At 63.8% G+C, this 111,360-nt stretch carries 116 protein-coding genes, 2 tRNA genes and 1 other RNA gene (1 of these 119 running past the window's edge); 42 read left to right on the forward strand and 77 right to left on the reverse strand.

Annotation, left to right across the window (positions count from 1 at the left end; translation table 11 throughout):
- The first annotated feature begins 63 nt into the window (after window positions 1–63).
- The gene (locus KIH45_RS09635; protein WP_213175801.1) at window positions 64–1,128 is read left to right on the forward strand and encodes a DNA topoisomerase IB; all 1,065 of its coding nucleotides are present in this window, start codon (window positions 64–66) and stop codon (window positions 1,126–1,128) included.
- A gap of 114 nt (window positions 1,129–1,242) precedes the next feature.
- The gene (locus KIH45_RS09640; protein ID WP_213175802.1) at window positions 1,243–2,832 is read left to right on the forward strand and encodes a peptide ABC transporter substrate-binding protein; all 1,590 of its coding nucleotides are present in this window, start codon (window positions 1,243–1,245) and stop codon (window positions 2,830–2,832) included.
- Window positions 2,833–2,844: 12 nt separating this feature from the next.
- On the opposite strand, the gene KIH45_RS09645 is transcribed toward KIH45_RS09640, so the two are convergent.
- The 7 genes from KIH45_RS09645 to KIH45_RS09675 all read right to left on the reverse strand — a co-directional run bounded on the left by KIH45_RS09645 (window position 2,845) and on the right by KIH45_RS09675 (window position 8,191).
- Window positions 2,845–3,942 (reverse strand): branched-chain amino acid aminotransferase, encoded by a 1,098-nt coding sequence (locus KIH45_RS09645; protein ID WP_213175803.1) that lies wholly within the window; start codon window positions 3,940–3,942, stop codon window positions 2,845–2,847.
- Window positions 3,943–4,022: 80 nt separating this feature from the next.
- Window positions 4,023–5,216: an APC family permease gene (locus KIH45_RS09650; protein WP_337925449.1), complete on the reverse strand. Its 1,194-nt coding sequence runs from the start codon at window positions 5,214–5,216 to the stop codon at window positions 4,023–4,025.
- A 69-nt stretch (window positions 5,217–5,285) separates the two neighbouring features.
- A complete protein-coding gene (gene rplS / locus KIH45_RS09655; RefSeq protein WP_225899812.1) occupies window positions 5,286–5,654 on the reverse strand; it encodes a 50S ribosomal protein L19 in 369 nt (122 codons plus the stop codon).
- Window positions 5,651–6,397 carry a tRNA (guanosine(37)-N1)-methyltransferase TrmD gene (trmD, locus tag KIH45_RS09660; protein ID WP_213175804.1) on the reverse strand — a complete coding sequence of 249 codons (747 nt, stop codon included), beginning with the start codon at window positions 6,395–6,397 and terminating at the stop codon, window positions 5,651–5,653. Before trmD ends, rplS begins: the two co-directional genes overlap by 4 nt.
- 44 nt (window positions 6,398–6,441) lie before the next feature.
- Window positions 6,442–7,260, reverse strand: coding sequence for a TIGR04222 domain-containing membrane protein (locus KIH45_RS09665; protein WP_213175805.1), 819 nt, complete (start codon window positions 7,258–7,260; stop codon window positions 6,442–6,444).
- 15 nt (window positions 7,261–7,275) lie between these two features.
- On the reverse strand, window positions 7,276–7,818 hold the full coding sequence (locus KIH45_RS09670; RefSeq protein WP_213175806.1) for a glycine-rich domain-containing protein: 543 nt from the start codon (window positions 7,816–7,818) through the stop codon (window positions 7,276–7,278).
- Between the two features lie 4 nt (window positions 7,819–7,822).
- A complete protein-coding gene (locus tag KIH45_RS09675; protein WP_213175807.1) occupies window positions 7,823–8,191 on the reverse strand; it encodes a hypothetical protein in 369 nt (122 codons plus the stop codon).
- A gap of 125 nt (window positions 8,192–8,316) precedes the next feature.
- Between KIH45_RS09675 and KIH45_RS09680 the strand changes: the two genes are divergently transcribed.
- The gene (locus tag KIH45_RS09680; protein WP_213175808.1) at window positions 8,317–9,237 is read left to right on the forward strand and encodes an NAD(P)/FAD-dependent oxidoreductase; all 921 of its coding nucleotides are present in this window, start codon (window positions 8,317–8,319) and stop codon (window positions 9,235–9,237) included.
- A gap of 13 nt (window positions 9,238–9,250) precedes the next feature.
- Here the strand turns inward: KIH45_RS09680 and rimM are convergent, their stop codons facing one another.
- The 3 genes from rimM to ffh are packed head-to-tail and all read right to left on the reverse strand — an operon-like array spanning window position 9,251 to window position 11,805.
- Entirely contained in the window at window positions 9,251–9,790 is a 540-nt protein-coding gene (gene rimM / locus KIH45_RS09685; protein WP_213175809.1) for a ribosome maturation factor RimM, read from the reverse strand.
- Window positions 9,791–9,798: 8 nt separating this feature from the next.
- Entirely contained in the window at window positions 9,799–10,263 is a 465-nt protein-coding gene (gene rpsP, locus KIH45_RS09690; RefSeq protein ID WP_213175810.1) for a 30S ribosomal protein S16, read from the reverse strand.
- A 57-nt stretch (window positions 10,264–10,320) separates the two neighbouring features.
- A complete protein-coding gene (gene ffh / locus KIH45_RS09695) occupies window positions 10,321–11,805 on the reverse strand; it encodes a signal recognition particle protein (RefSeq protein ID WP_213175811.1) in 1,485 nt (494 codons plus the stop codon).
- Between the two features lie 310 nt (window positions 11,806–12,115).
- Here ffh and KIH45_RS09700 point away from each other — a divergent pair, with 310 nt between their 5' ends.
- The 7 genes from KIH45_RS09700 to KIH45_RS09730 all read left to right on the forward strand — a co-directional run bounded on the left by KIH45_RS09700 (window position 12,116) and on the right by KIH45_RS09730 (window position 18,599).
- The gene (locus tag KIH45_RS09700; RefSeq protein ID WP_213175812.1) at window positions 12,116–13,792 is read left to right on the forward strand and encodes a putative bifunctional diguanylate cyclase/phosphodiesterase; all 1,677 of its coding nucleotides are present in this window, start codon (window positions 12,116–12,118) and stop codon (window positions 13,790–13,792) included.
- Between the two features lie 62 nt (window positions 13,793–13,854).
- Window positions 13,855–14,676: a diaminopimelate epimerase gene (dapF, locus tag KIH45_RS09705; RefSeq protein ID WP_213175813.1), complete on the forward strand. Its 822-nt coding sequence runs from the start codon at window positions 13,855–13,857 to the stop codon at window positions 14,674–14,676.
- On the forward strand, window positions 14,673–15,896 hold the full coding sequence (locus KIH45_RS09710) for a MiaB/RimO family radical SAM methylthiotransferase (RefSeq protein ID WP_213175814.1): 1,224 nt from the start codon (window positions 14,673–14,675) through the stop codon (window positions 15,894–15,896). Before dapF ends, KIH45_RS09710 begins: the two co-directional genes overlap by 4 nt.
- A complete protein-coding gene (ftsY, locus tag KIH45_RS09715; RefSeq protein ID WP_213175815.1) occupies window positions 15,893–16,813 on the forward strand; it encodes a signal recognition particle-docking protein FtsY in 921 nt (306 codons plus the stop codon). The genes KIH45_RS09710 and ftsY overlap by 4 nt, the downstream gene beginning before the upstream one ends.
- Window positions 16,813–17,478, forward strand: a complete 666-nt coding sequence (locus KIH45_RS09720; RefSeq protein WP_213175816.1) for an inner membrane-spanning protein YciB — start codon at window positions 16,813–16,815, stop codon at window positions 17,476–17,478. Before ftsY ends, KIH45_RS09720 begins: the two co-directional genes overlap by 1 nt.
- An 11-nt stretch (window positions 17,479–17,489) precedes the next feature.
- Window positions 17,490–18,065 (forward strand): hypothetical protein, encoded by a 576-nt coding sequence (locus tag KIH45_RS09725; RefSeq protein WP_213175817.1) that lies wholly within the window; start codon window positions 17,490–17,492, stop codon window positions 18,063–18,065.
- 264 nt (window positions 18,066–18,329) lie between these two features.
- Window positions 18,330–18,599 (forward strand): DUF1294 domain-containing protein, encoded by a 270-nt coding sequence (locus KIH45_RS09730; protein ID WP_213175818.1) that lies wholly within the window; start codon window positions 18,330–18,332, stop codon window positions 18,597–18,599.
- A 30-nt stretch (window positions 18,600–18,629) separates the two neighbouring features.
- Here KIH45_RS09730 and KIH45_RS09735 read toward each other — a convergent pair whose 3' ends face one another.
- The 16 genes from KIH45_RS09735 to KIH45_RS09810 form a co-directional block, all read right to left on the reverse strand.
- Complete coding sequence (locus tag KIH45_RS09735; protein ID WP_213175819.1) at window positions 18,630–18,878, reverse strand: hypothetical protein; 249 nt, start codon at window positions 18,876–18,878, stop codon at window positions 18,630–18,632.
- Complete coding sequence (locus KIH45_RS09740; RefSeq protein WP_213175820.1) at window positions 18,871–19,197, reverse strand: hypothetical protein; 327 nt, start codon at window positions 19,195–19,197, stop codon at window positions 18,871–18,873. The genes KIH45_RS09735 and KIH45_RS09740 overlap by 8 nt, the downstream gene beginning before the upstream one ends.
- A 21-nt stretch (window positions 19,198–19,218) precedes the next feature.
- Complete coding sequence (locus tag KIH45_RS09745; RefSeq protein ID WP_213175821.1) at window positions 19,219–21,120, reverse strand: potassium transporter Kup; 1,902 nt, start codon at window positions 21,118–21,120, stop codon at window positions 19,219–19,221.
- Window positions 21,121–21,226: 106 nt separating this feature from the next.
- The gene (locus KIH45_RS09750) at window positions 21,227–21,955 is read right to left on the reverse strand and encodes a tetratricopeptide repeat protein (protein WP_213175822.1); all 729 of its coding nucleotides are present in this window, start codon (window positions 21,953–21,955) and stop codon (window positions 21,227–21,229) included.
- A complete protein-coding gene (locus tag KIH45_RS09755; protein ID WP_213176097.1) occupies window positions 21,955–22,344 on the reverse strand; it encodes a cytochrome c-type biogenesis protein in 390 nt (129 codons plus the stop codon). The genes KIH45_RS09750 and KIH45_RS09755 overlap by 1 nt, the downstream gene beginning before the upstream one ends.
- A gap of 35 nt (window positions 22,345–22,379) precedes the next feature.
- A complete protein-coding gene (locus KIH45_RS09760; RefSeq protein WP_213175823.1) occupies window positions 22,380–22,940 on the reverse strand; it encodes a DsbE family thiol:disulfide interchange protein in 561 nt (186 codons plus the stop codon).
- Entirely contained in the window at window positions 22,937–24,919 is a 1,983-nt protein-coding gene (locus tag KIH45_RS09765; protein ID WP_213175824.1) for a heme lyase CcmF/NrfE family subunit, read from the reverse strand. The genes KIH45_RS09760 and KIH45_RS09765 overlap by 4 nt, the downstream gene beginning before the upstream one ends.
- Entirely contained in the window at window positions 24,916–25,380 is a 465-nt protein-coding gene (ccmE, locus tag KIH45_RS09770; protein WP_213175825.1) for a cytochrome c maturation protein CcmE, read from the reverse strand. Before ccmE ends, KIH45_RS09765 begins: the two co-directional genes overlap by 4 nt.
- Window positions 25,377–25,520, reverse strand: coding sequence for a hypothetical protein (locus KIH45_RS09775; RefSeq protein ID WP_213175826.1), 144 nt, complete (start codon window positions 25,518–25,520; stop codon window positions 25,377–25,379). The genes ccmE and KIH45_RS09775 overlap by 4 nt, the downstream gene beginning before the upstream one ends.
- Entirely contained in the window at window positions 25,517–26,275 is a 759-nt protein-coding gene (ccmC, locus tag KIH45_RS09780) for a heme ABC transporter permease CcmC (RefSeq protein ID WP_213175827.1), read from the reverse strand. Before ccmC ends, KIH45_RS09775 begins: the two co-directional genes overlap by 4 nt.
- 108 nt (window positions 26,276–26,383) lie before the next feature.
- Entirely contained in the window at window positions 26,384–27,442 is a 1,059-nt protein-coding gene (locus KIH45_RS09785; RefSeq protein WP_213175828.1) for a Glu/Leu/Phe/Val family dehydrogenase, read from the reverse strand.
- 70 nt (window positions 27,443–27,512) lie between these two features.
- Window positions 27,513–27,589: transfer RNA gene (locus KIH45_RS09790), tRNA-His, on the reverse strand.
- 169 nt (window positions 27,590–27,758) lie between these two features.
- Window positions 27,759–28,757, reverse strand: coding sequence for a type II secretion system minor pseudopilin GspK (gene gspK / locus KIH45_RS09795; protein WP_213175829.1), 999 nt, complete (start codon window positions 28,755–28,757; stop codon window positions 27,759–27,761).
- Window positions 28,754–29,338, reverse strand: coding sequence for a type II secretion system minor pseudopilin GspJ (gene gspJ, locus KIH45_RS09800; RefSeq protein WP_213175830.1), 585 nt, complete (start codon window positions 29,336–29,338; stop codon window positions 28,754–28,756). Before gspJ ends, gspK begins: the two co-directional genes overlap by 4 nt.
- Complete coding sequence (gene gspI / locus KIH45_RS09805; RefSeq protein WP_213175831.1) at window positions 29,335–29,712, reverse strand: type II secretion system minor pseudopilin GspI; 378 nt, start codon at window positions 29,710–29,712, stop codon at window positions 29,335–29,337. The genes gspJ and gspI overlap by 4 nt, the downstream gene beginning before the upstream one ends.
- 2 nt (window positions 29,713–29,714) lie before the next feature.
- A complete protein-coding gene (locus tag KIH45_RS09810) occupies window positions 29,715–30,206 on the reverse strand; it encodes a GspH/FimT family pseudopilin (RefSeq protein WP_213176098.1) in 492 nt (163 codons plus the stop codon).
- Between the two features lie 78 nt (window positions 30,207–30,284).
- Here KIH45_RS09810 and KIH45_RS09815 point away from each other — a divergent pair, with 78 nt between their 5' ends.
- Window positions 30,285–30,917, forward strand: a complete 633-nt coding sequence (locus KIH45_RS09815) for a prolyl hydroxylase family protein (protein WP_213175832.1) — start codon at window positions 30,285–30,287, stop codon at window positions 30,915–30,917.
- Complete coding sequence (locus KIH45_RS09820) at window positions 30,914–31,462, forward strand: GNAT family N-acetyltransferase (RefSeq protein ID WP_213175833.1); 549 nt, start codon at window positions 30,914–30,916, stop codon at window positions 31,460–31,462. The genes KIH45_RS09815 and KIH45_RS09820 overlap by 4 nt, the downstream gene beginning before the upstream one ends.
- Before the next feature lie 3 nt (window positions 31,463–31,465).
- Here KIH45_RS09820 and KIH45_RS09825 read toward each other — a convergent pair whose 3' ends face one another.
- From KIH45_RS09825 to KIH45_RS09845, 5 genes are read right to left on the reverse strand one after another with little or no spacing between them, the layout of a single operon-like run.
- Window positions 31,466–31,762 (reverse strand): putative quinol monooxygenase, encoded by a 297-nt coding sequence (locus tag KIH45_RS09825; RefSeq protein ID WP_213175834.1) that lies wholly within the window; start codon window positions 31,760–31,762, stop codon window positions 31,466–31,468.
- Window positions 31,763–31,764: 2 nt separating this feature from the next.
- Window positions 31,765–32,067 carry a putative quinol monooxygenase gene (locus KIH45_RS09830; protein WP_213175835.1) on the reverse strand — a complete coding sequence of 101 codons (303 nt, stop codon included), beginning with the start codon at window positions 32,065–32,067 and terminating at the stop codon, window positions 31,765–31,767.
- 15 nt (window positions 32,068–32,082) lie between these two features.
- A complete protein-coding gene (locus KIH45_RS09835) occupies window positions 32,083–32,631 on the reverse strand; it encodes a nuclear transport factor 2 family protein (protein ID WP_213175836.1) in 549 nt (182 codons plus the stop codon).
- Complete coding sequence (locus tag KIH45_RS09840) at window positions 32,628–33,242, reverse strand: nuclear transport factor 2 family protein (protein ID WP_213175837.1); 615 nt, start codon at window positions 33,240–33,242, stop codon at window positions 32,628–32,630. Before KIH45_RS09840 ends, KIH45_RS09835 begins: the two co-directional genes overlap by 4 nt.
- On the reverse strand, window positions 33,239–33,910 hold the full coding sequence (locus KIH45_RS09845; protein ID WP_225899813.1) for a nuclear transport factor 2 family protein: 672 nt from the start codon (window positions 33,908–33,910) through the stop codon (window positions 33,239–33,241). Before KIH45_RS09845 ends, KIH45_RS09840 begins: the two co-directional genes overlap by 4 nt.
- Window positions 33,911–34,081: 171 nt before the next feature.
- On the opposite strand from KIH45_RS09845, the gene KIH45_RS09850 reads away from it, so the two are divergent.
- A complete protein-coding gene (locus KIH45_RS09850) occupies window positions 34,082–36,595 on the forward strand; it encodes a TonB-dependent receptor (RefSeq protein WP_213175838.1) in 2,514 nt (837 codons plus the stop codon).
- 111 nt (window positions 36,596–36,706) lie between these two features.
- On the forward strand, window positions 36,707–38,857 hold the full coding sequence (locus KIH45_RS09855; RefSeq protein ID WP_337925450.1) for a PQQ-dependent dehydrogenase, methanol/ethanol family: 2,151 nt from the start codon (window positions 36,707–36,709) through the stop codon (window positions 38,855–38,857).
- Window positions 38,858–38,921: 64 nt separating this feature from the next.
- Here KIH45_RS09855 and KIH45_RS09860 read toward each other — a convergent pair whose 3' ends face one another.
- Window positions 38,922–39,383 (reverse strand): nuclear transport factor 2 family protein, encoded by a 462-nt coding sequence (locus tag KIH45_RS09860; protein ID WP_213175839.1) that lies wholly within the window; start codon window positions 39,381–39,383, stop codon window positions 38,922–38,924.
- Between the two features lie 65 nt (window positions 39,384–39,448).
- The gene (locus KIH45_RS09865) at window positions 39,449–40,189 is read right to left on the reverse strand and encodes a TetR/AcrR family transcriptional regulator (protein ID WP_337925451.1); all 741 of its coding nucleotides are present in this window, start codon (window positions 40,187–40,189) and stop codon (window positions 39,449–39,451) included.
- Between the two features lie 204 nt (window positions 40,190–40,393).
- Here KIH45_RS09865 and KIH45_RS09870 point away from each other — a divergent pair, with 204 nt between their 5' ends.
- The gene (locus tag KIH45_RS09870) at window positions 40,394–42,739 is read left to right on the forward strand and encodes a TonB-dependent receptor (RefSeq protein WP_213175840.1); all 2,346 of its coding nucleotides are present in this window, start codon (window positions 40,394–40,396) and stop codon (window positions 42,737–42,739) included.
- A 90-nt stretch (window positions 42,740–42,829) separates the two neighbouring features.
- Here KIH45_RS09870 and KIH45_RS09875 read toward each other — a convergent pair whose 3' ends face one another.
- Window positions 42,830–44,344: a 2OG-Fe(II) oxygenase family protein gene (locus tag KIH45_RS09875; RefSeq protein ID WP_213175841.1), complete on the reverse strand. Its 1,515-nt coding sequence runs from the start codon at window positions 44,342–44,344 to the stop codon at window positions 42,830–42,832.
- A gap of 17 nt (window positions 44,345–44,361) precedes the next feature.
- On the opposite strand from KIH45_RS09875, the gene KIH45_RS09880 reads away from it, so the two are divergent.
- From KIH45_RS09880 to KIH45_RS09915, 8 genes are read left to right on the forward strand one after another with little or no spacing between them, the layout of a single operon-like run.
- Window positions 44,362–44,679 (forward strand): putative quinol monooxygenase, encoded by a 318-nt coding sequence (locus KIH45_RS09880; protein ID WP_213175842.1) that lies wholly within the window; start codon window positions 44,362–44,364, stop codon window positions 44,677–44,679.
- Complete coding sequence (locus tag KIH45_RS09885) at window positions 44,676–45,467, forward strand: SDR family NAD(P)-dependent oxidoreductase (protein ID WP_213175843.1); 792 nt, start codon at window positions 44,676–44,678, stop codon at window positions 45,465–45,467. The genes KIH45_RS09880 and KIH45_RS09885 overlap by 4 nt, the downstream gene beginning before the upstream one ends.
- Before the next feature lie 31 nt (window positions 45,468–45,498).
- The gene (locus KIH45_RS09890) at window positions 45,499–45,957 is read left to right on the forward strand and encodes a cupin domain-containing protein (RefSeq protein WP_213175844.1); all 459 of its coding nucleotides are present in this window, start codon (window positions 45,499–45,501) and stop codon (window positions 45,955–45,957) included.
- Window positions 45,954–47,255 (forward strand): M24 family metallopeptidase, encoded by a 1,302-nt coding sequence (locus KIH45_RS09895; protein WP_213175845.1) that lies wholly within the window; start codon window positions 45,954–45,956, stop codon window positions 47,253–47,255. Before KIH45_RS09890 ends, KIH45_RS09895 begins: the two co-directional genes overlap by 4 nt.
- A gap of 19 nt (window positions 47,256–47,274) precedes the next feature.
- Window positions 47,275–48,279 (forward strand): thiamine pyrophosphate-dependent dehydrogenase E1 component subunit alpha, encoded by a 1,005-nt coding sequence (locus KIH45_RS09900; protein ID WP_213175846.1) that lies wholly within the window; start codon window positions 47,275–47,277, stop codon window positions 48,277–48,279.
- A 13-nt stretch (window positions 48,280–48,292) separates the two neighbouring features.
- Window positions 48,293–49,282 (forward strand): alpha-ketoacid dehydrogenase subunit beta, encoded by a 990-nt coding sequence (locus KIH45_RS09905; RefSeq protein WP_213175847.1) that lies wholly within the window; start codon window positions 48,293–48,295, stop codon window positions 49,280–49,282.
- A 16-nt stretch (window positions 49,283–49,298) separates the two neighbouring features.
- A complete protein-coding gene (locus KIH45_RS09910; protein WP_213175848.1) occupies window positions 49,299–49,541 on the forward strand; it encodes a biotin/lipoyl-containing protein in 243 nt (80 codons plus the stop codon).
- A 6-nt stretch (window positions 49,542–49,547) separates the two neighbouring features.
- Window positions 49,548–51,923: a membrane-bound PQQ-dependent dehydrogenase, glucose/quinate/shikimate family gene (locus KIH45_RS09915; RefSeq protein WP_337925453.1), complete on the forward strand. Its 2,376-nt coding sequence runs from the start codon at window positions 49,548–49,550 to the stop codon at window positions 51,921–51,923.
- A 13-nt stretch (window positions 51,924–51,936) separates the two neighbouring features.
- Here the strand turns inward: KIH45_RS09915 and KIH45_RS09920 are convergent, their stop codons facing one another.
- Entirely contained in the window at window positions 51,937–52,470 is a 534-nt protein-coding gene (locus tag KIH45_RS09920; protein ID WP_213175849.1) for a VOC family protein, read from the reverse strand.
- A 178-nt stretch (window positions 52,471–52,648) separates the two neighbouring features.
- Between KIH45_RS09920 and KIH45_RS09925 the strand changes: the two genes are divergently transcribed.
- Together KIH45_RS09925 and KIH45_RS09930 are read left to right on the forward strand one after the other, a co-directional pair.
- Window positions 52,649–54,001, forward strand: coding sequence for an aromatic ring-hydroxylating oxygenase subunit alpha (locus KIH45_RS09925; RefSeq protein WP_213175850.1), 1,353 nt, complete (start codon window positions 52,649–52,651; stop codon window positions 53,999–54,001).
- Window positions 53,998–55,344, forward strand: a complete 1,347-nt coding sequence (locus KIH45_RS09930) for an aromatic ring-hydroxylating oxygenase subunit alpha (protein ID WP_213175851.1) — start codon at window positions 53,998–54,000, stop codon at window positions 55,342–55,344. The genes KIH45_RS09925 and KIH45_RS09930 overlap by 4 nt, the downstream gene beginning before the upstream one ends.
- Window positions 55,345–55,419: 75 nt before the next feature.
- Here the strand turns inward: KIH45_RS09930 and KIH45_RS09935 are convergent, their stop codons facing one another.
- The 3 genes from KIH45_RS09935 to KIH45_RS09945 form a co-directional block, all read right to left on the reverse strand.
- On the reverse strand, window positions 55,420–56,172 hold the full coding sequence (locus KIH45_RS09935) for an SDR family oxidoreductase (RefSeq protein ID WP_213175852.1): 753 nt from the start codon (window positions 56,170–56,172) through the stop codon (window positions 55,420–55,422).
- A 59-nt stretch (window positions 56,173–56,231) separates the two neighbouring features.
- A complete protein-coding gene (locus KIH45_RS09940; protein ID WP_213175853.1) occupies window positions 56,232–57,149 on the reverse strand; it encodes an SDR family oxidoreductase in 918 nt (305 codons plus the stop codon).
- A gap of 141 nt (window positions 57,150–57,290) precedes the next feature.
- Complete coding sequence (locus KIH45_RS09945) at window positions 57,291–57,941, reverse strand: TetR/AcrR family transcriptional regulator (RefSeq protein WP_213175854.1); 651 nt, start codon at window positions 57,939–57,941, stop codon at window positions 57,291–57,293.
- A gap of 252 nt (window positions 57,942–58,193) precedes the next feature.
- Between KIH45_RS09945 and KIH45_RS09950 the strand changes: the two genes are divergently transcribed.
- The 4 genes from KIH45_RS09950 (at window position 58,194) to KIH45_RS09965 (ending at window position 63,281) form a co-directional block, all read left to right on the forward strand.
- A complete protein-coding gene (locus KIH45_RS09950; RefSeq protein ID WP_213175855.1) occupies window positions 58,194–59,831 on the forward strand; it encodes a class I adenylate-forming enzyme family protein in 1,638 nt (545 codons plus the stop codon).
- A 134-nt stretch (window positions 59,832–59,965) separates the two neighbouring features.
- Window positions 59,966–60,727, forward strand: coding sequence for an SDR family NAD(P)-dependent oxidoreductase (locus KIH45_RS09955; protein WP_213175856.1), 762 nt, complete (start codon window positions 59,966–59,968; stop codon window positions 60,725–60,727).
- Complete coding sequence (locus KIH45_RS09960) at window positions 60,727–62,094, forward strand: aromatic ring-hydroxylating oxygenase subunit alpha (protein WP_225899815.1); 1,368 nt, start codon at window positions 60,727–60,729, stop codon at window positions 62,092–62,094. The genes KIH45_RS09955 and KIH45_RS09960 overlap by 1 nt, the downstream gene beginning before the upstream one ends.
- A gap of 26 nt (window positions 62,095–62,120) precedes the next feature.
- The gene (locus tag KIH45_RS09965) at window positions 62,121–63,281 is read left to right on the forward strand and encodes an acyl-CoA dehydrogenase family protein (RefSeq protein ID WP_213175857.1); all 1,161 of its coding nucleotides are present in this window, start codon (window positions 62,121–62,123) and stop codon (window positions 63,279–63,281) included.
- Between the two features lie 12 nt (window positions 63,282–63,293).
- Here the strand turns inward: KIH45_RS09965 and KIH45_RS09970 are convergent, their stop codons facing one another.
- The 5 genes from KIH45_RS09970 to KIH45_RS09990 form a co-directional block, all read right to left on the reverse strand.
- On the reverse strand, window positions 63,294–63,791 hold the full coding sequence (locus KIH45_RS09970) for a MaoC/PaaZ C-terminal domain-containing protein (RefSeq protein ID WP_213175858.1): 498 nt from the start codon (window positions 63,789–63,791) through the stop codon (window positions 63,294–63,296).
- Window positions 63,788–64,690, reverse strand: coding sequence for an acyl-CoA thioesterase (locus KIH45_RS09975; RefSeq protein ID WP_337925454.1), 903 nt, complete (start codon window positions 64,688–64,690; stop codon window positions 63,788–63,790). The genes KIH45_RS09970 and KIH45_RS09975 overlap by 4 nt, the downstream gene beginning before the upstream one ends.
- Window positions 64,691–64,758: 68 nt before the next feature.
- Entirely contained in the window at window positions 64,759–65,226 is a 468-nt protein-coding gene (locus KIH45_RS09980) for a VOC family protein (RefSeq protein WP_213175860.1), read from the reverse strand.
- Entirely contained in the window at window positions 65,223–66,026 is an 804-nt protein-coding gene (locus tag KIH45_RS09985) for an SDR family oxidoreductase (RefSeq protein WP_213175861.1), read from the reverse strand. Before KIH45_RS09985 ends, KIH45_RS09980 begins: the two co-directional genes overlap by 4 nt.
- A gap of 46 nt (window positions 66,027–66,072) precedes the next feature.
- On the reverse strand, window positions 66,073–67,299 hold the full coding sequence (locus KIH45_RS09990) for an aromatic ring-hydroxylating oxygenase subunit alpha (RefSeq protein WP_213175862.1): 1,227 nt from the start codon (window positions 67,297–67,299) through the stop codon (window positions 66,073–66,075).
- Between the two features lie 215 nt (window positions 67,300–67,514).
- On the opposite strand from KIH45_RS09990, the gene KIH45_RS09995 reads away from it, so the two are divergent.
- Window positions 67,515–68,144 carry a TetR/AcrR family transcriptional regulator gene (locus tag KIH45_RS09995; RefSeq protein WP_213175863.1) on the forward strand — a complete coding sequence of 210 codons (630 nt, stop codon included), beginning with the start codon at window positions 67,515–67,517 and terminating at the stop codon, window positions 68,142–68,144.
- Between the two features lie 11 nt (window positions 68,145–68,155).
- On the opposite strand, the gene KIH45_RS10000 is transcribed toward KIH45_RS09995, so the two are convergent.
- Window positions 68,156–68,926 carry an enoyl-CoA hydratase/isomerase family protein gene (locus KIH45_RS10000; protein ID WP_213175864.1) on the reverse strand — a complete coding sequence of 257 codons (771 nt, stop codon included), beginning with the start codon at window positions 68,924–68,926 and terminating at the stop codon, window positions 68,156–68,158.
- A 17-nt stretch (window positions 68,927–68,943) separates the two neighbouring features.
- On the opposite strand from KIH45_RS10000, the gene KIH45_RS10005 reads away from it, so the two are divergent.
- On the forward strand, window positions 68,944–69,417 hold the full coding sequence (locus tag KIH45_RS10005; RefSeq protein ID WP_213175865.1) for a VOC family protein: 474 nt from the start codon (window positions 68,944–68,946) through the stop codon (window positions 69,415–69,417).
- Between the two features lie 14 nt (window positions 69,418–69,431).
- Here KIH45_RS10005 and KIH45_RS10010 read toward each other — a convergent pair whose 3' ends face one another.
- The 3 genes from KIH45_RS10010 to KIH45_RS10020 are packed head-to-tail and all read right to left on the reverse strand — an operon-like array spanning window position 69,432 to window position 72,162.
- Window positions 69,432–70,583: an acetyl-CoA acetyltransferase gene (locus KIH45_RS10010; RefSeq protein ID WP_213175866.1), complete on the reverse strand. Its 1,152-nt coding sequence runs from the start codon at window positions 70,581–70,583 to the stop codon at window positions 69,432–69,434.
- Window positions 70,580–70,948: a Zn-ribbon domain-containing OB-fold protein gene (locus KIH45_RS10015; protein WP_213175867.1), complete on the reverse strand. Its 369-nt coding sequence runs from the start codon at window positions 70,946–70,948 to the stop codon at window positions 70,580–70,582. The genes KIH45_RS10010 and KIH45_RS10015 overlap by 4 nt, the downstream gene beginning before the upstream one ends.
- Window positions 70,945–72,162, reverse strand: a complete 1,218-nt coding sequence (locus KIH45_RS10020) for a CaiB/BaiF CoA transferase family protein (protein WP_213175868.1) — start codon at window positions 72,160–72,162, stop codon at window positions 70,945–70,947. The genes KIH45_RS10015 and KIH45_RS10020 overlap by 4 nt, the downstream gene beginning before the upstream one ends.
- A gap of 158 nt (window positions 72,163–72,320) precedes the next feature.
- On the opposite strand from KIH45_RS10020, the gene KIH45_RS10025 reads away from it, so the two are divergent.
- Entirely contained in the window at window positions 72,321–73,124 is an 804-nt protein-coding gene (locus KIH45_RS10025; protein ID WP_213175869.1) for a sugar phosphate isomerase/epimerase family protein, read from the forward strand.
- Here KIH45_RS10025 and KIH45_RS10030 read toward each other — a convergent pair.
- The 17 genes from KIH45_RS10030 to rpsB all read right to left on the reverse strand — a co-directional run bounded on the left by KIH45_RS10030 (window position 73,121) and on the right by rpsB (window position 87,873).
- Window positions 73,121–73,753 carry a TetR/AcrR family transcriptional regulator gene (locus KIH45_RS10030; RefSeq protein ID WP_337925456.1) on the reverse strand — a complete coding sequence of 211 codons (633 nt, stop codon included), beginning with the start codon at window positions 73,751–73,753 and terminating at the stop codon, window positions 73,121–73,123. The two genes, KIH45_RS10025 and KIH45_RS10030, sit on opposite strands and share 4 nt — an antisense overlap.
- 152 nt (window positions 73,754–73,905) lie before the next feature.
- Complete coding sequence (locus KIH45_RS10035) at window positions 73,906–74,853, reverse strand: DUF808 domain-containing protein (protein ID WP_213175870.1); 948 nt, start codon at window positions 74,851–74,853, stop codon at window positions 73,906–73,908.
- Window positions 74,854–75,033: 180 nt separating this feature from the next.
- Window positions 75,034–75,258: a 50S ribosomal protein L31 gene (gene rpmE, locus KIH45_RS10040; protein WP_213175871.1), complete on the reverse strand. Its 225-nt coding sequence runs from the start codon at window positions 75,256–75,258 to the stop codon at window positions 75,034–75,036.
- 249 nt (window positions 75,259–75,507) lie between these two features.
- A complete protein-coding gene (fabZ, locus tag KIH45_RS10045) occupies window positions 75,508–75,951 on the reverse strand; it encodes a 3-hydroxyacyl-ACP dehydratase FabZ (RefSeq protein ID WP_066763169.1) in 444 nt (147 codons plus the stop codon).
- Window positions 75,952–75,962: 11 nt separating this feature from the next.
- Window positions 75,963–76,619, reverse strand: a complete 657-nt coding sequence (locus tag KIH45_RS10050) for an OmpH family outer membrane protein (protein ID WP_213175872.1) — start codon at window positions 76,617–76,619, stop codon at window positions 75,963–75,965.
- Complete coding sequence (gene bamA, locus KIH45_RS10055) at window positions 76,619–79,276, reverse strand: outer membrane protein assembly factor BamA (protein WP_213175873.1); 2,658 nt, start codon at window positions 79,274–79,276, stop codon at window positions 76,619–76,621. Before bamA ends, KIH45_RS10050 begins: the two co-directional genes overlap by 1 nt.
- 216 nt (window positions 79,277–79,492) lie before the next feature.
- Entirely contained in the window at window positions 79,493–80,602 is a 1,110-nt protein-coding gene (gene rseP / locus KIH45_RS10060; RefSeq protein WP_213175874.1) for an RIP metalloprotease RseP, read from the reverse strand.
- Between the two features lies 1 nt (window position 80,603).
- Window positions 80,604–81,758, reverse strand: a complete 1,155-nt coding sequence (gene dxr, locus KIH45_RS10065) for a 1-deoxy-D-xylulose-5-phosphate reductoisomerase (protein WP_213175875.1) — start codon at window positions 81,756–81,758, stop codon at window positions 80,604–80,606.
- Window positions 81,755–82,540 (reverse strand): phosphatidate cytidylyltransferase, encoded by a 786-nt coding sequence (locus KIH45_RS10070; protein ID WP_213175876.1) that lies wholly within the window; start codon window positions 82,538–82,540, stop codon window positions 81,755–81,757. The genes dxr and KIH45_RS10070 overlap by 4 nt, the downstream gene beginning before the upstream one ends.
- Complete coding sequence (gene uppS, locus KIH45_RS10075) at window positions 82,527–83,171, reverse strand: polyprenyl diphosphate synthase (protein ID WP_225899848.1); 645 nt, start codon at window positions 83,169–83,171, stop codon at window positions 82,527–82,529. Before uppS ends, KIH45_RS10070 begins: the two co-directional genes overlap by 14 nt.
- Before the next feature lie 80 nt (window positions 83,172–83,251).
- A complete protein-coding gene (gene frr, locus KIH45_RS10080) occupies window positions 83,252–83,809 on the reverse strand; it encodes a ribosome recycling factor (RefSeq protein WP_213175878.1) in 558 nt (185 codons plus the stop codon).
- Window positions 83,810–83,833: 24 nt separating this feature from the next.
- A complete protein-coding gene (gene pyrH / locus KIH45_RS10085; protein ID WP_213175879.1) occupies window positions 83,834–84,565 on the reverse strand; it encodes a UMP kinase in 732 nt (243 codons plus the stop codon).
- Between the two features lie 116 nt (window positions 84,566–84,681).
- Window positions 84,682–84,942 carry a hypothetical protein gene (locus KIH45_RS10090; RefSeq protein ID WP_213175880.1) on the reverse strand — a complete coding sequence of 87 codons (261 nt, stop codon included), beginning with the start codon at window positions 84,940–84,942 and terminating at the stop codon, window positions 84,682–84,684.
- A gap of 49 nt (window positions 84,943–84,991) precedes the next feature.
- On the reverse strand, window positions 84,992–85,531 hold the full coding sequence (locus KIH45_RS10095; protein WP_213175881.1) for a carboxymuconolactone decarboxylase family protein: 540 nt from the start codon (window positions 85,529–85,531) through the stop codon (window positions 84,992–84,994).
- A gap of 142 nt (window positions 85,532–85,673) precedes the next feature.
- Window positions 85,674–85,937: a hypothetical protein gene (locus KIH45_RS10100; protein WP_213175882.1), complete on the reverse strand. Its 264-nt coding sequence runs from the start codon at window positions 85,935–85,937 to the stop codon at window positions 85,674–85,676.
- Window positions 85,938–86,066: 129 nt separating this feature from the next.
- Complete coding sequence (gene tsf / locus KIH45_RS10105; protein WP_213175883.1) at window positions 86,067–86,990, reverse strand: translation elongation factor Ts; 924 nt, start codon at window positions 86,988–86,990, stop codon at window positions 86,067–86,069.
- 130 nt (window positions 86,991–87,120) lie between these two features.
- Window positions 87,121–87,873, reverse strand: a complete 753-nt coding sequence (gene rpsB / locus KIH45_RS10110; protein ID WP_213175884.1) for a 30S ribosomal protein S2 — start codon at window positions 87,871–87,873, stop codon at window positions 87,121–87,123.
- Window positions 87,874–88,234: 361 nt separating this feature from the next.
- Here rpsB and KIH45_RS10115 point away from each other — a divergent pair, with 361 nt between their 5' ends.
- Window positions 88,235–88,489, forward strand: a complete 255-nt coding sequence (locus KIH45_RS10115) for a hypothetical protein (RefSeq protein WP_213175885.1) — start codon at window positions 88,235–88,237, stop codon at window positions 88,487–88,489.
- On the opposite strand, the gene KIH45_RS10120 is transcribed toward KIH45_RS10115, so the two are convergent.
- On the reverse strand, window positions 88,464–89,267 hold the full coding sequence (locus KIH45_RS10120) for a CDP-alcohol phosphatidyltransferase family protein (protein ID WP_213176105.1): 804 nt from the start codon (window positions 89,265–89,267) through the stop codon (window positions 88,464–88,466). The genes KIH45_RS10115 and KIH45_RS10120 overlap by 26 nt on opposite strands.
- 20 nt (window positions 89,268–89,287) lie before the next feature.
- Complete coding sequence (locus KIH45_RS10125; RefSeq protein ID WP_213175886.1) at window positions 89,288–90,037, reverse strand: phosphatidylserine decarboxylase; 750 nt, start codon at window positions 90,035–90,037, stop codon at window positions 89,288–89,290.
- 172 nt (window positions 90,038–90,209) lie between these two features.
- Between KIH45_RS10125 and KIH45_RS10130 the strand changes: the two genes are divergently transcribed.
- Window positions 90,210–92,438: a TonB-dependent receptor gene (locus KIH45_RS10130; protein ID WP_213175887.1), complete on the forward strand. Its 2,229-nt coding sequence runs from the start codon at window positions 90,210–90,212 to the stop codon at window positions 92,436–92,438.
- A gap of 37 nt (window positions 92,439–92,475) precedes the next feature.
- Here the strand turns inward: KIH45_RS10130 and KIH45_RS10135 are convergent, their stop codons facing one another.
- Entirely contained in the window at window positions 92,476–93,105 is a 630-nt protein-coding gene (locus KIH45_RS10135; protein ID WP_213175888.1) for a TetR/AcrR family transcriptional regulator, read from the reverse strand.
- 107 nt (window positions 93,106–93,212) lie between these two features.
- Here KIH45_RS10135 and KIH45_RS10140 point away from each other — a divergent pair, with 107 nt between their 5' ends.
- Genes KIH45_RS10140 through KIH45_RS10150 form a run of 3 tightly spaced genes read left to right on the forward strand, consistent with a single transcriptional unit; the run spans window position 93,213 to window position 95,483 of the window.
- A complete protein-coding gene (locus tag KIH45_RS10140; RefSeq protein WP_213175889.1) occupies window positions 93,213–93,635 on the forward strand; it encodes a hypothetical protein in 423 nt (140 codons plus the stop codon).
- Window positions 93,628–94,002: a MaoC family dehydratase gene (locus KIH45_RS10145; protein ID WP_213175890.1), complete on the forward strand. Its 375-nt coding sequence runs from the start codon at window positions 93,628–93,630 to the stop codon at window positions 94,000–94,002. The genes KIH45_RS10140 and KIH45_RS10145 overlap by 8 nt, the downstream gene beginning before the upstream one ends.
- Window positions 93,999–95,483 (forward strand): class I adenylate-forming enzyme family protein, encoded by a 1,485-nt coding sequence (locus KIH45_RS10150; protein WP_213175891.1) that lies wholly within the window; start codon window positions 93,999–94,001, stop codon window positions 95,481–95,483. The genes KIH45_RS10145 and KIH45_RS10150 overlap by 4 nt, the downstream gene beginning before the upstream one ends.
- Here the strand turns inward: KIH45_RS10150 and KIH45_RS10155 are convergent, their stop codons facing one another.
- Window positions 95,484–96,026, reverse strand: a complete 543-nt coding sequence (locus KIH45_RS10155) for a nuclear transport factor 2 family protein (RefSeq protein WP_213175892.1) — start codon at window positions 96,024–96,026, stop codon at window positions 95,484–95,486.
- Between the two features lie 157 nt (window positions 96,027–96,183).
- Between KIH45_RS10155 and KIH45_RS10160 the strand changes: the two genes are divergently transcribed.
- Window positions 96,184–97,689, forward strand: a complete 1,506-nt coding sequence (locus KIH45_RS10160) for an aldehyde dehydrogenase family protein (protein WP_225899819.1) — start codon at window positions 96,184–96,186, stop codon at window positions 97,687–97,689.
- On the opposite strand, the gene KIH45_RS10165 is transcribed toward KIH45_RS10160, so the two are convergent.
- A complete protein-coding gene (locus KIH45_RS10165; protein WP_213175893.1) occupies window positions 97,686–98,387 on the reverse strand; it encodes a TetR/AcrR family transcriptional regulator in 702 nt (233 codons plus the stop codon). The two genes, KIH45_RS10160 and KIH45_RS10165, sit on opposite strands and share 4 nt — an antisense overlap.
- A gap of 121 nt (window positions 98,388–98,508) precedes the next feature.
- On the opposite strand from KIH45_RS10165, the gene KIH45_RS10170 reads away from it, so the two are divergent.
- Complete coding sequence (locus tag KIH45_RS10170; protein WP_213175894.1) at window positions 98,509–100,599, forward strand: PQQ-dependent dehydrogenase, methanol/ethanol family; 2,091 nt, start codon at window positions 98,509–98,511, stop codon at window positions 100,597–100,599.
- A 106-nt stretch (window positions 100,600–100,705) separates the two neighbouring features.
- Here the strand turns inward: KIH45_RS10170 and KIH45_RS10175 are convergent.
- Window positions 100,706–100,791, reverse strand: a tRNA-Tyr gene (locus KIH45_RS10175).
- Between the two features lie 156 nt (window positions 100,792–100,947).
- Here KIH45_RS10175 and rlmB point away from each other — a divergent pair.
- Both rlmB and KIH45_RS10185 read left to right on the forward strand, forming a co-directional pair.
- Window positions 100,948–101,754, forward strand: a complete 807-nt coding sequence (gene rlmB / locus KIH45_RS10180; protein ID WP_213175895.1) for a 23S rRNA (guanosine(2251)-2'-O)-methyltransferase RlmB — start codon at window positions 100,948–100,950, stop codon at window positions 101,752–101,754.
- Between the two features lie 26 nt (window positions 101,755–101,780).
- Entirely contained in the window at window positions 101,781–102,608 is an 828-nt protein-coding gene (locus tag KIH45_RS10185) for a hypothetical protein (protein ID WP_213175896.1), read from the forward strand.
- Between the two features lie 99 nt (window positions 102,609–102,707).
- On the opposite strand, the gene KIH45_RS10190 is transcribed toward KIH45_RS10185, so the two are convergent.
- The 5 genes from KIH45_RS10190 to ffs all read right to left on the reverse strand — a co-directional run bounded on the left by KIH45_RS10190 (window position 102,708) and on the right by ffs (window position 108,255).
- Window positions 102,708–102,980 (reverse strand): HU family DNA-binding protein, encoded by a 273-nt coding sequence (locus KIH45_RS10190; RefSeq protein WP_066763228.1) that lies wholly within the window; start codon window positions 102,978–102,980, stop codon window positions 102,708–102,710.
- Between the two features lie 280 nt (window positions 102,981–103,260).
- Window positions 103,261–105,657: an endopeptidase La gene (gene lon / locus KIH45_RS10195; protein ID WP_420481931.1), complete on the reverse strand. Its 2,397-nt coding sequence runs from the start codon at window positions 105,655–105,657 to the stop codon at window positions 103,261–103,263.
- A 135-nt stretch (window positions 105,658–105,792) separates the two neighbouring features.
- Window positions 105,793–106,137, reverse strand: coding sequence for a YbaB/EbfC family nucleoid-associated protein (locus KIH45_RS10200; protein ID WP_213175898.1), 345 nt, complete (start codon window positions 106,135–106,137; stop codon window positions 105,793–105,795).
- Window positions 106,138–106,194: 57 nt separating this feature from the next.
- Window positions 106,195–108,012, reverse strand: a complete 1,818-nt coding sequence (locus tag KIH45_RS10205) for a DNA polymerase III subunit gamma/tau (RefSeq protein ID WP_213175899.1) — start codon at window positions 108,010–108,012, stop codon at window positions 106,195–106,197.
- Between the two features lie 148 nt (window positions 108,013–108,160).
- Window positions 108,161–108,255, reverse strand: an RNA gene (gene ffs / locus KIH45_RS10210) — signal recognition particle sRNA small type.
- 111 nt (window positions 108,256–108,366) lie between these two features.
- On the opposite strand from ffs, the gene KIH45_RS10215 reads away from it, so the two are divergent.
- Window positions 108,367–108,924 carry a hypothetical protein gene (locus KIH45_RS10215; protein ID WP_213175900.1) on the forward strand — a complete coding sequence of 186 codons (558 nt, stop codon included), beginning with the start codon at window positions 108,367–108,369 and terminating at the stop codon, window positions 108,922–108,924.
- 15 nt (window positions 108,925–108,939) lie between these two features.
- Here the strand turns inward: KIH45_RS10215 and KIH45_RS10220 are convergent, their stop codons facing one another.
- Complete coding sequence (locus tag KIH45_RS10220; protein WP_213175901.1) at window positions 108,940–109,218, reverse strand: ETC complex I subunit; 279 nt, start codon at window positions 109,216–109,218, stop codon at window positions 108,940–108,942.
- 78 nt (window positions 109,219–109,296) lie between these two features.
- Window positions 109,297–111,360, reverse strand: partial view of an ATP-dependent helicase HrpB gene (gene hrpB / locus KIH45_RS10225; protein ID WP_213175902.1) — the 3' portion only. It continues 351 nt past the right edge of the window; 2,064 of the gene's 2,415 nt are visible here — the last part of the coding sequence; its start codon lies off the right edge, out of view; it ends in the stop codon at window positions 109,297–109,299.

Genomic DNA, 111,360 nt, shown 5'->3' on the forward strand with positions numbered 1-111,360 from the left:
CGCGGATGAAAAGGGGGCGGGTGCAGGAACCGGCGTGCCACTTGCACCGTTGCCCCTTCGATCATGGCAAAGCATTCGAAAAAGGCGGAAAACGCGAACGGCGGCTCAGAGACCGGCGGAGGGGGCACCGGCGGGCTGGTCTTTGTCGACGATTCGCTGCCCGGCATCGCGCGCCGCCGTTGCGGGCGCGGTTGGTCCTATACCGATCCCAAGGGGCGTCGCATCACCGACCGCGATGAAATCGACCGGCTGAACGCCATCGCCCTGCCCCCTGCCTATACCGATGCATGGTTCTGCCCCGCGCCCAATGGCCACATCCTTGCCACCGGCATCGATGCGCGCGGGCGCAAGCAATACCGCTATCACCCCCGTTTCCGGGCCGAGCGCGAGAGCGAGAAGTTCGACCGCACCGTCGCTTTCGGCAATGCCCTGCCCCTAATCCGCAAGCGAGTGGAGGACGACCTTCGCGCCGGCGGCCTCACGCGCCAGCACACCATCGCCTGCATCGTTCGCCTGCTCGACCTGGGGCAAGTGCGCATCGGCAACGAGGCCTATGCGAAGAAGAACAAGAGTTTCGGCGCAACCACGCTACGCCAGCGCCATGCCGAGGTGAAAGGCCAGCGCCTGACGCTCCACTACAAGGGCAAATCGGGCAAGCAGCGCGAAGTCACGCTGACCGATCGCAGCCTCGCCAAGTTCGTGCGCCGTTTGCAGGAACTGCCCGGCCAGCATTTGTTCCAATACGTCGACGACGACGGCGAGGCGCATCCCGTCCGCTCTTGCGACGTGAACGATTACTTGCGCGAAACGATGGGCGAGGATTTCAGCGCCAAGGATTTCCGCACTTTCCATGCCAGCTGCCTTGCCTTTGCCACCCTGGCCCAGGCCGAAGATCAGATGACCATCAAGGCCCTTCTCGAAGTCGTGTCCGACCGGCTTGGCAACACTCCTGCCGTGGCCCGTCGCAGCTATATCCACCCCGCCGTCATCGACCTTGTCGACCGGCAGCAGGCATGGCGGGAATCGCTGTCGCTGCCGCGCAGGACCCAGTGGCTGAGCCGGGAAGAACGCGGGCTTGTCGCGCTTCTTGACGGATGTGGGGAAATCACGCTTTCAGCCGCGGCCTGAAGTTAACAAAATCTGAAAAAAGGTTTATCCCCAAAGTACTTGCAAGGGTCGGGCACTTGCGAGTAATCTGTGAAGAACAGGGGGGCTGGTTTCATAAAACGTATTTTCGCCTTGGTGGCGTGTGCGCTGGCGCTTACCGGTTGCGGCGCGACGGAGACTGATACCGATCGTGCGGCGCGCGACGGGATACTGCTTGTCGGCAACGGCACGGATCCCAAGACGCTGGACCCCCACCTGCTGGTCGGGCTTCCCGAAGACAACATCGTCCGCGCGCTGAGCGAAGGGCTGGTCGTGCAGGACCCCGATGACAGCTTCAAGGTCCGCCCCGGCGTGGCCGAGAAATGGTCCCACGACGGAGAGTTCAAACGCTGGACCTTCAAGCTTCGCAAGGGCGCGAAGTGGAGCAACGGGACCCCCGTCACCGCGCAGGATTTCATCTTCAGCTGGAAACGCGCGCTTTCGCCCGAACTGGAAGTGGAAGGCGCGGAACTGCTCCATGTCATTCGCGGCGGGCGTGCCTATAACCACGGCGAGATCGAGGATTTCGCCGATGTCGGTGTTTCAGCGCCCGATCCGCACACCCTGATCGTGGAGATGGAGGGACCCACCCCCTACTTCCTGCCGATGCTGGCGAGCACGAACTTCGTTCCGGTGAACCGCTCTGCGGTGGAGGCCGGCGGCGCGGTCGACAGCCGAACGAACCGTTGGGCCGATGCAGGGTCTTACGTCGGTAACGGCCCGTTCCTGCTCAGTGAGTGGAAGCTGCACGATTACGTTCTTGTCGAACGCAATCCGCAGTACTGGGACGCGCAGAACGTGAGATTGAACGCGATCCGCTTCATCCCGATCGAAGAGCCGGAGGCCGAAATGGCCGCCTTCATGAAGGGCAAGCTTCACGTCACCAGCACAGTGCCGGTCGACGCCATCCCCGAACTGCGCAAGACCCGGCCTGACAGCCTTTATACCGATGAACTACTTGGCACTTATGCCTATGTCTTCAATGTCGAGAAGAAGCCGTTCGACGACCCGCGCGTGCGGCGCGCACTGGCGCTGGCGATCGACCGTGACGTCCTGATCGAGGAAGTCATGGGCGGCGCGGAACGTCCGCTTGGCGGCATGATCCCGCCCGGCATGGCCGATTACGAGGCGATGGACGCGCCGCAGTCCGACCTTGCCGAAGCAAAACGCCTGCTGGCAGAGGCCGGGTTCGAGGACCCTACCGATTTTCCGCAGATCGACCTGCTCATCAACCGCATGACCCGCCACCGCCGCATCGCGGAAATGATCGGTGCAATGTGGAAGCAGAAGCTCGGTATCGAGGTCGTGATCCGCGAACAGAACTGGAAGGACTATCTCGACTCCATTGCCGAGGGCGATTTCGAGGTGGCTCGGTCAGGTTGGGTCGCGAACTACAATGATCCCATGGCGCTGCTCGATTCCTTCGAATCCGATAGCCTGAGCAACGACATGAATTGGCGCAATGCCGATTTCGATGCGCTGATCCGACAGGCGCGCAATACAGCCGACCGTGAAAAGCGCCTTGGCATCCTGCAGGATGCGGAACGCCTGATGCTGAAGCAGCAGCCGCTGATCCCGCTGTTCACTTATTCGCAGACCTACCTGGTGGATCCGCGGGTGAAAGGCTGGGGCCACTCGGTCAGTGGCAACCACGTCTACAAGTTCATGTCGCTCGCCTCGAACTGAGGCGCTGCGCGATCAGACGCGGCGCACCCAGTCGTGCGTGTCTTCGACTTCGCCGCGCTGGATACCGGTCAGCGTCGCCTTCAGCTTGCCGGTGATCTGGCCCGGACCGCCCGAACCGACGGTGAAGTCACGGTCGCGCCCGACGACGCGCCCGACCGGCGTGACGACGGCGGCGGTGCCGCAAGCGAAGCATTCGACCAGTTTTCCGCTTTGTGCATCGGCCTGCCACTGGTCGATCGAGTAGCGTTCCTCGACGACGTTCAGGCCCTCTTCGCGCAGCAGGTCGATCAAGCTGTCGCGCGTGATGCCCGGCAGGATCGTGCCCGAAAGCGGCGGAGTGACGACGCGGCCATCGTCGAACACGAAGAACAGGTTCATGCCGCCCAGTTCCTCGATCCAATTTCGCTCGACCGCGTCGAGGAAGACGACCTGGTCGTGCCCACGCTCGATCGCTTCGGCCTGCGGCACAAGGCTGGCGGCATAGTTGCCGCCGCACTTGGCAGCGCCGGTGCCGCCGGGCGCCGCGCGGGTATAGTCGCTCGACACCCAGATCGAGACCGCGGGCGCGCCCGACTTGAAGTAGTTGCCCGCAGGACTGGCGATGACGATGAACTTGTAGCTCTTGGCCGGACGCACGCCGAGGAACGCCTCGTCCGCGAACATGAAGGGGCGCAAATACAGCGATGCGCCCGCGCCATCCGGGATCCAGTTGCCGTCGACTTCGAGCAGGGCGTCGATCGCGGCAAGGAACATCTCTTCGGGGATGTTCGGCATGGCGAGACGGTCGGCCGAACGGTTGAAACGCTGTGCGTTCTGTTCGGGACGGAACAGCGCGGTGCTGCCGTCGGGGTGGCGATAGGCCTTCAGACCTTCGAAGATTTCCTGCGCGTAGTGCAGGACCGACGCCGCCGGATCGAGCGGGATCGGCTGGCGCGGACCGACAGTTGCGTTGTGCCAGCCTTCGCCTTCCTTCCAGTCGACGACGACCATGTGATCGGTGAACTGCGTCCCAAAGCCGGGGTTCGCCAATACCGCAGCGCGATCGGCATCCGAAGTCGGGGCCGGGTGCGGAATGCGTGCGAACTGGGGCTTTTCGGCGGTATTCGCCATGGGGTTCGTCCTGATCACTGTGGTTTTTCGAATGGGCCGGTTAGGCCCTTGGCAAGCGCGGCGCAAGCCTTGGCGCGCGTTCAGGCAAGCCCTGCGACATAGAGCACCAGCGCCACTGCCGCGAGCAGCGAGGTAACCGCGCCCAGCCCGCTCAACCAGCGCATCCGCACCCTGCCCCGCCACGCGAGCACATTGACCAGCGCAAAGACGCCGAGGAAGACGAAACTCGCCCCTTCGACCAGCTGCGCGATTCCGCCGACGACGGCCAGCACCATGGCCACGCCCGAGATGACCAGCACGCCCGCGTAAGGCACGTCGCGCGCGTTGCGTTTGCCGAAAACGGCGGGAAGCTCGCTGTCGCCCGCCGCCTCGCCCGCAAGGCGCGCGGTGGCGAAAACGGTCGCGTTGATGGCCGATGCTGTCGAGAAGGCCGCTGCGATCGACACTGCGACGAAGCCGAACGTGCCCAGTGCCGCGCGGCCCGCCTCTGCCAGCGCGACTTCTTCCTTCGCGACAATCTCGGGCGCGCCGGCCAGCATCGTCGCGCCCAGCGCCACGGCCACGTAAGTCGCACAGGTCGCGATGATCGCAAGGCTCATCGCGCGGCGGATCGTGCGCTTGGCGTCCTTCATCTCGTCATAGTCGTAGGAGAGGAGCTGGAATCCCTCGTAGGCCATGAACACCACGCCCACCCCCGCCAGCGCACCCAGAGGTCCGACGGGATCGCCCGTCTCCAGCACGAGTTGTTCGGGCGCCCAGTGCCAGATGCCCAGCCCCGCAAGGCCGAGCAGGATCGCCAGTTTCACGAAGACCGCGATCAGCTCGACGATCGTCGCCTGTGTCGCGCCCAGCAGGTTCACGCCAGCAAGGATCGCGATGGCCGCGACCGCCGCCGCCGAAGCCGCCCAGCCGGGCGCGCCCAGTGCGTTGGCGGCATAGGCCCCGAAAGTGAAACCATAGACCGCAACGGTCAGCGTATAGCCCGCGATCAGCACCCACATCAGCCAGCGGGCAATGGTCGTCTGCCCAATGTCGCGCAGAAAACCATAGGATCCGCCCGGCTGGTCCCGCCGCACAGTCAGTTCGGCATAGGAGTGGCCCGAACACCACGCGATCAGCCCGCCGATGAGAAAGCTTGCCCATGCCCACTGGCCCGCGACCTGAATGACGACGCCCAGCGTGGAGAAGATGCCCCCGCCGATCATGCCGCCCACCGCCATCGCCCATGCGCCGGGCAGGCCCAATGCTTTCTTCGTCTCGCCGGTATCGTTCACGCTCGCCTCATACGAAAAAGGCGGCTCCCGGGGGAACCGCCTTTGTTCGTTTTACCTGTCGCGTAGCGCTTATGCGTCTTCGCGAACCGTCTTGCGCTCGGCAATACGAGCGCGCTTGCCGGTGCGGCCGCGCAGGTAATAGAGCTTCGCACGACGAACGACACCGCGACGAACGACGGTGATCGAATCGATGTTCGGCGAGTAGAGCGGGAAGACACGTTCGACACCTTCGCCGAACGAGATCTTGCGAACCGTGAAGTTCGAACCCATGCCGCGGTTCGAACGGGCGATGACGACGCCTTCGTAGTTCTGGACACGCTCACGCGTGCCTTCAACGACGCGCACGCCGACGCGCACGGTGTCACCCGCACGGAATTCCGGAATGTCCTTGCCGAGGCCCTGGATTGCTTCCGCCTCGAGCTGCTGGATCAGGTTCATTTGCCTGTACCTTCGTCTTTTCGCCGCGCGCCAGAGGCAGACTGGTCCCGAACGCCGATATGACGTTCCCAAAGGTCCGGCCTGCGTAACCGTGTATCGTCTTCGCTGCGTTGCTTTCGCCACGCCGCGATCTTCGCATGATCCCCCGATCGCAGCACTTCAGGGATCGTGCGCCCTTCCCATTCGACAGGTCGGGTAAAATGCGGATATTCGAGAAGGCCGCTTTCGAACGACTCTTCGACTCCGCTTGAAGCCGCGCCCATTACTCCGGGAAGCAGGCGAATGCAAGCGTCGAGCAGCATCAGCGCCGCGCACTCTCCGCCCGACAGGATGATGTCGCCGACCGAGACTTCCTCGACCTCGCGGCCTTCGAAGATACGCTCGTCGAAACCCTCGAACCGGCCGCACAGCACCGTCACGCCCGGCCCTGCCGCCAGTTCGCGCACGCGCGCCTGCGTCAGCGGCTTTCCGCGCGGGGTCATGGCGATCACCGGCGCGTCGGGTTGCTTGCCCCGCGCATGGTCGATGGCAGAGGCCAGAACGTCGGCCTTCAGCACCATGCCCGCGCCGCCGCCTGCGGGCGTATCGTCAACGGTGCGATGCTTGTCGGTGGCGAAATCGCGGATCTGCACCGCGTCCATCGACCACTTGCCCGCATCGAGCGCGCGGCCTGCAAGGCTGACGCCCAGGGGCCCGGGAAACATCTCGGGGTAAAGGGTCAGGACGGTCGCGGCGAAAGTCATGGCGCGCCGGTTAGTCGAAAAGGCGCGAACTGGCTAGGCGCTAGCTAGCCGCCGCACCCGCCGCAACCACCACCCCCGCAACCGCCGCCTCCGTCGGAGGATCCACAACCGCCACTGGAATCGTTGCTGCGCATCCGGTGAAAGTCCGAAAGCATCGTGCCCGCCAGCACCGGCGTGCCGAACAGCGCCACCGCCATGCCGGTCTCTTCCGACAAGGGCGCGCGGCGCAGGCGATCGTTCGTGGCGCGCAGTGATGCCAGTTCGGCCCGCGCAGCCTTCGTGGCGCGGTCGACCTTGAAGAGCAGACCGATGCCGATCAGTGCTGCGATAATCATCATGATCGTCAGGATGCCGACCGATTCCCCGCGCATTTCGCCGACTTTCACGCGCATCCAGCCAAAGCCGAGCAGAAACAGGAACGGGATCGATTGCAGCAGGCGCACCTGCCAGACCTCTCCGTCGCCCATCATCAGGCCGCGGCTGACCAGCCGTTCCTCAAGCTGCTGCGCGTTGTCGCGCAGCGCCGCCATCACCTTGGTCCACTTGATGCGAGAGCCCATGGCAAAGACCGCGCGCTCGGCACTGGTGGGGTTCGCAGGCCGCGTGCCGGGCGCGAAACGGCCACGCCGGGGCATTTCCAGCATGCCGGTAGCCAACATGCGCGCGACCACCGCCTCGCCAAAACGCTGCCGCCCGCCCGCGATCATCGCGATCTCGTCCGCATCCTTCAGCGTACCGTTGAAACCATCACCCCGCACGAAGTTCGCGATCATCGTGCGCAGGACCAGCGTGACGAGCATGAGGAAAGCATAGAGGATCAGGAACTCTGCCGCGTCCCAGTCCAGCGGATTGATCCCGTTCATCGCCCTTCCCCCTCTTCAAATCCCCGGCATCATGATCACGCTAATGGCGACGAGCGCAAGAACGATGACCGCGATGCCCACACGCCTTGGCACCATCCAGTAATTGCGCGTCAGGACACGGCGGGCCAGCGGATCGACGTAGAGCCGCCGGTTCGCATCGGGCCAGATGTCTGCGGGCGAAGCGCCGAACACCCGTTCGTAGCTGGCCAGTGTCTCGGCATATTGGCGGTAGTACCGGTCCCGCTCCTCCTGACCGCCCGCGGTGGGACCGTGGTGCAGCGGGCTTTCGAGCACTTCGGGGCAGAAACGCTGCCAGTAATCGCGGCTGTAGGTCAGGTGCAGGTGCCAGGCCTGGTCGACCTGGTCGGACGGCGTGACTTCGTGCCCGGCGCACATGGCGAGGTAGCAGAAGCGGCGATATTCCTCGACGACGCGATCCGCATAGTCCGCGCTCCACCCGTTTTCGCGGGCAAGCCGCTGGGCAAAGGTAAACTCGGCATCGGGCGGACCGATGCGGTAATCCGCCAGCCGCTGCCAAAGCGGATCGTCCGCGAACAAGCGATCAGCCCTCGATGGCGAGCGTGTCCTCGTCGGTTTCCAGCATCTGCTGGCTGTCTTCGCGGTCCAGCTTCTCGGTCACCCACCACGCCGCGGGCAGCGCGAAGACGGCCCAGAGCACGATCTGCGTGACGATGAGCGCCATCAGCGCCAATGCGAAGTCGCTGCCCCCGTCGTCCAGCATCTCAGCCGCCTGCGAAAAGAAGCCGCCGAAAGCGATGCTCATCGGCAGAAAACCCGCAAGGCCGCCTGCCGTCAGGATGCGCGCGCGCTTCGTCATGTTGGGGGCCAGAAGCCGCAGGCAAAGCGCAAGCCCGCCCGAGAACGCCGTGATCAGGAACAGTCCGACCAGTACCGACAAGACAACCCACATGACTTCAAATCTCCACGTCTTCTGCGCCGAGGTGTATTATCTGAATAATACGCCCCACTCAAGGCCTTTTGGAACCGGGACAACGCCTTCGGGCACCGAACCTCCCCGCCGCGCGTTGGGCGCACATGGGCGAACACATCGACGACTGCATCATCATCGGCGCAGGGCCTGCGGGGCTGACCGCGGCGATCTATCTTGCGCGCTATCACCTATCGATCCGGCTGTTCGACTGCGGCAGCAGCCGCGCCGCGCTGATCCCCTGCACGCGCAACCACGCGGGCTTTCCCGACGGTATCAAGGGCACCGATCTTCTTAAAAGGATGAGCGAGCAGGCCGCGAAATACGGCGCGCTGCGCGAGGACCGGAAAGTCGAAAGGCTGGAGCGCAAGGATGACCTGCTCGTCGTCCGAACAGACAGCGGCACATGGCGCGCGCGGACCGTACTGCTGGCGACAGGCGTGGTGAATCGGTATCCCGACACCCTATCCCGCCCCCTGCATGACGAGGCGCTGTCAAAGGGCTTGCTGCGCTATTGCCCGGTCTGCGACGGATACGAAGTGACCGACAAGCGCGTCGCCGTAATCGGCACCGGCGACCACGGCACAGCAGAGGCGATGTTCCTGCGCGGCTTTACCGCCGACATCACGCTGGTCAGCCCGCATGGCGATCACGATCTCGACGACACGTGCCGTAACAAGCTGGCCGATGCCGGAATCGCGCATGTCCCAGGACCGTGCGGAGGCTTTTCGATAGAGGGCGAGCAATTGGCCTTCGACACCGCCAAGGGCCGGATGGCGTTCGATAGCGTCTATCCCGCAATGGGCAGCGACGTGCGTTCAGAACTTGCCGCAATGGCGGGTGCGGAAACGAGCGATGACGGTTGCATCGCGGTCGACGATCACTTGCAGACGAACGTACCGGGCATCTTCGCGGCAGGGGACGTCGTCATCGGGCTGGATCAGATCAGCCACGCTATGGGGCAGGCAGGCGTCGCCGCCACCCGCATCCGCAACCTGCTTGCCGAGGAAAGGCCGCTGCGCCGTTAATGGCGCGTCCGGCTCAGGGTTCGGCGAAGTCGGAGGTAACGGTCAGCCGGGCATTGTCCCAGCCGCTGACGGCATCGGTATGCATCGGCACCATGAAGGTGCGCGGTTTGCTGCCTTCGGGCCGTTCGATCTCGATCACGTCGCCCGCGCCGTAGTTCTCGACCGCGATAACGGTGCCGAGCGGGGTGCCGTCTTCGGCGACGGCGGCTAGGCCGAGCAGGTCAGCGTGGTAATATTCGCCCTCTGCCAGCGCAGGCAGGGCATCGCGCGGCACGGTCAGCAGGCTGCCGCGCAGCGCTTCGGCCGCATTGCGGTCAGCCACTTCGGCAAAGCGGGCGATCGCGCCGCCCTTGCCATCGTCGCGGACCTTCTTGGGGGTGAGCGTTTCGCCCTTCCCCGAAATTCCGAAGGCGCGGAACCCCTTCAGGGATTCCACGCCTTCTCCGAAAAGCTTCAGCCGGACTTCGCCCGTCACGCCATGCGCGCCGGTGATCGCCGCCAGGGTGATCGGCCCAGGCGTATTTGGCGCGGGCGTGGCGGGCTTGTCCGACATGGAAGGGATTAGCCTTCGGTCTTTTCTTCCGAAGCTTCCTCGGCCGGAGCTTCTTCAGCAGCAGCTTCTTCGGTTGCTTCTTCTTCAGCCGGTGCGTTGGCTTCTTCTTCAGCAGCCTTGGCAGCTTCTTCAGCTTCGCGAGCCTTCTCGGCCTTTTCTTCGGCGCGTTCCTTGGCCTTTTCGCCCGGCTCGGCCTTCTTCGGGTTGTTCTTGGCCGCACGCTCAAGGATGCCGGCGGCATCGAGGAAGCGGTGGACACGATCGGTCGGCTGCGCGCCAACGCCCAGCCAGTAGCGGACGCGGTCTTCCGTCAGCTGGACGCGCTTTTCATCGTCCTTGGCGAGCAGCGGGTTGTAGATGCCAACCTGCTCCAGATACTTGCCGTCGCGCGGGCTGCGGCTGTCGGCGACAACGATGCGGTAGTAGGGGCGCTTCTTCGCGCCACCGCGCGAGAGACGGATTGCAATAGCCATTGGTCAGTTACCTTTCGTTCAATTCGTATTCGTTCAAATTCAAAGTGTTCGTGAAAATCATTTCTTGTTCAGCAGGTTGGCGAGATCCGGCGGAAGCCCGCCAGCGCCGCCGCCAAGGCCGGGCATGCCGCCACCGGCACCGCCGCCCATGCCGCCGCCAAGTCCCGGCATGGCAGCATCGAGGCCGCCCTTGCCGAACAGGGCGCCAAGGCCCTTCAGCCCGCCCATCTTCTTGATCTGCTTCATGGCCTTGGCCATTTCCTGGTGCATCTTCAGCACCTTGTTTACATCCTGAACCTGCGTACCCGAACCTGCCGCGACGCGCTTCTTGCGCTTGGCATTCAGCAGCGCGGGGTTGGCGCGTTCCTTCGGCGTCATCGAGGAGATGATCGCGTCCATGCGCAGCAGCACGCGGTCGTCCATGCCCGACGACTGCATCGCCTGCTTGGCCTTCTTCATGCCCGGCATCATCTGCGCGATCATGCCCAGACCGCCCATCTTGGTCATCTGCTGCAACTGCATACGCAGATCGTCGAGGTCGAACTTGCCCGACGCCATCTTCTTGGCGAGGCGTTCGGCGTCCTCTTCCTTGACCGTCGCGGCCGCCTTTTCGACCATGGAGACGATGTCGCCCATGCCGAGGATGCGGTTGGCAACGCGCGAGGGCACGAACGGCTCGATCGCGTCGAGCTTTTCGCCCGTGCCGGCAAACTTGATCGGCTTGCCCGTAACCGCACGCATCGACAGCGCCGCACCGCCACGCGCATCGCCGTCCATACGGGTCAGCACAACGCCGGTCAGCGGCACTTCGCCGGTGAACGACTGCGCGACGTTGACCGCGTCCTGACCCGTCAGCGAGTCGACGACGAGCAACACTTCCTTGGGGGTAGAGACAGAGGCAACCGCCTTCATCTCGGCCATCAGCGCTTCATCGACGTGCAGGCGGCCCGCGGTGTCGAGCATCAGGACGTCGAAGCTCTGCAGCTTGGCCGCAGAGATCGCGCGGTTGGCGATGTCGACCGGCTGCTGCCCGGCGATGATCGGCAGCGTCGCGACACCGGCCTGTTCGCCCAGAACGGCAAGCTGTTCCTGCGCGGCGGGACGATTGACGTCGAGCGAGGCCATCATGACCTTCTTGCCCTCGGTCTCCTTCAGCCGCTTTGCGATCTTCGCGGTGCTGGTCGTCTTACCCGAACCCTGAAGGCCGACCATCATGATCACGACCGGCGGCTTGGCCTCAAGGTCCAGCTTGGCAGCGGCGGCACCGTCGCCGTCTTCGCCGCCCAGCATTTCGACAAGCGCGTCGTTGACGATCTTGACGACCTGCTGACCCGGCGTGACCGAGCGCAGGACTTCCTGGCCGATCGCGGCCTCGGTAACCTTGTCGATAAACCGGCGCACGACCGGCAGGGCCACGTCGGCTTCCAGAAGGGCGATGCGAACTTCGCGCATCGCGGCGCGGACATCGTCCTCCTTCAGCGCTCCGCGACCGCGCAGCGAATCGAAGACGTTACCGAGCCGGTCTGACAGGCTGTCGAACATCGAATTCTCCTCATGCGCGCCGCGAAAATCGGCGCCAAACACTTCAAAACCGGGCTAAACGCGAAAAACGCCGGTGGGCGAAACCTCGCCGACCAGCGTACCGCGTTACAGTCACGGAACATGATTTTCACAGGCCATTCCGACACAAATCGGGCCGGTCTGCGTGGCGCCACATACATAGCGAGCGCGCTGCTGGCAAGGCACAGGCGCCAGACCCATGCGCTAGGCGAGATTTAACGCGATGTTTAGAGGGCGTCGGTAACCGTAGCGGCAGAGCCTATCTCGGCTCAACCCAGGAGCACGGTCGCAGATGGACGAGTCCCCCCACGGGCTTGAGAAGAAAAAGGGAAGCAAGGTGAAGCTTCCCGCAGAACGCGATGTCGTTGCGCTAGGCATCATCGTTGCGGCCCTTATCATGTTCGTCGGCCACGCAGGCGCGGTCCTTCCCGGAACGTTCCGCGTCATGCTGGGCACGGGCGACGGGCCCGCAGGCTACATGGTCAGCGCGCTCCTGCTTAACGCCGCGCTCGTGATCTTCGGGTGGCGCCGTTATAACGAGTTGATGAAGGAAGTGCGCGAACGGCGCGAGGCAGAGGAAGAGGCGCGCGAGCTCGCCTTTACCGACCCGCTGACCGGATCGCTAAACCGCCGTTCGATGGTGCCGGAGGTCGACCGCCTCATAAAGCAGGTCTGCCAGACTTCCTCGAAGGACTGCGCGGTCGCGTTCATCATGCTCGACCTCGATCATTTCAAGCAGATCAACGACCTCAACGGTCACCGCGCCGGCGACACGATGCTGATCACGATGGCCAAGCGTGTGCGCGAAGTCCTGCCTGCGGATGCCAAGCTGGCGCGTCTGGGCGGAGACGAGTTCGCCTGCGTCATGTGCTACGACCCGCGCGAACCCGCGATGATCGATCGCATTGCCTCGGCCATCATTTCGGCCGGACGCCAGCCTTTCGAAGTCGCAGGCGGCGAACTGGCAATCAGCCTTTCCGTCGGCATCGCCTGCAGCACCGCGCTGCCCGATCCGTGCGAGAAACCGGCCGAAGAGATGCTGCACATGGCCGACATGGCCATGTACCACGCCAAGAAGAGCGGGCGGAACCGCTACGACTGGTTCGAGGCGAAGATGGAGCGCGAACTTCGCCTGCGCGCAGAACTGGAAAACGGCATTCTTGCCGGCATCGCGCGCGGCGAATTCGTGCCTTTCTACGAACAGCAGGTCGATGTCGAGACGGGCGAGCTGACCGGTTTCGAAATGCTGGCCCGCTGGCAGAGCCCGCGACTGGGCCTCGTCACGCCCGACCGGTTCATTCCGGTGGCAGAAGAACTGGGCGTTATTGCCGAACTGTCCGAAAGCGTGATCGCGCAGGCCCTGCGCGATGCGCGAGACTGGGACCCGCGCCTGACGCTGTCGGTCAATATCTCGCCGGTGCAGATGCGCGACCCTTGGTTTGCGCAGCGCTTGCTGAAGCTGATGGCAGAGGCCCGCTTCCCCGCCGAACGGCTGGAAATCGAAATCACCGAGATGTGCCTGAACGAGAACATCGGTCTCGTGCGTTCGATGGTGACCAGCCTCAAGAACCAGGGCGTGTCGATCAGCCTCGACGATTTCGGCGTAGGCTATGCGACGCTGGCCCAGCTTCGCGCCCTGCCCTTCGACCGCATCAAGATCGACCGCCAGTTCATCGGCCGCCTTGCCCGTGCAGAGGATACGGCCAACGTCATCTCGACCATCGCGTCGATTGGCGAAGGCATGAACCTGCCCGTCACGGCCGAGGGGATCGAGACCGAGACCTTGCGCGATTCGCTGCGCCGGATCGGCACGTTCAAGGGCCAGGGTTACTTCTACGGCAAGCCCGAAACCGCCGAACAGGTGCGCAACCGGCTGAAGAGCGAGGCACGCCTTGCGGCCGACACGGCGGCCAACGACACGCCCGCAAGCGACGTCGTGGCGGCTCGCGCTGCCGATCCGGCGGCCTGATCGCCCCTAATTACCGGCCCGTAGCACTGGACGCATCGCGCGCGGGTGCATAGATGCGGCCCATGCGGATCGCCTTCACCAAGATGCATGGCCTGGGCAACGACTTCGTCGTGCTGGACGCGCGCGACCATGCGCTGCCGCCGCTGACCCGCGATGTCGTGGCGGCGCTGGCCGACAGGCACACCGGCATCGGGTGCGACCAGCTTGTCCTGATCGAGCCGAGCCAGAACGCCGACTGGCGGATGCGGATTTTCAATTCCGACGGCGGAGAGGTAGAAGCCTGCGGCAACGCGACCCGCGCGGTCGGCCTGCTGATCGGCGGCGAAGTCAGTCTCGAAACGCTGGGCGGCACGATTGTCGCCCGCCCCGACGAACGCGGCATCGCGGTCGACATGGGCGAACCGCGCTTCGACTGGGACGTGATTCCCCTGGGCTATGCGATGGACACGCTGGCTATGCCGGTCGGCTGGCCGATCGACGATGGCGAACTGGAAAATCCGGTTGCGGTCAATGTCGGCAACCCGCACGCGGTGTTCTTCGTCGACGATGCCTATGCGATCGACCTCGCCTCCATCGGCCCGGTCATCGAGAACGACCCGATTTTCCCCGAGCGCGTGAACGTCAATGTCGCTGCCGTTACCGCGCGCGATGCGATCACCTTGCGTGTCTGGGAACGCGGCGCGGGCATCACGCGGGCCTGCGGCACCGGCGCCTGCGCCACGGCAATCGCGGCCATGCGGCGCGGGCTGGTGGATCGCGAGGTTACCGTGACCCTGCCCGGCGGTTCGCTGGTGATCGCATGGGGCGCAGATAACCGCATCACCATGACCGGCCCCGCGACGGTCAGCTACACCGGATCGTTCGACTGGGGCGACTACGCTTGAGCGCGGCCGAGGTCATCACATTAGGCTGCCGCCTCAACGCGGCGGAGAGCGACCGCATCCGCGCCATGCTGGGTGAGCGCAGCGATACCGTCGTCGTCAATTCCTGCGCCGTGACCGAAGAGGCCGTGCGCCAGACCCGCCGCGCCATCCGCCGCTTGCGCCGCCGCCGCCCCGATGCGCGGCTGCTCGTCACCGGATGCGCCGCCGATATTGAGCGTGAGCAGTTTTCGGCCATGCCCGAAGTCGACGCGCTGGTGCCCAACACCGACAAGCTGGCCCCGCAAAGCTGGAACGCGGGCCACAACGCCGCCGCCCTGCCGCCGGTAAAGGTCCATCAGGGCACCAGCACCGAGGCGACCGCCCGCACCCGCGCTTTCATCGCGGTGCAGAATGGTTGTGATCATTCCTGCACCTTCTGCGTCATCCCCCAGGGTCGGGGCGAGAGCCGCTCGCTCACCGTCCCGCAGGTCCTGTCCGAGATCGAGATGCACCTCGACCAAGGCACCCGCGAAGTCGTGCTGACCGGCGTCGACGTGACAAGCTGGGGCCACGACCTGCCCGGCTCGCCGCAACTGGGCGCGCTCGTCGGCGAAGTCCTGCGCGCCTTTCCGCAGCTTCACCGCATCCGCATGTCCTCCATCGACGGGGCGGAGATCGACGGCGAACTGGAAGAACTTTTCGCAGGCGAGGCGCGGGTCATGCCGCATCTCCACCTCTCGCTTCAGCACGGGCACGACCTGATCCTGAAGCGCATGAAGCGCCGCCATTCGCGGCGCGATGCGATCGACCTCGTCACCCGCCTCAAGGCCCGCCGTCCCGAAATCGCCATCGGCGCAGACCTCATCGCCGGCTTCCCGACCGAGGACGAGGCGATGCATCAGGCGAACCTTTCGGTGATCCGCGATTGCGCGGTCGTCCACGGCCACGTCTTCCCGTTCAGCCCGCGCCCCGGCACGCCCGCTGCCCTGATGCCGCAAGTGGACACCGCCACGATCAAGGCCCGCGCCGCTGACTTGCGCGCCGCCGTCACCAAGGCCCGCGCCGACTGGCTCGGCTCGCTCGTCAGCAGCACGTTCGAAGTGCTGGGCGAGAACGACGGCACCGGCCACGCCCCCAATTTCGCGCCCGTCCGCCTGCCCCAAGGGGTGCGCGGTGGCGCACTCGTCCCCATGCGGATCGACCGCGTCGAGGACGGACTGCTAATCGGAGAAAGTCTATGAGCGAGAGCTGGTCCGACCGGCTTTTCGGTGGTTTCCGCAAGACGAGCGAGAGGTTGTCCGGCAACCTGTCGGGCATCGGGGGCAATACGAAGCTCACCGATGACCAGCTGGACGAGCTGGAAGACGCGCTCATCATGTCGGACCTCGGCCCGCGCGCCGCCATGCGTATCCGCGATGCCGTGGCCGAACGCCGCTTCGAACGCGGCGCGGACGAGCGTGCCATTTCCGAGGCCGTCGCCGAAGAAATCGCCGAGATCCTGCGCCCCGTGGCAAAGCCGCTTGAGGTCACCGCCTTCCCGCGCCCGCACGTCGTGCTGGTCATCGGCGTCAACGGCAGCGGCAAGACGACGACGATCGCAAAGCTGGCACACCTGTTCCAGGAAGACGACTACTCGGTCATGCTGGCAGCCGGCGATACCTTCCGCGCCGCCGCCATCGGGCAGCTCAAGGTCTGGGCCGACCGGCTGGGCGTGCCCGTCGTTACCGGCCCCGAAGGCGGCGACCCTGCTTCCGTCGTGTTCGACGGCGTGAAAGCCGCGACCGACAAGGGCAGCGACGCGCTCATCGTCGATACCGCCGGACGCCTGCAGAACAAGCGCGAGCTGATGGACGAGCTGACCAAGATCCGCAAAGTCCTCGGCCGTCTCAATTCTGAAGCGCCGCACGATGTCGTCCTCGTCCTCGACGCGACGAATGGGCAGAACGCGCTGCAACAGATCGACGTGTTCAAGGAAGTCGCGGGTGTTACCGGCCTCGTCATGACGAAGCTCGACGGCACGGCACGCGGCGGTGTTCTCGTCGCGGCGGCGGAACAGTACGGCCTTCCCATCCATGCCATCGGCGTGGGCGAGAAGATCGACGACCTTCGCCCCTTCGACCCCGACCTCGTCGCGCGCGTCATCGCGGGAGTGGCATGATGAACGACACACCTGAAACCCCACCCGCCGCCAAGCCGAAGCCGAAAAGCGGCTGGCTCAACATCGCGATCGACTACGGGCCGCTGCTCGTCTTCTTTCTCGTCTATAAGTGGTTCAGCCCTTCGGAAGATGGCAACGCGGTGGGCGAGGTTCTGGCCATCGTCAAAGGCACCGGCGCCTTCATCGCCGCCGCCGTCATCGCGGTCGCCGTGTCGAAGTGGAAGCTGGGCCACGTGACGCCCATGCTCATGCTCTCGACCGCGCTGATCGTGTTCTTCGGCGGGCTGACCATCCTGTTTCAGGACCCGGTCTTCGTACAGGTGAAGCCGACGATCATCTATGTCGTCTTTGCCATTGCGCTGCTGGTCGGCGTGTGGCGCGGCAAGGCGCTTTTGAAATACCTGCTCGACGCCGCGTTCGAGGGGCTTTCCGACACCGGCTGGATGAAGCTGTCGCGCAACTGGGGCTTCTATTTCATAGCGCTTGCGCTGCTGAACGAAGTCCTGCGCGCCATGCTCAGCTTCGATGCATGGCTTGCCGCCAAGCTCTGGGTCTTCCTGCCGCTGTCGTTCCTGTTCACCTTCACCCAGCTTCCGATGATGCTGCGCGAAGGGCTGGGCAAGGAAGAGGAAGAAGAAGCCGTAACGGAACATCCGCCGGCTTGAGGGATCACGAAATGATGAAGTATCTGGGCGCCGCCGGACTGCGAGCGGTGGTTGCGGGCGCAGTGATGGGCGCGGCGCTGGTAACGGGCGGCGGCGCATTCGCCTCTGCCGAACAGGCCGATCCCCTCTCAGACTTCCTCACGAAATACGTCGCGTGGGCGGAAACCATCGAAGCTGAGGGACAGGAGCGCGGCACGCCGCTCACCGCCGAACAGCTTGATCTGGCCAAGGCGGTTGGCATCCAGCATCCGGAAAAGGTCCGGCTGGTCTATGCCGACGTGGTGCCGTTCCCGGTGGAAGACCCCGAAATGCGGGCGGTTGGCGGAAGCATGGGCTTCATCGGCCCCGGCGTGATCAACAATGCGCAGGCGTTCGGCTACACCATCTGGATCCGCAACGGCTTCACCATGGACCGCCCCGCCCTCGCGCACGAACTGGTCCATGTCATGCAGATCGAACGCAGCGCCAGCTTCGGCGCCTATGCGCGCGAATACGTGCCGCAGCTCCTCGAACATGGCCATTCGGACATGCCGCTCGAGGTCGAGGCCTATGAGGCCAACCGGAAGTTCGCGGCCCCGGGCACCTGATGATTCGGCACCCGTAGCGCGGCCGGTTCAGCAACAAACCATTGTCCTACTTGGCAGCGCGTCGTCATCATGGCGCCGTTCTTTGCCATCGTCGGCCCCCGCTTTTCGCAAGCAACCTGTCACCCTGTCTCGCGGCAGCGCAAAGCCGCGCAGGTCCTGATGTTTTCGCATCTTTGCAGTGGGTGACACCGTGTCACCTTTGTCACCCACGGCAAGTGGCCTTGCACACGCCTGATTCACCATTTTGCCGGTAGAGGCGTCGCCATGTTCGCAAAGATCGCGCTCTATCTTCTGGCGGTGAATGTCTGGACCGTCGGCCAGTTCTGGCATGACAAGACGCGCGCCGTGAATGGCGGCTGGCGCGTGCCGGAAGGGCATCTGCTAGGCCTTGCCCTGATCGGCGGATCACCGGGCGCGCTGCTGGCCAGAAAGGTCTTTCGCCACAAGACGCGCAAGGAGCCGTTCTCGACATATCTTCAGGTCATCGCGGTGCTGCAGGCAGGCGGTCTGATCGGCTGGTTCATGCTGGGCTGATCCCTGTACGCGGCGATCTGACCCGCGCGTTCACATGATGCCAAGTTCCACGTCCAGGCAGTGGACATAGGCGATCTGGTCCCACCGCTCGAACTGCCGATCATTCTCTTCCTCGGCGTAGAGTTTCGCGATTGCCTTCGCCTTTTCGCAAAGCTCCACGCTGTTCGCGTTGGAGCGGCGCATGATCGTGTATTCGTCCGCCTGCCGCTTCGCCTCGCTGGAACAGGCGGCCAGCGTCAGGGCGGCGGCGATCGCAAGAAACGGCAGGGTTCTAGGCATCACGGTCCTTTCCTGTCGCTGTCGTAAGATCAATGCCGCAGCGCGAACAGGTCTTCGCCGGCCAGAACACGCTCCAGATCCCGCGCTGGAAGATCGACTTCCCGCAATTCGGGCAGACAATCATCAGGCTGCGAACACCGAATATCACCACCCACACGAACAGCAGCGGCAGGACGATCCAGTCGAGCCAGCCGCTGCCTTCCATGCCGGCCACTGTGGCGAGCAGGGGGATGCCCCAGACAATGAAGATGCCGCTGACGATCCCACCGATCATGTGGGCCTTGCCGACTTCGTAGACCGTAGGCCTGCGCTCAGCCATCAGGACGCTCTTCCCGGCAGGTCAGATCCTGACCTGCGAGCCCAGTTCGACGACGCGGTTCGTGGGCAGGCGGAAGAATTCCATCGCGGTTGCCGCGTTACGCAGCATCCAGCTGAAGATCTTCTCGCGCCACAGCATCATGGCGGGCTTTTCGCTGGGCAACAGGGTCTGGCGCGACAGGAAGAAGCTGGTCTGCATCATGTCGAACATGCCGCCGCAATTCTCGATCTGCTTCAGCGCGGCCGGAACGTCGGTCTCTTCCATGAAGCCGTAGCGCAGCACCATGCGGAAGAACCCGTCGCCAAGATCGGTGATGTTCACCCGCTTCGCCGGATCGACGTAAGGTTCCTCGGCGATGTCGACCGTCAGGATGACGACACGTTCGTGCAACACCTTGTTGTGCTTGATGTTGTGCAACAGCGCGGACGGAACGCCCGCCGTGCTCGACGCCATGAAGATCGCCGTGCCGGGCACGCGGGTGGCCGAATTGGCCGCGCTCTTGGCGAAGATCTCGATCGGGAGGGCAACCTCGGTCATGCGCTCACGCATGAGCTTGCGGCCCTTGGCCCACGTCGTCAGCAAGGTGAAGACGATCGCGCCGACCAGCAGGGGGAACCAGCCGCCATCGGCCACCTTGGTGAGGTTCGCCGCGAAGTATGCTCCGTCCACGATCAGGAACAGGAGGACGACGGGGGCTGCGTACCACCAGCGCCACTTCCACACGCCCACGAACAGGACGGCCATGAGCAGCGTGTCGATCGTCACCGCGCCCGTCACCGCGATGCCGTATGCGCTCGCAAGGTTGGACGAATTCTGGAAGGTCAGCACCAGGATCAGCACCGCGACCAGCAGCGCCCAGTTGACCGACGGGATGTAGATCTGGCCCGCCTCGCTCTCGCTCGTATGGCGGATCGAAAGACGCGGAATGAAGCCCAGTTGCATGGCCTGATGCGTGATGGAGAACGCACCGGAAATCACGGCCTGGCTGGCGATGAAGGTCGCGCAGGTCGCCAGGATCACCAGCGGCAGGCGCAGCACTTCGGGTGCCATGATGAAGAAGGGGTTCTGAATAGCCTCTGCCGCGTCGGCGCCGGTCAGGCTGATCACCATCGCGCCCTGCCCGAAATAGTTGAGCAGCAGGCACGGCATGACGAAGGCAAACCACGACAGACGCATCGGGCCGCGGCCGAAGTGGCCCATGTCGGAATAGAGTGCTTCGGAACCCGTCACGGCAAGGACGACCGACCCCAGCGCAAGGAACGCCAGTGTCTTGTCGACGAGGAAAAACTGCACCGCGTACCAGGGGTTCAGCGCGTAGAGGATTTCCGGGTGAACGAAGATCTGGATGATGCCCAGCGTTGCGATCGTCGTGAAATAGACGATCATCACCGGCCCGAACAAAGCGCCCACTTTCGCCGTTCCGCGCTTCTGCAAGAAGAACAACAGGACCAGCAGGACGATCGCGATCGGTATGACGAGCGGTTTCAGCCCGGCCTCCACCACGGTTAATCCTTCGACCGCGGACAAGACCGAAATGGCGGGCGTGATCATGGAGTCGCCGTAGAACAGCGAAGTCGCGAAAACGCCCAGAAGAACGGCCATCCAGCCGTATCGGGATCGCCCGATGTGGCTGGAAATCAGCGCGACAAGGGCAAGGCTACCGCCCTGCCCCTTGTTGTCGGCGCGCATGAGGATGGTGACGTACTGGATCGCGACGACCAGCGTCATCGACCAGAAGATCAGGCTGACCACGCCAAGCACGTGCAGCCGGTCGAGCGTAAGCGGATGCGGACCGACGAACGTCTCGCGGAACGCGTAGAGCGGGCTGGTGCCGATGTCGCCGAAGACGATGCCGATCGCCCCGACGGCGAGCTTCGTCTTGGCGCTGAGGCGTCCGTCTTCTCCGGATGCGGAGTGGCTCATGCCCGGTTGTCGTCCCTTGTGGCGGCCACGGATCCAAACCGACAGGCCAACGGGGGCAGGCGATTAGCAGCGGTTCTTCGCACCTGCAAGAAAAGGTGGCGAACCGTCACGAAGCGGGACCGTCGGACGCTACGGAATCCGCCGTTTCCTGCTCCACCGGAACAGGCCCTGACGGCATTTCTCCGCCTGCTGCGGGCATGCCCTGGCCCGACTGCATGGCGATGATCGCGTCGAGTCGTTCGATGCGGGCGGCAAGATCGGCGCGCCATGCCTCGTCCGGGTCGCCGGGGCGGTCCATCAGTTCCTGCCAGATCGCGCGGGCCTCTTCGAACTGCCCCGACTGGGCGAGCGCAAGGCCGGTGAAGAACGGCGGCCCGGGGTGATCGGGCGCGATGTCGGCGGCACGCTGGAAGGCATAGAGCGAGGCCGGCGTGATGATGCCGCCTGTGTGCCCGACAAGCGCATTGCCAAGCGCGACCCAGAGATCGGGATCGTTCGGCGTCTTGCGGACAGCGCCCTTCAGGATGCCCGCCGCCGTCGCGAATTGGCCGCGCCGCGCCAGCGCATCGGCGGTAATGAGGAGATTGCGCCCCTCGCCAAATTCATTGGCCATCGCCTGACGCGCCTCGATCAGCGCGGCCTGTCCCATCTCCTCGCTCTCCCGCGGAGGGGTCGGCGAACCGGCTTCGGTGGGAGAACCCTGCAGCGCGTATCCCGACAGGCCGATCAGCAGCGCGGCTGCGGCAAATTCGCGCCCACCGCGCGGTAGTTTGACGACGAACAGCAGGACGACGAACGTGACGACCGCAAGCCCGATGGCAATTGCCCAGCCCATCACTCGTCTCCTTCCGGCAAACGCCTCGTGAACCGCTTGCGCAGGAGCAGCAGCGCCAGAAGCAGCAGGACCAGCGGCGCTGCAAACAGCGGCCAGGTCAGCGTGGTCAGTTCAGGCTTGTAGCTGACATACTCGCCATAGCGTTCGACCAGCCATGCCCGGATCGCTTCAGGGTCCTCGCCCGCCTTGATGCGCAGGCGCACCTGATTGCGCATGTCGCCTGCCATAGAGGCATCGGAGTCGGCGATCGACTGGCTCTGGCACTTGAGGCAGCGCAGCGTTTCCATCAGGTCCTGCGCCTTCTGCTCCTGCGCCGGATCTTCCAACTGGCGGTAGGCGTAAGGCGCAGGCGGTAGCTGGTCCTGCGCGGCGACAGGTACGGCAAGCATCGCGGCGACGAGCGCGAGGAAAGTGAGGACGCGGCTCACAACGGCGCCTCGGCTTTCTTCACTTCGGCAAGGATTGTCTGCACGTCACGCTCCATGATCGGGCCGATATGCTGATAGCGGATCGTGCCGGTGCCATCGATCACGAAAGTCTCGGGCACGCCGGACGATCCGATGCCAAGCTGCACTTCGCTGATGTCGTCCTTGCCGATCGTGGCGAAAGGATTGCCATAGCGTGCGAGAAAGCGGGCGATGTCCTGCTCCCGGTCGCGGATGGCGACGCCATCGATGGGCACGCCCGCGCGGGCGATCTGGTCGAGTTGCGGAGCTTCTGCCGCGCAAGGGACGCACCAGCTGGCAAAGATGTTGAGCAGGCGAACATCGCCCTTGCGGAAGTCTTCCGTGGCGATCCCGGGCCGTTCCGGAGAACCTGCGACCAGCGTGAATTCGGGTAGTGTCTTGCCGACCATCGCGCTTTCGATGTCGCGATCGGCGGGGCGCATCAGCCCGTTCATGACAAGCACGAAGAACCCGCCGAACAAGACCAGCGGAAGCCAGATCGCCCAGCGCTTGCCCGGCTTCTTGTCAGGCGCGCTCACTCCGCAGGCTCCGGCATGGCGTCGCCCAACGGATTGTCTTCACGCCGCTCGGCAATGCGGCGGACCTGATGCGCCTTGCGAATGTCGCCGAGCACGCGGCCAAGCAGCGCCAGCGCGCCGCCCAAAGCCACGATAAGTCCGCCGAACCAGATCAGCGGCACAAACGGTTTCCACCACAGGCGAAGCTGCCAACGTCCGTCGCCCCCCTCTTCGCCGACGACCGCGTAAAGCTGACCGTTCCAGCGCGTCGACAGGGCAGACTCGCTCGTCGTCATGGGGGGCTGAGTAAAGTTGCGCGATTGCGGGTGAAGGCTGACCGGATGACCGCCCTTGTAACGCGCGATCATGTTCGCCTCGATCGCGGTCCAGTTGGGGCCTGCAACCGGTTCGATACCCGCCAGTTCGATCGACCATGGACCGACTTCGACGGTATCGCCAATCTCTGCCGCGACCAGCTTTTCGGTCGAGAACGCACTCTCGCTCGCCATGCCGAACAGCGCGACGGCAAGGCCGAAGTGGCCGACGACCATGCCCCAAGTCGCCAGCGGCGTGCGCAGCAGGTTGCGACCCAGAAGCGGCAGCAGGCTGGCGATGCCGAGCCCGATGGACAGAGCAAGGCCGAGAAGCGGCAAGATGCCGATACCCGGTGCCAACACCACGGCGCCGACGATCACGCCTACGGTCAGTACGGCAGGCAGGATCAGTGCCTTGGCAATGCGGTCGAAGCTGTCGCGCCGCCAGCGCAGCAGCGGTCCAACCGCCATGACCACGATCATCGGGATCGCGAAGAAAGCGCCCACCGGATTAAAATAGGGCGGGCCGACCGAGACCTTGGTGTCGAACGCCTCGGTCAGCAGCGGGTAGAGGGTGCCGAGAAGGACGATGCCGAGGATGGCGGAGAGCGCCACGTTATTGAAGACCAACCCGGCTTCGCGGCTGACAAGGCTGAACTGCTTGCCCTCGTTCACGGTGCTGGCGCGCGCGCCGAACAGGGCTAGCGCCCCGCCGATATAGATAGCGAGCAGAGCAAGGATGAAACTGCCGCGTTCGGGATCGACCGCGAAGGCATGAACAGAGGTAAGGATGCCCGAACGCACGAGGAACGTGCCGACCATCGACATGGAAAACGCCACGACGCCCAGCATGATCGTCCATGTCCGCAGCGCATCGCGCGAGGCGAGTACCGAGGCCGAATGCAGCAGCGCGGTCGCGGCCAGCCACGGCATGAGCGAGGCGTTCTCGACCGGGTCCCAGAACCACCAGCCGCCCCAGCCCAGCTCGTAATAGGCCCAGTAGGACCCTGCGGTGATGCCGATGGTGAGGAAGATCCAGCTGCCCAATACCCACGGCCGCATGGCGCGGGCAAAGGCAGGGCCAACCTCGCGGGTCAGCAGCGCGCCGACCGCGAACGAAAATGCGACCGACAGGCCGACATAGCCGATGTAGAGCGTGGGCGGATGGAACGCGAGGCCGATGTCCTGCAGCAACGGGTTGAGACCGTTACCTTCGGGCACCGGGGTCGGCAGACGTTCGAACGGGTTCGAGGAGAACAGCAGGAAGGCATAGAAGCCGAGGCTTACGAATGCCTGTGCCGCCAGCGTCGCGATCATCGTGCGTTCGGGCAACCGGCGCTCCACCAGCGCGACGAGTGAGCCCGACAGCGCCATGACCGTGACCCACAGCAGCATCGAGCCTTCGTGATTGCCCCATGTGCCCGCTAGCTTGAAGATGAATGGCTTGGCGCTGTGTGAATTGCTGGCCACCAAGAGCACCGACAGGTCGGTGCGGATGAACAGCCACATCAGCATCAGGAACGAGAGCGCGACGAGCGGCCCCTGCATGATCGCGGCGGGGCGGACGACATCGCCCAGCTCCGCCTCGCTCTGTCCCGCAACCAGCGTCATGACGCTGGCGAAAAGCTGCAAGAGGGCGAGCGCTGCGGCGAACCACAGGAGCGCGAGGCCGGCTTCCGCGATCATTTCGCGGTCGTTTCCGCGACGACGGCCTTGGCCTGCGCCTCGCTCATATCTTCGAGTTCGCGCGGCATGTAATTCTCGTCATGCTTGGCCAGCAGGCTGTCGGCCACGAAAGTCCCGTCGGCGGCAAGGCGGCCATCGGCCACGACGCCCGAGCCTTCGACGAACAGGTCGGGTGTGATGCCGGTGTAGCGCACGGGCACGGTCGCCTCTCCGTCCCCGACGACGAATGTGACGGTCACCCCGTCGGCCAGCGTCTGGATCGAGCCTTCCTGCACCATGCCGCCAAGGCGCACCGCGCGGCCTGGTTCGGGCGGATCGGATGCGATATCGCTCGGCACGTAAAAATAGCTCGCCTGACCGCGCAGGCCCCAAATGGCGAGCAGCGCCGCGCCGATCAGCACGACGAGCGCGAGGATGACCAGCACGAGGCGCTGGTGCTTGGGCTTCAAGGCTGTGCTCATTTGCGTCCCTTGGCTGCGTCCCTACGGGCCTCTGCCCGGCGCATGGAGAGCCAGCTCCACACCACCATTGCCAGCGTGCCGCCGATGCCGATCGAATAGGCCGCGATCACGAATGGCCAGTGGTCGAGACCTTCGTTCATGCCGTGGCTCCTTCCACCGATGCCAGCGCCTCACTAGCCATGGCGCGGCGGCGCAGGCGGGCTTCGGCCTGGAAATTGGCAAGGATCGCGCGCATCCGCGCCAGCACCACCCCGCCGAACAGCAGCGAGAAGCCCAGCGCGCAGATCAGCAGCGGCCACAGAAATGCCGGATCGATCGCCGACTTGCCCATCGTGATGCTCGCCGGCTGGTGCAGCGAGTTCCACCAGACGACCGAGCGGTTGATGATCGGCACGTTGATCGCGCCGACAAGGCCGAAGATCGCGGTCACACGGCTGCCCGCGCCGATACCATCCTTCTGCGCCGCACTGGCGAGCGCGAGGTAGGCAAAATAGAGAAACAGCAGGACCAGCATCGAGGTCAGCCGCCCATCCCAGACCCACCACGTCCCCCATGTCGGGCGGCCCCAGATCGAACCGGTGGCAAGACAGATCGCGGTAAAGACAGCGCCCGGAAGCGCAGCGGCGCGGGCCGCGATGGTCGCCAGCGGGTGCCGCCATACGAGTTCGACCAGCGAGGCGATCGCGATCGTCGTCCAGCCGCCCATGCCGAGCCATGCGCTGGGCACATGAATGTAGAGAATGCGCACCGTCTCGCCCATGAGGCGGTCCGCCGGTGCGTAGAACAGCCCCCAGGCGAGCGCGCCCGCGACAAGCACGAGCCCGGACACCAGCAGAAGCGGGGTCATCCAGCGCGCTAGGCGCAGGAAACGGGCGGGATTGGCGAAACCGTGCATAGTCTTTGGCTTTCGCGCACCGCTTTGGCAGCGGCGGCGGCTTGCTTCAAGAGCAAGACTCGCCGCGCTTGTCCTAATGGACGAGATTTCGTCGCAAAATGCGCGGGATCAGCGCCCGATCGCCTTGCGCGCCATGGCATCCGCGACCCGGTTGGAGGCAACGCCGGTGGCATCGCTTTCCTGCCAGATCTGTTCGAGCCGGCCCGGGATCTGTGCGATGCGGGCGTTCACTTCGTCGAACGTCGCGGGCACCGACCCGTCGCGCGACAGGTATTCGACCGCGACCGAGATGATTCCACCTGCGTTGATGACGTAGTCGGGCGCGAAGAGAATGCCGCGCTTGGCCAGAAGATCGCCTTCGTCGGCGGTGGCAAGCTGGTTGTTCGCCCCGCCGGCAACGATCAGGCAGTCGAGCGCCGCGATGCTTTCCGGCGTCAGGACCGCGCCAAGCGCGTTGGGGCTGAAGACGTCGCAAGGGACAGTCATGATCTCGTCGGCCGCAACGCTGGTGCCGCCCAGTTCCGCGGCAAGCTGTGCCGCGCGTTCCGCGTTCACATCGGCCAGCGTCAGCTTCGCGCCTTCCTTGGCGAGGTGGCGGGCAAGGCCCGAACCGACGCTGCCCACGCCCTGCAGCGCAACGTGCACGCCTGCAACGCTGTCCTTGCCGAGCTTGTGCTTCACCGCCTGCTTTACGCCGAGGAAAATGCCGTGCGAGGTAAACGGGCCGGGGTCCGAGCCGACAGCGGGCTCATCGCCCTTGGCCGGCAGGCCGGTCACGAAATTGGTGCGGCGGTTGACGAGCGCCATGTCCGCTTCGGTAATGCCGACGTCTTCTGCCGTGACGTACTGACCGCCCAGCTGCTCAATGGCATCGCCGAAAGCGAGCATCATCTCGTCAGTCTTGGTGCGGTTCTCGTCGGCGAGGATGACGGCCTTGCCGCCGCCCATGGGAAGCCCGGCCAGCGCGTTCTTGTAACTCATCCCCTGCGACAGGCGCAGCGCGTCAGTCAGCGCGGCCTTCGTGTCGGCATAGTGCCAGAACCGGGTGCCGCCGGCCGAAGGGCCGAGGTGGGTCGAGTGGGTCGCGATAATGGCGCGAAGCCCGCTCTTGCGGTCATGGACAAGGGTGATCTTTTCGTGATCGTCGAACGCCGGGTTATTCCACATGCGAGTGTTCGCCGCCTCTTCGTACGGGAACGGATGATGTGGATTTCACCCCCGTTCCGGCAGTGAAGACTGGGGCGACCGAGGGGTCTCGAACCCCCGACCTCCGGTACCACAAACCGGCGCTCTAACCAACTGAGCTACGGTCGCCACGAGCCTTGAAACGCCCGCCGGATGGCGAGCGGAAGAGGCCTGTTTTCACTGCTGCACGTTCGCGTCAAGCGCTATCGGCGGCGGGCTGCGCCTGTTGCACAAGCCGTTCGAGAAGGGAAGCAAAAAACGTATGATCGAACGCGAAACGCAATAAAATTACGCAGGCCTAATTTGCCTCGCCCCAGCTTCGCGCAACTACGCGCGACGGTTCGAGCCCCGCGTCGATAATTGCACGTTCTTCGAGCACTATCGAATCGACCCGGACAACGAATCGCGCCTCGAACCAGCGCGAGGTCACGGCAAGCTGGCGAAGCTGCACCGGACCGAACGGCGCGCCCGCATTGGCGAGCGGTCCGACTGCTTGGTTGACCGTGCCCCAGCCGGTGGCGGGCCGCTGTTCGAGAAGCGCGCGAACCTGTTCCACGCCAAGCGTTCCGGGCGTCAGCGCCGCGACAAGGCGGGCCTGATCGGAACGCAGGGTATTGAGGTTGATCTTTGCACCTTCCCCGCCCGGCAAGGCGCAGAGCCACGGGCGTAGGCGCTGGTAGATCGGTTCTTCCATGCCGCGCACCGCACGCAGTTCCGACAGGTCCACGATACGGCGGCCCGCGGTGCGATAGGGGACGGCAAGCTGCTGATAATAGGCGTCTTCGGCCCCATTCACTTGCGGCTCCTGGTCCGCGTCGATCCAGTCGGCGACCGAATCGGAAATGACCACGGCGGCGTCGGGCGGCACTTCGAGGCTGTCCATGAGCCGGCGAAACTGTTCGAGCGCGGTGAGGTTGAGGCGCGTGCGCTCCCCCTCTCCGGAAACCAGCGAGTTCACGTTGAAGCAGTTGCCCGCATCGCGCACGCGTACCGTCACCATGCCGCGTGCCAGCGGCAGCGGCGTTTCGCGGTCGAGCATTCCGCCGGGATCAATCGTGCGGCTGCGGTCGATGGCGACAAGCTGGCCCAGCCGCGAAGCGACGATCGATTCCGCGCTGAAGGCATAGAGCCGCGCCTGCGCCATAGCCTGCGAATTGACCGCAAGCCGCGTGGCAAGGTTCAACCGTTCGAGCATGACCGCCGCGATCACCGCCATGACCGCGACAAGCAGCAGGACCGAGAGCAGCGCCGCCCCGCGCTCTTTCGCGCGCATCCAGCGATTGAGCCCCCGCCTCACTGGTAGTTCGCCCCGACAAGGGCGACGACGCGCAAGGTCGTGCCGTCCTGTTGCGGCAGGAGCAGTTCGACCGCCGTCGGCAGGTCGGTCGCGCTTTCCGGCTCCCACCTGTCGAGCCAGTTGCCCTGCGGCGCGCGGAATCTCAGGCGCGGCACACCCGAGACGCGGGCCATTGGCGAGGCTTCTGGCGGCTGAGCACCATCGGGGAACGGCAGGCCGATACGGACGAGCCGGTCACCATCGACACGCCAGCTGACCCGCTGGATTGAGGGGCGCGGTTCGCCAGCCGGATTGTCCCAGCCGCTGCGCGTGAGGTCGAGCAATGCGCCGCTGCGGCCCTGCTCCATCGCGGGCACGATCGCGCCGCCTTCCTCGCGCGCGGGGCGGGCGGCGGCTTGTGCGAGATCGGCGGTCCAGACCGCGAGGAAACGGCGCTGGTCGGCGATGCGTTCGGTGGCGTTGCGGCCCGAAATCTCGGCATCGACCGAAAAGCGCAACATGGCGAGCGCGCCGCCCGCGATCACCGCAAAGACGACGAGTGCGACGAGCATCTCTACAAGCGTGAAACCGTTGCGCTTCACGACGGCGCGACCCGCAGGAATTCGTACGTCACCGCACTCGATTCGCGACCCGGCGTTACCTCGCGCAAGGACAGGACGATGCGGATCGTGCCGGGAAATTCGGGCGGCGCTTCGACCATGCGCGACCACTGGAACTGGCGGCCCGCATTCTCGACCATGCCGTCCTCGTCGCCCAGTGCGGGCGGCAACGGGTCGGTCAGCCATTCGGCGGCGAGGTTCTGCGCCGTCACTTCGCGCAGAAGCCGCTGTTCAAGGTCTGCCGTGCGCGCGATCGAGGCGCCTTCCATCCGCATCAGCGTCAGGCCTGCGATCGCGAAGATCGCCAGCGCGACGAGCAGCTCGATCAGGGTAAAGCCGTTTGCGCGCCGTTTCATGCTCATGTTCCGGAAACGGCGACCTCGCCGTTGCGGCGCACGGTTACGACCATCGCATTGCCGTCATGTGACAGCGTGACGCGCAAGTCCTCGCTCGCAAGGCCGAGCGGGTCGAAGATCACGCGGCGATTGGCTGGCGCATTGTCGCCCTGCCCCGCGATGGCGGCCCGCGTGTCCTTACCCCAGTCGGTCGCGGTCAGCGACTTGCCGTCGAGCGGGGTCCAGCGCCCGTCGACGCGGCGTTCGAAATAATAGCCTGCCGGACCGACGACGGTTGAGACCGATGCGGAAGTCGAGATCGCCTCGTTCCGCGCGGCGATGGTGCGGGCAGCAAACTTTTCCGCCTCGCGCCGCAAGTCGCCTACGCCGCTGGGCATGGCAAGAACGGCGGCCCCTGCCATCAGCGCGATGACGAAAAGCACGACCATGAGCTCGACCAGCGAGAAACCGTTGGGTTTCATGCGGCTTGCAGGAACGGTTTGGCGGCGCGTCATGACGGGCCAAGCCTATGCGCCAGCCGCGATGCGCCTGCAAGCTTGGCGCGCGGGCGGGCATATCCTAGATGCTGGTGCATGCAGGATTTCGGACAATCGGTCGCCGCCCACGTCAGCACCTGGCCCGGGATGCAGCGCGTCCCTTCCCCCAAGGTCGAGCTGTTCACCGTGCGCGACTTCGTGCCTGACGACATGCGTGCCGAGCTGATGGACCTGATCGACGCGAACCGCCGCCCATCGACCATCGCGGACCCGAACGGCGACGACTATTTCCGGACCAGCGAGACTTGCGATCTGCCGCCTGCTGCCGACGTCGTGCGCCGCCTTCGCGACCTGTTCACGCAAGTGTCCGGCATCGACCTTGCCTACGCCGAACCCTCGCAGGGGCAGCGCTATGCCGTGGGGCAGGAGTTCAAGAACCACACCGATTATTTCGAGCCTTCGGGCGCGGATTATCAAAAGTTCTGCGCAGTCGCCGGACAGCGCACCTGGACCTTCATGGTCTACCTCAACGAACCCGACGCGGGCGGCGCGACGCGGTTCAAGTCCGTGAACAAGACGTTCCAGCCCGATGCGGGACGGCTGGTGTGCTGGAACAACATGCGCCCCGACGGTCGCCCCAATCCAGCCACGCTCCATCACGGGATGAAGGTCCGCAAGGGAACCAAATACGTCATCACGCAGTGGTACCGTGAAAAGGAGTGGAAATGAGAAACCCGGGAAAACCGGTCCTTCACGGAGAGAGGATCACACTAAGAGCCGTCACGGCCGATGATGCGGAGGCAATGTTCGCAGGGCTGGAGGACGAGGAATCGAACCGACTTACTGGCACGCACGAGATTTTCACCGCGAAGCGCGTCGAAAAGCACTGCGCGATGGTCGCGGCAGCCGAAGACCGCTGGGACTATGCGATCGAGGTCGATGGAAAGATGGTCGGCGAAGTCGTCTTGAACGAGATCGACTGGGACAATTGTTCGGCCAATATCCGCATCGTTATCTGGGAGCCTTCGGCCCGCAATACCGGCCTTGGCACAGAGGCGATGCGCCTGATGACAAAGTTCGGGATCGAGGAAGTCGACCTGCACCGCATCGAGCTTGGCGTCTATGCCTTCAATCCGCGCGCAATCCGCGCTTACGAAAAGGTCGGCTACACGCTGGAAGGCACGCGCCGCGATGCCCTTTACTGGGAAGGCGAGTGGATCGACAGCTACACTATGGCCGTGCTCGCCCCCGAGTGGGAGGCGAGCGCAACCTGATCGTCAACCGAGCGAGCGGAAGAAGCTGAGCTGCATGTCTTCCGACAGGCATTCGAGGATCGGCGGAACCAGCCGGTCGTGGAAGTCGATCGCCATGTGCTTTTCGAAGGCCGCATCGTCCTTGAACGTGGCGACGACATTGAACGTGTCGGGATCGTCGTCCGATTGCAGGAACTCATAGACCTGCGCATCGGGCTCATGCTGAAAGACGAGGCCTTTGAGTTCGGCCTGGAGCGCGATCATTTCTTCGCGCTTTTCGGGCTTCGTCTTCAGGACGGCGATAAAGCTTTTCGCGGACATCCTCAGCCCTCCGGATGGCGACCAAGGTCGAACAGCAGCTCGCGTTCGTAGCTGCCGTCCATGCACGCGATCATGCCGTCGATCAGCGGCTTGTTCTGCGCATATTCCATGTGCGCCTTGTCCGCCGCTTCGTCGACGAAGCTTTCCAGCACTGCGAACATGCCCGGATCGCCCAGCCGGAAGAACTGGAAGTGCAGCGTGCCCGGTTCATCCGGAGCCTGCTTTTCCATTTTGCGGGCAAGATCGATAAATTCGTCCTGCTTGTCGTCCCGCACCTTGAAGCGGGACAGAAAAGTATATGCCATGTGCCTTGGCTCTCCTCAGCCGTGTTTTCTGTTCTCGTGATAGGTCTGCCAGCTTTCCAGCTTTTCGGGAAAGTCTGCCGGTCCGGGCGTGTCGTACGCCATGTTGCGATCCTCGCGCAGGAGGATGTCGGGGTATTCGGATACCGGCACATAATAGAGGAACTGGATCGTGCGTTCGGCAAACCGCCAGCCATGATCGGTCTTCCGGTACTTGTCGGCATAGCGAAGAGCGGTGACCATCATCATGCCCTTGCGCTTTAGTTCGGCATGGCCCGAAACGCGGCCCGTCGCCTCGGTATCGCTGACAAAATCGATCTGGACGTCGTGCATGAAGTGATGGCCGGGGCCGAGTACGTCGAAACGTCCATGGTACTGATCGATGATGGCATCCGGACCTTTTGCGTACATCACGCCGTCTGCGGACTGGATCACGCCGTCATCGGTGAACAGGTCGCGCACCGCCTCGATGTTCCGGTCGTCGATGTCGAAACAGTAATGCGCGATCAGCTGGCGGATTTGCGATTCCGCCTCCAGCCGCGCGAGGCGTTTCTCGATATCGCTCATCCATGTGCTCCTTCGATGTAGCGTGAGTTGGCGTAGACCGGATCACCCGTCCCCCATTCGCCGATCGGGCGAAGGGTCTGGTGCATGCCCTGGTCAAGGATCTGGTTCGACGGGTGGCTGGCGTTCCAGTCGCTGACGACCATGCGACGCAGGATGCGCCATTCGCCGTCGCGCTTCTCGAAACGGTCGAGATAGCGGCCTGCCATCACGAACATCTCATGATCGGCATCAAGGCCGCTGGCCGCCAGTTGCCCGAAATAGCTCGAGCCGAGCATGTCCTCGGCCATGCCACCCCGAACGCGGCAGGCGGAATAGAGGTAGCTCTCGCTAGCAGCATGATCCCCGTCGATCTCGATATCGACGTTGAGCAGGCAGTGCGTGCCCATCGTGAAATACTTGGTGATCTCGGAAATGATGAAGGGCACGAACTCGCTCGCCCGCCCCGAATAGATGCCGTGGATGTCCTCTCCGTCGGGCCAGTAGACGGTTTCCATCATGGCAAGGTCCGCACGGTCGAGCGCGCGGCAATAGCGCGTCAGGACATCGCCGACATCGCGCACCGCGACCAGTTCGGCTAGGCGTTCCCGGCCTGTCAGACCGCTGGAGGTCATGGCCGGTTGCCCCAGACCGGATCGCCCGGCCCGCGCTCACCCAACGGGCGCAGCGTCGCGAACATGCCCTGGTCGAGGATCTCGTTCGAAGGGCGGTTCTCGTTCCAGTCCATCACGACTTCGCGGCGGAAGATGCGCCATTCGCCGTCGCGCCGTTCGAACTTGTCGAGATAGCGTCCGCCGAAGAAGAAGTGATGGTGGGCAGGGTCCAGCCCCTTGCCGGCAAACCGCTCCATGTAGCGCGATCCGAAGATCTCCTCGGCCTTGTCCACGCGCACCTTGTGATAGGCGAAGAGGTACGTCTCGGTCGCGGCGCGGTCGCCTTTCACTTCCATGTGGACGTTCATGATGCCGTGCATCGTGACTTCGAACCATTCCTGGATCTCACGCACGATGAATTCGGAAAACTCGACCGCGTTGCCGTCGAACACCCCGTGCGAATCCGAACCGTCGGGCCAGTAGACGCTCTTCATCAGTTCGACGTCGGCGCGGTCCAGCGCGCGGCAATATCGGGTCAGCACCGAATAGATGTCCCTGCGGGCAAGCAGGTCCTCGATCTCGGCGTCGGATACGACGGGCGCAGGTGCAGTGGCGCTTTCGGTCATCCTCTTCTCCATCACGGCGTCCCGTTCGTGCGGGATCGTTCCGGATGCGACGATAACGGACATCAAGAAAAAAACAATCATGCATGTTCGTAATTGCGATCAGTTGCTCTTTGGCATCGCCTGAAAAAATTTCACAAGAAAAAAACATTCATGATTGATTGGAAGCTGGCAACGTGCTTCTATCCTCCCCGGCGTTACCCGCAAAATGGCGGGAACCAAGGAGAGGAGCAGGGGATGAAAGCGAGTAATCTCTATCGTACGACGTGCGCCATTGCGTTGGCTGCAAGCGTCGCAATGCCGGCCTATGCGCAAGATGCGGACAATCTTGACGGGCCAGAAACCGTACCGGCCGGACCGGTCGACGAAAGTCCTGCGCCCGCACCGACGTCTTCGGTTGGCCTGGGCGACATCATCGTTACTGCGACGCGCCGTGCGACGGACCTGCAGACCACCCCGGTCGCGGTTTCGGCGGTCGATTCGAAACTGATCCAGCAATCCAACCCGCGCGACGTGGGCGATCTGGCCGCTTTCGTGCCGAACTTCTCCGCAGCGACGATCGCGAACTTCAACGCGGCATCGTTTGCCATGCGCGGCGTCGGCCAGACGTCGATCATCATCTATTACGAACCGCCGGTCGCAGTGCTTGTCGACGACTTCGTGATGCCGTCGGTCCAGACCCAGCTTCTCGATACGTTCGACGTGGAGCAGGTCGAAGTGCTGCGCGGCCCGCAGGGAACCCTGTTCGGCAAGAACACCACCGGCGGCGCGGTCACCATTCGTACCAAGCGCCCCGAACTCGGCTACATCGGTGTCGACGGACAGTTCGAAGTCGGCAGCTGGAACACGATCAACGCCAAGGGCGCAGCCAACGTGCCGATCGGCGACGTCGCAGCCCTGCGCTTGGTCGCAGGCTACGAATCGAACGACGGTTATTACAAGAACGGCGCTTGCTACGGCCCCGTCACCGGCTTCGTGCCCAGCGCATTCGAAGGTGTTTCGGGTTGCCTGGGCGGTGAAACGCTTGGCGGACAGAGTGTGATTTCAGCCCGTGCCAAGCTGCTGGTGGAACCCAGCGACCGGTTCTCGGCACTCGTGCAGTACGAGTATTTCCGCGACGATTCGGACGTCGTCCCCTCGGTCAACGTCAACGACGAATATACCGGTAGCGTCCCGTTCCTTACCGACATCCTCGGCACGATCCGACCCAACCCGGACAGCAGCGATCCGCTGGACAATGCGGCCTACACGGGCCGTAACGCAGGCGGCCTCATGCTGGGCAAGGGTCAGCGCATCTATGTGGACGGCATTTATGCGAACCTCGAATTCAGCCCCGAATTCGGCACGTTCACGTCCGTTTCGGGCTACCGCTTCCAGCGTTCGCGTATTCCCAACTCGTACGCCGGTGCCACTGCCATCGCCCCCGACGGCACGTACCTTTCGTTCTTCGACGCCACCCGCGACGATGACCGCAAGACGTGGCAGCAGGAATTGCGCTTTGCCAGCGACCTTGGCGGTTCGTTCGACTTCGTGGCCGGCGGGTTCTATCAGAAGGACAAGACCAGCTTCTGCGTTCCGCAGCTGCTCGGCTTCCTCGACCTGACCAGCGGCCCACTGCCCTTCGGCAACTGGAACGACACGATCTACACGCTCTGCAACGCGCAGAAGGCGGAATCGAAGGCCGTCTTCCTCGAAGGCACGCTGCAGGCAACCGACCGTCTTTCGATCACGGTCGGCGGTCGCTACACTTGGGAAGACAAGACCTGGTATGGTCGCCAGCAGGCTTTCTATGCAGAGCTGAACGGCGGTTTCGACCTGTCGATCGTCGACCAGATCCGCACGCCGCTTGATGCCAATGTCTTCGACTATCCGGCAAACGTCATCCGCGTGGATGGCAGCTGGAAGGAGCCGACATGGCGCGCCAGCGTCAGCTATGAAGTGAACCCCGACGTATACATCTACGGTACGTATTCGCGCGGCTTCAAGGGCGGCGGCTTCAACGACCAGGCCGGTAACTTCAACGCCTTCGGCAGCGATCTCGACGCCTTTGCCGAGGCCGCAGCACCGACCGATCCCGAAACCGCAGACAGCTTCGAAGCGGGCATCAAGTCCGAGTTCTTCGACAACCGCCTGCGCTTCAACCTCACCGGCTTCTACGTGAAGTACAAGGACCTGCAGAAGCAGCTCAACGTGCCGATCGTGGTCAACGGACAGCCGAACCAGGTTACCCTGTTCGTCAATGCCGCAGCCGCCGAAGTTAAGGGTATCGAGCTTGAGACCTCGGCCAATCCGTTCGAAGGCTTCACCCTTCGCGGCGTGCTTGGCTATCAGGATGGCAAGTACAAGGAATACGACACGACAGGGGCCGGTTACGACCTCTCCACCGCCCCGCTCGACCGTGCGCCGAAGTGGCAGTGGACGATCAACGGTACCTACGAAACGCCGGTGTCATCGGACTTCAATCTCGCCCTCAACGGCTCGGTCGCATATGTCAGCCGCAACCTTAACACGCAGGCGATCACGGATCCCCAGGGCAATACCTACCTCAACGCCCGTACGCTGGTGAACGGTTCGATCACGCTGAGCCAGGCAGACGACAAGTACTATGTCCGCCTGATCGGCCAGAACCTGACCGACAAGCGTTACAAGGTCGCGATCCAGAACGTGGGCGGCCTGTGGCAGAACGCCCAGTACGGCCCGCCGCGCTACTTCGGCCTCGAAGTGGGCTTCAGCTTCGGCGACTTCCTCTGAGGCAGTGACTGAAAATGCCCCGCAGGCCGCCATGGTCTGCGGGGCTTTTCTTTTCGAATGACAAGACATGAAGGCCGGCCCCGCGATCTGGGCCGGATACGAAGGGTCGACGTGAGACATCCAGCAATCCGGCGTGCCCCCAGCGCCATCTTCCCCGCCCTCCTTGCCATCGCGCTTGCATCGTGCGGCGGTCCGGGCGGCGACATCGCCACCGGAAGCGACGGTGACGCGCAATGGCTGGCCCAGCTTTCCGACGACAGCGATGGCAAGGACTGGCCTGCGTTCGGCCGGACCTATGGCGAACAGCATTTCAGCCCGCTGACCGAGATCAACGCGGACAATGTCGGCGAACTCGGCCTCGTCTGGGCGGTCGACCTGCCCGCGGGCAATCCCGCAACCGGCCCGATCGCCATCGACGGCACGGTCTATCTCGCCAGCGGCTATTCGGTGGTCCGCGCGATCGATGTCGAGACCGGCAAGGTGAAATGGACTTACGATCCCGAGGCTCCGCAAGCATCGGGCGTGAAGCTGCGGCAGGGCTGGGGCAGCCGCGGCATTGCCTACTGGAACCAGAAGGTCATCACCGCGACGCAGGACGGGCGGCTGATCGCGCTGGACGAAAACACCGGCGAGCCGGTGTGGACCGCGCAGACTTTCGGCAAGGACGAATTGCGCTTTATCTCCGGCCCGCCGCGCGTGTTCGATGGCAAGGTCATCATCGGCAGCGGCGGTTCGGATTCAGGCCCCGTCCGCGGCCTCGTCATGACTTACGACGCCGACACCGGCGAGAAGCTGTGGGAGTTCTACACCGTCCCCGGCAACCCCGCAGACGGGTTCGAGAACGAGGCCATGGAAATGGCTGCGGAAACGTGGGCGGGCGAGTGGTGGAAGTACGGCGGCGGGGGCAGCGTTTGGAACGCGATGACCTATGACGCCGCGAACGACCAGATCCTTCTGGGCACCGGCAACGGCGCGCCGTGGAACCACAAGATCCGCTCTGCCGGAGAAGGCGACAACCTGTTCCTCTGCTCGATCGTCGCGCTCGACGCGAAGACCGGCAAGTACAAGTGGCACTATCAGATCAATCCGGGCGAAAGCTGGGACTTCAACGCCTCGATGGACATGGAACTTGCCGATCTCGTCATCGACGGGAAACCGCGCCAGGTCGTGATGACCGCGCCGAAGAACGGGTTCTACTACGTCATCGACCGCACCAACGGTAAGCTGATTTCGGCAGAACCGTTCGTTGAGGTCACATGGGCCGAGGGTATCGATATCGAAACGGGCCGCCCAATCGAAGCGAAGGGTGTGCGCTACGAAGGCGGGACGACGACGTTCCGCCCCACCCCACTTGGCGCGCATAGCTGGATGCCGATGGCCTACAGCCCGCAGACCGGCCTGACCTACATTCCTGCAATCGACCTTCAGGTGACGTTCGACGATACCGGCGTCACTGCGGAAAACTTCAAGTGGACGCCCAAGATGGGCCTGTCGCCCGGCGTCGGCTATGCGATCGGCGACGGCGGCAAGAAGGTGACCGGCTGGCTCATCGCGTGGGATCCTGTGAAGCAGGAACCGCGCTGGAAACTGCCGATGGACAAGCATCTCAATGGCGGCATCATGGCAACCGGCGGCAACCTGATCTTTCAGGGCCGGCCCGATGGCGGGTTCAGCGCCTATAACGCCACGTCCGGCGACAGGCTGTGGAACTTCGATGCCAAGGCAGGCGTCGTCGCGCCGCCGATTTCGTACAGCGTGAACGGCAGGCAGTACGTCACCGTCATCGCCGGTATCGGCACCAGCGCAGGCCTGTTCGGGCCGATGTTCACCGAATACGGCATCGATTATCACACGCAGAAACGCCGCGTCCTGACATTCGCGATCGGCGGGAAGATGACGCTGCCCGAGAACGAACCCTACAAGGCAGTCGCCTTCGACGATGCGGACTACAAGGAAGACGCCGCGCTCGCCTCCAAGGGCGAAGGCACGTTCAACGCCCGCTGCGCGGTCTGCCACGGTACCGGCGCCATCGGCGGGGGTACGGCGCCCGACCTTCGCACTTCGGCAGCGGCAGCGGATGCCGAAACCTTCAGGGCCGTGGTCCATGACGGGATCCTGGTGCCCAACGGAATGCCGCAGTTCGAGGAACTGGACGACACGAGCCTCAAGGCCCTGCGCCAGTATATCCGGTCGCGCGCTGCATCCCTGCGCAGCGGCAAGAACGAAAACAACGTGGCATCGACCATGAAGGCTTCGGACTGAGCGTAGAAGCCTTTACCGGTAGAACGGCGCGCCCCTCTCCCTTTGGGCGCGCCGTTCGAAACCCTTACTCCGCGCGCATCGGCCAAGCCGTCATCAGGCGGATCGTCTTGAACTTCCACTTGCCGTCCACGCGGACATATTCGTCGTCATAGCGCCCGATCAGCAGCATCGGATTGTCATGCCCCCCGCGCGTCGTGATGGGCGAGCCTTCTCCCTGCCGCGTCACGAAATCGAGCAGGAGGCAGTGCCCCGTCGCCGTATCCGGCCCGGTCAGTTCGATCGAGTGGTTGCCGATGAAATGCACCGTGTCGAGCGGGGCATTGCAGTGCGCCCAGGTCGCGCGGAACAGCTCCAGCACTGCCTCGACCCCCGTGATCGCGCCGCCGAAGGCGACCGGATAATGGCACACGATGTCGTCGACGAAATTGGCGCGCACCGCGGCCTCGTCGATCGTGTCGAAGGCAGTCGAATAATCGCAGCGCAACTGGCGGATTTCTTCGCGCGCGATCAGGTCTTCAAGGGTCATCACTCTCTCCACTGTCGTGTTTTCACGGGATTTCGGGCGCACGCAAGGCAACGTGCAAGGACCGGTCAGGCCGACGCGATCCGGTTCAGCTTCTTCTGGATGCCGGCCAGCTTGGCGAGGTAGTCCTCGCGCTGTTCCTCGCGCAGCATGAGCATCGCGCTGCGCAGGAAGCAGGCATGCAGTTCCAGCTTGCATTCCTCGCTGGAAGACTGCCCCAGCACCCAGCGGCGATAGACGAGGAATTCGTGCATGACGTGATCGCGCGCGACGCGTTCGACGTCGAGTTCGTCGCGAACATGGCCTGCCTCGCGCTGCAACGCGTACCAACCCATAAATCGGGAATAGGCAACGCTGGTCAGTTCGCGGACCTCCAGCTGGCGCTGCTCGGTCTCGAACACGAAGCCGACGACGACACGGGCGTAGAGCGTGTCGCGCTCCATTTCGCTGACCATCCAGTCGAGCTCTGAGAAAACCACCGGCAACGTATAGGTCTGTCCGCGCCCCGCGATATGTTCGCGCACTTCCTTCATGCGGTCGACGACGGTTGCGGAAATCACGCCGTCCTTGTCACCGAACAGCCGGTAGATCGTGCGCTGCGCAACCCCTGCCTCGTCCGACAGCCTGCGGATAGTCAGCGCGGCGACTCCGCCCTCGCCCAGGATGCGGTGTGCGGTGTCGACAATGCGCGTGCGGCGCTCCCGCATGGCCGGAGAGGTATAGCGACGGCGAGCGGGCTTCACTTTTTCGCCCCGAGTCTCCTGCACTGCAACATCGCCTGTCGGCACGATCGTCATTCCCCGTTTCACGACGTTTCTACTCCCAATCGGGGTAGCCAGGCAAATCGGCATCATCACTACCTTTCGCCGGTGCGGCATAAACCAAACATACATGATTGTATTTTTATCTTCACAAAAATGATCACATGCGTTCATTTATTGGACAGGCGAACAACGCCGCACTGATTCGAGCTGCCAGCGACAGACATGGTGGCCGGAATGGGAGAGGGTTTGATGATCGGTAAGACACAGGCGAATTGCGCCCTAAAACTGCTCGTGACGGGACTTCTGACCACCACAAGCAGCCAGGTAATGGCCCAGACGGCCGCAACCCAGGACACTACGGACAACGAACGACCACAGGTCCAGCAGGCACCCTCGCGCGATGCAGGGCTAGAGGAAATCATCGTCACCGCCCGCCGCGTGACGGAATCGCTGCAGGATACGCCCGTCGCGGTGACCGCGTTCACGTCGGCGGCGATCGACGACAAGTTCGCGACCGACATTCGCGGCCTTGCAGGCGACGTGCCCAACGTTGTCATCACCAACGTGCCGGGCTTCAACGCAGCCTCGATCGGTATTCGCGGCCAGTCCACTGGCGACATCATCCTGACGTTCGAACCGGCAGTCGCCGTTGTCGTCGACGACTTCGTCCTCGCCCACGTGCAGACGCAGCTTTTCGACCTGTTCGACATCGACCGGATCGAAGTCCTGCGCGGTCCGCAGGGCACGCTGTTCGGCAAGAACACCGTTGGCGGCGTGGTCAACGTCATCACGAAAAAGCCTGAACCGGGTTTCAGCGGCGAAGTCCGCCTCGGTTATTCCAGCTTCAACACCAAGGACGTGAAGCTCGCGCTCAACATCCCGCTGGCGGACAATCTCTATTTCCGCACCGCAGGCTCGTTTCAGGAAAGCGACGGCTTCTACCGCCTGACCAAGAACAACGATGTCGATGGCATTCAGGGCGTGGCCGGCAACGGCCAGCGCTGGGGCGGATCGCGTTACTTCAGCAACCGCGCGAAGCTGCTGTGGGAACCCGGCCCGACCAGCGAGGTCATGCTGACTTACGAAATGCTGCGCGACCGCGGGGATTCACCGCCGTCGGTGAATGAAACGCCCGAAGGCTTCCTTTTCGACGTCGTCGGCTTCCCCGGCATCCAGACGACCGGTGCCAGCCCCTATGATACCGGCACGACGCTTTGCGAAGGTTCGGCAACCGCAGACGACTGCCCCGGCACGCTCAGCGGACACAAAGTCGATGTCGACGGCGTATTCCTGCGCGGCGAACACGGCTTTGACGCGGGCACCGTCACTGTCGTCGGTGGCTGGCGCCGGGTAAAATCGGTTCTGCCATCGGACTACACGGGCGAGAACGCATACCTGTTCGTGTCCACACGCGACGACGTACGCGAACAGTACAGCGTCGAGGCGCGGTTCTCGTCCGACTTTTCGGACGTATTCAAGTTTACCGCTGGCGGCATGTACTGGGGCCAGACGCTGGACGCGAACGCGACCAGCTTCCTCGGCTTCCTCCGCTTCCTCGGCAGCCCCGGATCGCTATCCGATCCGAACCTGTCGACGGCTGACTACAAGGTCGATTCCTACGCCGTATTCGGCGAGGCGGAATACCAGGTCGCCGATCCGCTCGCAGTGTTCTTCGGCGCGCGTTACACCAAGGAAGAGAAGTCTTTCTCGGTCCAGCCGCAGGTGCCGCGTTCTGTCGTCGAAACCGGTTTCTGGCCGCAGTACAGCGACAGTGCGAAGTTCGACCGCCCGACCATTCGCGCCGGTTACCGCTGGGACATCGCGCCGGGGATCAACAACTACTTCACTTACAGCCAGGGTTATAAATCCGGCGGCTACAACGAACAGGCGATGTCGGCCACGTCCGCCCTGCCGTTCGAGGAAGAAACCGCAGACAGCTTCGAACTGGGCCTTAAGACCGAGACGGCAGATCGCCGCCTGCGCGTCAATGTCGCGGGCTTCTACGTGAAGTACAACGACCTGCAGCGCGATGCGGTGGTGCCCTTCATTGATCCGATCACGGGTCTGCCGGGTCAGGAAACGAAGACCACGAACGCCGGCAAGGCCGAAGTCTATGGCCTTGAAGTCGAAGTCTCGGCAGCGCCAGTCGCAGGGCTCACGCTGGGTGCTGGCATGGGCTGGCAGAAGGCGAAGTACCTGGAGTTCTTCACCGACATCGATGGCGATGGCGTCAACGACGACGCCTCGTTCCTCGACCTTCGCAATGCCCCCGAACTGACGATCAGTGGCAATGTCCGGTACGAATTCCCGCCGACGGACTGGGGCATGGTCGCTGTCACGGCGGACGTGAATTACCAGTCGGAATACGAATCCGTCACGCTCAACGCCGACTACACGCAGGGCGAGGCCCGCACGCTTGTCGGCACCAGCGTGTCATGGACCGATCCGTCGGAAATGTACCGTGTCGCGATCTTCGGGCGGAACCTGCTGGACGAGAACTACCGCGTCAGCGCGAACTCAGTCGCGGGTCTGTTCAACTTCACCAACTACGCCCCGCCGCGCTCGTTCGGCATTGAGGGTTCGGCGAAGTTCTGATCGATGGCGCAGGGGCACTCTCCTTCCTCGCGCGCTGCCGGTACTCTCCCGGAACGGTCCCGTCGGCCGTTCCGGGAGGGCTCGGCCGCGTCACGAAAGGCTGTGCGCCCGCCCCACGCCCGCAGGCACCAGATCGAAGGCAAAGCTGATCCGCTCCTCCTCGCCGCCAAAAGGCAGCGTCGCGTGCCAGAGGTACGAGGGGAAGAGGATCATGCGCCCCGTTCGCGGAGTGAAGACCTGCAAGGGTTCTGCATCTCCGCCCAGTTCATCGGGCAGGACGCCGATGCCGAAAGCGCCCTCGCGCTCGTTATCGGGATTGCCAGTGAAGTCGGGGTAGTAGACCCCCGACAGCCAGTTCGGCGCGTGGATATGCGCGCCCACTTCTCCGCCGGGACGCAGGATCGTGCCCCAGAGCGTGAGGGACCAGTTTTCAGGCAGAGCGCGCAGGAACGGGTGGTTACCGCCAAGGCCGCGCATCCTGTCCACTTCCGCCGCCAGCCGCTCTCGCGCCAGATGGCCCAGCGTGGCGAGCGCGGGGGTCTGCGCGGTAGCGAGATCGTCGCTCTGCCGACCCTGCCGCGTGACGAGGCCTTCTGGCTCCTCGGTCAGCGAGGGATGCCCCTGAAGTTCTGCCACCAGAGCGGCGTTGAAATCCGCCATCGTGGCGAAACCGGAGACGGCATCGATGTCGTGCACGGTCACGAAATGCTCGACACCCATGAGCTGGCCTTGCGCGCCATGCTCACCCATCCGGCCCAGCGCGACCGTCGCCATGGCGAGCGGAGTTGTGACCGAGGGCGAGGTGGCAAGCATCCTCTCGCAGACGGCCAGTGCATCGCGCGGCCTGTCGGCGCGGATCAGGTTGCGAGCCAAGTTGATGCCCAGCGCATGGTTCGGGGCATTCGGATCGAACCCGCCGCGCAGTGCCTCGGCGGCCCCCGCGAAATCTCCCGCCTTTTCCTTGAGCAGGCCAAGCTGGTTCGCGGCGCGCATGTTCGGACCGGCGGCAAGCACTTCTTCCAGCACCCGCATGGCCCCGGCGCTATCGCCGGACCGCGCCAATGCGTCGGCCATGTTGATCCGCGCCTCGGCCATTGCAGGCCGCGCGGAGATCGCACTGCGATAGTACTCGACCGCCTCACCGAAGCGGCCTGCGCGGGCGAGCGCGATGCCGCGGTTGTTGCAGAAATCGGCATGGGCGGGATCGTCGACGCCCGCCGGATCGAGCCTAGCCAAAGCCTCTTCGTTCCGGCCAGCGGCCAGCAGGCACGAACCCATGTTGGCGACCGTCGCCGCGTGACGCGGGCGCAAGTCCAGCGCGGTCTCGAACGCGGCGAGAGCTTCGTCGAACCGGCCCAGTCCCTTGAGCGCAACGGCATGGTTCTGGTGCCGCGAGGGATTGCCCACATCGGCATCACGCGCGGCGGCGAAGAGGCGAACCGCCTCGTCCCCGCGCCCCGTTCGCTGCGCCACCAGCGCCGCGACGGTCAGCGCGTCGGGATCGTCTGGCGCCTCACTCAACAGACGCTCGACCAGCGGGGCCGCATCGCCCGGCCTCGGCCCCTGGGCGAGGCCTGCTGCCTCGGCCAGCAAGTTACCGTCCATTTCGAAAGGCCCCTCTCATGATCGCAGTCATCATGCATTTTCGCACGAAGCCGGACAAGACGGAGCGGTTCGTCGAACTGGCTACCCAGCTTCAGGCCGACGTGCGCGCGAACGAGCCCGACACGCTGCATTTCCAGATCCTGCGCTCGCCCGAAGATCCGCACGTCTTCGCCTTCTACGAAACGTTCCGCGACCGCGCGGCGCAGAAAGCCCACGCCCATCAGCCCTATCACGTCGCCATGGCCGACGAGGGTTGGTCCTGCATCGACGGTGAAGTCGATATCCGCAGCTTCGACCTGCTGGGCGAACCACACGTAACGGGAGTCCACGCATGATTTCATCGCTTGAAGGACGGGTCGCACTCGTCACCGGTTGCACTGGCGGGATCGGCCGCTCGATCTGCCAGGCATTGGCCGAAGTGGGGGCCACCGTCGTCGGCGCGGATCTTCCCGCCGACGGCGGTGACTGGGCCGACGGCATCGCAAAGTCCGACTACATCCAGTTGAACGTGACTGACGAGGACTCGTGGGCCAACGCGATCGCCCATGTCGAGGAAAAGCACGGAAGGCTCGACACGCTGGTTCACGTGGCCGGCATCGTCGTGGTCGACAAGCTGGAAACCACCTCGCTCGCCGACTGGCGCAAGCAGATGGCGGTCAATGTCGACGGCGTATTCCTTGGCTCGAAAGCCGCGGTGCAGATCATGAACCGCACAGGGCAGGACCTGCCGCACGGCGCCTCGATGATCGTGATCTCGTCTGTCGCGGGCCTTGTCGGATCGCCGCTCCACACCGGGTACTGTGCATCAAAAGCAGCAGTGAACATGTTCGCCAAGGCCGCCGCGCTCGAATTCTCGGCGCTGGGCTACAAAGTGCGGTTCAATTCGATCCATCCCAGCGGCGTGAAGACCGGCATGGTCGATCACATCTTCCAGCGCTTCGTCGACTGCGGCTTTGCCGAAACGGTCGAACAGGTCGCCGAAGGCATGGCGCCCGCACATCCCATCGGCCGCATGGCCGACCCCATCGACATCGCCAAGGCCGTCCGTTTCCTCGCATCCGACGAGGCCGGATACATGCACGGATCCTCACTGGTCGTGGATGGCGGTTTTACGGCACAATGAGCGCACAAAAAGACACCCAAGGAGAGCAGCAATGACCGAACACAACCCCGGCAAGCTTGGCGACCTGATCGTCAACATCAACGACTGCAACGAAGTGGAACTGGGCACCGGCACCACGATCCGTCTCCTTCGCTACAGCGAGGAAACGGGCGACTGGGTGCTCTGGGTCAAGATGGAGCCCGGCGCGACTTTCGCCCCGCACTGGCACCTTGGCCACGGCCAGTACTTCGTCACCAAGGGCGAGCTGATCTACGACGTCGGTTCCGCCCCCGAAGGCACCTACGGCTACGAACCGATCGGCTCGCGCCACAACGAGGCCCGCTGCGAGCAGGTGACCGAATACCTGTTCATGGGCCACGGCGCGGTCGCCTTCCTCGATGACGACGGCGAGATCCGCTTCATCCTCAACCACGAATTCCTGCGCGACGTTGCCAAGGGCGATGTCGTCTCAAACGTGGCGAACGAGGGGCTTGAGGAGGCAGCCGAATGACCGAGCCGAGCAACCCTCGGGCGGAGCGGCTGCGGCGCATGATGGGCGAGGAGGGTTACGACGCGGTCGTGCTCTCCCACCCGCACGACGTGCGCTATGCGGTCGGCTACCACTCGATCCTCGAACGCTGGGGCCAGATGGAAGCGATGGCAGCGGCTATCGTCTATGCCGATCCGGCCAAGCCCCTCACCCTCGTCATTCCCGAAGCGAACCTCGGCCTTGTCGCGGTGCTGAACCAGGACGGTCCGGCCTGCACCTTTGCTGAAATCCGCACGTTCGAGATGCTGAACTTCTGCGAGGTCAGCCGCTATCTCGACCCCGACCGCGATGCGGGCCAGCTGGGCGAGGACGCGATGGCGATGGCAGGTCTCATCAAGGGATCGTGCCAGCCGGACATCGCCGCCGCCGTCTCATCCGCGCTGGCCGACAACGGCATGGCGGGCAAGCGCATCGGGTTCGACGAGCACCGCATGTCGGCCCGCATTTCCGATCACGTCCCGCACGAATATTCCGACGTTCTGGATTTCATGATGCGCGTGCGCGTGGTGAAGACGGATGGAGAGCTCGAACGCTATCGCAAGGTCGGCAAGCTGGCCGACCGGATCATCGATTTCGCCGGAAGCGTCCTTTACGAAGGCGCGGACTGGAACGACGTGCAGGCCAGGATCTGCGACTTCATGGTCCGCAACGAAGTCATCCCCGTCGACGAAGGCGCAATGCTGTTCGGCGGTGCCTACGAACAGGACGAGTTCATCCCCGACCTGTTCCGCACGCGCGGAAACCGTTCGCTGCGCAAGGGCGACATCGTGATCCTGGAAACGCAGGGCATTCACGACAGCTTCTGGGTCGACATCAACCGCACTGCCGTGATCGGTCCGCCAAGCGCGGAATACCAGCGCCAGCACGACGTGCTGCGCGATGCTTTCGTCAAGATGGTGGACCAGCTTCGCCCGGGCATGAGCACCGCCGACCTGCCCGCCATCGGGTACGAACATCTCAAGGCCAATGGCGTCGCCACGCCCGAAAAGCTGCTGGTGGTCGCGCACGGCATCGGGCTCATGCCACTCGAAATCCCGCTGCCTTACCCGGCTGCCGGTCTTGCCGGCGTGAAGGAAGGCTTTGTGCTTGAAGAGGGCATGCTGCTCTCGCTCGACAGCCTCTACTTCGGCGCGAAAGTCGGGCCCTGCCACATGGAGAACGTCTACGCGATCACCTCGGGCGCGCCCGAACCGATGTACGACGCCCCGCTCGAACTGATCGTCGCGCCGCTGGCCGCCGAGACAGAGCCTGCGGAATAAGAACAAGAGGACGAGAGAGATGACCAGTACAGGCGAAAACGATCCGCGCCTCGAAAAATACCGGCGCATGCAACGCATCCGCCAGTTCGAGGCGAAGGCGGAAAAGATCCACGCCGACGGCGAGATCCCCGGCGCGCTGCACACTTACGCAGGGATGGAAGCATCGGGCGTCGGTTCGTGCATGGCGCTGCGCGACGACGACTACATGGTCGGCACGCACCGCAGCCACGGCCACCCCATCGCCAAGGGCGCAAAGCTGCGTCCGCTGATGGCCGAACTGCTCGGCAAGAAAACCGGCGTGTGCAGCGGCAAGGGCGGTTCGATGCACTTGTCCGACTTCTCGATGGGCAGTCTTGGCGAAACCTCGATCGTCGGATCGGGCGGGCCGGTCACCGCAGGCGCGGCACTGGGCGCGAAGCTGCAGGGGCTGGACCGCGTGGCGCTCTGCTTCTTCGGTGACGGGGCCAGCAGCGAAGGCGCGATCCACGAAGGCATGAACCTTGCCGCCGTCTGGTCGCTGCCCGCGATCTTCGTTTGCGAGAACAACCGCTTCGGCATGTCCACGCCCACCAGCGACGCGGTCGCGGGTGAGAACGTCGCAGACCGTGCCCACGGCTATGGCATCCCCGGCGTGATCGTGGATGGGCAGGACGTCGACGCGGTCGAGGCCGCGGTTCGCGAAGCGGTGGACCGCGCGCGGGCTGGCAAGGGTCCGACCCTGATCGAGACCAAGACCTACCGCTATGGCGACCACGCCGTGAACATGGGCCGCGAGCTTACCCCGCGCGGGCCCGAGCATGACGACTGGGTCAAGCGCGATCCGATCACGATCTACCGCCAGCGGCTGATCGAGGCGGGCGTTGCCGAGGCCGATCTCGATGCCATCGACACTGCCGTGGCCGACGAGGTCGCAGACGCACTGCAGTTCGCGCGCGACAGCGAATACCCCGTCTTCGAGGAAGCTTTCGACGACGTCTTCGTCGACCGCCTGCCCATCCCCGCCGAAGTCCAGGCCCACGCCTGAGGAGGACCAGACAATGGCAAGAATAACGTTTCTAGAAGCGATCATGCAGGCGCAGCAGGAAGAGATGCAGCGCGACGACAAGGTCTTCATCATGGGTGAGGACGTGCGGTGCAACGTTTTCGGCACCACCACCGGTTTCGTAGACGCCTTCGGCGCGGAGCGCGTGCGCGACACGCCGATTTCCGAAAACGGCTTCATCGGGGCCGCGGGCGGTGCGGCGATGGTGGGAATGCGTCCCATCGTCGATGCGACGATTTCGTCCTTCCTGTTTCCGGCGATGGACCAGATCTGTTCGATCATCGCGAAGTCGCGTTACATCTATGGCGGTCAGGCCAAGCTCCCGCTCGTGATCCGGTCGTGCCTGTTTTACGGCAATTCCAATGCCGCACAGCATTCGGACCGGCCCTATCCGATGTTCATGAACATGCCGGGCCTGAAGATCATCGCCCCGTCGTGCGCCAGCGACATGAAGGGCCTGCTGAAAGCCGCCGTGCGCAGCGACGATCCCGTGCTCAGCTTCGAGGATTCGACCTGCTGGATGGCCAAGGACGAAGTGCCCGAGGGAGAGCATGTCATCCCGCTGGGCAAGGGCGACATCAAGCGCGAGGGCAGCGACGTAACGATCATCGGCATCGCAGGCGGCGTGAACGTAGCGCTGAAAGCTGCGAGGGCGCTGGAGCAGGAAGGCATTTCCGCCGAAGTCATCGACCCGCGCACGCTGGTTCCGCTGGACCGCGAGCTGATCCTGCAGTCGGTGCGCAAGACCGGCCGCGCGATCTGCGTCGACCCGGCCCACATGACCTGCAGCGCGGCAAGCGAGATTTCGGCCACGATCGTAGAGAACGCCTTCGACGCACTGCGCGCGCCGGTCCTGCGGGTCACCACGCCCGATACGCACCTGCCTTTCAGTCCGCACATCGAAAAACCGCTCTACCCGTCTGTAGAACGCATCGTCGACGCGGCCCGCAAGGTCGTGGGCACCCGACAGACCCAACCCGCCTGAGCCGGAAAGGAACACCATGGCTGAATTCACGGTAGTCCTGCCCCAGTACGGAATGGGGATGCAGGACGGCGAAATCGTCAAGTGGCTGAAACAGCCGGGGGACAGGGTCGCTGAAGGGGAAAACCTGGTCGAGGTCGAAGCGGCCAAGACCACGGTCGAAGTCCCTTCCCCCGTCTCCGGAACGGTGCTGCGCATCATCGCCGAAGAAGGCGAGACGGTCGACGTACGCGCGCCGATCATGGTCATCGAGACCGAGTAAGGACCGGTGGGACAAGCGGAAAGCGTGGGCGGGGCCGAGCGGCGCCCGCCCCTGTGGTCGCGCCTCGTCGCGGCGGTGTTCCTCGGCCTTGTCGGGCTTGCCCTGCTGGGCGGAGGGGCGTGGCTGATCTCGCTTGGCGGGTCGGCCTATTACGCGCTTGCCGGCGCGGCCTGTCTTGTGTCCGCTTTTCTCGTCTGGCGCGGCGATCATCGCGCCTTGCCTGTCTATGCCGCGCTGCTTGCCGGAACGCTCGTCTGGGCGGTGTGGGAAGTAGGGCTGACCTTCTGGCAACTCGTCCCGCGCCTGGCAGGGCCGGTGGTCATCGGGGCGATCCTTGCCCTGCCCTTCGTTCAGCGCGCGCTGGTGCGAAAGGGCCCGATAGTGGCGCGCCTTCTGCCTGCGGTTGCGACAGGGGCGGCGGTAGCTGTCATGGCGGTCGCGTTCTTCCAGGTGCGCGCATACGACGTCGCGCCGGGGGCCAGCCGCATTGCCGCAGCCGTCGCCGATGACGGGCCTACCGACTGGACCGCCTACGGCAGCAATGCGGCGGGTCTGCGTTATTCGGGTGCCGACCAGATCACCCCCGCCAACGTTGCCGGCCTGACACCGGCATGGTCGTTCAAGACCGGCGATACCAATGCCAAGCGGCCCGAGATCGGCGCGCCGATTTCGTTCATGGCGACACCGCTGATGGTGGACGACACGGTCTTCCTGTGCTCGCCGACCGGCAAGGTCTTCGCGCTCGACGCCGATACGGGCAAGGCCATCTGGACGCGCGATCCGCGCACCGATGTCGGCAATGCGCAGATGCTGAATTGCCGCGGCGTGTCCTATCATGCGGATGCCGCAGCCAACGGCATCTGCGCTGCCCGCGTGATCTCGATGACGGTCGACGGACGCCTGCTGGCAAGCGATGCGAAAACCGGCACCCCCTGCCCCGACTTCGGCAAGGCCGGCAGCATCGACCTGACCGAGGGTCTGGGTTCGGTCGATCCGCTGCGAACCTATACCTCGTCCCCGCCTGCGATCGTCGGCGATGTCGCGATCCTCGGCTCCTACGTGCGCGACAACTATACGAACGACGATCCCTCGGGCGTCGTGCGCGCCTACGACGTGAAGAGCGGCAAGATGCTCTGGGGATGGGACAGCGGCAGGCCTGACGATGCGCCGCAGCCCGGCCCCGGCGAAGAGTGGACCCGCGCCTCGCCCAATGCGTGGAGCGTGTTCAGCGCCGATCCGGACCTCGGCCTTGTCTATCTGCCCACCGGCAATGCCACGCCCGACCATGTCGGCACGCACCGTTCCGAAGAGCTGGAGCGCTATGCCAGTTCGGTCGTCGCGCTCGACGTTGCGACCGGCAAAGTGCGCTGGAGCTTCCAGACCGTGCATCACGATATCTGGGACTACGATGTTCCGGCCCAGCCGGTGCTTTTCGACTATCCCTCGGCGAAGGGCCCCGTTCCCGCACTGGCCGCACCAACCAAGCAGGGCGAGATCTTCATCCTCGACCGCCGCACCGGCAAGCCGCTCGTGCCGGTCGAGGAAAGACCTGTCCCGCAAGGCAATCTACCGGGCGAACGCTATTCCCCGACGCAGCCGTTCAACGCGAACTTCGCCTCTTTCACGCCGCCGGACCTTACCGAGGCGTCGATGTGGGGCACGACGCCGCTCGACCAGCTTTATTGTCGCATCCGGTTCCGCTCGCTCGATTATGAGGGGCTGTATACGCCGCCGTCGGAGCGCGGGATGATCGAGTATCCCGGCACTTTCGGCACGCTCAACTGGGGTAGTGTCAGCATCGATCCTGCGCGCGGGCTAATGCTCGTGAACTCGGCGGCGATCCCGCAGGAAGTCCTGCTTTTCCCGCACGACGGCGATGCCGACACGCCCGAGGAAGCGAGCAGTTCGCACGCGCCGGGCTATCTGCCGCAGATCGGCACGAACTACGGTGTCAGCCTCTGGCCGATGCTCTCGCCGCTTGGCATTCCGTGCACTTCGCCGCCGTGGGGGCACCTGTCCGCCGTCGACCTCAAGACCGGCAAGCTTGCGTGGAAACGCACCATCGGCACAAGCGAGGATGTCGCGCCGCTAGGCATCAGGATCCCCGGCGCCTTCAACCTCGGCGGATCGGTGACGACGGCATCGGGCCTGACGTTCATCGGCGCGACAATCGACGATTACCTGCGCGCCTTCGATACCGAGACCGGCGAGGAGCTATGGAAGGGCCGCCTGCCCGCAGGCGGTCAGGCGACGCCGATCACCTACCGTTCGAAAAAGACGGGGCGGCAGTACGTGGTGATCGCGGCCGGCGGGCACATGTACATGGGCACCACGCCGGGCGACCATGTCGTCGCCTTCGCGCTTCCGGAAGGCGACGACTGAGCGGGCGAACGGGTCAGAGCGACTTGCGCTTTGTCTTGCCGTCCCAGTTGCGAACCTCGCCGCGGATCATGTCGAAGGCTTCGAACATCGCGTCGTAGGGCTGGATGATCTCGACGATCGGGCTCAGCCCCGGCTTGGCGGTGTCGAGATAGGCAAAGCGCGATAGCGGAAGCTTGCCTTCGAGCAGGACCGGGACGCCCCGCGCCCGCGCATCGGCCATCACCGCGTCGTAGTCTTCGACGAACGTGCCGAAGTGGTGGATGCCGCTCTGCCCCGATTCGAGGAATTCGCGATAGGTGGAATCGGCTGATCCGGGCTGGATCAGTTCGATCATCGTGTCGCCGCTGTAGGATACGCCCACGCCTGCAAAGACAGGGTAATCGTTGGGCACCTTCTCCTCGCGCACGGCCAGTTCCTCGAACGGCAGGGGAATCGGGAATTCGAAGAAAGGTCCCACGCCCATCTTCGTCGTCCAGTGCTCGATCGCTGCGTCGAGGTCGGGCACGACATAGGCTACCTGGAACGTTGTGCCATAGATCTTGCTCATCTTCGTCTCTCCCGTGCTGCGCCCTGTCGTGTGCATGACGCTTGTCACTTGCAAAACAATCATGACTGTTTTTTAATGACAGTCCAGCCCCCGTGGAGTCGGCCATGAAAACAAGCCGCACGCGGGACCGGTCCCGGATCGGATTTCCGGGAAAAATCCCAGTGGAGAGGGATGCCTGATGAAGCTCGATTTCGAAGACTGGAATATCCACGTCGGCACGCCGCACCCGTTCAACAACCGTGCGCCCACGATCGACAATGGCACCGGCCGCCCCGACCCGCGCCGCTATCACGACCGCGAATTCATGCGCGAGGAATGGGAGAAGGTATTCTGCAAGTCGTGGCTGCTTGCTGGCCACATTTCCGACATTCCGGAGGCTGGCGACTTCTTCAAGTTCGACATCGGCCCCGAAAGCTTCATCGTCGTGCGCGGCGAGGATGGCGGGGTTAACGCGCACTACAACGTGTGCCCGCACCGCGGCAGCCAGCTGGTTACGACCGATTTCGGTTCGGTGGACCAGTTCACTTGCCCGTTCCATTCGTGGAAGTTCGACCTTGAAGGCAAGAACGTCGCCGTCACCGATGAAGAAACGTTCCGCCCCGAAGTGCTTTGCCATGGGCACGACCTGTCGTCTGTCCGTTGCGAAGTGGCGTGCGGACTGGTCTTCATCTCGATGGATCCGGATATCGAGCCGTTGAAGGAGTGGCTCGCGCCGATCCTGCCGCAGCTTGAACTCTACGACATGGACAAGATGTACGTCGTCCAGCATCGCCGTTCCGACTGGGGCGCGAACTGGAAGGGCGGCGTCGACGCCTTTGCCGAAATCTATCACCTGCACGCCGTGCACCCGCAGACGCAGTGCCTGATGGACGATCGCACCCAGATCGACCTGTGGCCGGGCGGCCTTTCGCGCCAGTTCGTGCCGTTCGCGCAGCCTGCCGAACGCTATCACGATCAGGAAACGGTAAACCCGGGCATCCAGCTCATGCTGCGCGATGCGGGCATCGATCCGGAAACCTACGAAGGCACTGCCGCCGAAACGCGCGAAGCCGTGCAGAAGGCCAAGCGCAAGCGGTCCGACGAACTCGGCCTCGGCTATGAAAAGTTCAGCGACAGCCAGCTTTCGGATTCGGTCGTCTATTCGCTGTTCCCGAATGCGCAGATCGGCTGCCACCCCGAGGCGATCTTCCTGCACCGGTTCATGCCGCACGAAAGAGACCCGAACCAGTTCACGTACGACACCTGCATCCTCTATCGCCACGTCGACGCACCCGGTTATTGCGCGCCTGCGTGGATGGGTCTGGGCGAGGAAACCGACCTGTCGGGCAAGACGCGTCCCGAAATCGTGCACACCGGCCTTGGCGAACCGCCGGGTCTTGGCGAAGTGCTCGACCAGGATTCCGATCTTCTGCCGATCGTGCAGCAAGGCGCGAAGTCGCGGGGCTTCCGTGGTCCGTTGTGGAGCGAGCAGGAAGGACGCCTGCGGCATTTCCACGGCGAGCTCGATCGCCGCATGGCGAAGGGCTCGTGAACTACGATCCGCGCAGCTGGGCGGTCCACAAGGGGTCAGACCACCCCTTCGACCAGCCGGCCCCCGCCATCGACAACGGGGCCGAGCGGCTTGATCCTGCGCGCTATACCTCGAAGGCCTTCTTCGAGGAGGAGTGGGAGAAGGTCTTTACCAAGACCTGGCTGCTCGCCGCGCCGGCCAGCGATCTTCAGGAACCGGGCGACTGGGTGAAGGTCGACATCGGGCGCGAAAGCTTCATCGTCGTTCGCGGCGAGAATGGCGCGGTGCACGCACACTACAACGTGTGCCCGCATCGCGGCAGCCGGCTGGTCACAACCGACATGGGCAGCCAGGACAGCTTCACCTGCCCGTTCCATTCGTGGCGCTTTGGCATCGACGGCAAGAACGAGAAGATCACCGACGAGGAGACCTTCCGCGCCGAAGTGCTGTGCCACGGCACCGACCTTACCTCGGTCCGCGCCGAGGAAGCGGTGGGCCTCGTCTTCATCTCGATGAGTGACGACGTTGTGCCGCTGCAGGAATTACTCGCCCCGATCCTCGACATGCTGGAGACCTATCGCATCGACCTGATGCACGTCGTGCAGCATCGCCGGTCGGACTGGGCGGCGAACTGGAAGGGCGGGATCGATGCTTTTTATGAAAGCTATCATCTCCACGCGATCCATCCGCAAACGATGGGCGTGATCGACGATCGCACGCATATCGATCTGTTCCCGAATGCCCTGTCGCGCCAGTTCGTGCCGATGGCGCAGCCCAATTCCCACTTCCCCGATCAGGAGGGCATCAATCCGGGCATCGCCATGCTGCTCGCCGATGCAGGCGTCGATCCGGAAACCTTCGACGGGACCGCAATGGAGAGCCGCGCTGCCGTGGCGCAGGCCAAGCGGGACCGAGCGGAAAGGATCGGCCTCGACTATTCGCACTTCTCGGACGCGCAGCTGACCGATGCGACGATCTTCGGGATCTTCCCGAACATCCAGATCGGCTGTCACCCCGAGGCGGTGTTCCTGCACCGCTTCAACCCGCACGAGAGCGATCCCGAGCAGTTCACGTACGAAACGACGATCATGTACCGCCATGTCGATGCGCCCGGATATGGCGCGCCGGGCTGGATGGGGCTTGGCGACGATGTCGACGTGACCGGCGCGACGCGGCCCGAGGTCGTGCACACCGGCCTAGGCGAACCGCCGGGCATGGGCGAAGTGCTGGATCAGGATTCCGACCTGCTGCCGATCGTGCAGAAGGGCGCAAGGTCACGCGGGTTCAAGGGCCCGCTGTGGTGCGAACAGGAAGCGCGCCTGCGCCACTTCCACACCGAACTGGATCGCTGGCTCGACAAGTAGAGAGCCGGCCAAATAGCCACCTCCCTGGCCCTGCCTCCCCGTCGGAGGCAGGGCACTTTTTTGGGAGGCTAAAGTTTAGAAGGGCCGGATCGTCACGCCATTGTCGATGACAAGTTCGGCACCGTTCACGAAGCGGGATTCATCGCTGGCGAGGTAAAGGACCAACGCGGCAACGTCCTTCGGCGCGCCGGGCGTTCCGGGCGGCAGGACGCCTTCGGCCACGGGCTTGGCATCGCGGCCTTCCGCGGTTTGCACCATCGGGGTTTCGATCGCGCCGGGGTGAACCGAATTGCAGCGGATCTTGTAGCCCTTTTCCTGGCACATCACCGCGACCGACTTGGTCATCGAACGCACCGCGCCCTTGGCGGCGGAATAGGCGAAGAAGATCGGATAGCCGAGCAGCGCGCCGGTCGAGCTCATATTGATGATCGAGCCGCCATCATTCTCGTTCATCAGCGGAATCGCGTACTTCATGCCGAGGAAGACCCCGTCGGTCATGATCGCGTTGACCCAGCGGAATTTCTCGAGGCTCGTATCCTCGACATCGGCGTTGAGCACGACGCCCGCGTTGTTCACCAGGATGTCGAGCCTGCCGAACTTCGCCTTGATCTCGGCCATGACCGACTGCCAATGCTCCTCGCTCGACACGTCGAGCGCCAGTGCAATCGCGCCGCCTCCGATGCGGTCAGCAACGTCCTGCGCGGTTTCCTGCTTCACGTCGGTGACGACCACGGTCGCCCCTTCGGCGGCCAGCGCCTCGCTGTCGGCAGCGCCAAGCCCCGAACCGCCACCCGTGACGAGCGCAACCTTGCCTTCTACGCGGCCCATAATCCTCTCCTCTTCATGATGATCCGCGTTTTTCCGCGGTTATTCGAAAGCGGGCAGGCTCAGGCGGCCCCGTCCTCGCTGAAATAGTCGGGCATCCCGGCCGGCCAGACGACTCCCCACTGGGCCTGTCCACCGTCGAGGATGATGAGGTCCCCGTTGATGAACCGCGCCGCGGGCGATGCGAGGTAGGCGATCATTTCCGCCACGTCCCACGCGTTGCCGCGTTCCTTCATCGGGTTCGCCTTGTGGAAGCGGGCCAGCGCCTCTTCGGGATACATGCGGAAACCCTCGGTCTCGATCACGCCGGGGCCAATGCAGTTCACGCGGATGTTCCACTGCGACCACTCGGTCGCCAGCGTCTTCGACAGGTAGATCACGCCCGCGCGCGCCGCACAGGTGTGCGCCGCCTGCGGCATGCCGCGTTCGACATTGGCGACGATGTTCACGATGTTGCCGGGCTTGCCATCCTCGCGCCAGCGCTTGGCCGCTTCCTGCATCATCCACCAGGTCCCGTTGAGGTTGGTGTCGATGACGGCCAGCCAGCCCTTGCGCGAAAAGTCGATCGCGTCCTGCGGGAACTGCCCACCCGCGTTGTTGACCAGCGTGTCGAGCCCGCCGAAGTGGTCATGGACCTTGCCAATCAGGCCTTCGACAGCCTCGGCGTCGCGTATGTTGGTGCCAAGGGCGAGAACGTCGCTCCCGATCTCGTCCTTCACGAGCTTGACCGTGGTCTCCAGCTTCTCCTCGTCGCGCCCGCAGATGGCGACTTGCGCGCCCAGCTTTGCCGCGAGGTAGGCGGTTGCCTTGCCCATGCCGCTGCCGCCGCCGGAGATCAGCACGGTCTTCCCCGCGAGCATATCCTCGCGGTAGATCGTCTGCTGCAGCTTGAGGTCTTCTTCGTCGAGGCCGCGCTTGGGCCTTTCGGATGTAACGTCTTCGGGCCGGAAGATTTTCGGCTTGTACGATCCTGCTTTCAAGGCGTGTTCCTTGCTTGTTTTATCAGGTGCCTAAAGTCGCGGCATCCATCCTTCTCCGTTGGCGACGGTAACTCCGAACCACCAAAAAGACAAACAAGATTGTTTTATTATTATGAGCCGCCGGATGGCAGGCCGCAGCGATCAGCCCATCGGCGGCATCAGCGCCCTGATCTGGTTTTCAAGGTGCGTGAGCATGGGCGGCACCTGTTCGGCCGACATGGCGCCGGTCTGAAGCTGGACCGCCATCCCTTCAAGGATCGTCTGCGACAGGCGCATGGCGAGATCGAACTCCTCAGGCGAGTTGCGCCATTCGGGAAACAGCGATTCGGCCTGCGTATTGAACCGGTCGCGGAATTCTTCCTGCAGCGGTTGCATGATACCGGCCAGATCCTTGTCCGTGCGCGCGGCAACGGCCAGTTCGTGAAAAGCGATGAACGCCGGTTTCTGGACCTGCGCCCAATACGTCTCGACCAGGTTGTCGACGTCATGCTCGGTCTCGCCCGCGGCGCGGCGGAAGGCGCGCAGGCGCTTCTCGTGCAGTTCGCGGATCGTAGCCTTGATCAGTGCAGCACCGTTTTCGAAGTGGTGCATCATCGCCCCGCGCGACAGCCCCGCCTCTTCGGCAACGCGCGGCGTCGTGGTCTTGGCATAGCCGTACTTGACGAGGCAGCGCACCGTCGCATCGATCAGGCGCTTGCGCGTCTGCGCAGCCTTGGCAGCCTGCAGCGTTCCGCCGCCTGCCTTGGCGGTCGACGTGCTGCTGTCCTTGGTGCGCGCGCGCGATGTGCTCATGCCAGTTCGATTCCAATATCTCGACGCAGGATCGTGCCCGAAACGGTCTGACAGGCAGCACTCCTGTGCAATTGGTCCTTAGGGGTAGCGATGCGGAAAACGCAAGCATCGCGCCGATCGCATCGCACAGCCGGCCCAACCGAAAAAACATTCATGCATGATTGTATTTTTCTGTTTCGCTGATAAGCTTCCCGGCAACAACCCCCCGGTGCCGCACCAAGACGGCGTGACGGGAACGTTGGGAGAGACACGATGGGCGATAGTGTGCCTGTGCTTACCATGGGCGAAATGATCCGGTCCTCGGCCGAGCGATTCGGCGAACGCGATGCGATCATCTTCCCGGATACCAGACTGAGCTATGACGAGTTGAACGCGCAGGCCCGCGCATGGGCACGCGCCCTGATCGCGCTGGGTGTTCAGCCGGGTGAGAACGTGGGCATCCTTTTGCCGACCTGCATCGATTTCATCACTGCGTTTTACGGCATCACCATGACCGGCGCGGTCGCGGTGCCGATCAACGCCCGTTATCAGGCGAGCGAGCTTGGCTATGTCACCGCCAACGCCGATCTCGTCACGATCATAACGACCGGCAAGGTCGCCGAGAATCTCGACTTCGGTGAGCGTCTGGAAGCGGCCCTCCCCTCGCTCATGTCAGCTGGCGATCCGCGCCACCTGTCGCTGGACGAAGCGCCCGTGCTGCGCAACGTGATCTGTCTCGACGATGACTGCGCACCCTACCTGCTTTCGGCAAAGGATGCGCTGGCTGGCGGCGATGTCGTTACCCCGCGCGAACTCGACAAGCGGATCGAGGATGTCGACCCGCAAGACACCTCGATGATCCTCTATACTTCGGGAACGACCGCGAACCCGAAGGGCGCGATGATCTCGCACCGCGCGCAAGTCGCGAACAGCCGCAACCTTGGTGTGCGGTACGAGTGCGGCATGGACGACAAGGTCTGGTCGCCGCTGCCGATCTTCCACATCGCGGGCATCCTGCCGATGACGATGATCCTCGACCTCGGCGGTGCCTACATGACCATTCCGAAGTTCGATGCCGGAGTCGGTCTTGAAATGCTGGGCCGCGAAGGCGCGACCATCGCCTATCCCAGCTTCGTCACGATCATGCAGGACCTGATCACGCATCCGACTTTCAAGGACACGGACCTGTCGAAGCTGCGCGTGATGAACTCGAACTTCGCAGTGCAACCCGAATGGATCAAGAACGCGGTGGCCGAAGCCATGCCGCACACGATCCAGGTGGGCACTTACGGCCTGACCGAAGGGGCCGGCACAGTTTCGACCAGTCACCTTTCCGACAGTTACGAAGTCCGCACCGGGCGCTGCGGCGTTCCGTTGGAGGAGTGGGACGTTCGCATCGTCAATCCGGAAACGGGCAACGATTGCGCCGCTGGAGAACAGGGCGAAATCGTCTTGAACGGACCCAATCGCCTGAAAGGCTATTACAACGATCCGGAAAAGACCGCAGAGGCCATTCGCGACGGCTGGTTCCATACCGGCGATATCGGTTCGATCGATGCGGACGGGAACGTCATGTTCCACGGCCGTTTGAAGGACATGCTGAAAGTCGGCGGCGAAAATGTCGCCGCAGCAGAGATCGAGGCGATGCTGCAGACCCACCCCGCGGTTAAACTGGCGCAAGTCGTCGGCCTGCCCGACGACCGCTATGTCGAAGTTCCCGCCGCTTTCGTCGAACTGGCAGAGGGGCAGAGCGCGAGCGAGGCCGAACTGATCGAACACTGCAAGGGCAAGATCAGCTCATTCAAAATCCCGCGCCATATCCGTTTCATCGAGGAGTGGCCGATGTCGACTTCGAAGATCCAGAAATTCCGTCTGCGCGAAGAGCTTGTTGAGGAGTTGCAGGCGGCCTGAAGAAACCTATATAAAAGTCAGTCATGACTGTTTTTATCTTGCGTCAGGAGCAGGGCTGCCCCTAAGGCGAGAGGTGAACGAAGGGCGAGATGCGGGGATACGCCGCACCGCCGGAGAAGCAAGGAACGAGTAACATGGATCTTGGACTGCAGGGGAAAAAGGCCATTCTGGTCGGCGCGGCGCGCGGCATCGGTTATGCCGTCGCAGAAGTCCTTGCCCGTGAAGGATGCGATATCGCGCTGACCGCCCGTAGCGAGGACAGCGTCAAGGACGCAGTCGCCGAACTGGGCAAGTATGGCACCAAGGTCGTCGGCAAACCCGCAAATGCCAAAAGCGCCGAGGAATACAAGGCGTGGTTCGAATGGGCGATCGAGGAACTCGACGGCGTCGACATCATGATCCCCTTCACGTCAGCGGGATCGGGTCTCGGCAGCGAGAAGTACTGGTACAACGCGTTCGAAGTCGACCTGATGGGCGCGGTGCGCGCGGTCGATGCCGTCATCCCGACGATGACCGAACAGGAAAGCGGTTCGATCGTTCTGATCGGCACCACCTCGATCCTTGAGGCGATGGGCGGCCCGCAGCCGTACAATGCGCTGAAGGCATCCATCGCCACATGGGGCAAGCAGCTTGCCCTGCATCACGGCAAGGACGGTATCCGCGTCAACGTCGTGTCCCCCGGCCCGATCGAGTTCGAGGGCGGTAACTGGGACATGATCAAAGGCACGATGGAAAAGTTCTACAACGCCCAGCTGCGCCAGCAGCCGATGGGCCGCCTTGGCCGTCCCGAAGAAGTTGCCAAGGCAATCACGTTCCTCGCCAGCGACGCGGCGAGCTGGTGCAACGGCTCCCACCTCGTGGTCGACGGGGGCTACACGAACCGGACGCACTTCTGATGAAAAAGCACGTCATGGGATGGGATCCGGCGGCGATGGACGCGCTTCGCGTCGTCGACGTGCCGCGCGTCGATCCCGAGACGACGGGCAACGGCACGCCGGTCGAAAAAGCACCGGATCCGGAGCTTGGCACCGACATCATCCCCGCCGCCCGCTACTACTCGCCCGAATTCATGGCGATGGAGTGGGAGAAGATCTGGACCAAGACCTGGCTTCTGGGCGGACGGTCGGACGACCTGAAGGAAGCTGGCGACTACATCTGCACAGAGATCGGCAAGGAATCGGTTCTGATCGTGCGGCAGGTGGACGGTTCAATCCGCTGCTTTCCCAACGTGTGCCTGCACCGCGGCAACCGCCTGCGTCCCGAAGGTCGCGGCAATGCCGAGAAGTTCCAGTGCATGTATCACCACTGGACTTACGGCCTCGACGGCAAGCTGGAACACATCCCCGATCTGTGCACGTTTCTGCAGGGCGGCCCTCCGGGCATGTCGGCCCAGCCGCTGCCTTGTGTGGAATGGAACAGCTTCGTCTGGTTCTCGCTCAACCCCGACGTCGAGCCGTTCGACGACTTCATCGATCCGCTGAAGCAGCACCTTGAACCGTATCATCCCGAACGCATGGCGTGGAAACGCGACATCACGGTCGAGTGGGACTGCAACTGGAAGACGTCGGTCGACGCGTTCAACGAGACTTACCACGTGCAGGGCATCCACCCGCAGCTGAAGTGGTATCTCGACGACATCAACGTCCAGATCGACTGTTACGGCAAGCACAACCGCTACCTGATCCCGTTCGCCGCGATCAGCCCGCGCGTCCACATGCCTTCTCAAATTCCGCCCGCGATCTACGAGATCATGGTCAATGCCGGCATGGACCCTGCCGAATACGAAGGCCGCGTGTCCGACATCCGCGTCGACGTGCAGAAGTTCAAGCGCGAGCATGGCCCGGCACAGGGCAAGGACTATTCGGAGCTGAACGACGATCAGCTGACCGATGACTATCACTACATGATCTTCCCGAACGTGGCCGTGAACGTCCACGCCGATGACATCATGCTGTTCCGCCAGCGCCCGCACGCGACCGACCCGAACAAGATGTACTACGACATCTGGATGTTCGAGCTCGTCCCCGAAGGCGAGGAATGGCCCGAGCGCGTGAAGCACAAACGCTTCAAGCACGGCGACAAGTCGATCGGGCAGGTTCTGGATCAGGACGCTTTCAACCTGCCGACCGTGCAGACGGGAATGCAGTCCGAATACTTCCCCGGCCTTTGGATCGGTGATCAGGAGCAGCGCATCCGGCACTTCCACAAGGTGCTGGACGACTACATCTACGGCCCCGGACAGAAGACCGCGGACGACCTTTAAGACTTGCCCGACGCAGGACCCCAGACATGAATTTCAGCCTGACCGAAGACCAGCAGCAGCTGCAGGAAGCCGCACGCGATTTCGCCCGCAACGAACTGCCCGGCATTGCCGCCGAACTGGAACGCGACAACAAGCCGCCCAGCCGCGAACTGGTGAAGCGTTTTGCCGAACTCGGCTTTCTCGGCATCAACGTGTCGAGCGATCTGGGCGGGCTCGGCCTCGGCAATATCGAGGCTCTGATCGTGCTGGAGGAATTCGGCAAGATTTCCTCGGCCATCGGCTTTCCGGTCTTCGAAAGCTCGGTCGGTCCGGTTCGCGCGATCGAACACTTCGCCTCTGATGAATTGAAAAAGCGCGTGGTCCCTGCCGTCTGTGCGGGCGACATGGTGGTCGCGGTGTCGATGTCGGAACCCGATGCGGGTTCGGCGCTGACCGATCTCAAGACCAAGGGGGTCGTGAAGGGCGACAAGATCGTCATCAACGGCACCAAGCGCTGGTGTTCGGGCGGCGGCCATGCCGATGCCTATGTCGTCTATTGTCGCCTGTCCGACGATCCGGGGGCCAAGGGTATCGGCGCCGTGCTGGTCGAAAAGGACGCGCCGGGCCTGTCGTTCGGCCCGAATGAACAGCTGATGGGCTTTCGCGGCGTGCCTTCGTCCGATCTCAACTTCGACGATTGCGAAGTGCCGGTCGGCAACATCATCGTGCCTGCCGGCGGCTTCAAGAAGCTGATGGAAGCCTTCGACCTCGAACGTTGCGGCAACGCGACGATGTCGCTGGCGCAGGCCTCGGGCGCGCTTGAGGACGTTTGCGAATACGTCCAGGAACGCAAGCAGTTCGGCAAGCCGATCGCGGAGTTCCAGGCGGTGCAGCTCAAGCTCGCCGAAATGCAGATGAAGTGCGAGGCTGCGCGCCTCCTCATCTGGCGCGCCGCTTCGCAGGCAGAGGACGGCCTGCCCTCGGTGCTCCACAGCTCCACCGGCAAGTGCTTTGCCAACACGATCTCGCGCGAGGTTACGGGCGAGGCGATGCAGCTGATGGGTGCATACGGCTATTCCAAGGAATTCCCGATGGAACGCCGCCTGCGCGATGCCTGGGGCTGGGGCATCGCGGGCGGTGCGATCGACATCCAGAAGGTCAACATCGCCTCGGCCATGCTGGGCCGCCGGTTCGACCAGCGGCGCTGATTTCCGGCGCCGCTACCCTGCGGTGCCGGCCATCCTTGCCCGCCCTTCGCGGGTATAGACGAGATTGATGCTGGTGAAGGTCACGCACTCGGTCCCGTCCTCCAGCATCACGGCATAGCGGGTCAACGCCGTGCCGCGGTCGTCGCGGGTTTTCGACGGTTCAAGGCTCACGATCTCGCTCGTCACGTGGATCGTGTCGCCGGCGCGGATGGCGCGTTTCAGGCGCAATTCGTCCCAGCCCACGCCGCAAACAAAATCGATGTCCCAGTTGATCTCGTGATCCATCTGCCGCCAGAGAGCGAGCACGTAGATACCGCTGGCGACGACTTCTCCGAAGACCGAATCCTTTGCCGCGTCGGCATCGGCATGGAACCACTGCGGGTCATATTTGCGGGCGAAATCGATCATCTCCTCCGCCGTCACGGTCCGGCTTTTCGACACGCGCTTTTCGCCGACGGCAAGATCTTCGAACGTGCGATAGGGCTCGCGCGCTTCGTACGTTTCGCTCACAATTTGCCTTCCCGCTTCTGGTCCAGCATCCGGGCCAGCCCCTGCTGGCAAACGCTGGCGACGCAGGTCCCGTCACGCCGGAAGATATTGCCCCGCCCAAAGGCGAGCGAATTGCCACCCGCCGGTGAATCCATGGCGTAAAGCAGCCACTCGTCGACGCGGAATCGGTCGTGGAACCACATTGCGTGATCAAGGCTGGATGTTTGCATCCGGTCATCCGACCAGTCGAGCCCCATGGGACCCAACCCCGTCTGGAAGATATGCATGTCCGAGGCGTAGGCCAGCCAGCGTTGATGCACGTGGTGCGGACCGTCGATCGTGCCGGTGAAACGGAACCAGAACTGGCGGCAAGGCTCCAGCCGCTCAGCATTGCGGAAAGGAAATGGCTGCACCGGGCGCCAGTCGATCTGCTGGCGGCGAAGCCAGAACGGCCCGTGACGCGGCGAGAGGTCCTCCGCAAAACGGGTAAAGATGTCGGCCAGCGGCTCCAGCGTCTCTGGCGCAGGTACGTCGGGCATCGGCATGGATTGCCTGCTGCCATCCTCGTCCACCTTGAACGACGCCATCATCCGCATCAGCGGCGCATCACCTTGCGTCATGCGAACCGCGCGCGTCGCAAAACTGCGCCCGTCGGTTTCGCGCGTGACTTCGATCTCGTTCACGGCGTCCGTCATGCCCGGCTTCATGTAATAGGCGTGAAGGCTGTGCGCGATCTTGTCCTCGGGCACGGTCCGGCGCGCCGCATCAAGGCACTGCGACAGGATCGCCCCGCCGAACAGGCGCAAGAGCCCGCTGCGAACAGGGGCTACGGTAAAGCGGTCGGGCGCGATCTCCTGAAATTCGAAGAGGTGCTCGCGCTCGTCCTGCGGATCGTCGGGATAGGGGTTCTGTTCAGTCACGTCGTTCGCATAAGCCCCGCCCGGCCTCCCTGCCAAGCCCGGCCCGCCTGCCGAAACAGGGCCATCCATCAGGCGAACTGCTGTTTCTCGAAGGCGAAGGCGCAGTCGGGATCGACGATCTGGAGGATCTCGACGACATTGCCGTCGCAGTCGCGGCCATAAGTCGCGCGCGTTGCCGCGCTGCCACCGGGCGGGCAATTGAACTCCATGCCCAACGCCTTCAGCCGCTCGTATTCGGCGAAGACGTCATCGCAATAGAGGCACAGGTGCGTGATGCCCCGATCGCACATGCGCGGTCGAACTTCCTGCGGATCGTTGCTGGCATATTCAAAGACCTCGATATGCAGATTGCCCAGCCGGATCATCGCGTATTTCGCCTGGCTGTCTTTCAGGCCGACCATCGTGTCGATACGCTCGTTCCCCGGCTCCCAGCCGCCACCGCCCGCACGCTCGAACCCGAACCAGCGTTCGTAGTGATCGATGAAACGCTCGATATCAGGGGTCGAGATGGCGAGGTGGTGAACCCCGCGGATCATTCTGCCGGTTCCGCGGCGCGTGCGGCCTTTACCGCGGTCACGATCTCGCGGTTCGTGGGATTGCGGCGTAGCGTCAGACCGCCATTCACCTGCAGGACCTGCCCGCTCATGAAACAGGCATCGCTCGCCAGCCAGGACACGGCTTCCGCGATGTCCTCGCTCGTGCCCACGCGGCCCAGCGGGTATTCCTTGGTGAAGGTATCGACGATTGCCTCGTTCTTCGAAGCCGCCTCGGTCATCGGCGTAACGGTAAAACCCGGCGCGACCGAGTTAGCGCGAATGCCGCGATGGCCGAATTCGTTGGCGACGCAGCGGATCACGTGGTCCGCCCCTGCCTTCGTTCCCATGTAGGCGGCGTGATCCTCCAGCATGATCGAGGCCGTGGCCGACGAAATCTGAATCAGCGACCCGCCGTCGTTCATCACCCGCAGCATCGCCTGATAGAACAGGAACGCGCCAGTGAACTGAAGCGCGGCCATCTTCTCGACTTCTTCCTTGGTGTTCTTGAGGAAAGGCTTCAGCAGCCCCCACCCCGTCGCGTTCACCGCGATGTCGAGGCCACCGAACCCGTCGACCGCCGCCTTGGCCAGCCGGGCAAGGTCTTCCTCGCTGGTAAGATCGCAGTTTGCCACGGCAATGCCGCCGATCTCTTGCGCCAGTTCCTCAAGCGGCCCCGCGTTGCGGCCCGCGACGACGACTTTCGCGCCGTCGCTCGCCAGCCTGCGCGCGATGACCTGCGCCATGTTGTCCCGGTTCGCCGCGCCCATGACGACGGCGACCTTTCCGTCCAGATTGGCCATGTAAGGCCTCCTCTCCAACTAGTGTCCTGCCGGCCTTTTTGGCCGATCAGTCTTTCTGAACCCAGTCGCCCAGCACCTGTTCGACCCGTGCATGTTCGGGCACGCGATTGAGGCCGATGCGACGATCCAGTTCCTCGTGCCAGTGGTAGATGCGGCGCTCTTGGTAATTGAGCGGCATACCCTTGAAACCGGGGCTTTCGAGGGATTCCTGGATCTGCGGCGCGTACTGCAGATCCTCGTAAAGAATACGCTCCCAGTTGCTGAGGCGCGTCGGCCAGAGGGGGTGCGGATTTTCCGGATCGTGATCGGGCGCGAGCCAGCTGGATACGACCCGCGACTTGCGCGGACCCAGCGGCCAGAACTGCAGGATCGGAATCCCCGTCGGTGCCGGTGGCATCACGAAGTTCGGGTAGATCTGGTAGCTGACGTTGTTCTTGGCCGGAAACTCGGTGATCGAGGGGATTTCCGGCATGCCCACCGTGCCCGGATCGACCCAGTCGGGACGGCGGTTCGGCGTTGCCATGCGGCTGTGCCCGTTGGGCCAGAGCGTGACGATCATCGCGCGGTGGTCGAGAAAGCGGTCCACCGTGTCGATGTGGATCGACTTCAGGTGATAGACTTCAAGGAAGGCGTCGAGCAGGACTTTGACGTTGCAGTCCACTTCGTACTCGCGGCTGTCGACGAGGCGAAGCTTGTCGAGCTCGAACTGCTCCAGCTGCTTTGCCATCGGGCCGATGTGTTCCATCAGCGGCTCGGCATCGTCGTCCTTGTTCACGAAGATCATCGAGCCGAGCATTTCGCAGCGCACCTGCACGAGGCTGCGGCACGAGAAATCGAGATCGACGAAGTCGCGCTTGTCACGCACTGCCGTCAGCTTGCCGTCGAGCGTGTAGCTCCACCCGTGATAGCCGCAGACAAATCCGCGGTCCTTGCCGCTATCCTCAGTAACGAGCGGCGCGCCGCGGTGCTGGCAGGTGTTGTAGAACGCCTTGTACTCGTCCTGCAGCGTGCGCACGACGATGATCGGCACGCCCGAATTGCGCCACAGGAACCATGAACCCTTCTCGGGAAGCTGGTCGACATGGCCGGCATAGAGCCACGCCTTGTCCCACATCATTTCCTTTTCAAGGCGCAGGAATTCGGCGTCGGTGTACCGGCTGCCGGGAATGTCCGGCAGGTTCGGGAAGCCTTCGGGCGGGCCCTTGCGGTCCCGTTCGTAATCCATACGCGCGAAGTCGTTTTCCGGTTTTTGGTTCGTAACCAGATCGAGCATCGATGTCTTCTCCCATGCATCGTGCGAGCGCAATTGGGGGCAGCGCTCCGATGTTCTATTAAAAACATACATGACTGTTTTTGATTCGTCACGCACGATGGTTGCGAAGCTAGCTCTTTCGGGTGTAGAACGTCAACATTCGGTACGCCGGGGCGCAGATAAACGGACATTTCTACCAAACGCCCGTTTGGTGGAAGCGATCTTGGAGAGGATCGATGGACGCCAATATACTGGACGACATCTCGCATGCCGATCCGGCGCAGAGAAAAGATCGAGAGGAACGTTGGGCACAAGTCGTGGCGGTTTCGGCCGCCCTCTTCGCTCAGAAAGGCTACGAGGCGACTTCCCTGCGCGAAATTGCCGAGCGTGTCGGCATGCTCAAGGGCAGCCTCTATCACTACATCAACGGCAAGAGCGATCTTCTGGTCCACGTCCTGCGCGAGGCGCATTCCCGCGGCGTGCTGGTCCTTACCAAGATCGCGGAACGCGAAGGTCAGGCATTGGAGCGACTGGAAGAAGTCATCACCGCCCATGCCAAGTACATCTGCACCGAACGCGTATTCACTGCCGGTTTCATCGAAGCACACCGCCATCTGACGCCCGACCGCGCGCGCGAATTCGACGTCGCCGAACGCAATTATCGCAAGGCAGTGGAACGGCTGATCGCGCGCGGACAGGTCGAAGGCGACTTGCGCGACGATCTCGACCCGAAAGTCAGCGCGCTATGCCTGCTGGGTTTTCTAAATTCCCTGCACGGCTGGGTGAAACCGGCCAGCGGCCTGACCACGCGGCGGCTTTGCGACCATGCGCTGGCGATGGGTCTTGGCGGTCTTCGCAAGACCTGATGACGTGCGGGTCAGTCCTTGCCGAACGAGGCTCCGCGTTTTTCGGCGTAGGCCGTAACGCCCTCGCGGCTGTCAGCGCTGTCCAGCGTTGCCTTGCCCCATGCATTGCCCAGCGCCAGCGCCTGTTCGATCGAGACGCCGGTCGAAAGCTCGTACAATTCGCGCCCGTTGCGGATCGCCTGCCAGCTGTTTTCCAGCATCCCGCCGGTCACGGCCAGCGTCCGCTCCATCAGCTCGGCCCCCGGCACGACTTCGGTGACGACGCCAAGGTCGTAAAGGCGCCGCGCCGGGAACAGTTCGCCGGTCATGATCATCGCCAGTGCAGTCGCGCGCGGCACCTGGTGGGCCAGCCGCTGGATACCGCCGGCAAAGGCGAAAAGCCCGCGCTTCACTTCGCTCACACCCATAAACGCGTGTTCGGCAGCAAAGACCATGTCGCAGGCCATCATGATTTCGAAGCCGCCCGCGACGGCCGTGCCGTTGATCGCGGCGATCAGCGGCTTGTTGCGCTTGCGTTCGGTGATCCCGCCAAAGCCGCGCCCCGGGATCAACCCGTGACCCGCGCCGTGTTCGGCCGCTTCCTTCAGGTCCATCCCTGCGCAGAACGCGCGGTCGCCGGTGCCGGTGATGACCATCGCGCCGATCGCGTCGTCGGCTTCCGCCTCGGTAACGGCCGCGTCGATCGCGGCGGACGTGGCGGCATCAAGCGAATTGCTCGCCTTCGGCCTGTCGATCCGCAGCACGCGGACCTTGCCGTGCGTTTCTGTGACGAGACCCGTCATGACGCTGTTCTCCCGGAGTGTGTTTCTTGAAAAGCTTTGCCAACCTGCATCACCACGGCCGCATCGTGACCGACATCGCCGGCTCCATCGCGGCGCTTGAAAGCGATCTCGGCATGACCTTCGCGCCCGTTCGCAAGTTCGATCCGATCCGCGTCTGGCTGCCTGAAGACGGCTGGGGCGAGGCGCATATCGCGGTTACTTATTCGCGCGTCGGGCCGATCCACCTCGAACTGATCGAAATGCTGGCCCCCGGCCCCTACGAGGCGCTGAAAGCCGTTTCGACCGACCATGTCGGCGCATGGGTTCCAAACGTCGGTGACGAGGTCGAGGCGTTGATGGCCGATGGCTGGGACCTCGTCATGGCAGGCGCCTCGCCCAAGCATCGCTACGGGCAGATGGCGTATCTTGCGAAAGACGGCGGGCCGGTGCTGGAACTCGTGGGCGAACCGATCCGCCCGATGATCGAGGAATGGATCGCCTCGACGGGCTGAAGGCCCGAATCTGTTCACACGGTCGCCATGCTGCCGAGGACGACGGTGGCCTGACTCGACAGAGTGCCGCCATTGCCATGGGCGAGCGCCAGGTTCATGTCGGCCAGCTGGTTTGCCGCCTCGCCCCGGATCTGGCGCGCGGCCTCGATGATCGCGAAAAGGCCGTACATCCCCGGATGGCAATAGGACAGGCCGCCGCCGTTGGTATTGACCGGAAGGCTGCCACCCGGCGCAATCGCACCCGATGCGACGAAAGGCCCGCCCTCGCCCTTGGCGCAGAAGCCGAGGTCCTCGAGGAACAGGATCGTGTTGATCGTGAAGGCATCGTAGAGCTGCACCGTGTCGAAGTCCGAAGGCTTCACTCCGGCCATTTCCATCGCCCGCGCGCCCGATTCCCGCGCGCCGGTCATGGTAAGGTCCTGCGCCTGCGCGACCGAGTTCCACCATGCCGCGGCGGCAGAGCCCAGCACCGGAACCGGCACTTTCGCGCAGTCCTTCGCCCGGTCCATCCGGGTCATCACGATCGCAGCCGCGCCATCGGTCACGAGGCAGCAGTCGGCCTTCGAAATCGGCGTGCTGATCATGCGGGCCGAAAGACAGTCCTCCATCGTCAGCGAACCATGCGCGAAAGCCTCGGGATTGGTCTGCGCCCATGCCCGCGCCGCCAGCGCGACCGAGGCCAGTTCCTCGCGCGTCGTGCCGAAGACATGCATGTGCCGCGCGGCGGCGAGCGCATAGGACGATAGCGGGAATAACGGCTTGTAAGGCTCGTCCCACTGGTTGCTGGTGATCTTCGTCGCCAGCTTTCCGCCGCTCGTCCGCTGGTTCGAGCCATAAGCGATCAGCGCACAGTCGATGTACCCCGCCTCCAGCGCGAGCGCGGCGCTGGCGATGTGGCTCATGAAGGCCGACCCGCCGGTGCGGTTGTTGTCGGTATAGCGCGGCCTGATCCCGAGATATTCGGCAAAGGACAGCCCCGCGAAAAAGTCTGCAGGCTGGCAGACATAGAGCGCGTCGACATCGGCCAGCGTCAGACCCGCATCGTCGAGCGCCATCAGCCCGGCCTTTGCGGTCAGTTCCATCGATGTATGGCCCGGAGCCTCGCCAACCCCGTATGTCGCAAGGCCGGCGATCGCGGTCCGCCCGCGTGGGAAGACGTCGCTCATGACGCACCCCTTGCGAGCCGGAACAGCAGGACCGGTTCCTCACCGCTCCTGTCGATATACGCCTCGACTTCCTGCCCGATTTCCAGCGTGTCAGGTGCTACGTCCTCGACACGGCTCATCAGCCGCGCGCCTTCGTCGAGATCGACCAGCACGACATTGTAGGGCTCCTGCGGCGGCCTGCGCTGGACCCATGTCAGCGAATAAATCGTGCCCCTTCCCGAAGCCTCGAACCATTCGAGCCCGCCTTCGCCGGTGCCGGGGGCAGCCACGCGCGGCGGGAAGACGGCCTTGCCGTCCGCCGTGCGCTGCAAAAGCAACCGCCCTTCGGCCAGCGCCTCACGCCATTCCGCTTCGGGTCCCTTCACGCGGCGACACCTGCCTTTGCTACTGCGCCCTTGGCGACAAGATCCTCGATCTCGGCATCGCTGAAGCCCGCATCGCGCAGGATCGCTTCGCCATCACCGCCGAGTTCCGGGCCGGGATCGCCGATCGCGCCGGGGGTGTCGGAAAAGCTCGTCGGAATGCCGGGGAAACGGATCGTGCCCATCTCGGTATTACGTTCGTCCCAGAAGCCGGTTTCTTCAAGATGCGGATCGACCAACAGGTCTTCCAGGCTGGCGATCGCGGTCGCGGGGATGTGCGCACGGCGGAACAGTTCGACCCATTCCTCCGTCGTGCGCGTTTCCAGCACGCGCGCGACCTGAGCCAGCACCTTGCCGATATTCTGCGTGCGCGTCCGCATCGAGGCGTAGATCGGGTCTTTCGACCACTCGGGGTGGCCGAGCTCTGCAAAGAAGTTCTGCCAGTGCCGATCGTTGTAGATCATGACCCCGATATAACCGTCCGACGTGCGATAGGGCCTGCGCGCCTCTGACGTAGCGCGCGGATATTCGGGCGGGCCCTGCGGCGGCACGAAAAGCGAGCCGCACAGGTGTTCGACCATCGCGAAAGACACCAGCGTCTCGAACATCGGGACCTCGATCTCCTGCCCGCGTCCCGTCTTCTCGCGCGCGTAGAGCGCGGCCATGACCGAGTAGGCACCGGTAAGCCCCGCAACCTTGTCCGCAATCACCGTCGCCGTATAGGTCGGCACGCCGTCCGAAAGCTTGGCCTGAAGATCGACGATTCCCGATGCGGCCTGCACGATGTCGTCATAGGCCGGATAGTCGCGATAGGGCCCGTTGCGCGAAAAGCCGTACATGTTGGCGTAGATGATCCGCTCGTTCGCGCCGCACAAAGCCGCATAGTCGAGCCCGAGGCGCCCGATGGCGCTGGCCCGCATCGAATGGATGAAGACATCCGCCTCACCCGCCAGCCGCAGCAGCGTATCGCGCCCTTCCGGGTTTTTCAGGTCGAGCACGATCGAGCGTTTGCCGCGATTGACGTTGAGGAACATTGCCCCGCGCGAATGGTCCGGCCCCGGGGGGATAAAGCGCGTGGTATCGCCTTGCGGGCTTTCCACCTTGATGACGTCGGCGCCAAGATCGGCGAAGATCTGGGTTGCGTAAGGCCCCATCAGCACGCTCGTCAGGTCCAGCACTTTCACGCCGGCCAATGGCCCCTTGCCGCGTCCGCTCACAGGTCTTCTCCACGCATCACTTGTTCTCTTCCTTGCCCGTCTAGCGCAGAACCGGCATCAAAAAAAGACATACATGACTGTCTTTTCGTGTTAGCCGAAAGGAAAGTCGCAAGCCCCTTTAAGGGCGCGAGAATGGCACTATCGAGAGGACCCGCCAAGTGAGCGACAACTTCCCGCTTTCGCTGCACCACCTGACCGCGCTCGACGCGACACCTGCGCAGCTGGTCGAACTCGCCCGCGACAACGGGTGCGCACACGTCTGCCTGTTTACTTATGTGCCGGAGGCCGCACGGGCCGCGTTCCCGATGGTCATGCCGGAGGATGTGTCTGCCCTGAAGGCGGTGATGGACAAATGCGGCGTGACTGCCTGCAACCTCGAAGTCTTCCCTCTCGACGGCACCGACGACACGGCGGGCTTTGCCTCAGCGCTCGAAACCGGAGCCGCACTCGGCGCGACGCGGGCGACAGCGCACATCCACGAGATCGCGGACGAGGAAGAAGCCATCGCCCGGTTCGCGGCGTTCTGCAATCTGGCGGGCGAACACGGCATCATCGCGGGGCTGGAGTTCAACGCCTTCTCCGCCGTCAACGACATCGAGAGCGCGGCACGCATCGTGCGCGGGGCCGGACGCGGCAACGGCCAACTGGTCTGCGATGCGCTGCATCTGTTCCGCAACGGCGGTTCGGTCGAGGCCGTCGCCGCGCAGGCCGACATCATCGGCTATGCCCAGTTCTGCGACGGCCCAATGGAGCGAGATAGAGCCGAATGGTGGCGCGAGGCGGTGGGCACACGCGAACTGCCGGGGCGCGGGGAATTTCCGCTGGGCGCGCTTGCCGGCGTGCTTCGGGCAGGCACGGTCATCGAAGTCGAAGTCCCGCGCAAGGCCGAGATCAAGGAAGGTGTACCCGCCGCCGACCGCGTTCGCGCGGCCGTGGCGGCCGTGAAGTCCGTGCTCCCCTAGGGGGCCTTCGGCCGCATTTCGATAATCTTGGCCTCCAGCATCTTGAGCAGATGCGGCACCATTTCCTTTTCCAGCGCTCCGGTAGAAAGACTGGTCGCCATACCTTCCATCAGCGTCTGCGACAGCGCGATGGCCTTGGCGAAATCGTCGGGCGCCGAGTGCCATTCGGGATAGAGCGCGATCGCCTCGCTCATGAAGCGTTCGCGGTACTCGGTCTGAAGCGGGCGCATGATCTCCGCGAGAACTTCGTCGGTGCGGGCCGCCATCGCCAGTTCCTGGAAGGCAAGAAACGCGGGCTTCTGAACCTGCTTCCAGTAAGCATAGACCATCGTCGCCGGTTCGTGATCGCCGGTTTCCGACGATCTGCGGAATGCACGCAAACGGCGTTCGTGCAGTTCCACGATCGTCGCACGGATCAGGGTCGCGCTGTTTTCGAAATGATGCAGCATCGCGCCGCGCGACAGGCCTGCCTCTGACGCAACCAGCGGCGTTGTCGTGCGCGCATATCCCACTTTGACGAGGCACTGGATCGTCGCCTCGATCAACCGGCCCCGCGTCTGCGCGCTCTTAATCGACTGGCGGGTCGGTGCCTGCTCTTCGCCTGCGGCCTTCTTTGTTCTTGTTGCCACTAGAGGCTCCCGAATTATCGCGCACCCCGCACTGGCAGGGCCGCTTTCTTTTCCGGCGCCTCTCCTACGCCAGTTAATCAGTCATGATTGTTTTTTTGACCGCTCTCGTCAATCCGCGGCGTGAAATTGCCCCCGATCGGGACCGTGCGGTGTCAGTGCCCGCCTCCGCCGTCCAGCTTGAAGACCTTGTGCAGGACGAAGACGATGATCGCACCAAGGATGAGGCCCAGGATCGCGGAAGCCGTTGCAAAGGACAGCCAGCCCAGCGCACCGCCCAGCGCACCGGTCGCCATCTCGACGTGATGTTCCATGCCATGGACGATGTCGTAGAGCGTATGCCAGCCCAGGTCGTGCGTTCCGTGCAGAACGATCCCGCCGCCGACCCACAGCATCGCGATCGTGCCGACGAACGACAGGGTAACGAGCAGCTTGGGCATGGCAGCAAGCAGGAACTGGCCGAACTTCTGCGCGGCTTCTGACGGTTTTTTGGCGAGATGCAGGCCGATATCGTCCATTTTCACGATAAGGCCGACCGCACCATAAACGACTACCGTGAACATCACGCCGATAATCGCCAGCACAATGGCACGCTGCCACAAGGATACGTCGGCAATTTCGTTCAGGGTGATCGCCATGATTTCGGCAGAGAGGATGAGATCCGTCCGGATCGCGCCCGAGGTACGCTTCTTCTCGAACTCGGCCATGTTCTCCGGTTCGTCCTCAAGCGTTTCGCCATGCTTGGCACCGCCGAGTTTCTCGATGACCTTTTCTGCGCCTTCATAGCAAAGGAACAGCCCGCCCAGCATCAGGATGGGCGTGATGGCCACGGGCAGGAATTCACTGAGCAGGAGAGCTGCCGGAAGCAGGATCAGCAGCTTGTTGCGCAGCGACCCCTTGGTGATCTTCCAGATAATTGGCAATTCGCGTTCGGGCGTGATGCCGGTGACATAGCTTGGCGTCACCGCCGCATCATCGATAACCACGCCCGCCGCCTTGGATCCGGCCTTGGAGGCTGCGACGCCGACGTCGTCCATGCTGGAGGCTGCGGCGCGGGCGATAAGGGCAACGTCGTCGAGAAGCGCGACCAGACCTGAGGGCAACGGTAATCCTTTCGAACCAAGTTCTGCAGGGCAGACGGTTCGACCGGCCCCCGGTTCCCGTTGTTAGCCGGTGCTTTCAAAAAGGCAAACACCTGTGCCCCAAACGAAAAGGGCGGCCCCGCAGGACCGCCCCATCGTGTCTGTTGCGCCGACGGGCGCCTCTTCCCTTGCGGGAGGAGCTTACTTCTTGAGCTTGAGGCCGCCGAAGCGCTGGTTGAAGCGGGCGACGCGGCCGCCTTCGTTCACCACGCGGTTGCCGCCGGTCCATGCCGGGTGGCTGGTCGGGTCGATTTCGAGCGTCAGCGTGTCGCCTTCGCTGCCCCAGGTGGAGCGCGTTTCGAACACGGTGCCGTCAGTCATCTGCACCTTGATCGTGTGGTAGTCGGGGTGGGTATCGGCCTTCATGACTTCAAATCTCCGTCAATGCGCCGGTTCCGACCGGCGGCACGGTGTGTCTCTTGGAAAGCGGCGCGCTTAACCGCGAATCGATTCAAAAGCAAGCAAAGCGGCGCATCAAAATCGGTTCGAGGTTCGGTCCAGAGCGAGGCGAAAATGGTGGTGGGCGGTGAACCGGAGCGCAGCGACCTTCTGGTCGTGAGCACCGGAAGCGCCGACCGGCGCCATTTGCAGGCCGCTATGGGCCGGAGATCGAGCCTATTTTTCGATCATCGCGGTAAATTCTGCCTCACACGTCACATTGCCATCGATTGAGGCGGTGCCGGCGAACTTGCAGATGCGCGCGCGCTTGTGAACGAAGCTGACCTTGAGGTCGAGCAGGTGGCCGGGGGTGACCGGCGCACGGAACTTCGCATTGTCGATGGCGAGGAAGTAGACCAGCTTGCCCGAACCTTCGAGGCCCAGTGCCTTGATCGCCAGCAGGCCCGCGGCCTGCGCCAGAGCCTCTACCTGGAGCACGCCCGGCATGATCGGACGGCCTGGGAAGTGGCCCTGAAAGAAATCCTCGTTGAACGAGACGGCCTTGACCGCGTGGATCTCCGATTCCGGGTCGAGCGATACGACCCGGTCGACCAGCAGCATCGGATAGCGATGCGGCAGGAGTTCGAGAACCTTTTCGAGTTCGAAACCCGTCTCGCTCATCGATATGCTCCTTAGCGGCCGCCGGCAGCGGCAGCGTTGCCCTGCTGTGCGGCTGCGGCCTGTGCGGCCTCGGCCTGACGCTGTGCGGCGGGCTTCCAGTCAGCGGGCGGAACCAGCTGTGCCTGAGGCAGGAGGCGGTTCAGTTCGGTCAGAACGTCCTGGTTGAGGTTGTAGGTCTGATCAGCCGAAACGACTGCAGCCGGATTCAGGACGAGCGTGATCTTGCGGCGCTGCTTGGCAGCTTCAAGTGCGTCGGGCAGCTTGTCGCTGATCTGTTCGAGCACATAGGCGCGCGACATGGCGACCGGCTGGAGCAGGCGGTTCAGTTCCGCTTCGCCCGACTGCTGGATCCGCTGGATCTGCTGGGCCTGCTGCTGCAGCGAGGCCTGGTTCGGCGACGCGGCCTGGCTGTCGGCCTGATACTTCTGGAGCAGCGGATCGAGCTGGGCCTGGATCTGCGTGCGACGCTGTTCGGCGGCGTCGATCTGGCTCTTGTAAGTCGTCGGGCGCTGCTGCTCAGCCAGCTTGTATGCAGCCGAGTTGACGACGATGGCGTCAGGGTTGGCGACCGCGAGGCCCGGGACGGTCTGTGCCGAAGCGGCGACCGGAAGGGCGACGGGCGCGGCAGCGGCAAGCGCTGCGGCGATGATCTTGTGCGAGGTCTTCATCAGAATTGCGTTCCTACGTTGAAGCTGAATGTCTTCGGGTCGTCCCCTTCTTCCTTCAGGAGGACCCGTGAGAAGTCGAGGCGCAGCGGGCCGAAAGGCGAATTCCAGCTGACACCGATACCAACAGAGACACGCGGCTTGGGCGTGTCGCCGAGGTACTCTTCTGTGAAAGGTGAGATGAACAGGGTATTATTGGTCTGGCCGTCAGGCGCGACCGGATCATTGGTATAGACCGGCGCTGCCAGCGGATCGCCATTCGCATCCACCGTCTGGAGGTAGAGCGGGGCGGCAATGGTGTTGGTGTTCGGGTTCTTCAGGCCCCAGACTGCACCGACATCGGCGAAGATCGAGGGACGCAGGCCCAGTTCACGCGCGCCCGAGCCCAGCGGGATCTCAAGCTCTGCACGGCCCTTGTAGTACATCTTGCCGCCAAGCGCGTCGTCTACCCAGTTGTCACGATCTTCGTCGACGATCGTGTAGTTGCCGTTCTCATCAGGCAGCAGACGCTTGCGCACGACACGCGGGCCGATACCGCGAATGTCGAAGCCGCGAAGGTCCGGTTCACCGAGGAAGAAACGGTCGGTCAGGCGAACGTCGTCGGTACCGTCGAGGTTACGGTCCTTCAGCGACTTGATGTAGCCGCCTTCGGCCGAGAGCGAGAACACGAAGTTGCCCAGAACCGAGAAGTACTTCGCACCGTTGAGGCGCAGACGGGCGTAGTGGACGTTACCGCCCAGACCCGCATAGTCGGCGTTCGCGACAACACGTTCACCGCGGCTGGGACGAATGCGGTTGTTGAGCGTGTCGTAGATCAGGCTGGTGCCGACGATCGAACTGGTCCGCTTGCCAAGCGCATCGCAAAGATAACGGCCTGCAACCAACGGATCACATTCTGCCACGCCGTCACCGTTGAGATCGCGGAAATAGCGATCGCCCAGCGTCACGTCCTCGAGGTTCAGCGTGTAGCGACCGATCAGCGTCATGTACTCGCTGAGCGGCGTACCGGCACGCAGCGAGAAGCCCGTGGTGCTGTTCTCGTAGGTGTTGTTGCGGTCGTTGTTGAAGTAGTTGAAGCTGTTGTAATCGCGGCGATAGACGTCCGCGCCGAACGAAATGTTCGAATTGAACATGTAGGGTTCGGTAAAGCTGACCTGAGCCGACTTCGAGTAGCGCGAGTAGTTCAGCGACAGGCCGACCGTCTGGCCGCGGCCGCGGAAGTTACGCTGCTGGATCGAGCCCTGCAGGATGAAGCTTTCGAGGCTGGAGAAACCGGCCGAAAGCTGAAGTTCGCCGGTCGGCCGTTCTTCGACATTGGCGACCAGCTTGATGCGGTCGGGTGCGCTGCCCGGCTGCTGCTCGATCTCGAAGTTTTCCTGGAAGTAACCCAGCGAGTTGATGCGCGCGGTCGAACGGCGGACCTGCAGCGAGTTGAACGCATCGCCTTCGGTCAGACGGAATTCGCGGCGCACGACCTTGTCCTGCGTCAGCGTGTTGCCGTTGACGTCGATCGCTTCGACGTAGACGCGCGGAGCATTGCCGATGCGGAAGACGACATCCATCGTCCGCTCGTCCTTGTTGCGGGTATAATCCGGCTCGACCTGACCGAACGCGTAACCGAACGCACCGATCGTTTCGGAAAGACCCTCGATCGTGTCTTCCACGGTCTGCGCGTTGTACCAGTCGCCGGTGTTCATCGGCAGATTGCTGGTCAGGCGGTCTGAATCGAAGTCGCGGATTTCGCTGTCGACCGTGACATCGCCGAACTTGTAGCGCTCACCCTCTTCCACCACGTACGTGATGATGAAGTCCTTCTTGTCGGGCGTAAGCTCGGCAACGGCGGACACGACGCGGAAGTCGACGTAACCTTCGGTGAGGTAGAACTGGCGCAGCTTCTGCTGGTCGAAGGCCAGCTTGTCGGGATCGTAGCTGGTGCCGCCCTTGATGAACGACAGGAAGCCGGTCTGCTTGGTCAGCATCTCGCCGCGCAGTTCACCGTCGGAAAACTCCTCGTTCCCGATGATGTTGATCTGGCGGACCTTCGACTTCGGGCCTTCCTTGATCTCGAAGACGATATCGACGCGGTTCTGGTCCAGCGTGACGGCCTTCGGCTCGACCGTGGCGGCAAAGCGGCCCTGGCGCTTGTAGAGCTCGATGATGCGGTTGACGTCGGCGCGCACCTTCGAACGGGTATAGATCTGGCGCGGCGCGAGCTTGATCTCGGGCAGGATCTTGTCGTTTTTGAGGCGCTTGTTGCCCTCAAGGATGATGCGGTTGATGATCGGGTTCTCGACCACCTGGATCACGACGTTGCCCGCTTCCTCGCGGATCTTCACGTCCGAGAACAGCTCGGTCGCATAGAGGTCCTTCAGCGCCTCGTCGGCGGCGGCAGCGGTATAGACGTCGCCGGGGCGCATCTTGATGTAGGACAGGATCGTCTGCGGCTCGAGCCGCTGGGCACCGGCGACGGCGATCTGGCGAACGATGGTCTGATCCGGAACGACGGGCGCGGCCGTTTCGGCCTCCGGCTGAACCGCAACGGGCTGTGCTTCCTGTGCCAGCAGCGGGGTCGGCGCGAGGGCCGTTCCCGACAGCAGCACGGTGAACAAGCCGGCGCGGTATGCCGAGAAACGCGGCGATCCAACTGCCTTTGCGGCCATCAACAAACCTTCCGTCCAATATGGGTATGTCCGTTCCCAACGAACATCCCGGATACGTCCCCCGCCCAGCCGGTCGTTAACCGTCCCGGCGCGTCGCAGCCCTGTGCCCGATGGAGGCGGCACTATCAAGCCGCAGCCGTGTCCTTTTCCGCGATTCAACGCCGCGAGCACCAAGAGTTCGCGGCCCCTTCCCGATGAGCCGAAGGCCCTGACAGGTCAGAATATGTCGAGTGAGGAGATATCGAGGATCGTCACGAACACCATAAGGCTCAGAACAAGAGCCAGCCCCGTGCGGAAAGCCAGTTCCTGGCCCCGCGGTGAAACCGGCCGGCGGCGAACGGCCTCGATCGCGTAAAAAGCGAGGTGCCCGCCGTCGAGGACGGGGATTGGCAGGAGGTTAATGAATGCCAAGTTAATTGAGATCATGGCGACGAAGCCGATGTAGGCATACCAGCCCTGGATCAGCTGTTCGCCCGAGTATTTCGCGATCTTGACCGGCCCGCCCAGTTCGTCGAGCGAGCGCCTGCCGGTAATGATCTGCCACAGGCCGACCGCCGACATCTTCATGATCGCGTAAGTCTGTGAAACACCCTCGCCCACGGCCTCTACCGGCCCAACCTCGTCCACGCGCACTTCGCGGGCCCCGATGCCGAGGCGGCCCATGCGGAACTCATTGCCGAAGCGGTCGACCTCGACATGGGTGCCCAGCGTGATGTCCGCGCTCTTTTCCTCGCCTTCGTGGAGCCAGGTGACGCTGACCGTCTCACCCGGATAGGCCATGACCGACTGCTGGATGTCCTCGAAGCTGTCGATGGTGGTACCGTCGAGCGTCAGGATGCGGTCGCCAAGGTCGATCCCGGCTGTGGCGGCAGGCGATTCTTCGAGGATTTCGCCCACGATCGGTTCGGCAACGACTTTGCCGAACGCCATCATGAAACCGGCGATGATGACGATCGCGACGATCAGGTTGGTGACCGGCCCTGCCGCGACGATCGCTGCGCGCGCGCCCAGCCCCTTGGCCTGGAAGGTCTGGTTCCGCTCTTCCTCGGGCAGTTCCAGCCACTCGTCCGTGGGCTGGCTGGCGGGGTTCATATCGCCCGCGAATTGCACATAGCCGCCCAGCGGCAGGGCCGAGAGCTTCCAGCGCGTGCCGCGCTTGTCGGTAAAGCCTGCGACTTCCTTGCCGAAGCCGACGGAGAACGCCTCGGCCTTCACGCCGAAGAAGCGGCCGACGAGATAGTGCCCCAGTTCGTGCACGACGACGAGCGGCGCCAACACGACGATGAAGCCGATGATCGCGGTCAGAAGATTAGGACTGTCGAACATTTCAGACGCGTTCCAGCAATTCCCCGGCACGGCGCCGTGCCTCGGCATCGGCGGCGATGACTTCATCGAGAGTCTTCGGCGCAGACGGAATGCCCAGGCTGAGGACCTGTTCGCACTGTGCCACAATTCGCGTGAACTTGATCTTACCGGCAAGAAAAGCGGCCACGGCCACTTCGTTCGCGGCATTGAGGACGGCAGGCGCGGCCCCGCCCGCCTCTGCGCATTCGCGCGCGACGCGGGTGGCGGGGAACAGGTCCTCGTCCGGTGCGCGGAACGTCAGCGTGCCGATGGCGGCAAGGTCCAGCGGCGCGCAGGGCGTATCCATACGCTGCGGCCATGCCAGAGCCGAGGCGATGGGCACGCGCATGTCCGAAGGGCCAAGCTGCGCCAGCGTGGAGCCGTCGCGGTATTCGACCATCGAGTGCACGATCGACTGCGGGTGGACGATGACGCGCAGACGCTCCAGCCCGACGGGGAAGAGGTGATAGGCCTCGATGAATTCAAGCCCCTTGTTCATCATCGTGGCGGAATCGACGCTGATCTTCGCGCCCATGTCCCAGTTCGGGTGCGCCACGGCCTGCGCAGGCGTTGCAGCCTCGATCTGGTCGCGCGTCGCATCGCGGAACGGGCCGCCGCTGGCCGTCAGCGTAATCCAGCGCACATTGGCCAGATCCTCGCCCTGAAGGCACTGGAAGATCGCGTTGTGTTCGGAATCGACCGGCAGCAGCGTTGCGCCATGCTTGGCAACGGCCGCGGTCATGACCTCGCCCGCGCTGACCAGCGCTTCCTTGTTGGCAAGCGCGATGGTCCCGCCCTGCTCGATCGCGGCCATCGTGGGGGCCAGCCCTGCGCAACCGACGATAGCGGCGACGGTAATGTCGGCCCCGCGCGCTGCGGCTTCGTTCAGGGCAGTAGGTCCGCCAGCCGCCTCGATCCCGCTTCCGGCAAGCGCGTCGCGCAATTCGGGCAGACAGCTCTCGTCACCGACGACGGCGACTTCGGCCTCGAACTCACGGGCGAGCTTCGCCAGTTCGACCGCGCTGCAATTCGCGGTCAGCGCGACGACGCGCCAGTCCGCGCGGTTGTGGCGGATGAGGTCGAGCGTGGAAGCGCCGACCGAACCCGTCGCGCCCAGAACCGTAATGCTGCGCGTCATGTGGCGACCTGTGCCAGCACGCCGATCAGGATCGCGACCGGAAGCATCCCGTCCACGCGGTCGAATACGCCGCCATGGCCGGGGATCAGGGTCGAGCTGTCCTTCACCTTGGCGCGGCGCTTCATCCAGCTCTCGAAGAAGTCGCCCGCTTGCGCCAGGACGGCCAGAACCGCGCCCGCCGCGATGGCCGAGGCGATGAGTTCAGGCCCGCCGAACATGACGAAGTAGGTATCGTGCGCCGCCCCGCTGGTGACCGCATCGCCCATCCCCGTCGCCCACATGTGCGACGTGAACATGAAGAGCAGGAGCGCCAGCGTCGCGCCGACAACGCCGCCGCCCAGCCCCGCCCAGGTCTTGGACGGACTGATGGCAGGGGCAATCTTGGGGCCGCCGATGGTGCGGCCTGCGAAATAGGCGAACGTGTCGACGAAGGCGGTAACAAGGATCGCGAAGACGACCAGCATCGAAGGCATGGTGACCATGAGGTAGGCCGCAGCGCCCATGTAGACTGCGCCCGCAAGCATCCAGACCAGCGATTTCACACCGGAAAACCCGAGCTCCGCCGACATGCGCCGGACGATACGCTGCCATTCCCAGTATGCCGCGCCCGCGACCAGAACGATCAGCGCATCGAGCAGCAAGCCTCCGACCCACAGGCAGATCGCAGCAACGGCGACCATGACGACCGCAGAAATCGCACGCGCGCCAAGGTCGGTATTGCGCGGACCTTCGGGACGGACATGACCGGGCTCTACCGGCCCCGGCTGTTCAGCGTCCGCCATAGCGGCGCTCCCGTCCTGAAAAATGGTCCAGCGCCTCGCGGAAGTGCGCGGGGCTGAAATCGGGCCAGAGCACGTCGGTGAAGTAAAGCTCGGCATAGGCCGCCTGCCACAGCAGGAAGTTCGACAGGCGCACTTCCCCGCTCGTGCGGATCAGCAGGTCAAGCGGCGGCATCCCCGCCGTGTCGAGATGGCGCGCGATGGCCTCCTCGGTAATCTCGCCCTCTGCCGCCGCAGCCCGCGCCGCGCGCACGATTTCGGCCTGCGCGCCATAGTTCAGCGCGATGGCCAGCGTGACCTTGTCGTTGCCCGCCGTACGCGCCAGCGCACCATCGATCAGTTCGACCGCCTCATCATCGAATACCGAGTAATCGCCCACGATCTTCAGCTTCACCCCGGCCTCGGCGATCTCGTCCAGATCGTTGCGGATGAAGTGCTTCATGAGCGCGGTCAGGTCCGCGATCTCGTCAGCGGGGCGCCCCCAGTTCTCGGTGCTGAAGGCATAGAGCGTCAGCGCCTCGACCGGGTTCTCGCGCAAGCTGCGCACGAGGTTGCGGACCGCCTCGACGCCCTTCTTGTGGCCCATCGCGCGCGGCAGCAGGCGCTTTTTCGCCCAGCGCCCGTTGCCGTCCATGATAATCGCGACATGGCGCGGACCGCCACGCGGCCCCGCGCCTGAACCGGACGCCGGCGCCTTCGAGGGCGCGGAACTGCTCACTGGGTGAGAATTTCCTTTTCCTTCGCCTCTGCGGCCTTGTCGGCCTCGGCGACGTACTTGTCGGTCAGCTTCTGGACCTCGTCCTCGGAACGCTTGCGATCGTCCTCGGAGATTTCCTTCTTCTTCTCGTCTTCCTTGAGCGATTCCATGCCGTCACGGCGCACGTTGCGGATCGCGATCTTGGCCTGCTCGGCATATTTGCCGGCAAGCTTGGCAAGGTCCTTGCGGCGCTCTTCGGTAAGGTCGGGCATCGGCAGGCGCAGGGTCTGGCCGTCGATCATCGGGTTAAGGCCGAGGTTCGCGTGGGCAATGCCCTTTTCGACCGCGATGACGTTCGACTTGTCCCACACCTGCACCGACAGCATCCGCGGTTCAGGGGCGGAAACAGTCGCCACCTGGTTCAGCGGCATCATCGCGCCATAGACCTCGACCACGACGGGATCGAGCAGCGAGACGTTGGCGCGGCCCGTGCGCAGGCCGGAAAGATCGCCCTTCAGCGATTCGACGGCGCCGTTCATGCGGCGTTCGATGTCGGCCTTGTCGTATTTGGCCATGATCGGTCCTCTCTAGTTCAAGCTTCAGGCCCGGCGCAGTTCGGTCCGGACGATGGTCTGGGTGCCTTCCCCGGAAAGAACGCGGGCAAGATTGCCGCGTTCGCGGATGGAGAAGACGACGATGGGGATGTCGTTGTCGCGGCACAAGGCCACGGCGCTTGCGTCCATGACCTTGAGGTTGTCGGCAAGGACAGTGTCGTAATCGATGTGTTCGAAGCGCGTCGCGGTCGGATCCTTCTTGGGATCGGCGTTATAGACACCGTCGACGCTGGTGCCCTTGAACAGGGCGTCGCACTTCATTTCGGCAGCACGCAGCGCGGCGCCGGAATCGGTGGTGAAATAAGGTGCGCCCACGCCCGCTGCAAAGATCACGACGCGGCCCTTTTCAAGGTGCCGTTCGGCGCGGCGGCGGATCACCGGCTCGCAGACCTGATCCATCTGGATCGCCGACTGCACGCGCGTTTCCACGCCCAGCTTTTCGAGCGCGGCCTGCATGGCCAGCGCGTTCATTACGGTCGCCAGCATGCCCATATAGTCGGCCTGTGCGCGGTCCATGCCCTGCGCTGCGCCCGCCATGCCGCGGAAGATATTGCCGCCGCCGATGACGAGACAGATTTCGAGCCCCGTTTCCTTCGCCGCCTTCACTTCCTCGGCCAGCTTGGCGACGAAGTCGGTATCGATGCCGAACTGCTGATCGCCCATCAGCACCTCGCCCGAAAGTTTCAGGAGAATACGCTTGGTGTCGGCAAGAAGCATGGCAGGAACGGTTCTCGAATTGGTGAGGAGCCGCCATGCCTTAGTGTCGCGCGCCGCCAATGCCAAGCGCGCTTTGCCTGAAATCACCTCATCGGCGCAGCGCTATGCCGCACAGACTACTGCGCGGCGCGGCGCCCTTTCGCCCAGCGCCACAGGCCCCAGACGATCGCGATGTTGAGCAGCGGGGCCAGCACCATAGGTAGCGGACCTGCCAAACCTATCCGGTCAAGCAGGAGGTTCCACGGCAGGCCCAGCGGCAGAAGGAACACGCCTGCAAGCGGATCCTGTTCCTGCCCGAAGAGGCCGAACGTACCGATGATCAGCAGTGCAAGCGCCGCGAGATAGAGCACGACATAGATACCCAAGAGCCACTTCATCGCAGCAAGTCCCCCGCCACCAAACGTGATGGCGGGGGCATAGCAGGTATCAGGCCGCTTCGGTAAGGGGGCCGCCGATGCTGCATGCCATGTCGACGCCGAGCACGTGGGCAACGCGGCCCATCGCCATCCATGCAGCGGTGGCATAAGTCAGCTCGACGATCTCGGCATCGGAAAGATGCTGCTTGAGCTCGGCCCAGAACGCCTCGTCACTGGCAAGGCCCTGCGGGTCCTGACCCATGCGCTGCGAATAGCGGACCGCGATCCGTTCGCGATCGGAAAGCGCCGAAAGATCGCCGTTCAGGACGGCCTGGTACATCGCCTCGTCGGGATGCTCGTCCTGTTCCAGAACGCCGGCGTCGAGCCCGATCGCGCGCAGGTCGCGTTCCGAGCGCCAGTTCTTGCATACGACGCAGCCGTTGATGACGGCGGTAGCAATCCGGCACGCCTCGAACATGCGCAGGGGCAGTTTTGAAAATCGATAAGGCGACATGGCGAAACCGTCCGCCGCCTTGATGATCTCGGGCGAATACTGGGCCGCAAGGCTCGGAATCGGGGAATCGGGCTGTGGGTCGAGTGCTACTCGCATGATGCTCTCTCCGGTAAGCGGGGGCCTTATGCGCCTCTTCCGGGCGGGGCCCTCTCATCGGGCGGCGCATCGCCGCTCCGTTCGACGGGCAAGGCTACGCAGCAGCGCCAAAGAGTCAATCATGTTTGTTTTTTACTGAGAGCTATTCCTCACGGCTCTCGATAAGGTCCGCAGCCAGCCAGAGGATGCCGACATTGATCGCCGGGACCAGCATGGCCGCGACCGATCCGGTCGTCGTTTTCGGATCGAAGAACATGTTCCACGGCAAGCCGATGTAATAGAGAAACCTGCTGGCGAGCGTTTCCTCGCCAGCCCCGGTCGTGCCGATGTACCCCACGGTCGCAGCCAGATCGAGCCCGAGCGCGACGAGATAGACAGCGGTGAAAAGCCGAACGAGCCACTTCATGATCGTTCCCCCGAACGACCGCGACCCTGAGCTTGATCATACGCGCACTGCACGCAAAGAAAAAGGGCCGGGAAACCCGCAGGTCTCCCGGCCCCAATTCGAATTTTCGCCTGCGAAAGGCGGGAAGGATCAGCCGCCGACGGCAGCTGCGACTTCTGCTGCGAAGTCGCTTTCTTCCTTCTCGATGCCTTCGCCGAGCTGGAAGCGGACATAGTCCTTCAGCACGATCTTCGCGCCTGCATCCTTGCCGGCCTGGTCGACGACCTGCTGGATCGGGGTCTTGTTGTCCATGACGAAGACCTGCGACAGCAGTGCGTTTTCCTTGGCGTACTTGTTGACGGCACCCTCGACCATCTTTTCCTGCACGTTTTCGGGCTTGCCGCTTTCGGCAGCCTTTTCGCGGGCGATCGCACGCTCACGCTCGATCACTTCGGCGTCGAGGCCGTCAGCGGTCAGCGCCTGCGGGAAAGCGGCAGCGATGTGCATCGCAAGCTGCTTGCCAAGCGTTTCGAGAACGTCGGTCGCAGCTTCGGATTCGAGAGCGACGAGAACGCCGATCTTGCCGAGGTTCGGAGCAGCAGCGTTGTGCATGTAGGGGACGACGACGCCCTGTTCGACCGAGATGGTCTTCATGCGGCGAACCTGCTGGTTTTCACCGATCGTGGCGACGTTGTCGGTCAGCTTGTCCGAAACGGTGCCGCCGCCCGGATAGGCAGCAGCCTTCAGCGCTTCGACATCGTCGCCGTCAACGCCAAGGGCAACTTCGGTCGTCTTGCGCACGAAGTCCTGAAACTGGTCGTTCTTGGCAACGAAGTCCGTTTCCGAGTTAACTTCGACGGCAACGCCCTTGGTGCCTTCGACGGCCACGCCGACGAGGCCCTCTGCCGCGGTGCGGCTGGACTTCTTGGCAGCGGCAGCAAGGCCCTTGGCGCGCAGGAAGTCGACTGCGGCTTCCATGTCGCCGTCGGTCTCGGTCAGAGCCTTCTTGCAATCCATCATGCCCGCGCCGGTCTTCTCGCGCAGGGTCTTCACGTCAGCGGCGGTGTAAGCCATCGCGTCGTTCCTTTTTCAATTGGTTGTGCAGCCGGGTGGCAGCAACTGCGACCCGGCGCACGAAACAGCAAAACATGACGGGGTCGTGACGCATCCGGTGCGTCCGGCCCCGTCAGAAGCCCTCAAGGCCTCAGGCGGTTGCTTCTTCAGCAGCCGGCTCTTCCATGGCGCCCATGTCGACACCCGAATCGGCCACGCCCTTGTTGCCGCCCTGACGGGCAGCATCGGCGATCGCGTCGCAGTACAGGCGAACGGCGCGCGAAGCGTCGTCGTTGCCCGGAACCGGGAAAGCGATGCCCGACGGATCGACGTTGGTGTCGAGCACGGCGACAACCGGAATGCCAAGGGTGTTGGCTTCCTTGATGGCCAGCTCTTCCATGTTGGCGTCGATCACGAACATCACGTCCGGAATGCCGCCCATGTCACGGATACCGCCAAGCGAAAGCTCGAGCTTGTCCCGCTTGCGGGTCATGTCGAGGATTTCCTTCTTGGTCAGGCCCGAAGTGTCGCCCGACAGCTGCTCCTCAATGGTCTTCAGCTTCTTGATCGACTTCGAAACGGTCTGCCAGTTGGTGAGCATGCCGCCCAGCCAACGGTGGTTCACGAAGTACTGACCGCACGAAAGAGCGGCTTCGCGGATCGGATCCTGCGCCTGGCGCTTGGTGCCGACGAAGAGAACCTTGCCGCCGGCCTGCGTGGTGGCCGAGACGAAGTCGAGCGCGCGCTGGAACAGCGGGACGGTCTGCGACAGGTCGATGATGTGCACGCCGTTGCGCGAGCCGAAGATGTACGGCTTCATGCGCGGGTTCCAGCGGTGGGTCTGGTGGCCGAAGTGTGCGCCGGCCTCGATCAATTGCTGCATCGTGACGCCAGTGGACGCCATAGTCATTTCCTTTCCGGTTGAGCCTCTGGAAGACGGATGACCGCGGCGGCGCTTGGCCCGACCGTGGCACCGGTATGTGTGCCTTCCATGTGGATTTCGCCTGCACCTCCAAGAATCGGAAAATCCGAATCTCTTGGCACAGACGCGGGCGCCCTTAGCGCGGGTAATGGCAAAAGGAAACCCCCGCGCCACAAAGCCTGTACTACAAGGCCATGTTACGGTGCGAGAGCCGCTCCACGCTTGACAGATTAGAACAGAAAGAGAACAAAGCGAATCAGGAAGACTACTTAACCGAGTCGCTTTCCCATCGGCGCCCGCATCCTTTAGCGGAACGGGCGGTGGAACAAAAGGGGGTCATACAATGTCGGGCATCATTTCCGGTCTGGTCGCATTCTTCTTCGTCGCCGCTGCCATGGGTGGCTGCGTGCTCGTCGGAAGCCTATTGTTCGACCTGATCCCGGTCCTGCGCGATGGCGACGATCGCCTGCGCCAGCCGCTTGTCTTTCCCGAAGTAAGCGAAAAGCCGGCTGTCCGCGCACCGGCGAATGTCTATCGCCTCGCCCCGACTGGACGGGTCTCGCTTCCCGCTACTACGCCGTTGCGCGCTGCCGCTTGACCTTCGCGTAACGGAACACGCCGACGGGTAGCAGCAGCAGGTAGATTACCGAGACTGCAACCAGCGTCCACCAAGGCTCAAGGAACAGGAACGCGCCCAGCAGGCCGACGAGGGCAATCAGTTCGAGCCGGACCGACCGGCTCGGCTTGATCGAAGTCCAGCTGAGTGTCGCAAGGTTCGAGATCATCAGGAACGCGGTCACGATCACCCACGGGAACACCAGCCAGGGATCGCGGAAGAGATCGAGTTCGGTCGCCTTCCACAGATAGAGCGGCAGGAACGCGACGCCTGCGCCGACAGGCGCGGGAATGCCGGTGAGGAATCCGGCCGACTTGTGCGGCTGTTCCTCTTCATCGATCTGCGCGTTGAAGCGCGCAAGCCGCAACATGCAGCACAGGGCCAGCGCCAGCGCGGCAAACCAGCCAAATCGCGGCAGATCCTGCAACGACCATGCGAAAAGGATAAGCGCCGGAGCGACACCGAAGGAGAGCGAGTCTGCGAGACTGTCGAGTTCTGCCCCGAAACGGCTCTGCGCCTTCAGAAGGCGTGCGATACGCCCGTCGATACCATCGAGCGTCCCTGCAACCAGAACGGCGAGCACGGCGCGGTCCCAGTCACCCGCCATGCCGAAACGAATACCGGTAAGCCCGATGCAAAGCGCCGCTGCGGTGATAGCGTTGGGCACGACTGCGCGCATGGTCAGCCCGCGAGACCGTCGCGCAGGAACAGCGCGTTCGCCGTGCGTGACACGCGGACCCACATCACCGGGTTCAGCCATGCGATCGTCGTCGAGTTCCGTCACAGGCGAACCCCTTCCAGCATCGGTGTTGCGCCGACTTCGGCAAGCACGGTTTCACCCGCGACGGTCTTTTGACCCTTGAGCACTTTCGGTTCTGTCCCTGCTGGAAGATAGACGTCGACGCGGCTTCCGAAGCGGATCAGCCCGACCCGCTGGCCAGCACCGACCATGTCGCCGGGTTTCACGAACGGAACGATCCGCCGCGCGATCAGTCCCGCGATCTGCGTGAAGCCGACCTGCACGCCGTCCTGCCGTTCAACGAGGAAGTGCTGACGCTCGTTGTCCTCACTCGCCTTGTCGAGATCGGCATTGAGGAACTTGCCGGGAATATAGACCACCCGGCGAACGGTGCCCGCGATGGGCGAGCGATTGATGTGAACATCGAACACGCTCATGAAAATGGATACGCGCGTGACTGGTTCCGAAGACATGCCGCGGGACTCGCCGCCATCGTCCATCTGCAGCTCGGGCGGCGGAGGCACTTGCGTGATCAGCGTGACGAGCCCGTCGGCAGGCGCGACGATGGCGTTTTCGTCCTGCGGCACGATGCGCTGCGGATCGCGAAAGAACGCCAGCACACCCAGCGTCAGGAAGGCGAGCGGCCAGGCGAGCGTCTCCCAGGCCATGATCGCGCAGCCGAAAGATGCAGCCGCCGTAATCAGGCCGAACTTGCGGCCTTCGGGATGGATCGTGGGCCAGCTCCAGCCAGCCTCGCCGCGTCCGCGATTGTCGAGAATTTCTCCTGCCATCGCCGCTGTCTAGGCGGCTGGGCTGCACGCGGCAAGCCAACTCGGTCGAACCCCCTCGCCGCTCGCCTTCCAACGAACGTCCAATAGAACCGCTGATAAGCGATACGATAATGCGTTTGCATTTTAATTAAGGCATCCTTATTAGAGTCGCAAAAGAGAGTGGGAGGATGTAATGAAACTGGAAAATTCGAAGGGATCCGTGCGCGCTGCCAAAGGCCTTTTCCTGAGCACTTCGTTGATCTGGGCGATGCCCGCACTGGCTCAGGACGCAGGTGACGAAGAGGCCAAGTCGCTCGACACGAACGCCATCGTCGTCACCGCACAGCGCCGAGCGCAGAGGCTGGAGGAAGTCCCTCTCGCCATTACCGCACAGACCGGAGCGCAGTTGAGCGAGGCTGGCGTCGACGACATCCGCGATCTCGGCAATGTCGTGCCGGGCCTGACTTTCACCACGCAGGGCGCGTTCGCCGCCCCTACGATCCGCGGCGTCCAGTCCACCGTCGCCATCGCAGGTGCGGATTCGCCGGTCGCGATCTACGTCGACGGGGTCTATCAGCCCAACCAGCTCGCCAACGTATTCGAGCTTGCCGACATCGAACGGCTCGAAGTGCTGAAAGGACCGCAAGGCACGCTGTTCGGCCGTAACGCGACCGCCGGCGCCGTCGTGATCCACACCAAGAAGCCCAGCTTCACGACGACCGGATCGATCGAGGTAAGCGAAGGGCTATTCTTCGGCGGAAGCGCGAAGACCTCTACCGACACGACGGTAAAGGGTTTCGTTTCGGCTCCGCTCGTCCCCGACGTCGTCGCGGCAAGCCTTTCGGGCTTTTACGAATACATCGACGGCTATCTGACCGACGACCGCACAGGAAATCGCACCGGGCGCGTCGACAAGTGGAACCTCGGCCTCAAGTTCCTGATCCAGCCTGCCGACAATCTAGAATTCCTCGTCAGCGGATCGATGAGCGACAGGACCGACTTCGCCGCGATGGCGACCCAGCCGCTGGACGGGAACTCGAACTCGCAGTTCTATCCCGACGCGGTCGTCCCGACCGAACCGTGGCACGTCGCCACCGAGCTTGAACGCGGTGGGAACCCGACGCGCACCAAGCACAAGGCGCTGTCTCTGAAGGGCACGCTCGACCTCGACGATGTCGGCACCCTTACCTCGATCACCGCGTGGCAGGACATCAAGGCCCGCATCACGGTCGACATCGACGCGGCCTATTCACCGCAGTGCACGGCCGTCTTCGCCTGCATCCTATACGACGAGGACTATCCCGAAGAGACATTCCAGCAGGAATTGTCCTTCGCGTCGGAACAGTTCGGCGCCTTCAGCTTCGTGGCGGGCGCATTCTATTACCGCGACAGCCACTTCATGGGCAACGGCATCCAGCCGCTCCTGCGCGCCGACGGCAGCGTCGACCCCAGCGAGACTTATGCGGTCGAATTCGATTCCACGATCAAGACCCGCGCCTGGGCCGCGTTCGGCGAAGTGAACCTCGACGTCAGCGATAGCCTGCACCTTATCGGCGGGCTTCGTTACAGCCGCGAAAAGCGGTTCGGCATCGGCGATGCAGTACCCTACTTCCCGACGACCGGCGCGGTCATTTCGGATTCGTGGACGCCGCGACTTTCGGTCCGCTACGACGTGACGCCCGACTGGAACGTCTATGCGACATATTCGAAGGGCTTCAAAAGCGCGGTGCTCGACACCACCGGCCAGTCAAACAACTTCGCCGCGCCCGAGACGATCACCAGCTACGAGATCGGCGCGAAGGGCAATTTCGACGTCTTCTCGTTCTCGCTCGCCGCGTTCTACTATGACTACACCGACCTGCAGGTGCAGTTCTTCGACGGCAGCGCGACGATCCTCGCCAATGCCGCCGATGCGACGATCTATGGCCTCGACGGCGAATTCACGGTCGATCTAAGCGACGACTTCAGCCTGCGCGCGGTCGGTTCATGGCTGCCCGAGGCGAAGTACGATACCTTTGAAAACGGCGTCGCCTTTGCCCTTCCCAATACGCCCGGCGGTATGAGCCAGGTCGTGCTCGATGCCAGCGGCGAACGTTTGCTGAAGGCAGCCAAGTTCGCCGGCTCGCTGGCGCTCAGCTACGAAGGGACGCTCGGTTCGGGCGAGATGGACGGCAACCTGACGGTCGCCCATTCCAGCTCCTATGCCTTCGACCTTCTTGGCCGCGTGAAGACCGGACCCTACACCACCGTCAACGCGCAGCTTGGCTATCGCCCCGGCGGCGGGCCGCTGCGCCTTGCCGTCTATGGCAAGAACATCACGAACGAGGCCTATTTCACCAGCGCGCTGCTGGGCAATCAGGCGGATGCGCCGGTCTATGCGCCGCCGCGCCAGATGGGTGTCAGGCTGCAGTATGATTTCTGAGGTCGTGACGGGGCGTGCGCTGGCTGCGCGCGCGCCCTCATTTCGCAGCAAGACCGGTCAGCAGCGTCTCCACGAACGTGCGCGCCTGTTCTTCGACATCGACTGGCCTGCCGGCAAGCGAGGTACGCATGGCCACGTGCTCCAAACCGCCGAACAGCATGTCGCGCACCATCGGCGCATCGAGGTCGGCGCGAAGTTCGCCTGTCACGATCCCTTCGTCGACCGCATCGACGACGGTATTCGCGAACTTGCGGTTGAGCTTGTGCAGCGGCGATCCGGCATAGTCCTGCCAGCGCAGTTCCTGATAAAAAACGCGGTGGAGGCGCGGCGTATCGTCCATGCCGCGCAAATAGCTCGTGGCGATGAGGACCAGCCGGTCCTGCGCCGTGGTCGCGCCCTCCAGCCTCGCCAGCAGGTTCGTGATGAAAGGCTCGGCCCACTCGGTCAGGACCTGGTTGATCAGCGCCTGCTTGCTCTCGAAATAGCGATAGACGAGCGCTTCGGACACGTGGGCGCGGGCCGCGATGCGCGCCATCGACACGCCCGACAGCCCCTTGGCTTCCAGCATCTCGCGCGCCGCCGCGATGATCTCGGTCGGGCGGTCGTTCTTCCGCCTGCGCCAGGCAGGGCCATCCTTGGTCGTATCGGGCGACGGCTGCGTCGACATGCGTGGAAAGTGGCCTCCGAAGCGGGACAGGTCAAAGCGCCTTATTTCATTCGCGGTGCGAAATTGGCAAGTTCGCCTGCGGAACAATGCCGGAAGGGACGTGCTGAATGAGCCAATTTCCGATGACGCTGGCATCGGGGACATTCCGCCTCGATGCCGTGCTCGACGACAGGACAAGGCTCAGTTGCCGCTCGGACACCCGTTCGGGCAGCGAGGCGCATCCGATCTTCGCGTTCGTCGCGGCGCTGCGCGGGGCCGGCACCTCGATCGAGACGCTGTGCGAGCTATGCGGCTGTTCGATCGCTGACGGGCCGGTCCTTGCCTCCTGCGACATCGAATATCTCGCCCCGATGCCGGTGGACGAGACCTACCGCGTCGACGCCCGCATTGCCGAGCGGATCGAGAAGCCCAGCCGCCGGTTCGGGCAGGCGGTGCACGCCTTCGTCGAGTTCTCGATCGGACGCGGCGAAGACGAATGCGCCAGAGTGCGTCTCCACATCATCATGCCGAGGAGTGCCGATCATGGATGAAGGACCTTCGTGGAAGCTCGATGACGTTTCCGCATCCGAAATGGTGTTCTGGGCGGACCTGCTGGATGATCCCAATCCGATCCATTCGGACCCCGAGGCGGCGCGGCGGCTGGGGTTCGGCAACAGGACGGTGAACCCGGGGCCGGTGAACCTTGCCTATGTGCTGAACCTCATTGCGCAGGAATGCGGCGGGACCCCCCCTTCGCGGATCACGGCGCGGTTCCTCGGCAACGTGATGGCAGGCGACGACGTGACCGCGACGCTTGTCGAGCAGACCGATAATGGCGGGTCGGCGGTCCTGACGCGAAACGGCGACGAGGTCGTGCTGCAGGCGGATTTCACCATGCCCGGAAAGCCAGCGTCATGATGGCGGGCGCGACGATCTTCGGGCTCATCGAGACCCGCGCCTGTGCCGATCCCGCCGCGATCGCGCTGGACGACGGGTCGGTCGAGCTGTCCTATGGCGCGCTGGTCGATCAGGTCGGGGAGATCTCTGCCGGACTGGCGTCACTGGGCGTTGCGCGGGGCGACCGTGTGGCGATCCTGTCCGAGAATTCGATGCGCTACACGCTGCTGCAACTGGCCTGCGCGCGCATCGGGGCGATTGCCGCGTGCCAGAACTGGCGTTTGTCGGTGGAGGAATTGCAGCACTGCGTTTCGCTGGTCGAACCGAAACTGCTGCTCTTTTCCGAACGCTATCGCGAGGTGGCCAGCGCCATCGCCCCTGCGTGCCCCGCAATACCGATGGCCGATGTCCCGCACGCCGACCCGATGCCCGCCAAGGCGCAGAGCGACGATCCCTGGCTCATCATCTATACCAGCGGAACGACGGGGCTGCCCAAGGCCGCTGTCATATCGCAGCGCGCCGAGATCGCGCGGATGTGCACGCTGCGGCTCGACCTCGGGCTGGAGAAGTCGGACGGCTTCATCGCCTGGGCCCCGATGTTCCACATGGGCGGGACCGAGCATACGATGGCAACGCTGATGGCTGGCGGGCGCGCCTTCGTGATCGACGGCTACGACCCGCAGCGCATCGCGGACATCCTTGCGCGCCATCCCATCGGCTGGCTCCTGCTGGTGCCCTCGACGATCATGCCGCTGGTCGATGCGATCAAGGCGGGCGAGACCGCGCCGCGTTCGATCAAGGCGGTTGGCTGCATGGCGGACCTGTGCCCCGAGGCGGAAGTGGCCGCGGCCATCGAGACGCTTGGCGCGCCCTACCTCAACAGCTTCGGCGCGACGGAGACCGGCCTTGGCCCGCTGTCGGGCAATCTGGTCCGGACGCGGTCGGATACCACGGACCTCTCGAAGGATCTCAGTTCGCTTTACGAACTGCGCATTGCGGACGAGAGCGGCGCGCCGTGCGGTCACGGCACCGTCGGCGAAGCGCTTGTGCGCGGGCCTTGCCTGTTCGACGGGTACTGGAATGCGGACGCCGCCAATGCCGAGGCGTTCCGCGACGGCTGGTTCCGCATGGGCGATCTGTTTTCGCAGCGTTTCGACGGGCGCTTCGAATATGCGGGCCGGTCGAAATACCTGATCAAGTCGGGCGGCGAGAACATCTATCCGGCCGAAATCGAGCGGGTGCTGTTGTCCGACCCCCGCGTCGAACAGGCGGTCGTCGTCAGGCAGGCCGACGAGCGCTGGGGCGAGGTTCCTGTCGCGATCCTCGTCGCATCGGGAATGACCGAGGACGAGGCCCGCACCATGCTCGAAGCGCGACTGGCGCGCTACAAGCTACCCCGCCGCTATATCTTCGTGGAGGAGCGGGACCTCGGCCTCAACGTCAGCGGCAAGGCCGACCGGACAGCCCTCGAAAACCGGCTCGAGGAACTGGCCGGCGCGTGATCAGGCGATAGGCAGGCTGGCGAAGTCGGGGTGATCGGTCCCCGTCGCGCCGATGGTGTTGAGCGCCGAGAGGTCGCCGGTGATCGCGGTGTCGGGCAGGTCGGTACCGGCGACAAGGATGTGCTTGCGCCCTGCGATGGCCCAGCGCCCGTCACGCTTCTCCATGCGGTCGTTGTAGAATCCGAAAAAGCCGGTGAGGCGCGAACGCTCGGTGCTTGCAACGCCATCGGTGGCTAGCGACAGGTTGTAGCCAGTCACTCGCGCGGTGTTGCCGTCGATGGCGGTGCGCAGCTGGGAAGTGAAATGCCAGCGCCGCCCCATGCTGCGCTCGACCTCCATCAGGATCGGCTTGAAATCGGCCCCGCTGCCCTTGAAAAATCCGTAGTCGATTTCGGCATCGTCCCAGAACACCCGGTCGAGCGTCGCATCGTCGAGCCAGTCCAGCGCGAGCGAATAGTCGGCAAGCACACGGGCGATCGCCTGCTCGTCTTCCAGGGTGGCAATACGCGCTTCGAGCGCGGCCAGACGGCCCTCTTCAGTCACATTCTTCTCCCGTTTTTCAGCACCGTACCGGAGCTTTTCCGGCCGCGCCACTAATTCGATTACGCGATACCATATTGATCGCCGCGACAAAATGATAATATATTATCGAATTGATTGACCCGCAGATCGTGCGGGCTGCAAACGGGAGTGCGATCAGATGACCATGGCCAGCGAGAAGTTCCGGATAGACCCCAAGGCGACCGAATGGGTCGAGCGCGGTCATGGCGTGTTCGTCGATGGCGAACTGTCGCGCGGCAGCGGCGAGGAGCTGGCCGTGATCGACCCCGCGACGGGCGACCGCATCGGGACGGTCGCCGCGGCATCTATCGCCGAAGCGGACCGCGCCGTCACCGCGGCGCGCAAGTCCTTCGACGATGGCCGCTGGCGCCTGATGGACAGCGACCAGCGCAGCCAGGTCATGTGGCGGCTGGCCGAACTTATCGCCCGCGACGGCGAGGCGCTGGCCGCGACCGAGGTACTCGACAACGGAATGCCCCTGCCCTTCGCGCAGTGGGAAGTGGACGCGATGGGTAAGTGGCTGCGCCATTTCGCGGGGATGACACGCACCATCACCGGCAGCAACGCGAGCCAGGCCATGTCATCTGAGGCGGCGGAATTCCACGCCTATTCGCGCAAGGAACCGGTCGGCGTCGCGGCACTGATCGTTCCGTGGAACGCGCCGGCGGGTAATCTCACCATCAAGCTCGCCCCTGCGCTGGCCGCAGGATGTTCGGTGGTCATCAAGCCTGCCGAGGATACCAGCGTGAGCGCGCTGCGGATCGCGGAACTGGCCAAGGAAGCGGGCGTGCCGGACGGCGTCATCAATATCGTCACCGGACGCGGGCACGACATCGGCGCTCATCTTGTCGGGCACCCCGATGTCGACAAGATCAGCTTTACCGGATCGACCGACACCGGCCGCCGCATTGCGGCGAGCGCGGGGCACGACCTGAAACGCGTCACGCTGGAACTGGGCGGCAAGTCGCCGGTAATGGTCTTCGACGATTGCGATGTCGAAACCGCGATCCCGCAAGTCGCCATGGCGATTTTCGCAAACACCGGACAAGTCTGCTTCGCAGGATCGCGGCTGTTCGTGCAGTCCGGCGTCTATGACCGCATCGTCGAGGGCGTGGCCGAATTCGCCAAAGGGCTGACCGTGGGATCGGGTTTCGAGGAAGGGGTCCTGCTCGGCCCGCTGATCTCGTCCAAACAGCTCGACCGCGTGACCGGTTTCCTGGCTTCGGGCAAACAATGCGGGGCCAGCGTCGTCACCGGCGGCGAGGCGATTTCAGGTGGCGGTTATTTTGTCGAGCCGACCGTCTTCGCCAATGTCGATGCCGACGCGCAGATCGCGCGCGAGGAAATCTTCGGGCCTGTCCTCGTCGCCAACCGCATCGACGACGAGGCAGAAATGCTGCGCCTTGCCAACGACACCCGCTATGGCCTTGGCGCGGGCATCTTCACGCGCGACGTCGGCAGGCTGCACCGGCTGGCGGCGCGGCTTCAGGCGGGGAACGTCTGGGCCAATTGCTATGGCAACGTCCACCCGACGCTGCCGTTCGGCGGTTTCAAGGCATCGGGCATCGGGCGCGAGATGGGCAACGAAGGTCTCGATGCGTTTCTCGAGACCAAGTCGGTCTATGTCGACGTGACCGCCCGTTAATCCGCCTCTGTCGCCGCGACGCGTTTCGCGGCGGCATCGGCGCGTTCCAGCGCCTCGGTCCGTGTAGGTTCGGCAAGGATGGGCGAGACCGCGAGGAAGAACGCGCTTTTCAATGCGTCGGCCACGCTTTCGTCCTTCAGCGAACGCTGCATCCAGTTGAGGAACACCGAGTATTCGAGGTCGACCTGCCGCTCGCACGTGATTGCCGGCTCGATGCGCGGATCGAGTTGTCCTGCGTCCTGCATCGCACCGAGGAAATGTTCGACCCTGCCGATCGCGACCGAACGCATGGAAAGGCGCGCGCGGGCATCGATCGTCGGGCTGAAATAGAGCTGCATGATCGCGCGGGCATATTCCGGATCGCGGTGCAGTTCGGTGACGATCCAGTCGTACTCCGCCTCGACCGCGTCGAACGACTTGGGCCGGCCTACGTCCTCCAGATGGTCTGCGATACCGTCCATGTGCTCGACAATGGACTGGTAGATCACGCCTTCCTTGCTTTCGAAGCTGCGGTAGATCGTGCTGGGCGCGACTTCGGCCAGTTCGCTGAGCCGGTTGATCGTCATCGCCTCGACCCCGCCTTCGGCAAGGATCTGGTGCGCGAATTTCAGGATACGGACGCGCCGTTCCGCCATGCGGGGACTGTCGTATCGGGTGCGCTGGCTGGTGCCCGTCTGTTCGGATGTGATCGCATTCATCGTCTGAGACCCTAGCATGAATGGCGCGTTCCACCACCCAGATAACCCTTGCTTTAAAGCGTGGCTCACTTAAAACGATAACGAGATTGCGTTTTGACGCAGCACTGAGAGAGGTTGAGTGATGCTGAAGGCCTATTTGCGCCGTGCAGGCAGGGTCGTGCCCACGGGAATCTGCGCCGGATTGGGTGCCCTGTTGCTGGCAGGATGTTCGACGTCCGAAGCCGCGCCCGATGCCGACAATGGCTGGCCGACACATGGCGGAAACTACGCCGAACAGCGTTACGGGACGAGCGACCAGATCTCTGCCGCGAACGTCGGCGGCTTGAAGCTGGCCTGGTATCACGACCTTTCGACCAGCCGCGGACAGGAGGCGACCCCGCTGATCGTCGACGGCGTGCTTTACACCACCACCGCATGGAGCATGGCGGTCGCCGTCGATGCCGCGACGGGCGAGGAACTGTGGAGCTACGATCCCGAAGTGCCGGGCGAAGTCGCCATCCGCGCCTGTTGCGACGTGGTGAACCGCGGTCCGGCCTATGCTGCGGGCAAACTGTTCATCTCAACGCTCGACGGCAGGCTCATCGCGCTCGACGCCAAGTCGGGCGAGCCGGTCTGGACGACGATGACGGTCGACGCCGACAAGGACTATACGATCACCGGCGCACCACGTGCGGCGGCGGGGCTGGTCTATATCGGCAACGGCGGCGCGGAACTGGGTGTGCGCGGCTATGTTTCCGCCTACGATCAGGAAACGGGCGAACTCGCATGGCGGTTCTACACCGTGCCGGGCGATCCGAACGTGAAGGACGGCGCAGCCTCGGACGAGATCATCGAGAAACTGGCGCGCAAGACATGGTCGGGCGATGCCTATTACGAATTCGGCGGCGGCGGCACGGTCTGGGATTCAATCGTCTATGACGAGGATCTCGATCGTATCTACATCGGTACCGGCAACGGCAGCCCGTGGACCCACACGACCCGTTCCGAGGGCAAGGGCGACAACCTGTTCCTGTCCTCGATCGTCGCGCTCGACGCGAAGACCGGCAAGTACGTCTGGCACTATCAGGAAGTGCCGGCGGAAAACTGGGACTTCACCGCGACCCAGCAGATCGTGCTCGACACGATCGAGTGGGAAGGAAAGCCGCGGCAGGTGATCCTCCACGCGCCGAAGAACGGCTTCTTCTATGTCATCGACCGCACCGACGGCACTCTGCTGAGCGCGGAGAAATTCGCCGATGCAAACTGGGCCGACCATATCGACATGGAAACCGGCAGGCCGGTAGAGGCCGAAGGCGCGCGATACGAGGACGCCCCCTTCCTTGCCAGCATCGGCGGCAGCGGCGCGCACAACTGGCACCCGATGTCGTGGGACCCGGTGAACCGCGTCATGTACATTCCGGCGCAGCAGGTGCCGTTCCTTTACGTGAAGGACCGCAAGTTCAAGTACACGCCGGGTACGTGGAACCTTGGCGTCGACATGCTCTCGACCCCGCTTCCAGAAACGCCGACCGACATCGCGGCGATGAAGGAAGCGCTGCAGGGCTCGCTGCTGGCCTGGGACCCGATCGCACAGAAGGAAGTCTGGCGCGTGCCGCACGGTGCTCCGTGGAACGGCGGCGCGCTGGCGACTGCGGGCGGACTGGTTTTCCAGGGCCTCGCCGATGGCACCTTCCGCGCCTACAACAGCAAGGACGGGTCCGAGCTCTGGAAGTTCGACGCGCAGTCGGCGATCCTCGGCGGGCCGGTCAGCTATACCCTGAACGGCAAGCAGTACATCGCGGTCATGGCTGGGAACGGCGGCGGCTTCCCGCTGACACTGCCGCAGTTCGACGGGCCGAAGCCTGCGTTGAACGGGCGCATCCTCGCCTTCACGCTCGACGGTGCGGCCAAGCTTCCGGCCAAGCCGACCGAGCTTGCCCCGCTCAACCCCGACAGCGCGAAGTTCAGCGACCAGCAGGTCGCAACGGGCAAGGCGAAGTTCGCCGCGAACTGCGCCTCGTGCCACGGCATGGGAACGCTGTCGGCAGGCATCGTGCCCGATCTGAAACGCTCGGCCGCGCTCTCCGATGCGGACCTGTGGCAGGAAATCGTGATCGGCGGATTGCTGCAGCAACGCGGCATGGTCAGCTTCAAGCAGCGGCTGAGCCCGCAAGAAGCCGAATCGATTCGCGCCTACGTCAGCAGCGAAGCGGCGAGGCGCATAGCCCCCTGACAGCTCGAAGTCGACGCGCCATCACGCCGCGCGACACAAATCGTGCGGCGTGAACCGTCGTATCTGCGCTATGTCTGAAGGGTGCGATGGGTCTGAAGGGCGGCGGTGGTGGACAGGGCTGGATTCGAACCAACGTACGCTTGCGCGGGCAGATTTACAGTCTGCTGCCTTTAACCACTCGGCCACCTGTCCACACCGGTGCCGCAAATTGGGATAAAACCCCGCTTTGTTCGACAGAACCCGAAGGCTCCGTCCGGCCGAGAGGCGCCCATTTGGCGAAGCGGCGCTTGCCTGTCAATGGGGGTGATCGCTAGAGGCGCGCAAAGATTCAAAAAGGCGAACAATACGATGGCAAAGAAGGGCAAGGAACGCGCACTGCGCGGACGCGCGGGACGCATGCAGGGCGGACGCGGCAGCGGGCGCGCCACCAAGGGCGCCGTGCGGCTGTGGGGCAAGCATGCCGTAACGGCAGCGCTCAACAATCCCGACCGCGAGGTAAAGCGCATCTGGGCCGTGCGTGAGGTCTTGGAAGAGCTGGTCGATGCCGGCGAGTTCGAAATTCCCGAAGGCGTGCGCGTCGAATATGCCGATGGGCCCGACCTTGCGCGACTCGTTTCGCGCGACGCGCCGCACCAGAACATCGTGATCGAATGTGATCCCCTGCCCGAACTGCTGCTCGCCGATCTGGACGACGCCCGGCCCGAAGCGCCGATCGTCGTGCTCGACCACGTGACCGATCCGCACAATGTCGGCGCGATCATGCGATCTGCCGCAGCATTCGGTGCGGCCTGCATCGTGACGCAGGACCGCCATGCCCCGCCCGAATCAGGCGTACTGGCAAAATCGGCTTCGGGCGCACTGGAAACCCTGCCGTGGATTCGCGTCGTGAACCTGTCGCGCGCGCTGGAAGAAATGGCAGAAGCCGGATACTGGCGCATCGGACTTGATGGCGACGGCGAAGTCACGCTGGGCGAAGCACTCCCGACCGGCCCCGTTGCTTTCGTGCTGGGTGCGGAAGGCGATGGCCTGCGCTACCAGGTCGGCCAGCACTGCGACCAGATCGCCCGCCTTCCCATCGAAGCGGCGGTCGAAAGTCTCAATGTCTCGAACGCGGCGGCAATCGCCCTTTACGCCTGTGCAACCCGCAGCCAGTAAGGAGGCGGGATAGACAGGAGGGATACATGGGAAAACTGTTCGCGCCGCGCGCGCTTGCCGCGGCCGGCGTTGCAGCTTCGTCGCTGCTTCTTTCGGGCTGCCTGCTGACGCCGGGGGCTTTTACCTCGCAGCTGACGCTGTCGAAAGGCGGGGCCTTCACGTTCACCTATGACGGCGAGATCGCGGCAATGGGCCTGTCGGACCTCGCGCGCATGGGTACGATCGATGAGTTCGAGCCCGAGTGCTACGACGACGACTTCGAGGAGACCGAGTGCACGGACGAGGAAATCGCCGAGCAGAAGGTCGAGTGGGAAGCCGAGCAGGCCAAGGACAAAGCCGAGAAGGAACAGTTCGTCCAGATGATGGGCGGGCTGGACCCGGCGGACCCAGAAAGCGCGCAGAAGCTGGCGGATTCGCTGTCCAAGCAGGCCGGTTTCCGCAGCGTCTCGCACAAGGGTAACGGCGTATATGACGTCGACTTCGCGGTCAGCGGGCAGATGACGCACAGCTTCGTCTTCCCGATGGTCGAGAAGATGCCGACGATGTCGCCTTTCGTCATCGCGATCCCGCGCGGCGACGGCAGCGTGAGGATCGAGGCGCCGGGCTTTGGCGGCAACGATTCGATGGCCGACCCCGGCATGGCGATGATGATGGGCATGGCATCGAAGCAAGCCGGCCCCGACGCGCCCAAGGCCGTCCTGCCCGATGGCACGTTCACGATCCGCACCGATGGCCGGATCCTTGCCAATAACACCGATGAAGGTCCGGCAGAGAACGGCGGGATGCAAGTGTTGAGCTGGGACGTGAATTCCACCAGCAAGGTCGCACCTACGGCGCTGATCGCGCTGGATTGATCGCAGCTGCCATTAGCGCAAAGAAAAAGCCGCGCGGGAGGTGATCCCGCGCGGCAATTCTTTTTGCGACCCCGTTAGCGGGGGTTCGAAAAACGCGTCTTAGTTGACGGCGTCCTTCAGGCCCTTGCCGGCCTTGAACTTGGGCTGGGTGGAAGCCTTGATCGTCATCGGTTCGCCGGTGCGCGGGTTACGGCCGGTCGAAGCCTTGCGCTTCGCGACCGAGAACGTGCCGAAGCCGACGAGACGGACTTCGTCACCCTTCGCGAGGGCGGCGGTGATTGCATCGAACACACCTTCGACAGCCTTCGTGGCGTCGTTGCGCGACAGGCCGCTGGTTTCTGCGACGGTCCCGATGAGTTCGTTCTTGTTCATGTGGTAAAGACCCCCTTTTGGTTCTTCGATAAAAATTCGTGGGAGGCGATTGCGGAGTGAATCTCCGCACGCCGATCGCGATGAGCGAGTGCGCGGGAATGGAGCGGCTTTTTACATTCGTGTCAAAGCCAAATACCGCCCAAAACGGGCAAATTCCGCCATTTTTTCGATGAAATGAGGTTAATGACTGACAGTCGACCTGACTGCGCGGGCAATGCTGCGATGCAGCATGCCTTTTGTTGCACCTGCAACCGGATTGGCTGCAGGTGCAACAGCTAAATCAGTGCGCCGTGGGAGCAACCGAACCGCCGCCGTGAACGGGCCCCGGCTGGCTCGCGATGTCGTCTTCCTCGCTCCATTCGATCGGGTGGAGCGGTTCGGCCAGGGCGCGTGCCAGAACCTCGTCGACGTGGCTGACCGGAATGATCTCCAGCCGTTCGACGATGTTTGCCGGAATTTCGACGAGGTCTTTCTCGTTCTCTTCCGGGATCAGCACGGTCTTGATGCCACCACGTAGCGCGGCCAGCAGCTTTTCCTTCAGGCCGCCGATGGCGAGAACGCGGCCACGCAGCGTGACCTCGCCGGTCATTGCCGTGTCGGCGCGGACCGGAATGCCCGAAAGGGTCGACACGATCGACGTCACCATACCGATGCCAGCGCTCGGCCCGTCCTTGGGAACGGCGCCTTCGGGCAAGTGGATGTGGATGTCCTTGCGGTGGAAGATTGACGGCTTGATGCCATAGGCAGGCGCACGCGCCTTCACGAAGGAGAACGCGGCCTGCACGCTCTCGTTCATGACTTCGCCCAGCTTGCCGGTCGTGCGGACCTGCCCCTTGCCGGGCACCGTCACGCTTTCGATCGTCAGGAGTTCGCCGCCCACTTCGGTCCATGCCAGACCCGTGACCGCGCCGACCTGGTTCTCGTCGTCGCTCATCCCGTGCTTGAACTTGCGGACGCCCGCGAAGTCACCAAGGTTTTCGGGCGTGATCGTGACAGTCTGCACTTCGCCCTCAAGGATCTTGCGAAGGCTCTTGCGAGCCAGACGCGCAACCTCACGCTCCAGCGTGCGGACGCCGGCTTCGCGGGTGTAGTAGCGGATGAGGTCGCGAAGCGCGGGTTCGGTCAGTTCGAACTCACCCTTCTTCAGCCCGTGCAGTTCGACCTGCTTGTCGACCAAGTGACGCTGCGCAATCTCGACCTTCTCGTCTTCGGTGTAACCCTCGAGACGGATGATCTCCATACGGTCGAGCAGCGGCTGCGGCAGGTTCAGCGAGTTCGCCGTGCAGACGAACATGATGTCCGAAAGGTCGTAGTCGATCTCGAGGTAGTGGTCCTGGAACTTCGCGTTCTGTTCAGGGTCCAGCACTTCGAGCAGGGCCGAGGCCGGATCGCCTCGGAAGTCCTGACCAAGCTTGTCAATCTCGTCCAAGAGGAACAGCGGGTTGTTTGTGCCCGCCTTCTTCAGGTTCGACACGATCTTGCCCGGCAGCGAGCCGATGTAGGTGCGGCGGTGGCCGCGGATCTCGGCCTCGTCACGCACGCCGCCCAGCGACTGGCGCACGAATTCGCGGCCCGTCGCCTTGGCGATCGACTGGCCGAGCGAGGTCTTGCCGACGCCCGGAGGGCCGACGAGGCAAAGGATCGGGCCCTTCAGCTTCTTCGTGCGCGCCTGCACCGCGAGATATTCGACAATGCGGTCCTTGACCTTGTCGAGTGCGTAGTGATCGGCATCGAGCACTTCCTGTGCCTTGCCGATGTCCTTCTTCAGGCGGCTCTTCTTGCCCCACGGCAGGCCGAGCAGCACGTCGAGGTAGTTGCGGATGACGGTCGCTTCGGCCGACATCGGCTGCATCGACTTCAGCTTCTTCAGTTCCGCATCGGCCTTGGCGCGGGCTTCCTTCGAAAGCTTCGTACCTTCGATCTTGGAGGCCAGTTCGGCGATTTCGTCGCCGCCCTCATCGCCGCCGCCAAGTTCCGACTGGATCGCCTTCAATTGTTCGTTGAGGTAATATTCGCGCTGCGTCTTTTCCATCTGACGCTTCACGCGCCCGCGGATGCGGCGTTCGACCTGCAGCACGCCCAGTTCGCCTTCCATGAAGGAAAGCGCCATTTCCAGCCGCTTCACCGGATCACGCTCGGTCAGCATGGCCTGCTTGTCCGAAACCTTGGCCGCGATGTTCGAGGCGACGGCATCGGCAAGGCGCGAGGCGTCGTCGATCTCGCCAAGCTGTTCGCCGGCATCCGCCGACAGCTTCTTGTTGAGCTTGGCGTAGTCGTTGAACTGTTCCAGCACCTGCCGCATCAGGGCCGAAACCTCGGTCCCGCTGGCAGTGATTTCGTCCAGAAGCTCGACCTTGGCGGTCAGCATCGTGGCATTGTCATCCAGTTCGGCAAGGCGCGCACGCTGCTGCCCTTCGACCAGCACGCGTACGGTGCCGTCGGGAAGCTTCAGAAGCTGCAGGACGCTGGCGACGACGCCGATGTCGTACATGTCGTCCGCGCCCGGATCGTCACAGCCCGGATCGAGCTGCGACACCAGCATGATGTCCTTGTCGCCAGCCATTGCCGCTTCAAGAGCGGCGACCGATTTGTCGCGTCCCACGAAAAGCGGGACGACCATGCCCGGAAACACGACGATGTCGCGCAGGGGCAGCAGGGGGAATTCGTTCATCGACATAGAGTCCGTCCGAAAGATACGATCACATGCCATCCATCATAGGATGGCCCGCGCGAACCGGTTTCGCCGTAGTCGCGCCGTTTCCCCCGATATGGGGCTTTTCCGCCCGACGACAAGAAACTGACACGTCTTCGATCAGAGGCCCAGCTTCGAAAGGTCGAAACCGGGGGGAAGTCCGGAATTCTGCTGAACTTTCGCCATTTCCTCGCCCGCACGCTGATCGGCACGCTGGCGGGCATCGTTGAAGGCCGCGGTGATCAGGTCTTCCAGCATCTGCTTTTCGGACGGCATCATCAGGCTGTCGTCGATCGACACACCGAGGATGCGACCCTTGGCGGTGCAGCGGATCTTGACCATACCGCCGCCCGACTGGCCCTCGACCTCGATCGCGTCGAGCGTCGCCTGCGCGTCGTTCATCTGCTTCTGGATGGTTTCGGCCGCCTGCTGCGCGGCCTGAAGCATTTCTTCCATGGATTTCATCGGTCTCTATCCTTTCCTAGCCGCCTTCACCCCTGATCAAAGGGGCATCGGTCGGCATCAGGCCCGACGCTGGTCGCGCTCATGCTCGAGCAGCCGGGCGTCGGGAAAATTTTCCATCGCGGCCTTCACCATCGGCGAGTTGCGGACCACGTCCGCTTCCGCCTCTGCCTCGGCCTTGCGGCGTTCGGTGATCGTGGGCGTGCCTTCCTGGTCAGGCGTGCCCCGCTCGACCTGCCAGCGTTCGCCCGTCGCGCGGTAAAGCGCGTCGCGAAGGTCGGCGGCCGGATCATCGTTAAAGCCGGGTGCGAGTTGGTAAGTCAGGCGCCCCGGTGCAAGGTCCACGACCCGGATCCAGTCGGTCATGATCTGGCCAACCTGCAAACGCCCCGCCGCCTCGACCTGCAGGATCAACCGGTCCCAGTCGGGCGCAGGGCCGGACGGCACCTGCGCGACCGGCGCGGCATCGCCCGAAGGCGCGTCGCCGGCAAGGGCGTTTCCGGCAGGGGCTGGCGGAGCAGGCGGATTGGCCGCGATCTCGTCCAGCTTGCGCAGCAGCGAACCGGGATCGGGCATGTCGGCGGCGTGCAGCACGCGAAGCAGCGCCATCTGCGCGGCGACGATCGGCTCGGGCGCGCTGCGCACTTCCTCGTGCCCTTTAAGCAGCAGTTGCCACATCCGGTGGACTTGCGCCGGGCCCAGCTTCTGCGCCCAGCCGGTCAGTTCCTCACGCTCTTCCGCACTCGGCCCATCGGCCTCGCCCTTGCCAAGCTGTGTCAGTGCAATGCGATGAACGAGATCCATCTGCCCGCGCATGACCGCGATGGGTTCAACGCCCAGAGAATACTGCCGGTCCAGAACGTCGAGCAGTTCGGGCCCGTTGCCCGTCAGGATCGCGGAAAGCAGGCGGCGCTGCACGCCCTTGTCGGCAAGGCCCAGCATGTCGCGGACCTGTTCGGCGGTGACGTGGGTGCCCTCACCCTCGCTCGCCATGTCGGCGTGAGCAATGGCCTGGTCGAGGATGGAGAGCCCGTCGCGCACTGATCCTTCGGCGGCCGAGGCGACCATGGCCAGCGCTTCGTCCTCTGCCGTCACGCCTTCTGAATCGCAGACCTTGGCGAAATGTTCGCGCAGCATTGGCGCGGTGATGCGGCGAAGGTCGAAGCGCTGACAGCGCGAAAGGACCGTGACCGGCAGTTTGTCCACCTCGGTCGTCGCGAAGAGGAACTTCACGTGCGCGGGCGGTTCCTCAAGCGTCTTGAGCAGCGCATTGAACGCGTTGCGCGACAGCATGTGGACTTCGTCGATGATGTAGATCTTGTAGCGGGCAGAGACCGCGGCATAGCGCACCGCCTCGATGATCTCGCGCACGTCGTCGACGCCGGTATGGCTGGCCGCGTCCATCTCGATCACGTCGATGTGGCGCCCTTCGGCGATGGCACGACACGGCTCGCACACGCCGCACGGATCGATCGTCGGACCGCCCTGCCCATCAGGGCCGATGCAGTTCAGCGCCTTGGCGATAAGCCGCGCGGTCGAGGTTTTGCCGACCCCGCGAACGCCGGTCATCAGGAAGGCATGGGCCAGCCGGTCGCGCTTGATCGCGTTGGCCAGCGTCTGGACCATCGCGTCCTGCCCGATCAGCTGATCGAACGTCTGCGGGCGATACTTGCGCGCCAGCACGCGATAGGGCTGCTGCGCCGCCGGGGCGGGCGCCGCGACAGGGGCTGCCATTACCGGCGCAGGTTCAGGCGGGGCAGCAGGGGTCGGATCGCCGAAAAGGGCGTTCTGGCCAGCCGCCTCCAGCTCTGCCGCGCTGGGTTTCGGGTCTTCGCCTTCAGGCTCTTCGGAGCCGAAAATGTCGGGTGAATCGGACATTGCCAGCCAATCTAGGCACGCATGCCGCCGGTGTCGAACCGTCAGAGCGCCTCAATCCGCCGAAAGTTGTGAAAGGTTTCGCCGCTGGCCGCAAACGCGGTGCATGGGCCCGCAAAAGCGCGGGTTCGCAGGCGAACGACTATGTAGAGAAAAAGGAGCCGGGCGACCCGCTGCCATCCGTTATGGCTGCTTCCTTCCGGACCTGACCAGGTTGGCGGACGCGAACGTCCACCCGACTCCCGGTGCGCGATATGGCGATCTTCCCAACCGAACGCAAGTCCAAGATCGGAACAGATCAGCTCCAATATGGTTACCTTGATTGGGGCTGGTTTCGGTGCGTGGTAACACGTTGCCATGGACAGAAAGGTTAACTCGCCGATGCGTACCCGCCTCTTCACCGCACCGATCGCCGCCGCCGCAATCGTGGCGCTTGCCCTGCCCGCGCCCGCAATAGCCGCGCCAGAGGCCGATCTGACCATGCTGGTCGGCAGTTTCGAGGGTATCGATTTCGGTGACGATGCCGGTGAATTCGCCCGCGACGGGGAATGCGACGACCTGCGATTCGCAGGCGAAGGCATGACCGATACGCCGCTCCTGGCCGAAGATATGTACCACGATGCCAGCGATTGCCGCGCGGCATTCGATGCGAACAAGATCACGCTCAGCCCGATGTTCATGCGCCTGTCGGGTGCGGCAGAGATCGTCTGGGGCGACGATTCGGGCGAATTCTCACGCGATGGCGAATGCGACGACATGCGCTTTGAAGGTCCGGGGATGACGTTCACCCCGCTGATCGCCGAAGACATCGGCCGCGATGCCAGCGATTGCCGCACGGCCTTCCAGAAAGGCAAGATCACCTGGCGCGTAGGCCCGGTCGGCCGGCTGGACCAGGAACCGGCTGCTTTCAGCTAATCCGGTAATCCGCGCTTAGCGGAAGTTGTCGGCGTAAGCCTGAATCTTCAGACGGCGCGGCGGCGTCGGCACGACGTGCGCCTCGATCCCGTACTTTTCCGCGTAAGCAACGGCCGCATCGCAGTCGGGGAACTTCAGCTGCACCTGCTGCTGCGTGTCGCCCGAACCTCCCCAGCCCATCAGCGGATCGGGCTTCTTCGCTTCTGCCGGAACGAAATCGAGCACCCATTCGCCCGTGCGCGCACGGCCGGACTGCATGGCATTCTTCGGGCGCTGATAGATACGAGCGGGCATGACGTTCCTTTTTGGGTCGGCTATCCGGCGACCGTTATGCGATTCGCCTGCGCGGCTCAAGCAGGGACATGAGCCAAATCAGCGGTTGAAGGCATTCTTGGTCTTCAGGCTGGGCTTTTCCTCCCACGGCCGGTCGGGCCAGCGGTGCTTGGGATAGCGGCCCTTCATGTCCTTGGCGACATCGGCCCAGCTTCCGCGCCAGAAACCGGGCAAGTCGCGCGTCGCCTGTATCGGGCGGCCCGCAGGACTGGTCAGGTTAAGAAGCAGCGGCGTGTTGCCGATCATCGGATGGCTATCGAGCCCGAACAGCGCCTGCACCCGCACTTCAACCGACGGGGCGTTCTCTCCGGCATAATCGACCGCGTGGCGCGTGCCCGCCGGGCTTTCGAACTCGCGCGGGGCCAGCGTATCGAGCCTTTGGCGCGTGTTCCAGTCAATCCGCGCCAGCAGCGCATCGGTCAGCGGCCCCTTCGCCAGATCGAGATCGCGCCGCCCGTGAAGCAGCGGCAGCAGCCATTCATCCGCGCTTTGCACCAGAGTTTCGGGCGCAAGCTCTGCAATGCCGAGATGCGCGGCGCGGGCGATCAGCGTTTTGGGCAGGACCGCCTCGATCCGCTCGACCGCTTTTTCGAGCAGCACTTGCGCCACGGCATCGGGATCGGGCTTCGGGTCCGGCCCGCTCGCCAGCGTGATCGCGCCCAGCCGCCTTTGCAGCCGCGCCTCGACCCGCCGTTCGCCCGCGTTCCAGTTCAGCACCGAGCGGCGTTCGATTCGGTCGGCGAAGGCCGCTTCGACTTCCGCCGTGGTCAAGGCCGCTGCCGCCGTGATCCGCGCGCCTTTCGCCTGACCTTGCGCGTCGCCGATGGCGAGCCATTCCTCGCGCGCCACAGGTGATGCGGGATCAAGCGTGAAACCGCGCCCCGATGCCGAAAGCCAGTTCTCCCCGCTCGCATCGCGGCGGCGCGCGACGTTGCCGGGGATCGCCTGGGCGAGGAACAGCGCGGGATTGCCGCCTGCCGCCTGGCCTGAAACCAGCTTTTCCGCCCGCTTCGCCCAGCCATCGGCCAGCCGCCGCGCCGCATCGGCCCTGCGCCCGCGCTCACCGTCGAGCCGCGAGAGGCGTTGCAACAAGTCCTCGCCCCGTCCACCAAGGCCGCGTTCCTGCAGCAGCAGTGCCATGCGCGCCGCATCGCGGGCCTGCCCCGCCTCTGCCCCGAACAGGACCATCGCGGCATGGACCGGGTCCATCGGCAGTTCGGACAGCTTTTCACCGAACGCGGTGATGTGCCCAGCCTCGTCCAGCGCGCCCATCGCACCCAACCGCTCGCGCGCACCAGACAGTGCAGGCGCGGGCGGCGGGTCGAGCCATGGCAGGCGTGTCGGATCGGCCTCGCCCCAGCGGGCGAGCGAAAGGGTCAGCGGCGCAAGGTCGGCCGTCTCGATCTCAGGCGCGTCGAATTCGGGGCGGCCTGCGTGGCCCGCCTCTTCCCACAGGCGATAGGCGACGCCCGGCCCCTGACGCGCGGCGCGGCCCGCGCGCTGGGCAGCGGCGGCGCGGCTGGCACGGCGGGTGACGAGATGGCTGGTGCCCGCGGCGATGTCGAACTCGGCACTTCGCGAAAGCCCCGCATCGACAACCACCGACACGCCGTCGAGCGTCAGCGAGGTTTCGGCAATCGCAGTGGCGAGCACGATGCGGCGGCGGCCATCGGGATCGCGCCGGATGGCCAGCCGCTGCGCTGCAGGTTCGACCTGTCCGTGAAGCGGCAGGATCGGCGCATCGGGCAGGCGTTGTTCAAGCCGTTCGCGCACGCGCTCGATCTCGCCCACGCCGGGCAGGAAGGCGAGGATGTCGCCCTCTTCCTCGCGCCATGCGGTCAGGACCGCACTGGCCACTTCTTCATCCAGCCGCTTTTCCGCCCGCGCGCCGAGCCATTCGATCCGCAGCGGCCATGCCTTGCCCTCGCTCTCGATCACCGGCGCGTCGTCACCCAGCAGGCGCGAGAAACGCGCGCCGTCGATGGTCGCGCTCATGACCAGAACGCGCAGGTCTTCGCGCAGGACCGACCGGCTCTCTATCGCGAGCGCAAGGCCGAGGTCGCTGTCAAGGTGGCGTTCGTGCGCCTCGTCGAACAGGACCGC

The organism is Croceicoccus gelatinilyticus, from assembly GCF_018398395.1.
Taxonomy (GTDB): Bacteria; Pseudomonadota; Alphaproteobacteria; order Sphingomonadales; family Sphingomonadaceae; genus Croceicoccus; species Croceicoccus gelatinilyticus.

Coding starts and splice junctions, on each gene's coding strand:
- KIH45_RS09635 (WP_213175801.1), top strand. CDS start 64: ATGGCAAAGCATTCGAAAAAGGCGGAAAACGCGAACGGCGGCTCAGAG.
- KIH45_RS09645 (WP_213175803.1), bottom strand. CDS start 3,942: ATGGCGAATACCGCCGAAAAGCCCCAGTTCGCACGCATTCCGCACCCG.
- rplS (WP_225899812.1), bottom strand. CDS start 5,654: ATGAACCTGATCCAGCAGCTCGAGGCGGAAGCAATCCAGGGCCTCGGC.
- trmD (WP_213175804.1), bottom strand. CDS start 6,397: ATGACTTTCGCCGCGACCGTCCTGACCCTTTACCCCGAGATGTTTCCC.
- KIH45_RS09665 (WP_213175805.1), bottom strand. CDS start 7,260: ATGAACGGGATCAATCCGCTGGACTGGGACGCGGCAGAGTTCCTGATC.
- KIH45_RS09675 (WP_213175807.1), bottom strand. CDS start 8,191: ATGTGGGTTGTCTTGTCGGTACTGGTCGGACTGTTCCTGATCACGGCG.
- KIH45_RS09680 (WP_213175808.1), top strand. CDS start 8,317: ATGGGCGAACACATCGACGACTGCATCATCATCGGCGCAGGGCCTGCG.
- rimM (WP_213175809.1), bottom strand. CDS start 9,790: ATGTCGGACAAGCCCGCCACGCCCGCGCCAAATACGCCTGGGCCGATC.
- rpsP (WP_213175810.1), bottom strand. CDS start 10,263: ATGGCTATTGCAATCCGTCTCTCGCGCGGTGGCGCGAAGAAGCGCCCC.
- ffh (WP_213175811.1), bottom strand. CDS start 11,805: ATGTTCGACAGCCTGTCAGACCGGCTCGGTAACGTCTTCGATTCGCTG.
- KIH45_RS09700 (WP_213175812.1), top strand. CDS start 12,116: ATGGACGAGTCCCCCCACGGGCTTGAGAAGAAAAAGGGAAGCAAGGTG.
- dapF (WP_213175813.1), top strand. CDS start 13,855: ATGCGGATCGCCTTCACCAAGATGCATGGCCTGGGCAACGACTTCGTC.
- ftsY (WP_213175815.1), top strand. CDS start 15,893: ATGAGCGAGAGCTGGTCCGACCGGCTTTTCGGTGGTTTCCGCAAGACG.
- KIH45_RS09720 (WP_213175816.1), top strand. CDS start 16,813: ATGAACGACACACCTGAAACCCCACCCGCCGCCAAGCCGAAGCCGAAA.
- KIH45_RS09725 (WP_213175817.1), top strand. CDS start 17,490: ATGATGAAGTATCTGGGCGCCGCCGGACTGCGAGCGGTGGTTGCGGGC.
- KIH45_RS09730 (WP_213175818.1), top strand. CDS start 18,330: ATGTTCGCAAAGATCGCGCTCTATCTTCTGGCGGTGAATGTCTGGACC.
- KIH45_RS09735 (WP_213175819.1), bottom strand. CDS start 18,878: ATGCCTAGAACCCTGCCGTTTCTTGCGATCGCCGCCGCCCTGACGCTG.
- KIH45_RS09740 (WP_213175820.1), bottom strand. CDS start 19,197: ATGGCTGAGCGCAGGCCTACGGTCTACGAAGTCGGCAAGGCCCACATG.
- KIH45_RS09745 (WP_213175821.1), bottom strand. CDS start 21,120: ATGAGCCACTCCGCATCCGGAGAAGACGGACGCCTCAGCGCCAAGACG.
- KIH45_RS09750 (WP_213175822.1), bottom strand. CDS start 21,955: ATGGGCTGGGCAATTGCCATCGGGCTTGCGGTCGTCACGTTCGTCGTC.
- KIH45_RS09755 (WP_213176097.1), bottom strand. CDS start 22,344: ATGCTTGCCGTACCTGTCGCCGCGCAGGACCAGCTACCGCCTGCGCCT.
- KIH45_RS09765 (WP_213175824.1), bottom strand. CDS start 24,919: ATGATCGCGGAAGCCGGCCTCGCGCTCCTGTGGTTCGCCGCAGCGCTC.
- ccmE (WP_213175825.1), bottom strand. CDS start 25,380: ATGAGCACAGCCTTGAAGCCCAAGCACCAGCGCCTCGTGCTGGTCATC.
- KIH45_RS09775 (WP_213175826.1), bottom strand. CDS start 25,520: ATGAACGAAGGTCTCGACCACTGGCCATTCGTGATCGCGGCCTATTCG.
- ccmC (WP_213175827.1), bottom strand. CDS start 26,275: ATGCACGGTTTCGCCAATCCCGCCCGTTTCCTGCGCCTAGCGCGCTGG.
- KIH45_RS09785 (WP_213175828.1), bottom strand. CDS start 27,442: ATGTGGAATAACCCGGCGTTCGACGATCACGAAAAGATCACCCTTGTC.
- gspI (WP_213175831.1), bottom strand. CDS start 29,712: ATGAAACGGCGCGCAAACGGCTTTACCCTGATCGAGCTGCTCGTCGCG.
- KIH45_RS09810 (WP_213176098.1), bottom strand. CDS start 30,206: ATGACGCGCCGCCAAACCGTTCCTGCAAGCCGCATGAAACCCAACGGT.
- KIH45_RS09815 (WP_213175832.1), top strand. CDS start 30,285: ATGCAGGATTTCGGACAATCGGTCGCCGCCCACGTCAGCACCTGGCCC.
- KIH45_RS09820 (WP_213175833.1), top strand. CDS start 30,914: ATGAGAAACCCGGGAAAACCGGTCCTTCACGGAGAGAGGATCACACTA.
- KIH45_RS09825 (WP_213175834.1), bottom strand. CDS start 31,762: ATGTCCGCGAAAAGCTTTATCGCCGTCCTGAAGACGAAGCCCGAAAAG.
- KIH45_RS09830 (WP_213175835.1), bottom strand. CDS start 32,067: ATGGCATATACTTTTCTGTCCCGCTTCAAGGTGCGGGACGACAAGCAG.
- KIH45_RS09835 (WP_213175836.1), bottom strand. CDS start 32,631: ATGAGCGATATCGAGAAACGCCTCGCGCGGCTGGAGGCGGAATCGCAA.
- KIH45_RS09840 (WP_213175837.1), bottom strand. CDS start 33,242: ATGACCTCCAGCGGTCTGACAGGCCGGGAACGCCTAGCCGAACTGGTC.
- KIH45_RS09845 (WP_225899813.1), bottom strand. CDS start 33,910: ATGTCCGTTATCGTCGCATCCGGAACGATCCCGCACGAACGGGACGCC.
- KIH45_RS09850 (WP_213175838.1), top strand. CDS start 34,082: ATGAAAGCGAGTAATCTCTATCGTACGACGTGCGCCATTGCGTTGGCT.
- KIH45_RS09860 (WP_213175839.1), bottom strand. CDS start 39,383: ATGACCCTTGAAGACCTGATCGCGCGCGAAGAAATCCGCCAGTTGCGC.
- KIH45_RS09870 (WP_213175840.1), top strand. CDS start 40,394: ATGATCGGTAAGACACAGGCGAATTGCGCCCTAAAACTGCTCGTGACG.
- KIH45_RS09875 (WP_213175841.1), bottom strand. CDS start 44,344: ATGGACGGTAACTTGCTGGCCGAGGCAGCAGGCCTCGCCCAGGGGCCG.
- KIH45_RS09880 (WP_213175842.1), top strand. CDS start 44,362: ATGATCGCAGTCATCATGCATTTTCGCACGAAGCCGGACAAGACGGAG.
- KIH45_RS09885 (WP_213175843.1), top strand. CDS start 44,676: ATGATTTCATCGCTTGAAGGACGGGTCGCACTCGTCACCGGTTGCACT.
- KIH45_RS09890 (WP_213175844.1), top strand. CDS start 45,499: ATGACCGAACACAACCCCGGCAAGCTTGGCGACCTGATCGTCAACATC.
- KIH45_RS09895 (WP_213175845.1), top strand. CDS start 45,954: ATGACCGAGCCGAGCAACCCTCGGGCGGAGCGGCTGCGGCGCATGATG.
- KIH45_RS09900 (WP_213175846.1), top strand. CDS start 47,275: ATGACCAGTACAGGCGAAAACGATCCGCGCCTCGAAAAATACCGGCGC.
- KIH45_RS09905 (WP_213175847.1), top strand. CDS start 48,293: ATGGCAAGAATAACGTTTCTAGAAGCGATCATGCAGGCGCAGCAGGAA.
- KIH45_RS09910 (WP_213175848.1), top strand. CDS start 49,299: ATGGCTGAATTCACGGTAGTCCTGCCCCAGTACGGAATGGGGATGCAG.
- KIH45_RS09920 (WP_213175849.1), bottom strand. CDS start 52,470: ATGAGCAAGATCTATGGCACAACGTTCCAGGTAGCCTATGTCGTGCCC.
- KIH45_RS09925 (WP_213175850.1), top strand. CDS start 52,649: ATGAAGCTCGATTTCGAAGACTGGAATATCCACGTCGGCACGCCGCAC.
- KIH45_RS09935 (WP_213175852.1), bottom strand. CDS start 56,172: ATGGGCCGCGTAGAAGGCAAGGTTGCGCTCGTCACGGGTGGCGGTTCG.
- KIH45_RS09945 (WP_213175854.1), bottom strand. CDS start 57,941: ATGAGCACATCGCGCGCGCGCACCAAGGACAGCAGCACGTCGACCGCC.
- KIH45_RS09950 (WP_213175855.1), top strand. CDS start 58,194: ATGGGCGATAGTGTGCCTGTGCTTACCATGGGCGAAATGATCCGGTCC.
- KIH45_RS09955 (WP_213175856.1), top strand. CDS start 59,966: ATGGATCTTGGACTGCAGGGGAAAAAGGCCATTCTGGTCGGCGCGGCG.
- KIH45_RS09960 (WP_225899815.1), top strand. CDS start 60,727: ATGAAAAAGCACGTCATGGGATGGGATCCGGCGGCGATGGACGCGCTT.
- KIH45_RS09965 (WP_213175857.1), top strand. CDS start 62,121: ATGAATTTCAGCCTGACCGAAGACCAGCAGCAGCTGCAGGAAGCCGCA.
- KIH45_RS09980 (WP_213175860.1), bottom strand. CDS start 65,226: ATGATCCGCGGGGTTCACCACCTCGCCATCTCGACCCCTGATATCGAG.
- KIH45_RS09985 (WP_213175861.1), bottom strand. CDS start 66,026: ATGGCCAATCTGGACGGAAAGGTCGCCGTCGTCATGGGCGCGGCGAAC.
- KIH45_RS09990 (WP_213175862.1), bottom strand. CDS start 67,299: ATGCTCGATCTGGTTACGAACCAAAAACCGGAAAACGACTTCGCGCGT.
- KIH45_RS09995 (WP_213175863.1), top strand. CDS start 67,515: ATGGACGCCAATATACTGGACGACATCTCGCATGCCGATCCGGCGCAG.
- KIH45_RS10000 (WP_213175864.1), bottom strand. CDS start 68,926: ATGACGGGTCTCGTCACAGAAACGCACGGCAAGGTCCGCGTGCTGCGG.
- KIH45_RS10010 (WP_213175866.1), bottom strand. CDS start 70,583: ATGAGCGACGTCTTCCCACGCGGGCGGACCGCGATCGCCGGCCTTGCG.
- rpmE (WP_213175871.1), bottom strand. CDS start 75,258: ATGAAGGCCGATACCCACCCCGACTACCACACGATCAAGGTGCAGATG.
- fabZ (WP_066763169.1), bottom strand. CDS start 75,951: ATGAGCGAGACGGGTTTCGAACTCGAAAAGGTTCTCGAACTCCTGCCG.
- KIH45_RS10050 (WP_213175872.1), bottom strand. CDS start 76,619: ATGAAGACCTCGCACAAGATCATCGCCGCAGCGCTTGCCGCTGCCGCG.
- bamA (WP_213175873.1), bottom strand. CDS start 79,276: ATGGCCGCAAAGGCAGTTGGATCGCCGCGTTTCTCGGCATACCGCGCC.
- rseP (WP_213175874.1), bottom strand. CDS start 80,602: ATGTTCGACAGTCCTAATCTTCTGACCGCGATCATCGGCTTCATCGTC.
- dxr (WP_213175875.1), bottom strand. CDS start 81,758: ATGACGCGCAGCATTACGGTTCTGGGCGCGACGGGTTCGGTCGGCGCT.
- KIH45_RS10070 (WP_213175876.1), bottom strand. CDS start 82,540: ATGGCGGACGCTGAACAGCCGGGGCCGGTAGAGCCCGGTCATGTCCGT.
- uppS (WP_225899848.1), bottom strand. CDS start 83,171: ATGGACGGCAACGGGCGCTGGGCGAAAAAGCGCCTGCTGCCGCGCGCG.
- frr (WP_213175878.1), bottom strand. CDS start 83,809: ATGGCCAAATACGACAAGGCCGACATCGAACGCCGCATGAACGGCGCC.
- pyrH (WP_213175879.1), bottom strand. CDS start 84,565: ATGCTTCTTGCCGACACCAAGCGTATTCTCCTGAAACTTTCGGGCGAG.
- KIH45_RS10090 (WP_213175880.1), bottom strand. CDS start 84,942: ATGAAGTGGCTCTTGGGTATCTATGTCGTGCTCTATCTCGCGGCGCTT.
- KIH45_RS10095 (WP_213175881.1), bottom strand. CDS start 85,531: ATGCGAGTAGCACTCGACCCACAGCCCGATTCCCCGATTCCGAGCCTT.
- KIH45_RS10100 (WP_213175882.1), bottom strand. CDS start 85,937: ATGAAGTGGCTCGTTCGGCTTTTCACCGCTGTCTATCTCGTCGCGCTC.
- tsf (WP_213175883.1), bottom strand. CDS start 86,990: ATGGCTTACACCGCCGCTGACGTGAAGACCCTGCGCGAGAAGACCGGC.
- rpsB (WP_213175884.1), bottom strand. CDS start 87,873: ATGGCGTCCACTGGCGTCACGATGCAGCAATTGATCGAGGCCGGCGCA.
- KIH45_RS10115 (WP_213175885.1), top strand. CDS start 88,235: ATGTCGGGCATCATTTCCGGTCTGGTCGCATTCTTCTTCGTCGCCGCT.
- KIH45_RS10120 (WP_213176105.1), bottom strand. CDS start 89,267: ATGGCTGAACCCGGTGATGTGGGTCCGCGTGTCACGCACGGCGAACGC.
- KIH45_RS10125 (WP_213175886.1), bottom strand. CDS start 90,037: ATGGCAGGAGAAATTCTCGACAATCGCGGACGCGGCGAGGCTGGCTGG.
- KIH45_RS10130 (WP_213175887.1), top strand. CDS start 90,210: ATGAAACTGGAAAATTCGAAGGGATCCGTGCGCGCTGCCAAAGGCCTT.
- KIH45_RS10135 (WP_213175888.1), bottom strand. CDS start 93,105: ATGTCGACGCAGCCGTCGCCCGATACGACCAAGGATGGCCCTGCCTGG.
- KIH45_RS10140 (WP_213175889.1), top strand. CDS start 93,213: ATGAGCCAATTTCCGATGACGCTGGCATCGGGGACATTCCGCCTCGAT.
- KIH45_RS10145 (WP_213175890.1), top strand. CDS start 93,628: ATGGATGAAGGACCTTCGTGGAAGCTCGATGACGTTTCCGCATCCGAA.
- KIH45_RS10150 (WP_213175891.1), top strand. CDS start 93,999: ATGATGGCGGGCGCGACGATCTTCGGGCTCATCGAGACCCGCGCCTGT.
- KIH45_RS10160 (WP_225899819.1), top strand. CDS start 96,184: ATGACCATGGCCAGCGAGAAGTTCCGGATAGACCCCAAGGCGACCGAA.
- KIH45_RS10165 (WP_213175893.1), bottom strand. CDS start 98,387: ATGAATGCGATCACATCCGAACAGACGGGCACCAGCCAGCGCACCCGA.
- KIH45_RS10170 (WP_213175894.1), top strand. CDS start 98,509: ATGCTGAAGGCCTATTTGCGCCGTGCAGGCAGGGTCGTGCCCACGGGA.
- rlmB (WP_213175895.1), top strand. CDS start 100,948: ATGGCAAAGAAGGGCAAGGAACGCGCACTGCGCGGACGCGCGGGACGC.
- KIH45_RS10185 (WP_213175896.1), top strand. CDS start 101,781: ATGGGAAAACTGTTCGCGCCGCGCGCGCTTGCCGCGGCCGGCGTTGCA.
- KIH45_RS10190 (WP_066763228.1), bottom strand. CDS start 102,980: ATGAACAAGAACGAACTCATCGGGACCGTCGCAGAAACCAGCGGCCTG.
- lon (WP_420481931.1), bottom strand. CDS start 105,657: ATGTCGATGAACGAATTCCCCCTGCTGCCCCTGCGCGACATCGTCGTG.
- KIH45_RS10200 (WP_213175898.1), bottom strand. CDS start 106,137: ATGAAATCCATGGAAGAAATGCTTCAGGCCGCGCAGCAGGCGGCCGAA.
- KIH45_RS10205 (WP_213175899.1), bottom strand. CDS start 108,012: ATGTCCGATTCACCCGACATTTTCGGCTCCGAAGAGCCTGAAGGCGAA.
- KIH45_RS10215 (WP_213175900.1), top strand. CDS start 108,367: ATGGACAGAAAGGTTAACTCGCCGATGCGTACCCGCCTCTTCACCGCA.
- KIH45_RS10220 (WP_213175901.1), bottom strand. CDS start 109,218: ATGCCCGCTCGTATCTATCAGCGCCCGAAGAATGCCATGCAGTCCGGC.